This is a genomic window from Limnohabitans sp. MMS-10A-192, assembly GCF_003063335.1.
Taxonomy (GTDB): Bacteria; Pseudomonadota; Gammaproteobacteria; order Burkholderiales; family Burkholderiaceae_C; genus Limnohabitans_A.
Genome location: NZ_NERX01000004.1, coordinates 1 through 115,343, shown reverse-complemented (window position 1 = coordinate 115,343; position 115,343 = coordinate 1). Strand labels below are relative to the sequence as shown.

85 protein-coding genes and 2 tRNA genes (1 of these 87 running past the window's edge) are annotated in these 115,343 nt (G+C 60.0%); 43 read left to right on the top strand and 44 right to left on the bottom strand.

The annotated features are described in order from the left end of the window. The 6 genes in view from B9Z43_RS09745 to B9Z43_RS09725 are tightly spaced (at most 14 nt apart) and all read left to right on the top strand, a layout consistent with a single transcriptional unit that may run on beyond the window. Positions 1 to 1,382 carry the 3' portion of an IlvD/Edd family dehydratase gene (locus tag B9Z43_RS09745; protein WP_108324917.1) on the top strand. It extends 355 nt beyond the left edge of the window, so 1,382 of the gene's 1,737 nt are visible here — the last part of the coding sequence; its start codon lies off the left edge, out of view; its stop codon occupies positions 1,380 to 1,382. Further along, the gene (locus B9Z43_RS17040; protein WP_146183927.1) at positions 1,382 to 1,660 is read left to right on the top strand and encodes a hypothetical protein; all 279 of its coding nucleotides are present in this window, start codon (positions 1,382 to 1,384) and stop codon (positions 1,658 to 1,660) included. The genes B9Z43_RS09745 and B9Z43_RS17040 overlap by 1 nt, the downstream gene beginning before the upstream one ends. Continuing rightward, entirely contained in the window at positions 1,660 to 2,664 is a 1,005-nt protein-coding gene (gene denD / locus B9Z43_RS09740) for a D-erythronate dehydrogenase (protein WP_108324915.1), read from the top strand. Before B9Z43_RS17040 ends, denD begins: the two co-directional genes overlap by 1 nt. A 7-nt stretch (positions 2,665 to 2,671) precedes the next feature. Next, positions 2,672 to 3,607 carry a sugar kinase gene (locus B9Z43_RS09735; RefSeq protein ID WP_108324913.1) on the top strand — a complete coding sequence of 312 codons (936 nt, stop codon included), beginning with the start codon at positions 2,672 to 2,674 and terminating at the stop codon, positions 3,605 to 3,607. Next, positions 3,604 to 4,506, top strand: coding sequence for a 2-dehydro-3-deoxygalactonokinase (locus B9Z43_RS09730; RefSeq protein WP_108324911.1), 903 nt, complete (start codon positions 3,604 to 3,606; stop codon positions 4,504 to 4,506). Before B9Z43_RS09735 ends, B9Z43_RS09730 begins: the two co-directional genes overlap by 4 nt. Before the next feature lie 14 nt (positions 4,507 to 4,520). Continuing rightward, positions 4,521 to 5,156: a 2-dehydro-3-deoxy-6-phosphogalactonate aldolase gene (locus B9Z43_RS09725; protein WP_108324909.1), complete on the top strand. Its 636-nt coding sequence runs from the start codon at positions 4,521 to 4,523 to the stop codon at positions 5,154 to 5,156. 26 nt (positions 5,157 to 5,182) lie between these two features. On the opposite strand, the gene B9Z43_RS09720 is transcribed toward B9Z43_RS09725, so the two are convergent. Genes B9Z43_RS09720 through B9Z43_RS09705 form a run of 4 tightly spaced genes read right to left on the bottom strand, consistent with a single transcriptional unit; the run spans position 5,183 to position 9,713 of the window. Further along, positions 5,183 to 5,887 carry an ABC transporter ATP-binding protein gene (locus B9Z43_RS09720; protein ID WP_108324907.1) on the bottom strand — a complete coding sequence of 235 codons (705 nt, stop codon included), beginning with the start codon at positions 5,885 to 5,887 and terminating at the stop codon, positions 5,183 to 5,185. Between the two features lie 2 nt (positions 5,888 to 5,889). After that, on the bottom strand, positions 5,890 to 7,674 hold the full coding sequence (locus tag B9Z43_RS09715; protein WP_108324904.1) for a branched-chain amino acid ABC transporter ATP-binding protein/permease: 1,785 nt from the start codon (positions 7,672 to 7,674) through the stop codon (positions 5,890 to 5,892). Then, a complete protein-coding gene (locus tag B9Z43_RS09710; RefSeq protein WP_108324902.1) occupies positions 7,667 to 8,518 on the bottom strand; it encodes a branched-chain amino acid ABC transporter permease in 852 nt (283 codons plus the stop codon). The genes B9Z43_RS09715 and B9Z43_RS09710 overlap by 8 nt, the downstream gene beginning before the upstream one ends. 1 nt (position 8,519) lies before the next feature. After that, positions 8,520 to 9,713 carry an amino acid ABC transporter substrate-binding protein gene (locus B9Z43_RS09705; RefSeq protein WP_108324900.1) on the bottom strand — a complete coding sequence of 398 codons (1,194 nt, stop codon included), beginning with the start codon at positions 9,711 to 9,713 and terminating at the stop codon, positions 8,520 to 8,522. Positions 9,714 to 9,926: 213 nt separating this feature from the next. On the opposite strand from B9Z43_RS09705, the gene B9Z43_RS09700 reads away from it, so the two are divergent. The 4 genes from B9Z43_RS09700 (at position 9,927) to B9Z43_RS09685 (ending at position 13,967) form a co-directional block, all read left to right on the top strand. Next, a complete protein-coding gene (locus tag B9Z43_RS09700) occupies positions 9,927 to 10,736 on the top strand; it encodes a citryl-CoA lyase (RefSeq protein ID WP_108324898.1) in 810 nt (269 codons plus the stop codon). A 16-nt stretch (positions 10,737 to 10,752) separates the two neighbouring features. After that, the gene (locus B9Z43_RS09695) at positions 10,753 to 12,369 is read left to right on the top strand and encodes a class I adenylate-forming enzyme family protein (RefSeq protein WP_108324895.1); all 1,617 of its coding nucleotides are present in this window, start codon (positions 10,753 to 10,755) and stop codon (positions 12,367 to 12,369) included. Positions 12,370 to 12,380: 11 nt separating this feature from the next. Then, positions 12,381 to 13,277 (top strand): dioxygenase, encoded by an 897-nt coding sequence (locus B9Z43_RS09690; RefSeq protein ID WP_108324893.1) that lies wholly within the window; start codon positions 12,381 to 12,383, stop codon positions 13,275 to 13,277. A gap of 138 nt (positions 13,278 to 13,415) precedes the next feature. Continuing rightward, a complete protein-coding gene (locus tag B9Z43_RS09685) occupies positions 13,416 to 13,967 on the top strand; it encodes a PaaI family thioesterase (protein WP_108324891.1) in 552 nt (183 codons plus the stop codon). Between the two features lie 45 nt (positions 13,968 to 14,012). Here B9Z43_RS09685 and B9Z43_RS09680 read toward each other — a convergent pair whose 3' ends face one another. The 3 genes from B9Z43_RS09680 to B9Z43_RS09670 form a co-directional block, all read right to left on the bottom strand. Next, on the bottom strand, positions 14,013 to 14,702 hold the full coding sequence (locus tag B9Z43_RS09680) for a tRNA-uridine aminocarboxypropyltransferase (protein WP_233250084.1): 690 nt from the start codon (positions 14,700 to 14,702) through the stop codon (positions 14,013 to 14,015). A gap of 80 nt (positions 14,703 to 14,782) precedes the next feature. Beyond that, complete coding sequence (locus B9Z43_RS09675; RefSeq protein ID WP_108324886.1) at positions 14,783 to 15,664, bottom strand: PA4780 family RIO1-like protein kinase; 882 nt, start codon at positions 15,662 to 15,664, stop codon at positions 14,783 to 14,785. Beyond that, positions 15,661 to 16,038 carry a VOC family protein gene (locus B9Z43_RS09670; RefSeq protein ID WP_108324883.1) on the bottom strand — a complete coding sequence of 126 codons (378 nt, stop codon included), beginning with the start codon at positions 16,036 to 16,038 and terminating at the stop codon, positions 15,661 to 15,663. Before B9Z43_RS09670 ends, B9Z43_RS09675 begins: the two co-directional genes overlap by 4 nt. Before the next feature lie 242 nt (positions 16,039 to 16,280). On the opposite strand from B9Z43_RS09670, the gene gloA reads away from it, so the two are divergent. Beyond that, entirely contained in the window at positions 16,281 to 16,691 is a 411-nt protein-coding gene (gene gloA / locus B9Z43_RS09665; protein WP_108324881.1) for a lactoylglutathione lyase, read from the top strand. 363 nt (positions 16,692 to 17,054) lie between these two features. On the opposite strand, the gene eda is transcribed toward gloA, so the two are convergent. From eda to B9Z43_RS09650, 3 genes are all read right to left on the bottom strand, one after another. Beyond that, positions 17,055 to 17,702: a bifunctional 4-hydroxy-2-oxoglutarate aldolase/2-dehydro-3-deoxy-phosphogluconate aldolase gene (gene eda / locus B9Z43_RS09660; protein WP_108324879.1), complete on the bottom strand. Its 648-nt coding sequence runs from the start codon at positions 17,700 to 17,702 to the stop codon at positions 17,055 to 17,057. Then, entirely contained in the window at positions 17,693 to 19,534 is a 1,842-nt protein-coding gene (edd, locus tag B9Z43_RS09655; RefSeq protein WP_108324877.1) for a phosphogluconate dehydratase, read from the bottom strand. Before edd ends, eda begins: the two co-directional genes overlap by 10 nt. A gap of 180 nt (positions 19,535 to 19,714) precedes the next feature. Then, positions 19,715 to 19,930, bottom strand: a complete 216-nt coding sequence (locus B9Z43_RS09650; protein WP_108324875.1) for a hypothetical protein — start codon at positions 19,928 to 19,930, stop codon at positions 19,715 to 19,717. A gap of 49 nt (positions 19,931 to 19,979) precedes the next feature. Between B9Z43_RS09650 and B9Z43_RS09645 the strand changes: the two genes are divergently transcribed. Next, positions 19,980 to 20,597, top strand: coding sequence for a gamma-glutamylcyclotransferase (locus tag B9Z43_RS09645; protein ID WP_108325548.1), 618 nt, complete (start codon positions 19,980 to 19,982; stop codon positions 20,595 to 20,597). 65 nt (positions 20,598 to 20,662) lie between these two features. Beyond that, positions 20,663 to 21,295, top strand: coding sequence for a pyridoxamine 5'-phosphate oxidase (gene pdxH, locus B9Z43_RS09640; protein ID WP_108324873.1), 633 nt, complete (start codon positions 20,663 to 20,665; stop codon positions 21,293 to 21,295). Between the two features lie 47 nt (positions 21,296 to 21,342). Here pdxH and B9Z43_RS09635 read toward each other — a convergent pair whose 3' ends face one another. From B9Z43_RS09635 to B9Z43_RS09615, 5 genes are all read right to left on the bottom strand, one after another. Next, the gene (locus B9Z43_RS09635) at positions 21,343 to 22,290 is read right to left on the bottom strand and encodes an AEC family transporter (protein WP_108325546.1); all 948 of its coding nucleotides are present in this window, start codon (positions 22,288 to 22,290) and stop codon (positions 21,343 to 21,345) included. Positions 22,291 to 22,358: 68 nt separating this feature from the next. Further along, positions 22,359 to 24,353, bottom strand: a complete 1,995-nt coding sequence (locus B9Z43_RS09630; RefSeq protein ID WP_108324871.1) for a TonB-dependent receptor — start codon at positions 24,351 to 24,353, stop codon at positions 22,359 to 22,361. Positions 24,354 to 24,425: 72 nt separating this feature from the next. Then, on the bottom strand, positions 24,426 to 24,809 hold the full coding sequence (locus B9Z43_RS09625; protein WP_108324869.1) for a DUF2946 family protein: 384 nt from the start codon (positions 24,807 to 24,809) through the stop codon (positions 24,426 to 24,428). Between the two features lie 45 nt (positions 24,810 to 24,854). After that, positions 24,855 to 25,388, bottom strand: coding sequence for a peptide-methionine (S)-S-oxide reductase MsrA (gene msrA / locus B9Z43_RS09620; RefSeq protein WP_108325544.1), 534 nt, complete (start codon positions 25,386 to 25,388; stop codon positions 24,855 to 24,857). A 205-nt stretch (positions 25,389 to 25,593) separates the two neighbouring features. Further along, complete coding sequence (locus B9Z43_RS09615) at positions 25,594 to 26,487, bottom strand: LysR family transcriptional regulator (RefSeq protein ID WP_108324867.1); 894 nt, start codon at positions 26,485 to 26,487, stop codon at positions 25,594 to 25,596. A gap of 98 nt (positions 26,488 to 26,585) precedes the next feature. Here B9Z43_RS09615 and B9Z43_RS09610 point away from each other — a divergent pair, with 98 nt between their 5' ends. From B9Z43_RS09610 to B9Z43_RS09580, 7 genes are all read left to right on the top strand, one after another. Further along, positions 26,586 to 27,773: an acyl-CoA dehydrogenase gene (locus B9Z43_RS09610; RefSeq protein ID WP_108324865.1), complete on the top strand. Its 1,188-nt coding sequence runs from the start codon at positions 26,586 to 26,588 to the stop codon at positions 27,771 to 27,773. A 135-nt stretch (positions 27,774 to 27,908) separates the two neighbouring features. After that, complete coding sequence (locus B9Z43_RS09605) at positions 27,909 to 28,559, top strand: TetR/AcrR family transcriptional regulator (RefSeq protein ID WP_199222297.1); 651 nt, start codon at positions 27,909 to 27,911, stop codon at positions 28,557 to 28,559. A gap of 6 nt (positions 28,560 to 28,565) precedes the next feature. Beyond that, a complete protein-coding gene (locus tag B9Z43_RS09600; protein WP_108324861.1) occupies positions 28,566 to 29,687 on the top strand; it encodes an efflux RND transporter periplasmic adaptor subunit in 1,122 nt (373 codons plus the stop codon). Between the two features lie 12 nt (positions 29,688 to 29,699). After that, the gene (locus tag B9Z43_RS09595; protein ID WP_108324859.1) at positions 29,700 to 32,861 is read left to right on the top strand and encodes an efflux RND transporter permease subunit; all 3,162 of its coding nucleotides are present in this window, start codon (positions 29,700 to 29,702) and stop codon (positions 32,859 to 32,861) included. Between the two features lie 39 nt (positions 32,862 to 32,900). Continuing rightward, on the top strand, positions 32,901 to 33,560 hold the full coding sequence (locus B9Z43_RS09590; RefSeq protein ID WP_108324857.1) for a protein-L-isoaspartate O-methyltransferase: 660 nt from the start codon (positions 32,901 to 32,903) through the stop codon (positions 33,558 to 33,560). Between the two features lie 5 nt (positions 33,561 to 33,565). Further along, the gene (locus B9Z43_RS09585) at positions 33,566 to 33,895 is read left to right on the top strand and encodes a rhodanese-like domain-containing protein (protein ID WP_108324855.1); all 330 of its coding nucleotides are present in this window, start codon (positions 33,566 to 33,568) and stop codon (positions 33,893 to 33,895) included. Positions 33,896 to 33,945: 50 nt separating this feature from the next. Continuing rightward, on the top strand, positions 33,946 to 35,319 hold the full coding sequence (locus tag B9Z43_RS09580) for a TolC family outer membrane protein (RefSeq protein WP_108324853.1): 1,374 nt from the start codon (positions 33,946 to 33,948) through the stop codon (positions 35,317 to 35,319). A 189-nt stretch (positions 35,320 to 35,508) separates the two neighbouring features. Here the strand turns inward: B9Z43_RS09580 and B9Z43_RS09575 are convergent, their stop codons facing one another. Genes B9Z43_RS09575 through B9Z43_RS09565 form a run of 3 tightly spaced genes read right to left on the bottom strand, consistent with a single transcriptional unit; the run spans position 35,509 to position 39,369 of the window. Next, positions 35,509 to 36,855 carry a 3-deoxy-D-manno-octulosonic acid transferase gene (locus tag B9Z43_RS09575; protein WP_108325542.1) on the bottom strand — a complete coding sequence of 449 codons (1,347 nt, stop codon included), beginning with the start codon at positions 36,853 to 36,855 and terminating at the stop codon, positions 35,509 to 35,511. Between the two features lie 12 nt (positions 36,856 to 36,867). After that, positions 36,868 to 37,941, bottom strand: coding sequence for a glycosyltransferase family 4 protein (locus tag B9Z43_RS09570; RefSeq protein WP_108324851.1), 1,074 nt, complete (start codon positions 37,939 to 37,941; stop codon positions 36,868 to 36,870). A 24-nt stretch (positions 37,942 to 37,965) separates the two neighbouring features. After that, complete coding sequence (locus B9Z43_RS09565) at positions 37,966 to 39,369, bottom strand: phosphomannomutase/phosphoglucomutase (protein ID WP_108324849.1); 1,404 nt, start codon at positions 39,367 to 39,369, stop codon at positions 37,966 to 37,968. Between the two features lie 289 nt (positions 39,370 to 39,658). Between B9Z43_RS09565 and B9Z43_RS09560 the strand changes: the two genes are divergently transcribed. After that, entirely contained in the window at positions 39,659 to 40,159 is a 501-nt protein-coding gene (locus B9Z43_RS09560) for a methylated-DNA--[protein]-cysteine S-methyltransferase (RefSeq protein WP_108324847.1), read from the top strand. Positions 40,160 to 40,169: 10 nt separating this feature from the next. Continuing rightward, positions 40,170 to 41,066 carry a DMT family transporter gene (locus B9Z43_RS09555; RefSeq protein WP_108324845.1) on the top strand — a complete coding sequence of 299 codons (897 nt, stop codon included), beginning with the start codon at positions 40,170 to 40,172 and terminating at the stop codon, positions 41,064 to 41,066. Here B9Z43_RS09555 and B9Z43_RS09550 read toward each other — a convergent pair. Together B9Z43_RS09550 and B9Z43_RS09545 are read right to left on the bottom strand one after the other, a co-directional pair. Next, positions 41,047 to 42,105: an RNA methyltransferase gene (locus B9Z43_RS09550; protein WP_108324842.1), complete on the bottom strand. Its 1,059-nt coding sequence runs from the start codon at positions 42,103 to 42,105 to the stop codon at positions 41,047 to 41,049. The genes B9Z43_RS09555 and B9Z43_RS09550 overlap by 20 nt on opposite strands. Next, positions 42,105 to 42,326: a SlyX family protein gene (locus B9Z43_RS09545; protein ID WP_053175127.1), complete on the bottom strand. Its 222-nt coding sequence runs from the start codon at positions 42,324 to 42,326 to the stop codon at positions 42,105 to 42,107. Before B9Z43_RS09545 ends, B9Z43_RS09550 begins: the two co-directional genes overlap by 1 nt. A 56-nt stretch (positions 42,327 to 42,382) precedes the next feature. On the opposite strand from B9Z43_RS09545, the gene pth reads away from it, so the two are divergent. Then, positions 42,383 to 43,018, top strand: a complete 636-nt coding sequence (gene pth, locus B9Z43_RS09540; RefSeq protein WP_108324840.1) for an aminoacyl-tRNA hydrolase — start codon at positions 42,383 to 42,385, stop codon at positions 43,016 to 43,018. A gap of 83 nt (positions 43,019 to 43,101) precedes the next feature. On the opposite strand, the gene B9Z43_RS09535 is transcribed toward pth, so the two are convergent. Further along, the gene (locus B9Z43_RS09535) at positions 43,102 to 43,350 is read right to left on the bottom strand and encodes a YfhL family 4Fe-4S dicluster ferredoxin (protein ID WP_108324837.1); all 249 of its coding nucleotides are present in this window, start codon (positions 43,348 to 43,350) and stop codon (positions 43,102 to 43,104) included. A gap of 160 nt (positions 43,351 to 43,510) precedes the next feature. Between B9Z43_RS09535 and B9Z43_RS09530 the strand changes: the two genes are divergently transcribed. The 6 genes from B9Z43_RS09530 (at position 43,511) to B9Z43_RS09505 (ending at position 48,618) form a co-directional block, all read left to right on the top strand. Beyond that, complete coding sequence (locus tag B9Z43_RS09530; protein ID WP_108325539.1) at positions 43,511 to 44,353, top strand: 3',5'-nucleoside bisphosphate phosphatase; 843 nt, start codon at positions 43,511 to 43,513, stop codon at positions 44,351 to 44,353. Beyond that, positions 44,350 to 45,246 (top strand): DMT family transporter, encoded by an 897-nt coding sequence (locus B9Z43_RS09525; RefSeq protein WP_108324835.1) that lies wholly within the window; start codon positions 44,350 to 44,352, stop codon positions 45,244 to 45,246. The genes B9Z43_RS09530 and B9Z43_RS09525 overlap by 4 nt, the downstream gene beginning before the upstream one ends. A 6-nt stretch (positions 45,247 to 45,252) precedes the next feature. Further along, positions 45,253 to 45,876 carry an L-threonylcarbamoyladenylate synthase gene (locus tag B9Z43_RS09520; RefSeq protein WP_108324833.1) on the top strand — a complete coding sequence of 208 codons (624 nt, stop codon included), beginning with the start codon at positions 45,253 to 45,255 and terminating at the stop codon, positions 45,874 to 45,876. Positions 45,877 to 45,912: 36 nt separating this feature from the next. Beyond that, positions 45,913 to 46,575, top strand: a complete 663-nt coding sequence (locus tag B9Z43_RS09515) for a site-2 protease family protein (protein ID WP_199222289.1) — start codon at positions 45,913 to 45,915, stop codon at positions 46,573 to 46,575. Between the two features lie 33 nt (positions 46,576 to 46,608). Further along, positions 46,609 to 47,928, top strand: a complete 1,320-nt coding sequence (locus tag B9Z43_RS09510; RefSeq protein WP_108324829.1) for a tryptophan--tRNA ligase — start codon at positions 46,609 to 46,611, stop codon at positions 47,926 to 47,928. An 84-nt stretch (positions 47,929 to 48,012) separates the two neighbouring features. Next, positions 48,013 to 48,618, top strand: a complete 606-nt coding sequence (locus B9Z43_RS09505) for a LuxR C-terminal-related transcriptional regulator (protein ID WP_108324826.1) — start codon at positions 48,013 to 48,015, stop codon at positions 48,616 to 48,618. 44 nt (positions 48,619 to 48,662) lie between these two features. Here the strand turns inward: B9Z43_RS09505 and B9Z43_RS17155 are convergent, their stop codons facing one another. From B9Z43_RS17155 to B9Z43_RS09480, 6 genes are all read right to left on the bottom strand, one after another. Further along, positions 48,663 to 48,830 (bottom strand): hypothetical protein, encoded by a 168-nt coding sequence (locus B9Z43_RS17155; RefSeq protein WP_158270098.1) that lies wholly within the window; start codon positions 48,828 to 48,830, stop codon positions 48,663 to 48,665. Positions 48,831 to 48,903: 73 nt separating this feature from the next. Further along, positions 48,904 to 48,994 (bottom strand) — tRNA-Ser (locus B9Z43_RS09500). Positions 48,995 to 49,031: 37 nt separating this feature from the next. Beyond that, positions 49,032 to 49,481 carry a hypothetical protein gene (locus tag B9Z43_RS09495; protein WP_108324823.1) on the bottom strand — a complete coding sequence of 150 codons (450 nt, stop codon included), beginning with the start codon at positions 49,479 to 49,481 and terminating at the stop codon, positions 49,032 to 49,034. Positions 49,482 to 49,512: 31 nt separating this feature from the next. Next, on the bottom strand, positions 49,513 to 50,823 hold the full coding sequence (gene serS, locus B9Z43_RS09490; RefSeq protein WP_108324821.1) for a serine--tRNA ligase: 1,311 nt from the start codon (positions 50,821 to 50,823) through the stop codon (positions 49,513 to 49,515). A 190-nt stretch (positions 50,824 to 51,013) separates the two neighbouring features. Then, entirely contained in the window at positions 51,014 to 51,946 is a 933-nt protein-coding gene (ispH, locus tag B9Z43_RS09485; RefSeq protein ID WP_108324818.1) for a 4-hydroxy-3-methylbut-2-enyl diphosphate reductase, read from the bottom strand. Beyond that, positions 51,946 to 52,389, bottom strand: coding sequence for a peptidylprolyl isomerase (locus B9Z43_RS09480; RefSeq protein ID WP_108324816.1), 444 nt, complete (start codon positions 52,387 to 52,389; stop codon positions 51,946 to 51,948). The genes ispH and B9Z43_RS09480 overlap by 1 nt, the downstream gene beginning before the upstream one ends. A 130-nt stretch (positions 52,390 to 52,519) precedes the next feature. Here B9Z43_RS09480 and radC point away from each other — a divergent pair, with 130 nt between their 5' ends. Continuing rightward, positions 52,520 to 53,191 carry a DNA repair protein RadC gene (radC, locus tag B9Z43_RS09475; protein WP_108324814.1) on the top strand — a complete coding sequence of 224 codons (672 nt, stop codon included), beginning with the start codon at positions 52,520 to 52,522 and terminating at the stop codon, positions 53,189 to 53,191. A gap of 24 nt (positions 53,192 to 53,215) precedes the next feature. On the opposite strand, the gene mutY is transcribed toward radC, so the two are convergent. Next, positions 53,216 to 54,256: an A/G-specific adenine glycosylase gene (gene mutY / locus B9Z43_RS09470; protein ID WP_108324812.1), complete on the bottom strand. Its 1,041-nt coding sequence runs from the start codon at positions 54,254 to 54,256 to the stop codon at positions 53,216 to 53,218. Next, positions 54,241 to 55,056 carry a bifunctional DNA-formamidopyrimidine glycosylase/DNA-(apurinic or apyrimidinic site) lyase gene (gene mutM / locus B9Z43_RS09465; RefSeq protein WP_108324810.1) on the bottom strand — a complete coding sequence of 272 codons (816 nt, stop codon included), beginning with the start codon at positions 55,054 to 55,056 and terminating at the stop codon, positions 54,241 to 54,243. The genes mutY and mutM overlap by 16 nt, the downstream gene beginning before the upstream one ends. Positions 55,057 to 55,134: 78 nt before the next feature. On the opposite strand from mutM, the gene B9Z43_RS09460 reads away from it, so the two are divergent. From B9Z43_RS09460 to metK, 7 genes are all read left to right on the top strand, one after another. After that, the gene (locus tag B9Z43_RS09460) at positions 55,135 to 56,856 is read left to right on the top strand and encodes a tetratricopeptide repeat protein (protein WP_233250079.1); all 1,722 of its coding nucleotides are present in this window, start codon (positions 55,135 to 55,137) and stop codon (positions 56,854 to 56,856) included. Then, positions 56,853 to 57,329, top strand: coding sequence for a lipoprotein insertase outer membrane protein LolB (locus B9Z43_RS09455; protein WP_108324806.1), 477 nt, complete (start codon positions 56,853 to 56,855; stop codon positions 57,327 to 57,329). Before B9Z43_RS09460 ends, B9Z43_RS09455 begins: the two co-directional genes overlap by 4 nt. A 39-nt stretch (positions 57,330 to 57,368) precedes the next feature. Beyond that, positions 57,369 to 58,220, top strand: coding sequence for a 4-(cytidine 5'-diphospho)-2-C-methyl-D-erythritol kinase (gene ispE, locus B9Z43_RS09450; RefSeq protein WP_108324804.1), 852 nt, complete (start codon positions 57,369 to 57,371; stop codon positions 58,218 to 58,220). Between the two features lie 27 nt (positions 58,221 to 58,247). Next, a tRNA-Gln gene (locus B9Z43_RS09445) sits at positions 58,248 to 58,324 on the top strand. Between the two features lie 42 nt (positions 58,325 to 58,366). Continuing rightward, positions 58,367 to 59,344 (top strand): ribose-phosphate pyrophosphokinase, encoded by a 978-nt coding sequence (locus tag B9Z43_RS09440; protein WP_369910154.1) that lies wholly within the window; start codon positions 58,367 to 58,369, stop codon positions 59,342 to 59,344. Between the two features lie 100 nt (positions 59,345 to 59,444). Next, positions 59,445 to 60,068 (top strand): 50S ribosomal protein L25/general stress protein Ctc, encoded by a 624-nt coding sequence (locus B9Z43_RS09435; protein ID WP_108324801.1) that lies wholly within the window; start codon positions 59,445 to 59,447, stop codon positions 60,066 to 60,068. A 202-nt stretch (positions 60,069 to 60,270) separates the two neighbouring features. Then, entirely contained in the window at positions 60,271 to 61,452 is a 1,182-nt protein-coding gene (gene metK / locus B9Z43_RS09430) for a methionine adenosyltransferase (protein WP_108324799.1), read from the top strand. Between the two features lie 370 nt (positions 61,453 to 61,822). On the opposite strand, the gene B9Z43_RS09425 is transcribed toward metK, so the two are convergent. The 9 genes from B9Z43_RS09425 to B9Z43_RS09385 all read right to left on the bottom strand — a co-directional run bounded on the left by B9Z43_RS09425 (position 61,823) and on the right by B9Z43_RS09385 (position 96,094). Continuing rightward, on the bottom strand, positions 61,823 to 62,662 hold the full coding sequence (locus B9Z43_RS09425; RefSeq protein WP_108324797.1) for a peptidylprolyl isomerase: 840 nt from the start codon (positions 62,660 to 62,662) through the stop codon (positions 61,823 to 61,825). A 40-nt stretch (positions 62,663 to 62,702) separates the two neighbouring features. Further along, on the bottom strand, positions 62,703 to 82,685 hold the full coding sequence (locus B9Z43_RS09420; RefSeq protein ID WP_108324795.1) for a leukotoxin LktA family filamentous adhesin: 19,983 nt from the start codon (positions 82,683 to 82,685) through the stop codon (positions 62,703 to 62,705). Between the two features lie 66 nt (positions 82,686 to 82,751). Further along, a complete protein-coding gene (locus B9Z43_RS09415; protein ID WP_108324793.1) occupies positions 82,752 to 83,534 on the bottom strand; it encodes a SapC family protein in 783 nt (260 codons plus the stop codon). Positions 83,535 to 83,563: 29 nt separating this feature from the next. After that, positions 83,564 to 85,195 carry a POTRA domain-containing protein gene (locus B9Z43_RS09410; protein WP_158270097.1) on the bottom strand — a complete coding sequence of 544 codons (1,632 nt, stop codon included), beginning with the start codon at positions 85,193 to 85,195 and terminating at the stop codon, positions 83,564 to 83,566. Then, positions 85,192 to 86,439, bottom strand: coding sequence for a pentapeptide repeat-containing protein (locus B9Z43_RS09405; RefSeq protein WP_108324788.1), 1,248 nt, complete (start codon positions 86,437 to 86,439; stop codon positions 85,192 to 85,194). The genes B9Z43_RS09410 and B9Z43_RS09405 overlap by 4 nt, the downstream gene beginning before the upstream one ends. Positions 86,440 to 86,514: 75 nt before the next feature. Further along, positions 86,515 to 93,033: a hypothetical protein gene (locus tag B9Z43_RS09400; protein WP_108324786.1), complete on the bottom strand. Its 6,519-nt coding sequence runs from the start codon at positions 93,031 to 93,033 to the stop codon at positions 86,515 to 86,517. A gap of 58 nt (positions 93,034 to 93,091) precedes the next feature. Continuing rightward, complete coding sequence (locus B9Z43_RS09395) at positions 93,092 to 94,528, bottom strand: CsgG/HfaB family protein (RefSeq protein ID WP_158270096.1); 1,437 nt, start codon at positions 94,526 to 94,528, stop codon at positions 93,092 to 93,094. A gap of 24 nt (positions 94,529 to 94,552) precedes the next feature. Continuing rightward, positions 94,553 to 95,095 carry a hypothetical protein gene (locus B9Z43_RS09390; protein WP_108324782.1) on the bottom strand — a complete coding sequence of 181 codons (543 nt, stop codon included), beginning with the start codon at positions 95,093 to 95,095 and terminating at the stop codon, positions 94,553 to 94,555. Between the two features lie 321 nt (positions 95,096 to 95,416). Next, on the bottom strand, positions 95,417 to 96,094 hold the full coding sequence (locus B9Z43_RS09385; protein ID WP_158270095.1) for a response regulator transcription factor: 678 nt from the start codon (positions 96,092 to 96,094) through the stop codon (positions 95,417 to 95,419). 182 nt (positions 96,095 to 96,276) lie between these two features. On the opposite strand from B9Z43_RS09385, the gene B9Z43_RS09380 reads away from it, so the two are divergent. Next, positions 96,277 to 98,151, top strand: a complete 1,875-nt coding sequence (locus B9Z43_RS09380) for a sensor histidine kinase (protein ID WP_158270094.1) — start codon at positions 96,277 to 96,279, stop codon at positions 98,149 to 98,151. Positions 98,152 to 98,449: 298 nt separating this feature from the next. Here B9Z43_RS09380 and B9Z43_RS09375 read toward each other — a convergent pair whose 3' ends face one another. Further along, positions 98,450 to 99,259 carry an Abi family protein gene (locus tag B9Z43_RS09375; RefSeq protein WP_108324775.1) on the bottom strand — a complete coding sequence of 270 codons (810 nt, stop codon included), beginning with the start codon at positions 99,257 to 99,259 and terminating at the stop codon, positions 98,450 to 98,452. Between the two features lie 507 nt (positions 99,260 to 99,766). Continuing rightward, positions 99,767 to 100,246 carry a Cd(II)/Pb(II)-responsive transcriptional regulator gene (cadR, locus tag B9Z43_RS09365; protein ID WP_108325535.1) on the bottom strand — a complete coding sequence of 160 codons (480 nt, stop codon included), beginning with the start codon at positions 100,244 to 100,246 and terminating at the stop codon, positions 99,767 to 99,769. Between the two features lie 75 nt (positions 100,247 to 100,321). Here cadR and B9Z43_RS09360 point away from each other — a divergent pair, with 75 nt between their 5' ends. The 5 genes from B9Z43_RS09360 (at position 100,322) to B9Z43_RS09335 (ending at position 109,294) form a co-directional block, all read left to right on the top strand. After that, entirely contained in the window at positions 100,322 to 102,577 is a 2,256-nt protein-coding gene (locus B9Z43_RS09360) for a cation-translocating P-type ATPase (protein ID WP_255417092.1), read from the top strand. Between the two features lie 722 nt (positions 102,578 to 103,299). Continuing rightward, positions 103,300 to 104,451 carry a TolC family protein gene (locus tag B9Z43_RS09350; protein ID WP_233250080.1) on the top strand — a complete coding sequence of 384 codons (1,152 nt, stop codon included), beginning with the start codon at positions 103,300 to 103,302 and terminating at the stop codon, positions 104,449 to 104,451. A 32-nt stretch (positions 104,452 to 104,483) separates the two neighbouring features. Continuing rightward, entirely contained in the window at positions 104,484 to 105,020 is a 537-nt protein-coding gene (locus tag B9Z43_RS09345) for a hypothetical protein (protein ID WP_108325530.1), read from the top strand. Positions 105,021 to 105,032: 12 nt separating this feature from the next. Then, a complete protein-coding gene (locus B9Z43_RS09340) occupies positions 105,033 to 106,163 on the top strand; it encodes an efflux RND transporter periplasmic adaptor subunit (RefSeq protein WP_108324766.1) in 1,131 nt (376 codons plus the stop codon). An 11-nt stretch (positions 106,164 to 106,174) separates the two neighbouring features. Then, positions 106,175 to 109,294 (top strand): efflux RND transporter permease subunit, encoded by a 3,120-nt coding sequence (locus B9Z43_RS09335; protein ID WP_108324764.1) that lies wholly within the window; start codon positions 106,175 to 106,177, stop codon positions 109,292 to 109,294. Between the two features lie 183 nt (positions 109,295 to 109,477). Here B9Z43_RS09335 and istB read toward each other — a convergent pair whose 3' ends face one another. The 4 genes from istB to B9Z43_RS17150 form a co-directional block, all read right to left on the bottom strand. Next, positions 109,478 to 110,281 carry an IS21-like element helper ATPase IstB gene (gene istB / locus B9Z43_RS09330; RefSeq protein ID WP_199222288.1) on the bottom strand — a complete coding sequence of 268 codons (804 nt, stop codon included), beginning with the start codon at positions 110,279 to 110,281 and terminating at the stop codon, positions 109,478 to 109,480. Next, complete coding sequence (istA, locus tag B9Z43_RS09325) at positions 110,274 to 111,782, bottom strand: IS21 family transposase (RefSeq protein WP_108325528.1); 1,509 nt, start codon at positions 111,780 to 111,782, stop codon at positions 110,274 to 110,276. The genes istB and istA overlap by 8 nt, the downstream gene beginning before the upstream one ends. An 856-nt stretch (positions 111,783 to 112,638) precedes the next feature. Beyond that, positions 112,639 to 113,780 (bottom strand): IS3 family transposase gene (locus B9Z43_RS09320; RefSeq protein WP_108325526.1). Its coding sequence is split into 2 segments (ribosomal slippage): positions 112,639 to 113,534 and positions 113,534 to 113,780, totalling 1,143 coding nucleotides; the frame shifts between segments, so codons are not numbered across the junction. Positions 113,781 to 113,875: 95 nt separating this feature from the next. Continuing rightward, on the bottom strand, positions 113,876 to 115,343 hold a 1,468-nt coding region (locus B9Z43_RS17150), incomplete at its 5' end, for a hypothetical protein (RefSeq protein WP_158270093.1).

Below are 115,343 nucleotides of genomic sequence, written 5' to 3'. Positions count from 1 at the left end.
TCGACGGCGTGGTGCTGCTCATGGGCTGCGACAAAACCACACCCTCCTTGCTGATGGGCGCTTCCAGCGTGGGCTTGCCCACCATTGGGGTGTCGGGCGGCCCCATGCTGAACGGCAAATGGCGCGGGCAAGAACTCGGCTCGGGCACCGGCGTGTGGAGCATGAGCGAGCAAGTGCGTGCAGGCACCCTGAAGCTGACGGACTTTTTTGAGGCTGAAAGCTGCATGCACCGCAGCCACGGCCACTGCATGACCATGGGCACCGCCAGCACCATGGCCAGCATGGTCGAAGCCTTGGGCATTGGCCTGCCGGGCAACGCCGCCTACCCCGCTGTGGACGGCCGCCGCAATGTGTTGGCCCGCGAGGCCGGTCGCCGCATCGTCGAGATGGTGCACACCGACCAGACCATCAGCAAGGTGCTGACGCGCGAAGCCTTTGAAAACGCCATCCGCACGCTGGCCGCCATTGGTGGCTCGACCAACGCGGTGATCCACTTGATTGCGATTGCAGGCCGCCTGGGCCTCAAGCTCACCGTGGACGACTTCGAGCGTTTGGGCAGTGAGCTGCCTTGCCTCTTGAATTTGCAACCCTCAGGTGACCACCTGATGGAAGACTTTTGCTATGCCGGTGGTTTGCCCGTGATCATGAAAGAGATCGAGCACCTGCTGCACAAAGACATCGTCACGGTGAGCGGCAAGACCGTGAGCGAGAACATCGCCAGCGCCGTGAACTACGACCCGCGCGTCATCAAGAAGTTTGACGAACCCTTCAAGGAAAAAGCGGGCATCGCCATCTTGCGCGGCAACCTGGCCCCGCGTGGCGCGGTCATCAAACCCAGCGCGGCCACGCCAGCACTGATGGTGCACACCGGGCGCGCCGTGGTGTTTGAAGACAGCCACGACTTTCACAAACGCATCGACGACGAGAACCTGGACGTCGACGAAAACTGCATTCTGGTGCTCAAGAACTGCGGCCCCAAGGGCTACCCCGGCATGGCCGAGGTGGGCAACATGCCGCTGCCACCCAAGGTGCTGCGCAAAGGCATCACCGACATGGTGCGCATCTCGGATGCCCGCATGAGCGGCACCGCTTACGGCACCGTGGTGCTGCACACCACGCCCGAAGCCGCGGCCGGTGGCCCGTTGGCCGTGGTGCAAAACGGCGACATGATCGAGCTGAACGTGCCCGAGCGCAAACTGCAGCTGCTCATCAGCGACGAAGAACTGGCCAAGCGATTGTCCCTGTGGGAAAAGCCTGCACCGGCCATGCAGTCAGGCTACTGGAAGCTCTACATTGACCATGTGCTGCAAGCCGACGAAGGCGCGGATATGGACTTTTTGGTCGGCCAGCGCGGTTCGGCCGTGCCCAAAGACAACCACTGATGGCCCACATCAACCCGGTCATCCCGGGCTTGACCCGGGATCCATCGCTCAACCACCGTGGATGCCGGATCAAGTCCGGCATGACATACGCGCAGGGCACGACCGCTTTTGTCGTCCGGGGCATCACCAATTCTGTCATCCCGGGCTTGACCCGGGATCCATCACCCAATCACCGTGGATGCCGGATCGAGTCCGGCATGACAGCTGAAGATGGATGTCGGACCAAGTCTGGCATGACCGTCACACCCTATTCATTCAATTTTTCAGGAGAATTTTGATGCGTATTTTGATCACCGGCGGTGCCGGATTTTTGGGTGCCCGCTTGGCGCGCGAGATTTTGAAAAAAGGCCAGCTCAACGGCCAAACTGTGACCGAACTGGTGATTGCCGACCTGTTCCCTGCCCCAGCAGACCTGCTGGCCGACCCACGTGTCAAGGGCCATGCTGGCCCCATGCTGGCGCAAGGCGATTTGTTCAAAAGCGGATTTGACGGCGTGTTCCATTTGGCATCCGCCGTGTCGGGCGAGTGCGAACTCGACTTTGACCTGGGCCTGCGCTCCAACGTGGACAGCTCGCGCTTGCTGCTGGACAGCATCCGGGCTTCGGGCAAGGCTTCCCGTCTGGTGTTTGCCAGCTCGGTGGCCGTGTTTGGTCCTGATGCGGCCAACCCCATGCCTGCGCTGGTGGCCGACACCACTTTGCCCACGCCGCAAACGTCTTACGGCACGCACAAGCTGATGATCGAGTACATGGTGGCCGACTACACCCGCAAGGGCTACATCGACGGTCGCGCTGCACGGCTGATGACCGTGGCGGTTCGCCCAGGCAAGCCCAATGGCGCAGCGTCTTCGTTTTTCAGCGGCATCATCCGTGAGCCTCTGGCGGGCACGGCTTCTACCTGCCCGGTGGATGCCCACGTCTCGCACCCGATTTCTTCACCAGGCAACACCGTCAAGGGTTTGATCACCGTGTTCGAAGCCAGCCGCGAAGCCTTCGGTGGCCGCATGGCGCTGAACCTGCCGGGCTTGAATGTGAAGGTCAGCGACATGCTGGCTGCCCTGGAAAAAGTCGCTGGCCCCGCCGTGCGTGCCCGTGTGACTTTTGAGAAAGACGAACGCATCGCCGCCATCGTGGACAACTGGGCCAAGGGCTGCACCTTCGAGCGTGCCCACGCGCTGGGGCTGCGTGCCGACGACAGCTTTGAAACCATCATTGAACAGTACATCGAAGACTGCAAGACCCGCCCCGGCTACCCCGCCGATGCCCTGAAAGGCCTGGCCTGAAGTACACATGAGTGCTGACAAAACGCAGGACATCGTCGCCTTGGGCGAGGCCATGGTCGAGTTCAACCAGACCCAGGCCGAGCCCCCTTTGTACTTGCAAGGCTTTGGCGGCGACACCAGCAACGCCGCCATTGCCGCCGCAAGGGCTGGCGCACAAGTGGCTTACCTTACGCGCCTGGGCACTGACCGCTGGGGCGATCGCCTGATGGATGTGTGGCACAGCGAAAACGTGAACACGGCTGCCGTGCTGCGCGATGCCAACGCCCCCACCGGCATGTACTTTGTCAGCCACGATGCGCAAGGCCACCATTTCAGCTACGCCCGCGCCGGATCGGCCGCCAGCCGCATGCAAGCGGCCGATGCCGCCACATGGCATAGCGCCATTTCGGCCAGCCGCTGGCTGCACGTGTCGGGCATCAGCCTCGCGATTTCGGCATCGGCCTGTGACACCGCCTTGGCCGCCATGCAAGTGGCCCGCACATCGGGCACGCGGGTGGCGTTCGACTCCAACTTGCGCTTGTCGCTGTGGCCACTGGCCCGTGCACAAGCCTGCATCACCCACGCCATCGGTCTGTGTGATTTGTTTTTGCCCAGCCTGGAGGACATCACGGCCCTGACCGGTTTGACCGAGCCCCAGGCCATCATCGACTGGAGCCATGCCCAAGGCGCGCAGCAGGTGGTGCTCAAGCTGGGTGCCGAGGGGGCCTTGGCATCCGATGGCCAAACCCAGCGGCGTGTGCCCGGGCTGGCGGTTCAAGCGGTGGACGCGACAGGCGCGGGTGACTGCTTTGCGGGCAACCTGCTGGCTCGATTGTCCCAAGGCGATGACTTGTGGACCGCGACCGCCTATGCCAACGCAGCGGCTGCCTTGTCGGTGCAAGGCTATGGCGCGGTGGCCCCTTTGCCCCGCCCCGATGCGGTGATGAAATACCTACGGTCATGAGCCAGCGCACCTTGATCGCCGTGGACTGGGGCACCAGCAGCTTGCGCGGGGCGCGGCTGGCTGCGGCAGGCCAGGTCCTTGAATCGCGACAATTCCCACGCGGCATCATGACCGTGGCCCCCGGCCAGTTTGATGCTGTGTTTCAAGAATGCTTTGGCGACTGGATGCAGGCCCAAGGCGCCCTGTGCATGATCTCGGGCATGGCGGGCAGCCAGCAGGGTTGGCAAGAAGCGCCCTACTGCCCTTGCCCTGCAGGCTTTGACGAATTGGCCGCACGACTGCTGTGGTTGCAAGCAGGGCGCGTGGCCATCGTGCCCGGCCTGAGCTGCCTGCACGATGACGGCTTGCCCGTTCCGCAGCACGATGTGATGCGCGGCGAAGAAATCCAGATTTTCGGTGCGCTGGCCTTGACCGGTCTGCGCGATGCCACCGTGGTCTTGCCCGGCACGCACAGCAAGTGGGCGCAGGTCGCGCAAGGCCGCGTGACGGGCTTTCGCAGCTTCATGACCGGCGAAGTGTTTGCCTTGCTGAGCCAGCATTCCATCCTCTCGCGCACCCTGCCCACCGATGCGCCTTGGCACGAAGACGCTTTTGTGCACGGCGCGCAGTTGGCGCAACGCACACCCAGTGTTTTGTCCAGCATCTTCGCCACCCGCACCCTGGCCCTGTTTGGCAGCCTGCCTGCTGCGCAACACCCGTCTTTTTTGTCGGGCCTGTTGATCGGCGAGGAACTTCGCACCATGGCCCGACCCGGCAGCACCGTGCTGCTGGTGGGCAGCGCCTTGCTCACGCAGCGCTACGCGGCGGCTTTGCACAGCTTGGGGCTGAGCAGCCACAGCTTGGGCGACGAAGCCACCTGGGCTGGCCATGCCGCACTGGCCCAACAACTGACGGCCTGACGGAACACCACACCATGAACACCCTCGCCATCCCTGAACAATTTTCACGCGCCCTCCAGCAGCTGCCGCTGGTCGCCATCTTGCGGGGCCTGACACCGCAAGAGGCCCCGGCCATTGGCCATGCCCTGGTGGACAGCGGTTTTGCCTTGATCGAAGTCCCGCTCAATTCACCACGCCCGCTGGACAGCATCGCAGCGTTGGCCGCAGAGCACCCGGACCACCTGATCGGTGCGGGCACGGTGCTGAGCGCAGAGCAAGTGCGCGAGGTGCACGCCGCAGGCGGTCGCATCATCATCTCGCCGCACTTTGACCCCGCTGTGGTGCACGAAGCCGTGCGCCTGGGCCTGGCCTGCGTGCCCGGCGTGGCCACACCCAGCGAGGCCTTTGCGGCCTTGGCTGCAGGTGCGCATGCGCTCAAACTCTTCCCGGCAGAATTGATCACACCCACCGTGCTCAAGGCCATGCGCGCTGTTTTGCCCGCCGATGTGCAGCTGCTGCCTGTGGGCGGCATCACGCCCGACAACATGGCCCCCTACCTGAGCGCGGGAGCCAACGGTTTTGGCTTGGGCTCGGCTTTGTACAAGCCCGGATGCACCGCGCAGCAGGTGCGCGAGGCCGCGCAGCGCTTCGTTCAGGCCCTGCGGGGCTGATCCAAGGCCAACATCAAACGCCGAGATCAAATGCCCAAATAGGCCTTGCGGATTTCGTCGCGGCGGCTCAGCTCGGACGAGGCGCCCGAGGTGACCACACGGCCGTTTTCCAGCACATAAGTGCGCTGTGAAATCGCCAGCGCACGGCTGACGTTTTGCTCCACCAGCATCACGGCCGTGCCACTGCGGTGGATGGATTCGATGGCCCGGAACATCTCGCCCACGATGCTGGGCGCCAGACCCAAGGAAGGCTCATCGAGCAACAACAAACGGGGCAAAGCCATCATGGCCCGCCCGATGGCCACCATTTGCTGCTGACCGCCCGACAAGGTGCCCGACACTTGACCGAGCTTGGCCCGCACGGCGGGAAACAGCTCACACACCTGCTCAAAAGTACGCTCGCGCACCGCGCGTGCGGCCGGGTGCATGGCCCCCAGCTCCAGGTTCTCGCGCACCGTCATGCCGGTGAACAAGCGGCGGCTTTCGGGCACCAGGGCCAGGCCTCTTTCACACAGCCGGTGCGCCGGCAAAGCCGAAACCGTCTCGCCTTCCCAGGCGATGTGGCCCGACTTGAGCGGGCACAGGCCCATGACCGCATTGATCAACGTGGTCTTGCCCGCGCCATTGGGGCCGATGACCGAGACCAGCTCGCCGGCTTCGATCTGCATGGACACGTCCCACAGGGCAGGTGCCGCGCCGTAATTGACTTGGATTTGTTCTATTTGGAGCATGGTTACACCGCCGCCTCATCACCCAGATAAGCCCGCACCACCTCGGGACGGGACATCACATCCTGAGGGTGGCCCTCGGCAATGACTTCACCTTGGTTGAGCACCACCAGCCTGTCCGACAGGGCCAGCACGGCACTCATCACGTGTTCGACAAACACGATGGAGGTGCCACGCTCCCGAATGCGGCGAATCGTCTGCACGGCCGCACCGATCTCCGACGGCGTCAAACCCGACAAGACCTCATCGAGCAAGAGCACTTGCGGGCGCGCCGCCAAAGCGCGTGCCAGCTCTAGGAACTTGCGCTGGTGCAGGTTGAGCTCGTCAGGGAAATGGTCCCCCTTGTCCTGCAAACCGGTGAACAGCATCCACTCTTGCGCCTCGGCCAGGGCCTGCGCATCCGTCAGGCGCGCGCCGCCGTAATGCGCGGCCAGGGTGACGTTTTGCAAGACCGTCAAGCCATTGAATGGGCGCGGGATTTGGTAAGTGCGCGACAAGCCTTGCCTGCGAATGCGGTGGGCAGGCCAACCGGCACAGGACTGACCACGCAACAGCACCGTGCCCTCGGTCGGCTTGTAATGGCCGGTGACCACATTGATGAAGGTCGACTTGCCCGAACCGTTGGGGCCGAGCAAGCCCAAAATCTCACCCCGATACAAATCGAGGTCCACCCCATTCAAGGCGCGGATGCCGGAAAACTGCTTGCTCAGGCCACGCACTTCCAGCACTTTCTCGCGGCCAGGGGCATCGGCCGGGCGTGTCAAAGGTCGCTCCAGCACCAGCTCGTCTGGCTGGCCATGGACGGATTCACCATGCCCAGCAGCAGGCTCACGCTGGTTCTGGATCAGGCGCTTGTGTTGACGCAACTGCCAAGTGCCCAAAATGCCACGCGGCATGACCAGCACAGCCCCCGCCAGCACCAGGCCAATGATGACCTTGCCGATCAGCGCGCTCTCACCGGCGGTGAAGGCATTGAGCAAGAGCGTGATCAAAATGCCACCCACCATGGGACCGGCCCAGTGGCGGCTGCCGCCCAACACGCTCATGAGCACCACGGTCAAGGGGACGGTGATGTTGAAAGTCTCCCCCACCGTGACATACGACACGTACAAAGCATGGATGGCGCCCATGACCCCGGCAAAGAAACTCGAGAGCGCAAAAGCGCCCATCTTGAGCCAGAAGGTGGGCACGCCATTGACCTCGGCGGCATCTTCGTCGTCATGGATGGCCAGCAAGCCCAAACCGGCGCGGGCATGGAACAGCCACCAGGCGACGGCAACGCACAAGACCGTCAGCACCAAACTGGCGTAATAAAAGGTGGACGCGGGCTTGGGGCCCCACTGCGGCAAGTTGACGCCCATCAGGTAGACCCCAGGGCCACCATCGATGGGCGTGTTGACCACCACCGTGGCCAACACAAAGCCCACCGCCAAGGTGATCAGGGCGAACGATTCACCACGGATCTTGCGCACACTGAACACCAAAGCCCCGATGGCCAAAGCCAACAGCGCCGCGAGCAATCCGCTGCCCAGCGCGGCAGGCACCACGGGCCAGTCGGCTTTGGTGGCCAGCGTGGCCATGCCGTACATGCCCACACCGAAAAATGCCCCATGGCCGAACGAGAAATACCCCGAGTAGCCCGAGAGCATGTTCCAGGAGGTGGCCAACGTCATCCAGAAAAAAACCACATACAGCAAAGACTGCAGGTGGACCGGAAGGCCCATGTAAGGCGCCGCAAACAGCAGTGCCAACACCACGAACAGGATGGAAATTCGCTGGATCTTATTCATCACCACGCCTGAGCAAAAGAATCAGGATCAACACCGTGAACGCCACCAAAGGCGCCCAGGTGGGCGCAATCAAGGCCTGGGTCATGGCCTCGCTGATGCCGATCACCAAGCCACCGACCAAGGGCGTCAATGCCGAGCCCAATCGGCCAATCATCACCACCGCGAACACCACGCCGACCCAGGCAAATATCTGCGAAGGTGCGAGTGTGAAGGTCAAAGCCACGCAGACGCCCGCACAAGCGGCCAGCGCCGCACACAAGCCCGCCAACAAAACGGCCAGGCGCTTGGCGTTGATGCCAAAGGCCGTGGCGATCGCCGGGTCTTCGGCGCTGGCGCGCACCGACTTGCCCATGTCGGTGCGGTGCAGCATCCACCAAACCAGCGCCACAGCGGCCAGCGACATGCCCAAGGTCAAGGCCTCGGAATAGGTCACCACCACAGTGCCCAGACGGAACTTGTGCTCGTCATACACCGAAGACATGCGACGGAAATCGGCGCTCCAGATCCATTGCAGCAAGGCCTCCACCGACACCGTGATGCCAAACGTCACCAGCAGTGAATTGAAGGGCGTGATGGCAAAGCGGGCGAACACCGACTGCAAAGCCATGCCCAATGCGGCAAACAGCGGCACCAACACCAGCAAGGAAAGCAGCGGATCAACACCCAGTCGCGTTTTGAGCTCGTAGGTGATGTAGGCCGACAGGAACACCCATGCGAAATGCGCCAGGTTGATTTGCCTGAGCAAGCCCCAGCCCAAACCGATGCCCAGGCCGATGAGGCCATACAGGGCACCGAGAAAGACGCCAGAGGCCAGCGCTTGGAGTAACAGCCCTGCGCTGGGCATGTCAGAACTGCATCTTGCTGCCGGGCAAGGCGACGTCTTTGGGGTGGATCACGACCCACTTGCCACCTTGCAACTGCTTGATGCGGTTCAGGTCATCGCCGTAGTTGTTGGGCCCATCGAAGCGGACTTTGCCAATGATGGTGTCCACACGGTTTTTCTTGAGCCATGCGGCAATCTTCGCATCTTCCAGGCTGCCTGAACCCTTGATGCCCGCTTCCAGAAACTGCCAACCTGTGAAGGCATTGGCCGCCTGCAACTCGAACACGGTGTCGGGCAAATTGGCTTTGGCCGCGCGCTCGTTGTACATCTTGATCGCTTCAGCATAAGCGGGGTTGTTGGTGAACGGCGCATGCTGCTCGAAGGTGGTCAGCGTGAGCGCGTTGGCCGCCAGTGGCGATTGGGCCAGCGGTCCGGGTGTGGGGTACACGTGGAAATGGATCTTCGGCTTGTAATCGATCTTGTTCATCGCCTCCAGCAACTGAATGCTTTCAGCGCCGATCGAGCCGATCCAGACCACATCGGCATTGGCTTCCTTCAAGCGCGAAGCAATGGGACCAAAGTCGCGGTTACCGAACTCCCACTCCAGCCACAAGGCTTCACGCAGGCCGCGCTTCTTGAAGACCTCGCGTGCGCCCACCGACAAGAACACCACCGAAGGGAATTTGCTGGTGACGATGGCCACCGACTGGGGCTTGGCACCGCCAGCGGCAATGGCATCGAGCAAGGTGTTGGGCACCGTGGTGCCCGGATCGATGCCCATGACATACGCGGGGAAGTGCATGTCGTACTTGGCCAGCGAAGGGATGCCGAAGGAATTGGTGATCAAGACCTTGCCATTGCGCTGAGCCACGCCCATGGCCGCCAGCGAGTTGGCGGTGGCATAAGGGCCCATCAACAGATCGACGTTGTCGCCAGAAATCAATTGCTCATACAAAGTGCGTGCGAGGTCGGGTTTGGACTGGTCGTCCTTGACCACCCACTCGACAGGACGACCGAGCAAGCCGCCGCGTTTGTTCAGTTGTTCAATGAAGATGTCACCAGCGATCTTGTGCATCACAGCCGTGCCAGCCAAAGGGCCCGTCAAGGACAAGGTGCTCCCGACCCGTATCGGTTTGGTCTGCGCATGCAGCCATGTCGAAGTCGAAGAGAGCAACAAGGACGAACCCAGTGCTTTCAGGAAAGGCCGCTTTTGCATGGTTGATTCCTCAGGTCTGTGTTGATGAAATTCGCAAAATTTGCCAATCCATTATGGAAGCCACACCACATCCGCCCATTGGGAATAACCCGTTGAAGCGCTGTCGCCAACGCGCTTGCGAATCCATGGCCATGCACATCACAGTGACGCGCAGGGTGTGTGTTTGCACTACGCCCTGATTTGCAATTTCCATATTCCACAGAGCCCCAGAACATGAGCACCACACCCGCTTCCAGCGCATTCACACCCTCGGGCTCCACGCACATGGCCATTGCCGAGGTGGACCGCATCGTCGTGCGCGGCAAAGACCTGTGCCGCGATGTGATTGGCCAGCAATCTTTCACAGCGTATTTTTTGTTTTTGTTGACGGGTGAAACCCCCAGCGACAACTTGGTGCGCGTGGCCGATGCCACCATGGTGTCACTGGCTGAGCATGGCTTGGTGCCCTCCGTTCAAGCCGCACGCATGACCCTGGCCGCAGCGCCGGACTCGGTGCAAGGCGCCGTGGCCGCGGGCCTGCTGGGCTGTGGTCCGGTGATTTTGGGGGCCTCTGAAACAGCCGGACACCTCTTGATCGCGATGCTGGCGCAGGCGGCGCAAGAAGACAAAACACTGGAAGACATTGCGCGCGAACGGCTGCAAGCTTTTCGCGCCGCCAAACAAGCCCTGCCCGGCTTTGGCCACCCGGTGCACAAACTCGGTGATCCACGGGCGACCAAACTGATCGATCTGGCCAAAGAATGGGGCGTGGCCGGTGAGCATGTGCGTGCCTTGCAGGCTTTGGCTTCGCAAGTCGAAGGCGTCTATGGCCGCCCCTTCCCGATGAACGTGTCCGCGGCCATTCCTGCTGTGCTGCTGGACGCGGGATACCCCGCCGGTGCGCTCAAGGGCATCCCTTTGCTGGCGCGCACCGCATCGTTGGTGGCGCACATTCTGGAAGAGCAGACGCGGCCCATTGGCTTCAAGCTCGCCAGCGCCGCCGAACATGCCATGACCTACGACGGCCCCCCCGTGGCCCGCTGAACAAGGGTTGGACACCATGACCGCAACAACGCTCATGACGCCTTTGGAAGTGCTGCGCCAATTTGATGCGCACGACTTCTCGATCGATCAATTTTTCCAGGCACGGCTTCGCCGATTGGGCGATCAACCGATGGTGGAGTACCAAGGCACCGTCATGAGTTGGCAAGCTTGTGCCGAACAAGCCGACCGTGCCGTAGCTTGGTTGCTGGCGCGCGGCGTGCAAGCGGGCGAGCGCATCGGGCTCATGGCCTACAACCATCCGGCGACGGTGGTCTTGCTCAATGCCTGTGCACGTGTGGGCGCCATCCTGGTGCCCTGCAATCCGGAGTTCGAAGCACGCGAGGCCCAATACATTTTTGAGCATGCGGGCGTGCGCGGCGTGATCTGCTCACCCGAAGCCCTGAGCAAAGTGCAAGAGGCCACTTGCCAGATGAACGCTGTGCCTTGGCAAGTGGTGATCGAGCACGACCAGCCCGGGGGTGAAATATCTTTGCTGCATCAATGGCAAGACTGCACACCGGACCGCAACACACGCACAGGCACGGCCGACAGCACCTGCATGATCATCTACACCTCAGGGACCACCGGGTTCCCCAAAGGGGTGATGCACAGCCAGCGCAGCTACTTGCTCACGGCCGAAGCCTTTGTGCACCGCATGTATTTGCAGCCCGATGAGCGCCTGATGTGTGTGCTGCCGCTGTTCCACATCAATGCGTTGATGTACTCGCTGGGCGGCGCCATGGCGTGCGGTGGCACTTTGATCTTGATCCGCCGTTTTTCGGCTTCCACTTTCTGGCAACAGGCCGCCGAGACCCGCGCCACAGAGGTCAATGTGATCATGTCGGCAGCGGCGATTTTGGCGCGCAGGCCAATCGAAGAATTTGCCCCCCATCACAGCCTGCGCAAGATGTTTTTGGCGCCGCTCAACCGCGATTTGCTGGACACTTTCCAGCAACGCTTTCATGTGCCGGTGTTGATCGAGTGCTACGGCATGACCGAAATCCCGGGCGTGCTGAGCAACCCTTTCATGGGCCCTCACAAACTGGGCAGCATGGGCTGCATATCACCGCACCCCGATCCGGCCATTGCACGGCCCGAAGTTCGCGTCATGGGCGAAGACGGGCAAGAATTGCCCATCGGCGAAGTGGGCGAGCTGGCGGTCAAGACACCCACCCTGATGCAAGGCTACTTCAAAGATCCTGAACAAACAGCGGCCAGCTTCCAGGACGGCTGGTTCCTCACCGGCGACTTGGTGCGCCGCGATGCCGACGATTTCCTGTTTTTCTTCACACGCAAGAAAGACATCATCCGCCGCCGTGGCGAAAACATCTCGGGCGCCGAGATCGACTCGGCCATCGGCAGCCACCCGGACATCCTCGAATGTGCATCGATTGGTGTGGCGTCTGACCTGGGCGAAGAAGAAATCCTGCTGGCCGTAGTGCCCCGCCCCGGCACGGCCATCACGCCAGAGGCTGTGCATGCGTACGCCGTGCTGCAACTGTCGCCCATCAAACGCCCCCGCTACATCGTCATGGTCGACAGTCTGCCGCACACCGGCTCCATGAAGATCGCCAAATTCAGACTCAAACCCGCAGACCACTTGCGCCGTCAGGCCACCGATTTTTCATCCTAGAAAGTTCCATCATGAGCGACACCCCCAACACCACCGAACACCGCTACGACGCCTTGCACCTGATCACCGAAGAGGTGCTGGCGCGTTACTCGAAAACGCCCGATCCACGGCTGCGTGAGCTGATGCTGTCCTTGATCAAGCACATCCACAGCTTTGCCAAAGAGGTCAAACTCACCGCCGAAGAGTGGGCCTTCACCATGAGCTTTCTGGAGGAGACCGGCAAATGGTGCTCACCGGGCCGCAACGAGTTCATGATCTTTTCGGACGCGTTTGGCCTGTCCATGCTGACCGTCACGCAAGACTACCCCCGTCCGGAACACGCCACGGAGCCCACTTTGGTTGGCCCCTTCTTGCTTGAGAATGCGCCCCAGTTTGCGATGGGCGAAGACATCAGTGCAGGTGCGGCCGGCACGCCCATGTATGCACAAGGCCAGATCTTGGACATCCACGGTCAACCCGTGGCCAATGCCGTGATCGATGTGTGGCACTCTGACGACCGGGGGCTGTACGACGTGCAAGATGGGATTGAAGAAAACGGGCCTTGGGCGCGGGCCGCCCTCACCACAGGTGCCGACGGACGCTACAGCTTCTGGTCGGTTTTGCCAGTGGACTACCCCGTCCCGCAAGACGGCACCGCCATCCAGATGCTCCAGGCCACCACCGGCAGAAGCTGGCGCCCTGCGCATTTGCACTTCCGCATTCAGGCCCCTGGCCAGCGTCCACTGATCACCCACATCTTTGACCGCACCAGCAAGAACCTGTACAGCGATGCCGTGTTTGGCGTTCGCCCCTCCTTGATCGCAGACTTCAAGCCTCAAACGCCTGGTCAAGCACCGGACGGCAAAGTCATGGACCGGGACTTCTTCACCCTGGAATACAACTTCATCATGACCGATGCTTTGAAATGATCGACTTCTCGTTGCGGTCTGGCGCAATCGCTGGCCAGCATGCGAAGAACCTGCCCCTTGGAGGCACACAATAATCGGCTCGCTTTCAGCCGCTGGCCGATCAATTTTTTCCACCATGTTTTCCCAATTAACTGCAAGATGACACGCCCCTCTGAACTCGAAACCTGGATAGAAGATGAACGCATCGTGCGTGCCCGCTTGGACGCTGGTGCAGGGCCTGGCGTGGCCACGCGCGAACAAATCGCAGGCAAGACGGGGCTGGAGGTCATGCAAGGCTTGCTGTCGGGTGAACTGCCGTATGCCAGCATCGCCAAGACTTTGAACTTCGTGCTGGTGGACGTGAGTGAAGGCCAAGCCATCTTTCAGGGCACGCCCGGGCTGGACCACATGAACCCGCTGGGCACGGTGCACGGCGGCTGGTTTGCCACCTTGCTCGACTCCGCGCTGGGCTGCGCGGTGCACACCATGATGCCGCCCGGGCGCGGCTACACCACGGCCGACCTGAGCGTGAAGCTGGTCAAAGCCCTCACCCCCAAAGTGCAGCGCGTGCGGGCCATTGGCCAAGTGGTGCACTGCGGCCGCCAACTGGCCACCGCCGAAGCCCGCCTGGTCGGACCCGATGGCACCCTGTACGCCCATGCCAGCACGGCCTGTCTGGTTTTTGAAATGCCGGGCAAAACAGCTGCCTGATTCGGCACGCCATGCCACCCTTCGCGCAGGGCACGGTGCATGGCCTCAAAGTTCAGGCCCAATCGGTGGCGACATCTCGCTTCTGACTGCTCGCCACTGGGCGTGCGCGGCCCCTTGCAGGTCGGGCGGCAACTGGTGCTTGGCTTGCAAATAATGGTGCGTGTAGACATCCAAATAAGCCTGCAAAGTCTGGGCGGCATGGGACTCGCCTGCCAATTCCAGGCACAGCGATGCCACTTCGCTGGTGCACAAATGGTCCTCCCGCCTTGAGCGGCGCAGCTGGTAGCGTGACACTTGCTCAGGGTTCAAACTGAGCACAGGCAAATGGTTCAGGTACGGGCTTTTGCGGAACATCTTGCGGGCTTCGGGCCAAGTGGCGTTGAGCAAGACGAACAAGGGGCGCCGACCTTCGGACAAAACCGGCAGCTCGTGCACCACCCGCTCGGGCGCCACAAATTCGCCCGGAAACACCACAAAGGCCTGCCATTGCGGATCGGCCAGCAGCGCCAGCAAGGCGGGGTCGACCTCGGTGCGGGCCCAAGCAAAGGCGAAGGCGTGTTGCACCACATCGGCGATCAGCCAACCGGTGTTGCTGGGTTTGAGCGGCTCGATGTCGGCCATGAGCAAACACATGCCCGCTTGCGTGGGCAGCTCGGGGCTCAGCGCGCAAATGCAGTGGCTGGGCACCAAGCGGCAGCCAGGGCAGCGCTCGCCTTTGATGCCGCCACGGGCCATGAAGGGCTTGGCGCTGCGGGCCAGTCGCTCGGTGCGCAGGCGTGAGACGGCATGTGGCGTTTTCAAACGATCATTTCCCATCAAACCGCTGGCGCTGCCATGCGCAATCGCCGAGCGGTTTCTTCATCGCGCGCATCGTCGATCTCTCGCAACACAGCAGCCATGTCCACATCGGCGGTGGAGCCCTCAAAATGCCCGGTCAGCGGTGTCTCATTGCTGAGCAATCCGGCCTGGTAGAGGCTCCAGATTTCAGGGCCGTAGTCGGTCTTGAGGAGCGCGGGCGCATATTGCCCGAAGTAGCCGCGCAGGTTGGCCACATCGCGCAGCAACATGCGCTGGGCGTGGTTGTTGCCGGCAGCGTCCACGGCTTGCGGCAAGTCGATGATGACCGGCTCGTCCACACCCGGCAGATCGCCCTCACCGGGCATGTGCGCCAGCAAGATGTTGAACTCCGACAAATCGCCGTGCACCACGCCCGCGCACAGCATGCGCACCACTTCGCCAATCAAGGTGGCGTGGTGCTGCAGGGCTTGATCTGGCGTGAAGGCCACATCGTTCAGGCGCGGGGCCGCATCGCCGTGCGCATCGGTCACCAGCTCCATGAGCAGCACGCCGTCAAAAAAGTTGAAGGGCCGGGGCACGCGCACACCGGCTGCGGCCAGGCGGTACAGCGCATCGACCTCGGCGCTTTGCCAGGCGGCTTCTTGCTCTTGCCTGCCAAACTTGCTGCCTTTGGCCATGGCCCGGGCCGAGCGAGAATTTTTGACTTTGCGGTTTTCGGTGTAATCCACCGCCTGCCGAAAGCTGCGGTGGGTGGCTTCTTTGTAGATTTTGGCGCAGCGGGTTTCGTCGCCGCAACGCACCACAAACACCATGGCCTCTTTGCCGCTCATGAGCTGGCGGACCACGGTGTCGATCAAACCCTCGTCAACCAGGGTTTGCAGCCTTGGCGGAGCCTTCATCCAGGGCGATGCAAGACGCAGATCTTGTGGCCGTCCGGGTCGCGCAGATAAGCCAGGTAGAGCTTGCCTGCAGGGCCTTCACGGAAACCGGGTGGGTCTTCGCAAGTCACGCCGCCATGGGCAATGCCTGCAGCGTGGAAGGCGTCGGCTTGCTCGATCGAAGCCGCTTTGAACCCGTAGGTGCTGCCGTTGCCCACGCTGGCGGCTTCGCCATTGATGGGCGTGGTGATGCCAAACGAACCGGCGGGACTGCGGTAAAAATAACGGTTGTTGTTGCCCACCCCCGGGGCCTGCCCCAAGGTGCCCAAGACGGCGTCGTAAAACTTTTTAGAGGCTTCGAGGTCTTTCACCCCGACCATGACATGGCTGAACATTGCAATCCCCATTGAATGAAGTCCGATATTGGACCCGTTGATTGTGGACCATGTGCTGTGTCTGCTGAGTGGCTTGGGGATGGGGCGGCATGCATGCCGTCGCCCAAGGGATTGCACCGCCAAGCGCCATGGGGCAAGCTACGCTCTTGAGACCATCTCAGTCCCCCATCGCTGTCCCCACAAAGGCCTGCCTTTGCAATGGCCTTGGATCAAAAACGACTCTTCACCCTTGGAGCCATCTCATGAGACTTCTTCACACCATGCTGCGCGTCGGCAACTTGCAACGCGCCATCGACTTTTACACCCAGGTGCTGGGCATGAAACTGCTGCGCACCTCGGAAAACCCGGAGTACAAATACTCGCTGGCGTTTGTGGGCTACGGCAACAACCCCGACCATGCCGAGCTGGAACTGACTTACAACTGGGGCACGGAAAGTTACGACATGGGCACGGCCTACGGTCACATCGCGCTGGGCGTGCCCGATGCGTATGCGGCTTGCGAGAAGATCAAAGCCGCGGGGGGCAACGTGACCCGCGAACCCGGCCCCGTCAAAGGCGGCACCACCGTGATCGCCTTTGTCACCGATCCCGATGGCTACAAGGTCGAGCTGATCCAACGGGCCGAATACGCGGCTGGGCAAGGTCCGGGCTGAAGCGGCAGGCCCCGTTCAGCCAATGTCCCCTTCGACCTGTTCACCTACTGTCAACCCCGACTTGATCACCCACTGTCACCCCCGACTTGATCACCCACTGTCACCCCCGACTTGATCGGGGGTCCATGCCTTCGACTGCCATGGATACCCGATCAAGTCGGGTATGACATATGGGGCCGGTCATGACACATTCATCGGATGTCACCTACTGTCACTCGCTGTCGCCTGCTGTCACACGATGTCACTCTCTGTCACCCCCGACTTGATCGGGGGTCCATGCCTTCGACTGCCATGGATACCCGATCAAGTCGGGTATGACAAATCAATCAGGTTTCAAACTGCCGCGCAGGACCATCGGTCAGTTCAGCGCGGCAGCTGACTGGCTTCGCGTGCCAACTTTTCGATGCGAGCCCAGTCGCCTTGGGCCAGTGCATCGGCAGGCACCAGCCATGAGCCGCCCACGCAGGCCACGTTGGGCAAGCTCAAAAACTCAGCGGCATTGCCCGGCGTGACGCCGCCCGTGGGGCAGAACTTCACATCAAAAAACGGACCGCTCCAGGCCTTGAGCATGTTGGGGCCGCCCGCCTGCATGGCCGGGAAGAATTTGAGCTCTGTGTAGCCGTCTTCTTGGGCCATCATGATTTCGCTGCCGGTGGCCACGCCGGGCAGCAATGACAAACCGTGGTCACGGCAAGCCTGGCCGACTGTCTTGGTGTAACCGGGGCTCACCGCAAAACGGGCACCGGCTTTGGCAGCAGCTGCCGCATCGGCGGCGCTGCGCACCGTGCCAGCACCCACCACCGCACCTTCAACCTCGTTGGCAATGGCTTCCATGCACGCCAGCGCCTGCGGGGTGCGCAGGGTCACCTCCAACATGCGAATACCGCCTGCCACCAGCGCACGCGCCATGGGCACGGCATGGGCCACGTCGGTCAGCACGATCACGGGGATCACGGGGGCGTCCTGCATCACTTGCAGGGCGGTCAAATTTCCACTCAGATTCACAGCCATGTGCAGGCTCCTTCTTCGGCTTTGAGCGCGTTGCGGCGCATATTGGCAAACAGTTCACGGCCCATGCCCACGCCGTTGGCGGCGCGCAGCTCGGGGGGCATTTGGGCCACGGGGCGGGCGGCCCATTCGGCCTCGCTCACCAGCACCTGCAAGGTGCCGTTCACGCCGTCCAGGCGAATCACATCGCCGTCTTGCACTTTGGCCAACGGGCCACCGGCTGCGGCCTCGGGCGAAACGTGAATGGCGGCAGGCACTTTGCCCGACGCGCCGCTCATGCGGCCATCGGTGACCAGCGCCACCTTGAAGCCCTTGCCTTGCAGCACAGCCAGCGGCGGTGTGAGTTTGTGCAGCTCGGGCATGCCGTTGGCTTGCGGGCCTTGCCAGCGCACCACGCAGACAACATCGCGGTCCAGCTCACCGTCTTTGAAGGCTTGCTGCAATTCGTCTTGCGAATTGAACACGCGGGCCGGGGCTTCGATGACATGAAAGGCTTCGGGCACGGCAGAGATTTTGATCACGCTGCGGCCCAGGTTGCCTTGCAGCAGTTTCAAGCCACCCGATACGCTGAAGGGGCTGGATGCCGGGCGCACCACGGTGTCGTCTTGGCTGGCCCCGGCTTCTTGCCACACCAGTTGGCCATTTTGTGCAGACGGAATGCGCGTGAATTCACGCAAGCCCCCGGCGCGCACCGTGAGCACATCGACATGCATCAGCCCAGCATCGAGCAGCTCACGGATCACATAAGCCGGGCCACCTGCAGCTTGAAACTGGTTCACGTCGGCGCTGCCGTTCGGGTACACGCGGGTCAGCAGCGGCACCACGTCCGACAAGGCCGAGAAGTCGTCCCAGTCGATCACGATGCCCGCCGCACGCGCCACCGCCACCCAGTGGATCAGGTGGTTGGTCGAGCCGCCGGTGGCCAGCAAGGCCACCATGGCATTGACGATGCAGCGCTCGTCGACCAAGCGGCCAATGGGGGTGAAGTTTTTGTCTTTGACCAGCGCCAGCACGGTGCGGGCCGCTTCGCGGGTCAACTCAGCGCGCACGCCTTCGCCAGGGTTGATGAAGGCCGTGCCCGGCACATGCAGACCCATGGCTTCGAGCAGCATCTGGTTGCTGTTGGCCGTGCCATAAAAGGTGCAGGTGCCTTCGCCGTGGTAGGCGGCCGACTCGGCTTCGAGCAATTCGGGGCGGCCCACCAAGCCCAACGCGGCTTGTTCGCGCACCTTGGATTTGGCATTGTTGGACAGGCCGCTGGTCATGGGGCCTGCGGGCACAAACACCGTGGGCAAATGGCCAAACTGCAAGGCGCCGATCAGCAGGCCCGGCACGATCTTGTCGCACACGCCCAGCATCAGGGCCGCGTCAAACACGTCGTGGCTGAGCGACACGGCCGTGGCCATGGCGATCACGTCGCGGCTGAACAAGCTCAGCTCCATGCCCGGCGTGCCCTGGGTCACGCCGTCGCACATGGCGGGCACGCCCCCGGCCACCTGGGCGGTGGCGCCCTGCTTGCGGGCTTCGTCTTTGATCAGGTCAGGATAGTGTTGCAGCGGCGCGTGGGCCGACAGCAGGTCGTTGTAAGCGTTGACGATGCCGATGTTGGGCGCACGCGGGGCCACCACCTTGATCTTGTCCAGCGCCGTGGCGCGGACCTTGTCGCCCTCGGGCATGGCGGCAAAGGCGTGGGCCACATTGGCGCAGCCCAGGCGCTGGGCCCCGGGGTTTTTGCTGGCCGCAGCGTCGACCTGCTGCAAATAAGCCTGGCGGGTCGGGCGGCTGCGCTGGGTGATGCGGGCCGTGACGGCCGCCAAAATCGGGTGAAGTGTCATGAACTTGGGCCAGAAACGGCTTGGTAACAAAATTACATCACCGATGGTAACCGCGAACAATGGGTTTGCGCCGTTTGAACGGTTACAGACAGGGTACAAGTCGACAACAGGCTGTTTTGAGGCTGTTGCAGGCACAAAAAAAACCCGCCGAGGCGGGTTTTGACGCTGCAGCTGGAGCGCTTACTTGTTCGCAGCTTCAGAAGCGGCTGGTGCAGCCGATGCAGGGACTGAAGCGGCCTCGGCAGGTGCTGCAGCGGCAGCCGCCACGGGGGCTGCAGGTGCGGCTTTCTTGCTCTTGGCGATACCGAAACCGATGGCCAGGCCAATGGCCAGCACGATCACGGCGACCAGAACGGCCCAAACCACGGGTTGATTGTCATCTTGAGGGGTCGACATGTGTTTTCTCCGAAAATAGTGGCGAGATTGTAATGGGGCCTTGTTGCACATGACTGACAGCTTCACCCAAGCCGAAACCGGCCGACCCACCCCGCCAGAGACCACGGCACAGCAAAGCGGCTTATTGCAACGCTTTCGCGCCCAATGCGCCCAGGGTCAGGACTTGTGGGTGTTTGGCTACGCCTCGCTCTTGTGGCGCCCCGAATTTGAGGCCCAAGAACAGCACCGCACACAGGTCTGGGGCTGGCACCGCGCCCTCAAAATGTGGAGCCGCCTGAACCGGGGCAGCCCGCAATGTCCGGGTCTGGTGTTTGCGCTGTTGCCCGGCGGCAGCTGCCAAGGGGTGGTTTACCGCGTGGCCCAAGAGCAGGCCGACGAAGTGCTCACCCGACTGTGGGCCCGCGAAATGCCCATGGATGTGTACACGCCCTGCTGGCTGCCCTGCGCAACACCCCAAGGTCCCGTCAAGGCCCTGGCCTTCACCTTGCCCCGCAGCAGTCCGAGCTTCACCGGAGATTTGCCCGCAGACACTTACCGGCAAATTTTTCAGCAAGCCAGTGGACGTTTTGGCACCACGCTGGACTATGCCTTGGAAACCTACCGCAGCTTGCAGGCCCACGGCATCGAAGACCGGGCTCTGGCCGCCTTGTTGCGCCATGCCGAATGACATTTCCCGGCCTTGAATGACCTGCAACAAAGTGCGGCGCCAAGGGGCTGCCTATACTCCAAGCCATGAACATCGCCGACCTGCGCAAGAGCTACGAAAAAGCCGAACTCAACGAAAACGCCTCGCACGCCGACCCGTTGAAACAATTTGAGCAATGGCTGCAAGAAGCCATTGCTTCTGAAGTGCCTGAGCCCAACGCCATGACCGTGGCCACCGTGGGCAGCGACTTGCGCCCCAGCACCCGGGTGGTGCTGATCAAGGGCTGCGACGAGCGCGGCATCGTCTGGTACACCAACTACGAAAGCCAAAAGGGCCGCGAGCTGGCGGGCAACCCCTTTGCGGCGCTGCAGTTTCACTGGGTCGAGCTTGAACGGGTGGTGCGCATCGAAGGCCGGGTGGAAAAAGTCTCAGCCGAAGAAAGCGATGCCTATTTCCACAGCCGGCCGCTCGATTCACGCATCGGGGCCTGGGCGTCGCCGCAAAGCCAGGTGATCGAAGGCCGGACCGTGCTGGTGACCAACGCCGCCAAATACGCGGCGCAATTCATGCTCCAACCCCCTCGCCCGCCGCACTGGGGCGGTTACCGCTTGGTGCCGGACAGCTGGCAATTCTGGCAAGGACGCAAGAGCCGATTGCATGACCGGCTGCGATACACGCAAGACGGTGATCAGTGGCTGCGCGAGCGGCTGGCGCCCTGAGAACTGGACTGCCGCGTCGCTTCGCTCCTCGCAGTGACATCCAAATTTCAGGTCGGCAGCACCGCCATCACCACCGACACGCTGACCAGCGCCATGGCCGTAGACACGGCCACCGCTGCGGTGACGGTGTCTTCTTCCTTGCGGTAACGCTGCGAAAACAAAAACACATTGGCACCGATCGGCAAGGCGGCCACCACCACCATGACCGACAGGTGCAGGCCGCGCATGCCCAGCGCCCAACCCACAGCCGCCATGAGCAGCGGGTGCACCACGGTCTTGACCAGCGACAGGCGAACGGCTTCCTTCAAGCGCGCACCGATGGCGGTCTGCGACAAGGTGATGCCCACCAACACCAGGGCCACCGGGCCAAAGGCACTGCCCAGCAGCTGCAAGGGTTTGTCCACCACAGGGTGCAGCCCCCAATCGGTTTGGGCATACAGCAAACCCGCCAAGATGGGCAAGGGCACCGGGTGGACGATGGCGCTGCGCACCGCTTGCCACACGGTCCGCAACATGTGCCGCTGTTCGCCCGTTTCAGCGGCTTGCTCGCGCGCCATCTGCAGCTCCAGCACCAGGGTCGCCAGCGTCAGCAACACCAGCGCGTGCAAAGAGATCAAGGTGAACAGCAAGACCAGGCCTTCTTGCCCGTAGGCCAAGCCGATCAAGGGCACGCCGATCATCAAGGTGTTGCTGAAAATGCCCGCCAGCGCCAGCACCGAGGCCCGTGAATCGCGGCCATAAGCCAAGAGCATGGCAAAGAACAAGCCCCCGGCCACCACGAAGTACTGGAACACCGGGCGCAGCTCCAAGCGCTCCAGGTGCACCGAACTCATGGTGCGAAACAGCATGGCCTGCGTGAGCACCAGAAACACCAGGTTGGACAAGTCGCGCACGGCTTCAGGCCGCACCAGCTTGGCGCGCCCGGAGACAAAACCGATGAAGATCAGCAAGACCACGGGCAGCAGCGACGAAAGAACGGGGTGGTCAAGGTTCATGCGGCCCATTATCAAGGCCCGTCACGGTCTCACCCCTTCGGATACCACGTAGCGCGGCGGCCAAGCCTTCAAAAGCTGGCTTGCACACCCAGCCTGAGGCTTCGCCCTGGCAGGGGCGATTTGCCAAAGGCGGTGGTGGTCAAGATGGAGCTGGCACTGTAGGCCAATTGGTCTGTCAGGTTGTCAAGCCGCGCAAACCACTGCAAGACCGTGCGGTCAAGCTTCTGGCGGTAGGACACGTTGGCATGAACCAAGGTGTAAGCACCCGTCGCCTGGCTTCCGCTGGGCACACGGTCTTGCGCGGCATGCCAGTCTGCGCCCAAGCGAGCACTCCAGGGGCCTTGCGAGAACACCAGGGTTGAGCCCAGGCGCAGCGGGGCAATTCTCGGCAATGGTTCTCCCGTGCTGTCATTGGTCGCACGCACGGTGTCTGCACGCCAATCCAGATCGAGCGTTGACGGCCCCTGCCACAAGCGCTGACGGCCTTGGGCCTCAAGCCCCGTGAAGCTGGCCCGCACACCTTCATAGCGCTGCACGGGCAGATCGTCCTCAAGCTCGCCCGTGCTCATCAAGCCGATGTAATGGCTGAAGCGGCTGGCAAATGCGGTCACCGCCATGCGGTTGTGGCCTTGCTGCCAGTGCAGGCCCAGGTCCAAGCTCTTGGACTTTTCAAGCCCCAAGGTACTGCTACCCACTTCCCAGGCGTGGGTGGCCACATGCGGGCCATTGGCATACAGCTCATGGTCTTTTGGCGCACGTTGGGTCATGGCGCCATTGCCCGTCAAGCGCCAGTCGGAAGAGAGTTTGAAAGCTGCACCTGCGGCCAAACTCCATGGCTGGAAATCGCGCGAGCCCGTTTCAAACCGATCCACCTGCGGGTTGCCCAGCGAATGGACACGCACCGACTCCCAACGCGCTCCGGCATTGATTTGGCCCCATTCGGTGGGGCGTTCTTCGTGCACGAACAGGGCTTGACTGCGTGTCTGGCTGAAGGGCGCAAAAGCTTCCGTGCCCACCGCAGAAAACCGGCTCGACTCGACCTGAGCCCCCAGGACACCTTGCCAACCAGCCAATGGACGGTGCCGTGCCTCCACGCGCAGGTCTTGCCCTTGGTTGGCAAACACGGTGCCAGCTTCGGCCCCTTCAAACTCGGTGTGACGGTAATCGGTGTGGCTCAGTCGGGCCTTCAGGCTGTCCCAGACGCCAGGCAAATTGCGAACCTGACCTTCGAGCGCATAACGGGTGGTCTTCATGCCAATCGTCACCGCATCTTCGGCCACGGTACCGTAATCACTTTGGTAGGTATTGACCGATGCGCCCAGGTAACCGTTGTCCCAAAATGTGCTGGCGCCGATGGCTCCACCGCGTGACTCGCTGGCGGAGTTGCAAATGCGCCGAGCACTGGCAGGCGATCCCGGCTTGGTGCACTCCAGCTCAGTGGGCACGCGCACATCGCCCGTGCGCCGGTCAAAACCGTCCACATGCAACGCCCAGCGGTCGTTGCCGGCCTCGACCAAACCGGCAACGCTGCGTTCGTCGTTGCCTGTGGCGGCCTGAGCCTGCGCTTTGCCCGATACCCCTGACAAGGCTTCGCGCGGGATGCGGTTGTCGATCACATTGACCACCCCGCCCACGGCACTGCCGCCGTACTGCAACGCTGCTGCGCCGCGCAAAACTTCAATGCGTTCGGTGGACAAGACATCCAGCGGCACCGCATGGTCGTAGCTCAGGGACGACACATCCAAGCTGGAGGCGCTGTTGTTGAGCACCCGGATGCGGTCCCCGTCCAGACCCCGGATGATGGGGCGACTGGCATTGGGGCCAAAGTAGGTGCTGGACACGCCAGGCAGTCCGTTGAGCGTTTCGCCCAAGGTGGTTTGCCCGCGCTCGATCAGCTCGTTTTGCCCGAGGGCGCTGACGGGCAAGGCGGTTTGGTCACGGCCCAGCGGGTTGCCGGTGATGACCACCTCGCCCCCCGCAGTTTGTGCGCTGGCCACAGACCAGCCAGACAGGACAGACAAGCTGGCGCAGGCCAGCACAGAAAGGGATGGAATTTTGTTCATGGTTCAGATGTGAAAAGCCAAAGACAGCTTGCTCAACCCGAAACGAGGCTGAACAAACGAGCGCTTGGAAAATCAGATCTGAACGGGGGGTGCTCGGGCCTGTGCGGCCCACCACACCTGAAGGCCAAGAGGCTTGCCGCCCAAACCGGCCAGTGCGGCCTGCGGCAGGCTTTGCAGCAAGATCTGAACAGGCCAGACGGCCAGTGCACTCACGTGCCCCAGATGGTCCAGCACCTGACACAGCGCCGAGCCGATGGCATGGCCCTCACTGTCGTGTGCCAGCGAAGTGGCCGAATCCGAGACCTGTTCGGCCGCTGAGACCGCTTGCTGAACCTGGTGCGCAATGCCGTGCCACTGCCCCCAAATCGGCGCCCACAGCAAAGCCGCGACCAGCCAAAGGGGCAGGACAAATCGGCTGCGAAACAAGCGGTAAATCATGAGGGTGACGATCAACAATTCAAACAGCCTGAGCTGTCTGACTTGACGAGAGGGACGCTGATTTTATGCCCGAACCCATTGCGCAAAGGTCTGGCGGAACTTGGCCACCTTGGGCGCGGCCACGGCCATGCAATAGCCTTGGTAGGGGTTGCGCTCGAAGAAGTCCTGGTGGTAGTCCTCGGCCGCGCTGTAGTTGGCCAGCGGCTCGACCTCGGTCACGAGGGGTCGGCCAAAGGCTTGCGCCGCATTCAGCTCGGCGATCATGGCCAGAGCCACCTCGGCTTGCTCGGGCGTGGTGAAGTAAATGCCGCTGCGGTATTGCGTGCCCACATCGTTGCCTTGGCGGTTCAGCGTGGTCGGATCGTGGATGACAAAAAAGATTTCCAGTAGCTCGCGCGTGCTGATTTCCGTCGGGTCATACACCAGCTTGACCACCTCGTTGTGGCCGGTGCGGCCTGTGCAGACCTGCTCGTAAGTGGGCGCCAGCGTCTGTCCATTGCAGTAACCCGACTCGACGTCGCTCACGCCGCGCACCTTGACGTACACCGCCTCGGTGCACCAAAAGCAGCCGCCGCCCAAAACCAATGTTGCAGTCATGTTTTTTCCTTGATGGTTCAGCCTGGACCCCGGGTCTTCGCCCGGGGTGACAAACACGGTGGATGGTTCAGCTTGCACACCTGGCCTTCGCCCGGTGTGACCAACACGGTGGCAGGTCCTTCACGCGGCAAAACCCGATGGCCAGTCATCCCGGACTGGATCCGGGATCCACCTGTGACACGCCCACTACACCCTGCTGGGCAAATTATGAAACAAGGCTTTGCACACCGCCCTGCACCGCCTGCACAAAGTCCTTGAGCGACATCTGGTCGCGACCACTGCGCCACAGGCAACGCGTGTCGTAGCGCACATCGGCTTGGGCCAGCGGCACAAAGGCCACACCGGCCAGCGCCGACTTTTGCAGGGCCTGCGGCACCAGCGCCACGCCCAGGCCCTGCGACACCAGCGACACCACACTCAGCCAATGGCGCAACTCGTGCACCGCCGGGGGTAGCCAGCCGGCCTGCTCGCACTCGCTCAAGATGCGGGCGTGGTAGTCGGGCGACACCGTGCGCGAGACCACCACCAAGGACTCGCCTTGCAATTGGTCCAGGCCCACATGGCTCGCCCGCGCCAGCGGGTGCGACTGCGGCAGGCAAGCCACCAGCGGCTGGCTGACCACCAGCACTTGGTCAAAACCCGGCGGCACGCGGGGGGTGTGGACAAAGCCCACATCCAGCCGGTCGCGCACCAGCTCGGACAGTTGCTCGCTGGAGCTGAGCTCCAGCAGCACCAGCTTCAGGCGCGGGTGGCTGGCCTGAAAGCGCCCCAGCAACTGCGGCAGCCCGCAGTACAGCATGGTCCCGGCAAAGCCAATGTGCAGCTCGCCGGCCTGGCCTTCAGCCACTTCGCGTGCTTCGCGGGCGGCGTCGCTGGCCTGCGCCAGCAAGGCGCGGGCGGCCGGCACAAAGGCCTGCCCGGCGGCCGTGAGCTGCACGCCCCGGCTGTTGCGCGTGAAGAGCTGCGCGCCCACCGAGGCTTCGAGCTGCTGGATGTTGAGCGAGAGCGGCGGCTGCGAGATCGACAGGCGCTGCGCGGCCCGGCCGAAATGCAGTTCCTCGGCCAGGGCCAAAAAGTAACGCAGATGACGGAATTCCATGTATTAAAATTTTATATTGATGAATCCATAATCAATATTAGACAGCTATTCTTGCCACCCTGACAATCGAGCTCAGCACTTTTTTACGGAGACACACCATGGCCACCCACAAGAACAGCTTCAACTGGGAAGACCCCTTTGACCTGAGCGCCCAATTGACCGACGACGAGCGCCAAGTCAGCGAGGCCGCGCGCGCCTATTGCCAAGAGCGCCTGCTGCCCCGCGTCAAAGACGCTTTTTTGAATGAAACCACCGACCGCTCGATCTTCAATGAGATGGGCGAGCTGGGCCTTTTGGGCGCCACCATCCCCGAGCAGTACGGCGGCGCTGGCCTGAACTACGTCTGCTACGGCCTGGTCGCGCGCGAAGTCGAGCGCGTGGACTCGGGCTACCGCTCCATGATGAGCGTGCAGTCGTCATTGGTGATGGTGCCGATCAACGACTTCGGCACCGAAGCCCAAAAGCAAAAATACCTGCCCAAGCTGGCGCGTGGTGAGTGGGTCGGCTGCTTTGGCCTGACCGAACCCAACCACGGTTCCGACCCTGGCAGCATGATCACCCGCGCCAAGAAAGTGCCCGGCGGCTACAGCCTGTCCGGCGCCAAGATGTGGATCACCAACAGCCCGATCGCCGACGTCTTCGTGGTCTGGGCCAAGGACGATGGCGGCCAGATCCGCGGCTTCATTTTGGAAAAAGGCTGGAAGGGTTTGAGCGCCCCCGCCGTGCACGGCAAGGTCGGCCTGCGCGCCTCCATCACCGGCGAAATCGTCATGGACGAAGTCTTCTGCCCTGAAGAAAACGCCTTCCCCGAAGTGCGTGGCTTGAAAGGCCCCTTCACTTGCCTGAACAGCGCCCGCTACGGCATCGCCTGGGGCGCCTTGGGCGCTGCCGAAGACTGCTACGCCCGCGCACGCCAATACGTGATGGACCGCCAGCAGTTTGGCCGCCCCTTGGCTGCCAACCAGCTGATCCAGAAAAAACTGGCCGACATGCTGACCGAAATCAGCCTGGGCCTGCAGGGCTGCCTGCGCCTGGGCCGCATGAAGGACGAAGGCACCGCCTCGGTGGACCTGACCTCCATCCTCAAGCGCAACAGCTGCGGCAAGGCGCTGGACATCGCCCGCCTGGCCCGCGACATGATGGGCGGCAACGGCATCAGCGCCGAATACGGCGTGGCCCGCCACCTGGTCAACCTGGAAGTGGTCAACACCTACGAAGGCACGCACGACGTGCACGCCTTGATTTTGGGTCGGGCCATCACGGGCATCCCGGCGTTCTCCAACTAAGGTCTTCTTCGCGCCATCCAACGCAGGGGCTTCGGCCCCTGTTTCTTTACTTGCACTTCACCGTCATGTGTGCACCACCGGCTTGACGCGCACCAGGTCAGCCACTACATTACTAACCAGTCAGTCATTAGCCAACTGGTTTGTGTGAACACCGAAGCATCCGCCCCCCATAAACGCGAACGCCGCAAACAAGACCGCCCCGGAGAACTCCTGGAGGCGGCTTTGGATTTGTTCGTCGAAAAAGGCTTTGCCGCCACCCGCGTGGAAGAAGTGGCCGCCCGTGCGGGGGTGTCCAAAGGCACTTTGTTCTTGTACTTCCCCAGCAAGGAAGACCTGTTCAAAGCCGTGGTGCGCGAAAACGTGGTGGCCCCTGTGACGCAAGGCGCAGCCGAGGTGGCGCAGTTTCAAGGCCCCACGGGTGAATTGCTCGAATGGATGCTGCTCCAATGGTGGCACCGGTATGGCGCCACCAAGGCTTCCGGCATTTCCAAGTTGGTGATGAGCGAGGCGAGTAATTTTCCTGAATTGGCTTCTTTTTACCGGCAGGAAGTGATCGAGCCCGGACAGGCCCTGGTGCGCTTTGCGCTGCAAAGAGGCATTGATCGGGGCGAGCTGCGCCCCATGAACATCGAATTGGCGCTGCATTCCGTCATGGCGCCGCTGCTGTTTCTGGTCATGTGGAAACACTCGATGGGCCCATGCAGCCCGCAGACCGAGCAAATCAACCCTGAACAATTCATTTCCCAACACGCCCAGTTGCTGGTGCGTGGTTTGTCTACTTCTTGATCTGCCATGAAAAAATCAACAATTTGGATCTTGTCGGGTGTGGCCATCGCTGTGGTGGTGGCCGGAGGCGCCCGTTGGATTGGACAACGCAAAGCCGCCAACAGCCCCACTGCCACTGCCGTGAGCACGCCAGTGCTGGAGTTGGCCAGCGCCGATGTCTTCACCGTCAAAACCCAAGCCCTGGCCTTGGGCCTGCCGGTGTCCGGCGCACTCAAAGCCACGCAAAGCGCCTTCATCAAGGCCCGCGTGGCCGGTGAACTGGTGGCCTTGACCGTGCGCGAAGGCGATGCCGTGCAAGCGGGCCAAGTGGTGGCCCGCGTGGACCCCACCGAATACCAAGCACGCCAACGTCAGGCCCAGCAGCAAGCCGATTCGGCCAAAGCGCAGGTGGACATTGCCCAGCGCCAATACGACAACAACAAGGCCTTAGTGGACCAAGGCTTCATCTCGCAAACTGCGCTCATCACCTCGCAAGCCAGCCTGAACGGTGCGAAGGCCACTTACATGGCCGCCATGGCTGCGCTGGATGTGACCAACAAGGCGCTGGACGATGCCAACTTGAAAGCACCTTTTTCTGGCCAGATTGCCCAGCGCCTGGCACAAGCCGGTGAGCGCGTGGCCATCGATGCCCGCATCCTCGAGATCGTCAACCTCTCGCAGCTCGAACTCGAAGCCGCCTTGCCCGCCAACGATGCCGCCCAAGTGCGTGTGGGCATGAAGGCCCAACTGAACATCGAAGGCGTGGGCCAGCCGGTCGAGGCCCGTGTGTTGCGCATCAACCCCAGCGCCCAGGCGGGCAGCCGCAGCGTGTTGGTGTACTTGGGCGTGTCCTGGCGCGAGGGCTTGCGCCAGGGCCTGTTTGCCGAAGGCGCCTTGGGCACCCAGACCGTGCAGGCCATGGCCGTGCCGGTGAGCAGTGTGCGCACCGACAAGCCGCAGCCTTATGTGCAAGTGGTGGAGAACAAGGCCGTCAAGCATGTGCCCGTCAAAACCGGTGCGCGCACCGAAGTTCAAGGACTGGCCATGGTGGCCGTCGAAGGTTTGACCGAAGGCACGCAAGTGCTGGCGGCCAGTGCAGGGGCGGTGCGTGAAGGCGTGCAGCTCAAGTTCACGGCTGCGGCCCAGTAAAAGGCACTCAGCATGTGGTTCACCCGTGTCAGTCTGAAAAACCCCGTCTTCGCCACCATGGTCATGCTGGCCTTGGTGGTGTTGGGCTTGTTTGCCTACCAGCGCCTCAAAGTTGACCAGTTCCCCAACATCGACTTTCCGGTGGTGGTGATCAGCACCGAATACCCCGGCGCCTCACCCGAGATCGTGGAAAGCGAAGTCTCCAAAAAGATCGAGGAAGGCGTCAACGCGATCGCCGGCATCAACGCCCTGACCTCGCGCAGCTATGAAAACCAGTCGGTCGTCGTGATCGAGTTCCAGCTGCACATCGACGGCCGCAAAGCCGCCGAAGACGTGCGCGAGAAAGTCGCCTCGATTCGCCCCAACTTGCGCACCGAAGTCAAAGACCCCAAGGTGCTGCGCTTTGACCCCTCCAGCAAAGCCATCTGGTCGCTGGCCGTGGTGCCCGATAAAACCCAGACCCAAGTGCCCACCGCGGTGGAGATGACCAACTGGTCCGAGCAAGTGCTCAAAAAGCGCCTTGAAAACGTGCGCGGTGTGGGCTCGGTCACCTTGGTCGGCGGCACGCGCCGCGAGATCAACCTGTATTTGCAGCCCTTGGCCATGGAAGCGCTGGGCATCACCGCCGACCAAGTGGTGGCTGCGGTGCGCAATGAAAACCAGGACTTGCCGGTGGGCGCGATCCGCTCGCTGGAGCAAGAGCGCATGGTGCAAGTCGAGTCGCGCATGAAGCGACCCGAGGACTTTGGCCAGATCATCGTGGCCCGCAAAGGCGGCTCGCCTGTGCGCCTGTCGCAAGTGGCCCGTGTGCAAGATGGCGCCCAAGAAGTGGAATCGCTGGCCCTCTACAACGGCCAGCGCACCTTGCTCTTGTCGGTGCAAAAGTCGCAAGATGAAAACACCATCCAGGTGATCGACGGCCTGGTCAAAACCGTGGCCGAATTGCAGACCCAGCTGCCGCCCGGCTTGCGTCTGGAGCCCATCACCGACAGCTCACGCCCCATTCGTGTGGCGGTGGACAACGTGCGCCGCACCCTGATCGAAGGCGCCATCCTGACGGTGCTGATCGTGTTCCTGTTCCTGAACTCCTGGCGCTCCACCGTGATCACGGGCTTGACGCTGCCGATCTCGCTGATCGGCACCTTCATGTTCATGAACATGTTCGGCTTCACCATCAACATGATCACGCTGATGGCGCTGAGCCTGTGCGTGGGTCTCTTGATCGACGACGCCATCGTGGTGCGCGAAAACATCGTGCGCCATGTGCAGATGGGCAAGAACGCCTACGACGCCTCGATGCAAGGCACGCAGGAAATTGGCCTGGCGGTGCTGGCCACCACCTTGTCCATCGTGGCGGTGTTTTTGCCCATCGGCTTCATGGAAGGCATCATCGGCAAGTTCTTCCACGAGTTCGGCATCACCATCGTGGCGGCCGTGGGCATCTCGATGTTTGTGAGCTTCACACTCGACCCCATGCTCTCGAGCATCTGGCACGACCCCAGCATCGAAGAACACGGCAAGCACCACGCCCCCGTGACCTTGTATGACAAGACCATTGGCCGGGTGACCCACTGGTTTGAAACCGGTACCGACAAGCTGTCCGACGGCTACCAAAAGATCCTCGCTTGGTCGCTGGTGCACAAACGCAAGACCGTGTTGATGGCGATTGGCGTGTTCGTGACCAGCATCTTCATGGTGCCGCTCTTGGGCACCGAGTTCGTGCCCAAGGCCGACTTTTCCGAAACCTCGGTGAACTTCCAGACGCCCGTGGGCAGCTCCTTGGAAGCCACCGAAGCCAAAGCGCGCCAGGTCGAAAGCATCATCCGGGAGTTCCCCGAGGTGCGCTACACCGTGGCCACGCTCAACACCGGCAACGCGCTGGGCAAAAACAACGCCAGCATCTATGTGCGCCTGGTCAACCGCAAAGAGCGTTCGCGCAGCGTGGACCAAATGTCGGCCACCCTGCGTGAACGCTTGCAGCAAGTGCCTGGCATCACCGTCACGCATGCCGGTTTGCTCGACAGCGTCGGCGGCAACAAGCAAATCGAATTTTCCATCCAAGGCCCGGACCAGCGCGAACTGGAACGCCTGACCCTGCAGGCCATGGACAAGTTGCGCGCCATCCCTGGCTTGGTCGATCTGGACTCCAGCGTCAAAGCCAACAAACCCACCATCGGGGTGAGGGTGCTCACCACCTCAGCGTCTGATCTGGGTCTGGGCACGGCCCAACTGGCCGGACCGCTGCGCACCTTGGTGGCCGGGCAAACCGTGGGCAACTGGCGTGCCCCCGACGACCAAACCTACGATGTGAACGTGCGCCTGTCGCCCGATGCCCGCAACAATATGCAGGACCTGGAGCGCCTGCCCTTTGCGCTCAACGCGGCCGACGGCAGCACCCGCATCGTGCGCCTGGGCCAGGTGGCCAAGGTCAGCGAGAGCACCGGCTCCAACCAGATCAACCGCCGTGACCTGACCCGCGAGGTGGCCATCAACGCCAACGTGTACAACCGTGCGGCAGGCCAAGTCTCGGGCGACATCAAGACCGTCATGGAAGGCCTGAACTTGCCCCCGGGCTACCGCTTCCAGTTCGGCGGCTCCACCAAAAACATGGCCGAGTCCTTTGGCTACGCCCTGTCCGCCCTGGCGCTGGCCGTGATCTTCATCTACATGATCCTGGCCAGCCAGTTCAAGAGCTTTTTGCAACCCTTGGCCCTGATGACCGCCCTGCCCCTGACGCTGATCGGCGTGGTGCTGGCCCTGATGCTGTTCCGCTCGACCTTGTCGATGTTCTCCATCATCGGCGTGATCATGCTCATGGGCCTGGTCACCAAAAACGCGATCTTGCTGGTGGACTTTGCCATCCGCGCCCGCGAAGAAGGCATGGAGCGCAGCGAAGCCCTGCTGATGGCCGCCAAAGTGCGTTTGCGGCCCATCTTGATGACCACGCTGGCCATGATTTTCGGCATGGTGCCCTTGGCGTTTGCCATGACCGAGGGCTCCGAGCAGCGCGCCCCCATGGGCCAGGCTGTGATCGGTGGTGTGATCACCTCCTCTTTGTTGACCCTGGTGGTCGTACCGGTGGTGTATTGCTACATGGACGACCTGGCGCAGTGGCTGCGCCGCAAAGCCGGTCTGGCACCAGCCCGTCAGGGCGCGGTCGGATCAGCCCAGTAAAATCAAACCCATATTGGAAAACCCCTCAGGAGTAAAAAAATGGATCTGAACCAGGCCCGCTTCAACATGATCGAACAGCAAATCCGCCCTTGGGAAGTGCTGGACCCGCAAGTGCTGGACTTGTTGTCGGTGGTTCGCCGCGAAGACTTCGCCCCCCTGGCCCACAAGGCCCTGGCGTTTGTGGACATGGAAATCCCCCTGGGCGCCGCCGCCAACCAGGTCATGCTGGCCCCCCGCGTGCAAGCCCGACTGCTGCAAGAGCTGGCGCTGAAGAAGACCGACAAAGTGCTCGACATCGGCACCGGCTCCGGTTTCATGGCCGCCCTGATGGCCCACCAGGCCGCCAGCGTGCTGAGTCTGGAGACCGATGCCAGCCTGGCGGCGCAGGCCCAAGCCAATTTGCAAAAAGCTGGTGCGACCAACGTCAGCGTGCGCGTGGCCGATGGCAGCCAGGGTGCTGCCGCCGATGGTCCCTTCGACGCGATCTTGCTCAATGGCTCGGTGGCCCAGGTGCCCACAGCCTTGCTGCAACAACTCAAGGTGGGCGGCCGTCTGGTGGCCATCGTGGGCGACGAACCCATGATGCGCGCCACCGTGGTCACCCGCAGCAGCGACAGCAGTTTCACCACCACCGAGCCCTGGGACTGCAATGCCCCTCGCTTGAACGGTTTCACCGAACCTTCGCGCTTCGCATTCTGAACACCATGCAACAGATCACACCTGCACAACTGAACGACTGGGCCGCACAGCAATCGAGCCGCCCCGTGCTGCTGGACGTGCGGGAGGTCTGGGAACTGCAGACCGCCAGTGCCCGGCCCGACAGCCTGGACCTGGTGCACATGCCCATGCAGACCATCCCGGCGCGCCTGGACGAGTTGGACCGGTCACGCCCCATGGCTTGCCTATGCCACCACGGTGCGCGCAGCCAGCAGGTGGCCCACTTCCTGGCCCAACAAGGCTTTGAGGTGGTCAATGTGGCCGGTGGCATCCATGCCTGGTCACTGCAAGTAGACCCCAATGTGCCTGTGTATTGATGCCCGTTCATTGCGCTTCGCCTATTCACCGGATTTCAAGAAAGCCCCCCATGCAGCACCAACGCTCCAACCCCGCCTTGTTCAAGCGCCTGCCCTTGGCAGCGCTCCTGTCGTTGGCCTTTGCCTGCAACAGCCACGCACAAAGTCTGGTCGACATGTACGAGATGGCCAAGGGCTTTGACGCAGGGTACCAATCGGCAAAATCACAATTCTTGGCCAACCAGGCCAAAGCGGATCAAGGCAAGGCGGCTTTGTTGCCGACAATCGGCTTGAACATGGAAGCCAATCGCAGCGACCGTGAAATCACCTATACGCCAGCAGGCGGTGGCACCAGAATTCCCAATTATTACTATTCATCTCAAACTGCAGGCGTTAAAGCAACGCAGCCGTTGTATCGTCCAGCCAACCTGGCCTCTTACCGCCAAAGTCAAAAAAGCCTGGAACTGGCCGAAGCCAGTCTGAACCAAGCTGAACAAGACTTGATCGTTCGCACAACACAAGCGTACTTCGAGGTACTTGCCGCCCAACAAAATTTGACCTTTGTGCAAGCCCAAAAAGCAGCGGTGGCTGAGCAGCTGGCCAGCGCCAAACGCAACTTTGAAGTCGGCACATCCACCATCACCGATACACGAGAAGCTCAAGCACGTTATGACCTCGTCATCGCCCAGGAAATTGCTGCGGACAATGATCTGCGTGTCAAAAGTATCGCCTTGGAATTATTGGTCGGTAAACCAGGTCTCAAGCCACAGAGCATTCGGCCTGAAGCTGTTCTACCGTCTGTCGATGCACAAGGAGTCGATAGCTGGATGGCACAAAGCGATCAAGCTCATCCAGCCATACAAGCAGCTCGAACTAACTTGGACATTGCAAAGCTTGAAACTGAAAAGGCCACTGCAGGCCACAAACCAACTGTTGATTTGTCGCTCGAATATGGCCAGTTGAAAAATTTGGACGCCACAACACTTGGCCCTAATCCTGGATTTGACCAAAAAATCAATACAGGAAGCGCGAAGGTCACATTCACCTTGCCCCTTTTCAACGGTATGGCAACTCAAAATCGTGTCCGAGAGACTATTGCCCTTGAAGAAAAATCCAGAAACGATCTGGAAGGCGCTCAACGTCAAATCGCGCAAGCGACACGCACCGCCTATCTGGGCCTGCAGTCGGGTCTGGGTCAGGTCAAAGCCTTGCAGGCGGCAGAAGCCTCCAGCCAAGCGGCACTGGACGCCAACAAACTGGGTTACCAAGTGGGTGTGCGCATCAACATCGATGTGCTCAACAGCCAAAGCCAGCTGTACCAGACCAAGCGTGATCTGGCCAAAGCCCGCTATGACGTCCTGCTCGGCCAGCTCAAGCTGCGCCAAGCCAGCGGCACACTCAAGGCCGAAGACCTGCAAAGCATCAACGCCTTGTTGCAAAAATAAACAGCTGCCCTCAGCCCTCAGCCCTGTCAGCCCTCACCGGTTGGCAGGGCTGAACTGTTTTTGCGGCCCGCCGTGGCCACGCTTGGCTCGCCATGACAAATCCCGGTACTTGCATGGCGTGCTCTGCAGCTCAAAGCCTGGCGCCGACTGGGGGCCTCAGCAGGCCCATATTGGGATGAAGCCGCCGCGCTACCGAGCGTTCAGGGCCATGAGAATCGCTTGGGCGTAACGGTCAGCGGCCCCTCTGCCTTGCGCTACCATGTCCAAGCCCGCTTGTTGCGCCCGCGCCAGGGCAGCACGGTCATTCAACCAAGACAGCGCCTGATCCAGCGCACCGTCCATGTCGGCCACGCGCTGCGCAGCGCCTGCAGCCTGGGCCTGCTCAGAGGCCTCGGCAAAGTTGAAGGTGTGCGGGCCCATGATGATGGGGCAGCCAAAGGCCGCCGCTTCGATCAGGTTTTGGCCACCCAAGGGCATGAAGCTGCCGCCCAAAAGCGCCATGTCGGCGGCATGGAAATACTGCGGCATCTCGCCCAGGCTGTCGCCCAGCCAAATTTGCGCATCCGAGGCTTGAACAGGCCAAGGCCCATCGGCAGGCAAAGCGCTGCGGCGAAACACCGACCAGGCACGGTCCTGCACCAGTTGGTGCACTTCGTCAAAACGCTGCGGATGGCGCGGCACCACAAGCCACAACACGCCTGCATCGGCAAAAGCTTGCGCACGCCGTGGATTGGACGCGAGCGCGTTGAGCCACATGACCTCTTCGCCTTCGCGGGTGCTGGCCAGCATGAGCACCGGCCGCGCTTGCCCCTGGCGGGTCCATTGCGCGCGCCACTGCTGGGCACGCGCTTGGGCCAGAGGCTGCGGCTTGACATCAAATTTGAGGTTGCCCAAGACAGCGGTGACCTGGGCACCCAGAGCGCCCAGCCGCTGGGCATCCGCGGGGGACTGCGCCAGCACAGCATGCAAGCCCCGATAGGCTGGCCTGGACAGCCAAGACCAACGCTGGGCAGCGCGCAGTGACTTGTCATTCAAGCGCGCATTGACCAGCCACAGCGGGACCGCCTGTTGCTGGCAGGCTTGCACCAGCGCAGGCCAGACTTCGGTCTCCATCAACAAGCCGCAACGCGGGCGGTGGTGTTGCAAGAAGCGGCGCGTGGCCTCGGGCGTGTCCCACGGCAACCAGGCTTGTGCATCGCCCGGCTGCAGCAGGCTCTGGCCTTGCGCCCAACCAGTGGCGGTGCTGTGCGTCAGCAACAAGCGCATGCCCGGCAGACGTTGACGCAAAGCGTCGATCAACAAAGCCGCCGCACGCGTCTCGCCCAGCGACACGGCATGCACCCAGACACGACCGGCCTCGGGCGCTGGTGCGTCGTACAAGCCAAAGCGCTGGGGCACGTGCTGTAAATAACCCGGCTCTTGCAGGCCGCGCCGCTGCAGTTTGCGCCGCAGCAGCGGCTGCAAGCTGCGCATCAAAACGCCGTAGGCCGCCAGCGTCAAACGCTCCAGCCCACCGAGCTTTTCAGGCCGGGTCATGGGCATCCGCGCTCAAGCAGCCGCGAACAATTGCGCATAAACGCGGCCAATGCCTTCGGCTTCTTTGGCCAAAGAGAAATGCTCGACCACTCGCTGGCGCGCCGCCTGGCCCATGCGCAAGGCTTGCTCGCGGTCGCTCAAGACCTTGAGCACGGCTTGCGCCAAACCGGGCGCGTCGCCCGTGTCCACCATCTCGCCGGTCAGGCCGGGAATGGCCAGCTGGTCAAACGCACCGGTGCGTGAGCACACCAGCGCGCACTCGGTGGCCGCCGCCTCAAACGGCGTGAGGCCAAAAGGCTCGTAACGTGGGCATGCCACACACAGCAGACAGCGTTGGTACCAACGGTGCACTTCGCCAGCAGGCACTTCGCCCAAAAAAACGATGCGCTCGGCCAGGCCGGCAGCGGCAATTTTGGCTTTCAATGCGTCTTGATACGCCTGGTGCTTGGGCTGAGCCAAACCGGCAATCACCGCCGTGGCACCGGGCAAGTGCGGCAAGGCTTCGATCATGGCGTCCACAAACACATCGCTGCCTTTGTCGGGCCGCACACGGCCAAACACGCCAATGCCGTATTCACCGGGCAGGCCCGAATCTTTCCAGGCCGTGCGCTTGTCGGCCGGTGGCGAAAAGCGTGACAGGTCGATGCCGTGCGGCACCACCGCCGTGGTGTTGGGCACAAACGATGCGGCCAAGGGCGTGGTGGAGATGACCGCATCCATTTTGGAAATCAGCCAACGCGGAAACGCACCATGCAGATGTTGCGCCGCCGAAGTGAAGACCAACTTGATGGGCAAGCGCAGCACATCTCGGGCAAAAATCGCGGCCATCATTTCCGGGTCTCGGCGCACATGCCAGATGCGAAACGCTCTGCCTGCGGGCGGCTTACGCGAGAGCTTGATGGCCTCGCGCAGCGTCATGCCATCGATGCCGTTGGACATGCGGGTGCCGCAAAAGCCCAGGCGCCATTGGTGCGCCTGCAAGGGCACCAGCGCGTTGATGGTGGCCGACACGCCGGTGTAGCGCTCCTTGAGGTTGAAAACAATGACCTCGGGGTCTTGGCTGAGCACGGCGTTGGCGGGGTTCATCTGGGGCTTTCGGTCAAGCGTGGTTCAGTGGGCCGCAGCGCCAATCTGCGCATCGGGCTTGACCGAGCGCAGCAAGGCCAGCATGGCGGACTCGATGCGGTGCAGCGCCGCTTCGGTCTGGCCTTCAAAACGCAGCACCAGCACGGGCGTGGTGTTCGACGCCCGGATCAGGCCAAAGCCATCGGGCCAGTCCACACGCAGACCGTCGATGTCCGACACTTTGGCCGGTGCACTGAAGGTGCTGCCCGCCTTGGCTTGCAAGGCTTTCGTGACCGTGTGCGGCTCGCCCTCGGCGCAGGCCACGTTCAGCTCGGGGGTGCTGAAGCTGCTGGGCAGCGCGTTGAGCACCACGTTGGCATCGGGGCTCTTGCTCACGATCTCCAGCAAGCGGCAACCGGCATAGGTGCCATCGTCGAAACCGTACCAGCGCTCCTTGAAGAAGATGTGGCCACTCATCTCGCCACCCAAAGGGGCTTGACCGCCTGCGGCCTCAATCGCCTTCATCTGGGCCTTGATCAGCGAGTGGCCCGTTTTGTACATCAGCGCTTTGCCGCCTGCAGCTTCAATGGCCGGGGCCAGGCGCTGCGAGCACTTCACGTCAAACAAGATGGTGCCGCCCGGCACGCGGCTGAGCACGTCTTCGGCAAACAATTGCATCTGGCGGTCGGGGTAAATGTTGTTGCCGTCTTGGGTGACGATGCCCAGGCGGTCGCCGTCGCCATCAAAGGCCAAGCCCAGCTCGGCCCCGGTGGTCTTCAGGGCGTTCATCAGGTCTTGCAGGTTTTCGGGCTTGCTGGGGTCGGGGTGGTGGTTGGGGAACTCGCCATCGACCTCGCTGAACAGCTCGATCACCTCGCAACCCAGGGCGCGGAAGATGCCGGGGGCCGAAGCGCCCGCGATGCCGTTGCCCGAATCCACCACGATCTTCATGGGGCGCGCCAAGCGGATGTCCCCCACGATGCGCTGGGTGTAGTCGGCCAGCACGTCCAAATGCGACACGCCGCCACCGGCTTGGAGTTGCCAGGTTTCGGTTTCCATCATCTGACGCAGGGCCTGGATCTCATCGCCATAAATGGCGCGACCGGCCAGGACCATCTTGAAACCGTTGTAGTCCTTGGGGTTGTGGCTGCCGGTCACCTGGATGCCGCTTTGGCAAGCGGTGTTGGCCGCAAAGTACAACATGGGCGTGGTCGCCATGCCGATGTCGATCACCTGCACACCTGCAGCCACCAGACCGCGGATAAGCGCCGCCGACAAAGCCGGACCGCTCAAACGGCCATCGCGGCCCACGGCCACCGTGGTCTGCCCTTCGGCGAGTGCCACCGTGCCAAAGGCCTTACCCAGGCCTTCTGCGACCGCTTCGTTCAGCGTAGAAGGGACAACGCCGCGGATGTCATAGGCTTTGAAAATCGAAGGGGTGACTTGCATGGGACAGAGATCAAAAGACTTAAAGGAGCGCCCTTCCCGAGCGGGAAAGACCGACAAGCAGATTTTGCCTGCATTGTAGGCGGCGCCGGTTCGAAACCGACCCGAAACGCGGTGCCTGCCAACCGGCGTCCCACAAGCCGTCTCATTCCCTAAGCCCTGTCATCCCCTAAGCCCCGTCACCCCCTAAGACCTGTCATCCCGCACTCGATGCGGGATCCCCGCATTCCAGCCTCTTGCCGTTAACATGGCCCAACCGTTCTCAACGCCCCCTGAACTGGAAAGCCCATCCATGACCCCCTGGAACAGCCTGCACATCGACAGCCCTTGGGGCGGCATGACCTTAGCGGCCAGCGAGCGTGGTCTGTGCGGTGTGTGGTTCGATGAACAGCGCCACGGCCCGAGCCCGGCGCAAATCCAGAGTTGGCCTCTCGCTCCCCAAGACCCGGTGCTGCAGCAAACGGCAGCGCAATTGCAGGCCTACTTTGCAGGTCAGCGCCAAAGCTTCGACCTGCCCCTGGACTTGTCACGCGGTACCGCGTTTCAACAATCGGTGTGGCATGCCCTGCTCAGGGTCAATGCCGGCCAGAGCCAAAGCTATGGCGATCTGGCCAAACAACTGAACAAGCCCCAAGCCGTGCGCGCTGTGGGCGCTGCTGTTGGCCGCAATCCGGTCAGTATCATCGTGCCTTGCCACCGCATTTTGGGTGCCGGTGGTCAACTCACTGGCTATGCCGGCGGGCTGTGGCGCAAACAGGCGCTGCTGCGGCTGGAAGGCCACCCCGGCATCTGACACCTTCTCCATGCATTCATCTCACGCCAAAGGCTGGCTGGCCGATTTTTTGATCCTGTCCGCCATCTGGGGCTCGTCCTTTTTGTTCATGCGTCTGGCTGCGGTGGAACTGGGCGCGCTGCCCACAGCGGCCATGCGGGTGGCCATTGCCGCGGCTTTTTTGCTGCCCTTGATGCTGGCCAAAGGCCATTGGCGTGCACTGCGCCAGCACTGGCGGCCTGTGCTCTTGGTGGGCGCGCTCAACAGCGGCATTCCCTTTGCCCTGTATTCCTTTGCGGTGATGCACATCACCACCGGTTTTTCGTCCATCCTGAACGCCACGGTGCCGCTGTTTGGCGCGCTGGTGGCCTGGGTCTGGTTGGGCGACAAGCCCAGCCTCTCACGCACGGTGGGCTTGGGTCTGGGCTTTGGTGGGGTGCTGCTGCTGGCCGGTGGGCAAGCGAGCTTCAAGCCCAATGCTTCGGGCATTGCACCGGCCTGGGCCGTGTTGGCGTGTCTGGGGGCCACCAGTTGTTATGCACTCTCGGCCAGCTTCACCAAAAAACACATCCCCAGCTTGCCGCCGCTGGTCACGGCCACCGGCAGCCAGATTGGCGCCACTTTGACGCTGGTGCTGCCCGCGCTGTGGTTTCACCCCGATCACTGGCCCAGCGCGACCGCCTGGTGGTCTTTGATCACCGTGGGCGTGCTCTGCACCGGCGTGGCCTACATCCTGTATTTCAAGCTGATTGAAAAAGCGGGCCCGGCCCGGGCCCTCACGGTCACCTTCTTGGTGCCGGTGTTTGCCATCGCCTACGGCGTGCTGTTTCTGGGCGAAAGCGTGACCGCCTGGATGCTGCTGTGCGGCGCGGTGATTCTGGCAGGCACGGCCCTGTCCAGCGGGCTGGTCAAGCTGCCGGGGCGTTGAGCTGGCGGTGAATCTGCACCCGCTGCACCACATCGCGCGCCCTGAGCTGGCCGCAACCGCCATCCACATCCTGCCCGGCTGACTGGCGCAGTTTGGTCAGCACGCCGCGCTGGTGCAAAGTGCGGGCAATTTCAGCAGCGCGCTCCCAGCTGGGCCGCGCATAAGGCAGATCGGGCACCGCGTTGTAGGGGATCATGTTCATCAAGGCGTATTTGCCCTTGAGCAAGCGCACGATGCCATCGATTTCTTCGGCGCTGTCGTTCACACCCTCGATCAGCGTCCACTGGTATTGGATCGGGTAGCCCGTGGCGCGGGCATAGACCTCACCGGCTTCGACCAGGTCTTGCGGGTCAAAGCGCGGTGCACGCGGCAGCAGCTGCGCCCGCAGATCGGCCCGTGTGGTGTGCAGCGACAAGGCCAGCGCAGGCTTGACGCGGCCTTGTGGCAGACGCTCGAACACCCGCTCGTCGCCCACCGTGGAAAACACCAGATTCTTGTGGCCGATGTTGCCCACCGTGCCGAGCAGGTCAATCGCCTCCATCACCTGATCGAGGTTGTGCGAAGGCTCACCCATGCCCATGAACACCACTTTTTTGACCGGCCTGAGCGTGCGGGCCAGCGCGACTTGCGCCACGATCTCGGCACTGCCCACCTGACGGATCAGGCCTTCGCGTCCGGTCATGCAAAACACGCAGCCCACGGCGCAACCCACCTGGCTGGACACGCACAAACCGTCTCGCGGCAACAACACGCTTTCGACCGTCTGGCCGTCTTGCAGGCCGACCAGCAAACGGGCGGAGCCGTCTTGACCGGGGTGCTGCTCGCGCAAGGTGGCCAGACCTGTCAGCGCATCACTCAGCGCAGGCAGCGCGTCGCGCACCGCTGTGGGCATGAAGCTTGTCAAAGGCCTGCGCCCGCTGTCCTGCGGCTTGGCTTGCACCCACAAGCGCAAGATGCGCTGTTCGTGCAGGGCGTTGGCGCCCAAGGCACGCAAGTGGTCCCGGACGTCGTGAACGCTGTGAAAGCTGGGAATGGGCATCAGTAATGCGGCGGGATCTCGTCACGCAAATTGCGCACCTCGGCGCCACCACCCGACTCGGGCAGGCGCTCGCGCATCTGGCGCAGCTCCTGGATGAGCGCGTCGATTTGTTGTTGCTGGCGGTAGACCTGTGCATTGAGCTGGTCCAGCAGGTCTTCGGTGAAGCCGGCCTTGATCTCCAGATCGACCAAGCGGTTTTCAATTGGGGTGGGAATGTCCATGGCCTGTATTGGACCTGATTTTTGCCCCCATCAGGCGCCAAGGATAATCACGTCCCATGATCAAACTCTTAGTCGGCCTGGGCAATCCCGGCACTGAATACGAAGACACCCGCCACAACGCCGGTTTTTGGTGGATCGATGCGGTGACCCGCGAACTCCAGGTCTCGCTGGTGCCCGAGCGCAGCTACCACGGCCTGATGGCCCGCACCACCGTGAAGGGCCAGACGGTGTGGTTGCTGGAACCCCAGACCTTCATGAACCTGTCGGGCAAATCGGTCAGCGCGCTGGCGCGGTTTTTCAAAATCCAGCCGCAAGAGATTTTGGTGGCGCACGACGAGCTGGACATCGCGCCAGGTGAAGCCAAACTCAAGCTGGGCGGCAGCCATGCCGGGCACAACGGTTTGCGCGACATCCACGCCCAGCTGGGCACCGCCGACTATTGGCGTCTGCGCATTGGCGTGGGCCACCCCGGCGTCAAATCCGAAGTGGTCAGCTGGGTGTTGAAAAAGCCCATGGCCGAGCACCGCACCGCCATCGAAGACAGCATTGCGCGTTCCGTGAAAGCCTTGCCTTTGCTGTTGGACGGCGAGATGGAAAAAGCCATGGCCCTGATCCACACCAGCAAGCCGCCGCGCCCCAAACCGCCCAAGCCGCCGAAAGTGGTGCCCGCGGAGCCAGACACCGAGGCCTGAAGACACTGGATCGCCACGCTTGGCTCGCGATGATCTGAAAAGAACGCAACGATGATTTTCAGCGTCGCGGTTCGAAAGTGGCCTCACTGGGCCTGCAAGCGGCGGTATTTGGCCCAGAGGGATTCTGAGGTCTCCACGTGCTGGGGGTTCACCGGGATGCAGGCCACGGGGCAGACCTGCACGCATTGGGGCTCGTCAAAGTGCCCGACGCACTCGGTGCATTTGCTCGGGTCGATTTCGTAAATTTCTTCGCCCAGATAAATCGCCTGATTGGGGCACTCGGGCTCGCACACATCGCAGTTGATGCATTCGTCGGTGATCATCAAAGCCATGGCGTGGGCTCCACAAAATTCGCAATCAGGTTCATGCCCACGATTATCGGCGAGTGACGCCAACCCGCCCACGGGCAGGGCTGTTGGGGAAAAACACAAATTCCACAACAGCAAAGGGGTCCGCAGGCTCTGGGCCTAAAATGAACCTGTGGAATACATCATGAACGCTGACCTGCACTGCCATTCCGTTGTCTCTGACGGCACCCTCACCCCTGAAGTCCTGGCCGAACGCGCCAAAGCCAATGGGGTCGAACTCTGGGCCTTGACCGACCACGACGAAGTGGGTGGCCAGGACCGCGCTCTGGCGGCCGCCCGCGCACAAGGCATGCCCTACCTCACGGGCACCGAAATTTCCGTCACTTTTGCCAACCACACCGTGCACATCGTGGGCCTGGGCTTTGATGCGCACAACAGCGCACTGGTTGAAGGCTTGCGCCGCACGCGGGGTGGGCGCAGCGAACGCGCCCAGGAAATGTCCGATGGCCTGGCCAAGGTCGGCATCTTGAACGCCTACGAAGGCGCACTGCAGTACGTGGGCAACCCCGAGTTGATCTCGCGCACCCACTTTGCCCGTCACCTGGTTGATTCTGGCGTGTGCACAGACACCTCCGAGGTGTTCCGCAAATTCCTGACCGAAGGCAAGCCCGGCTACGTGCCCCACCGCTGGGCACGCTTGCAGGATGCGGTGCAATGGATCACCGATGCCGGTGGCATGGCCGTGATCGCACACCCTGCGCGCTACGGCTTCACGCCCAACGAAGAGTACGCCCTGTTCAGCGAGTTCAAGACCCACGGCGGTCGCGGTGTGGAAGTCATCACCGGCAGCCACTCCTCGCAAGAGGCTGTGCGCTACGCCGAGACCGCGCTGGAGTTTGGCCTGGCCGCCTCGCGCGGCAGCGACTTCCACAGCCCCGACGAAAGCCGCATCGATCTGGGCACCCTGCCCATGCTGCCTGGCAAGCTGACCCCGGTGTGGGAACTGCTGGCCGATCGCATCCAGTGAGAAGACCTGCCCCCAACACCTTGCAAGGCATCGGCCTGGTTGTGCTGGCCCTGGCCTGTTTTGCCACACTGGACACCACCACCCGCCACATCAGCACCAGCATTTCCTTGCTGGTGGCCTTGTGGTTCCGCTACGCCATCCAGGCCGTCATCACCACGGTGGTGGTTTGGCCTGGTCGTGGCCGCAGGGTGTTGTTGACCAGGCACCCCAAATTTCAACTGGCCCGTGGCCTGCTGCTGTTTGCCTGCTCGATCCTGGCGTTTTTCAGCTTGAAGTACATGCCGGTGGGCGAGTTCACGGCCATTGCCTTGCTGGCCCCTTTGGTCATCACGGTGTTCGCCGCCTGGAAGCTGAAGGAAAAAATACGCCCGCTGCGCTGGAGCCTTCTGGTGGGCGGTTTTGTCGGCACCTTGGTCATCATTCGGCCCGGCACCCACCACTTTGACTGGACCGTGGTCCTGCCTTTGACGCTGGTGATCACCAACTCGGCCTTTCAGCTGCTGACCAGCCAGATGACCAAGACCGAAGACCCGATCACCATGCACTTTTACACCGGCTGGATCGGCACGATCCTGGCCTCTCTGGTCCTGCCCTTTGTCTGGAAAATGCCGACCGACTGGACCGTCTGGCTGCAGCTCTTGATCATGGGCGTGCTCGCCTCGATCGGCCACTTCCTGCTGATCCTGGCCTATGGCCGTGCGCCAGCGGCCACGCTCACGCCCTACATGTACGCACAGATCGCTTTTGGCGTGCTGGGCGGCTGGGTGGTCTTTCATCACTTGCCTGACCAATGGACTTTCATGGGCATGGGCCTGATCGCTTTGTGCGGTGCACTGGGCGCCTGGCTGACCGTGCATGAAAATCGCGTGACGATTGAACCCATCGAATCCTGAGCGACCATGGCCCAATTTTTCAGCGTCCACCCCGACAACCCGCAGGCACGTTTGCTCAAGCAAGCGGTGCAACTGCTGAACCAAGGCCATGTGCTGGCCGTGCCCACCGATTCGAGCTACGCCCTGGTCTGCCACTTGGACGACAAGAGCGCTGCGGACCAGCTGCGCCGTGTGCGCGGCGTGGACGACAAACACCACCTCACACTTTTGTGCCGCGACCTGAGCGAGCTGGCCAATTACGCGAGGGTGGACAACAAACAGTTCCGCACCATCAAGCAAGCCACGCCGGGGCCTTTCACCTTCATTCTGGAGGCCACCAAAGAAGTGCCACGCCGTGTCAGCCACCCCCAGCGCAAAACCATTGGCCTGCGGGTGCCCGCTCACACCGTGCTGCAGGAACTGCTGGCCCTGCACGGCGCGCCGCTGCTGGCCGCCACTTTGATCTTGCCCGGCGATGACGGCCCACTCAACGACCCGGAGGAGATCCGCGAGCGCCTAGAACACCAACTGGGCGCGGTCATCGATGCGGGCGCCTGTTCACTGGAGCCCACCACCGTGGTGGACATGAGCGGCGACAGCCCTGAGGTTTTGCGCCATGGGCAAGGCGATCTCGCGCTCTTGGGACTCTGAGCAGTCGCCTTGGTCTGAGACAATCGGGGGGTGAACATGTCTGACCTCATCCAAACCGTCCTGATCTACGCCCTGCCGGTGATCTTTGCCATCACCTTGCACGAAGCCGCACACGGCTATGCCGCGCAGCGTCTGGGCGACTCCACCGCCGCGATGCTGGGGCGCGTGACGCTCAACCCCCTGGTGCACATCGACCCCATAGGCACCATACTGATGCCGCTGCTGCTGTACTTCAGCACGGGGGGCGCTTTCCTGTTTGGCTATGCCAAGCCTGTGCCGGTGCGTTTTGACCACCTGCGCCACCCCAAGCGCGACATGGTCTGGGTCGCCCTGGCAGGCCCGGCAGCCAACTTGCTGCAAGCCCTGTTGTGGGGCATCTTGCTTTATGCGCTGGCTGCAGCGGGTGTGAGTGAACGCTTTTTCATCGACATGTGCAAAGCCGGCATGCTGACCAATGTGGTCATGTTCGCCTTCAACCTGTTTCCATTGCCCCCGCTGGACGGTGGCCGCATCCTGGTGGGCCTGCTGCCCTGGCGCCAGGCGCTCATGGTGTCCAAGATCGAGCCTTGGGGCTTTTTCATCGTCATGGCCTTGGTCATCACCGGCGTGGTCAACAGCCTGTGGATGCAACCGCTCATTGGCGTGACCTTTGATCTGCTCAAACTGCTGTTGAGCCCGCTGGCAGCCTTGATCCGCTGATCGCCCTCCCGATACCCATTCGCTGACTTCTTCATGACCTCTACCCCACGCACCCGCGTCCTCACCGGCATCACCACCACTGGCACACCCCACCTGGGCAACTATGTGGGCGCCATCCGCCCCACGGTGCAGGCCAGCCGTAACGCGAACACCGACGGTTTTTATTTCCTGGCCGATTACCACGCGCTCATCAAATGCGATGACCCGGCCCGCATTCAGCGCTCAACGCTGGAGATCGCCGCCAGCTGGATCGCCTCGGGACTGGACACCGACAAGGTCACTTTTTACCGCCAGTCCGACATCCCGGAAATCCCGGAGCTGACCTGGTTCCTGACCTGCGTGACAGGCAAGGGGGTGCTCAACCGCGCCCACGCCTACAAAGCTGCCGTCGACAAAAACAACGCCGCAGGCCACGACCCCGACAGCGATGTGACCGCCGGTCTGTTCATGTACCCCGTGCTCATGGGCGCAGACATCCTGATGTTCAAGGCGCACAAAGTGCCGGTGGGTCGCGACCAGATCCAGCACATCGAGATGGCGCGCGACATGGCCTCCAGCTTCAACCACCTGTATGGCGAACACTTTGTGTTGCCCGAAGCGGTGGTCGAAGCGTCGGTCGCCCTCTTGCCCGGGCTGGATGGCCGCAAGATGAGCAAGAGCTACGACAACACCATCCCGCTGTTTGCACCTGCTGCGCAAATGCGCAAACAAATCGCCAGCATCGTCACCGACTCCAAAGCCCCTGGCGAAGCCAAGAGCACGGAAGGCTCCGCGTTGTTCCAGATTTACCAAGCCTTTGCCAGCGCTGAAGAAACGGCCGCTCTGGCCAAAGCCTATGCAGAGGGCATCGCCTGGGGCGATGCCAAACAAGTGCTGTTCGAGCGCATCGACCGCGAAATCGCACCGATGCGCGAGCAGTACCAGGAACTGATCAACAACCCCGCCAAGCTCGACCAGATCTTGCTGGCCGGTGCCGACAAAGCCCGCCAGATGGCCACGCCTTTCATCAAGGAATTGCGCCATGCGGTGGGCCTGCGCGCCCTGTCTTCAGGCACCAGCGCATCCGGCGCCAAAGAAAGCAAAGTGGCACTGCCCAGCTTCAAGCAATACCGCGAAAAAGACGGCCAGTTCTATTTCAAGATGGTCGATGCGCAAGGCCAGTTGCTGCTGCAAAGCAAGGGATTTGCTTCGCCCAAAGAAGCGGCTCAGACCATCGCTCTTTTGAAAACCGAAGGCATCAACTGTCTGGAACAATTGATTTCACACGTAGAGCCACTCAGCCAGCACATGCAGGCACTGCTCGCTGAAAGCCTAAAAATACTCGAAACTGCCAACGAAAAATTCATAAAATGATTTTATAGATTTCAACGAAATTTCTGCAAAACTCTGAAATAGCTGGTATCCTTATACTTTCCGACTAACACCGAGATTCAAATCATGACTGTTTACGTCATCGACGACCACCCCCTGATGCGCGACGCGCTGACCATGCTGGTTCATCGCGTCAAACCAGGTCTGAAAATCATTCCAATCCACAAATTGAACGTGGTCGAATCCACGGTCGAGAAGAATGGTGCGGCTGAATTGTTCTGCCTGGATTTACAGCTGCCCGATACGCTGGGCATGTCTGGCGTGCAGTTGCTCAAGGCCAAATTCCCTGACGTGCCATTGGCTGTGGTGACCAGCTCCAGCGCCAGCGAATTCGAAGACCGCTGCCTGCAGGCCGGCGCCGATGTGTTCATCGAAAAATCCAACAGCCCGACACAGATCATTGCAGCCCTGCGCTCCTTGTTGATCACCGAGGAAGAGTCCGAAGAAGAAGCGGCCAACCCCACGGCAGGCCCAACCAAACTCTCCAAGCGCCAAAAGCAATTGATCTTGATGTTGGACCAGGGTTTGTCCAACCGCGACATCGCCGAGAAACTCAGCATCAGTGAGCACACCGTCAAGGTGCACTTCTGGCGCTTGTTCCGCCGCTTGGGCGTCAACAGCCGCACACAGGCCTTGCACTTCGCACGCACCAACGGATGGCTGGGCATTTAAGCCAACATCGCTCTTGTCAAAAAGCCCCGCAATGCGGGGCTTTTTTACTTCTTGTTGACGATGTCGGGCGTCACCGCATCCAGCACATTGACAGTGGTCTTGACGCCATAAACCACGGCAGAACCCGCAGCATCAGCAATCGCCAACAAAGTGCATCCGGACAAAACAAACATGCTCAGTGCGAGCGCAACAATCAGCTTCAAGAAATTCATGGTCACAGTCCAATGGTTAACAAGTCTTCGACATTGACCAAGAAAAAACCCCGCAGTGCGGGGTTTTTTGTATTGGCGGAGCAAGAGGGATTCGAACCCTCGATACGGTATAACCGTATACCGGATTTCGAGTCCGGCGCATTCGACCACTCTGCCATCGCTCCTGAGTATCTTGTCGAGCCTCAGATTCTATCAGAGCACTCAGGGCTTTTTGGGCAACATCACCGTGGCATTGCGCGGCGCCATGGTCAAAACGATCTGACTGGTGCCTAACAGGCCGCCATCGATCAATTCCACCGTTGCCGTGCGCTCCTGACGGGTCAAAACCAACAGGCTCGTTTTGCCTCGCACAGCCGACACCACCGCCCAACCCTGCGGGGGGTAGCTCTCCAGAAAGAACCCGTAGGCGGTGTCCGGATTGCGGCCCACATCGAGCACCACACGGCCCACCCAGTTGTCACCCGAGCCAATGATCAAAGACTGGTCACTCAGCAGACGTGCGCCTGGGGGCAAGCTCAGCTGCCCCAGAAGTTGGTTGGCATTGGGCACTTGGCCGTCGACACCAGCGCTCACAGCAGGTGCCATTGTCGTGTTGGCACACGCGGTCAACAGAGCCAGCACCACCGCCATGAAAGACAAACGGGAAGTCATCGACAGTCTCCTTGAATGAGGCAGGCCCGAATCAGGCGCTCAGCACAGCTTGGCCACCCATGTAGGGACGCAAGACTTCAGGCACGGTCACGGAGCCATCCGCATTCTGGTAGTTTTCGAGCACAGCCACCAAGGCGCGGCCCACGGCCAGGCCCGAACCATTCAAAGTGTGCACCAGCTCATTCTTGCCTTGCGCATTCTTGAAACGGGCTTGCAAACGACGGGCCTGAAAAGCCTCGCAATTCGACACTGAGCTGATCTCGCGGTAAGTCTGCTGTGCAGGGACCCAAACCTCCAGGTCATAGGTCTTGCTTGCGCCAAAGCCCATGTCGCCCGTGCACAGGCTCATCACGCGGTAAGGCAAGCCCAGCTTTTGCAAGATCGCCTCGGCGTGGCCTGTCATGGCTTCGAGCGCTTCGTCGCTTTTCTCGGGGTGCACGATCTGCACCATCTCGACCTTGTCGAACTGGTGCTGGCGGATCAGGCCACGCACATCGCGTCCGCCACTGCCCGCCTCGGAGCGGAAGCACGGTGTGTGCGCCGTCAATTTCACGGGCAAATCGGCTTCGGCCAAAATTTCATCGCGCACCACGTTGGTCAGCGTCACTTCCGAGGTGGGAATCAGGTACAGCGCCTGGCTCTCTTCGCTGCCGTCTTGCCCACCTTTGTTGGCGGCAAACAGATCGGCCTCGAACTTGGGCAACTGGCCCGTGCCGCGCAAGGTGTCGGCGTTCACGATGTAGGGCGTATAGCACTCGGTGTACCCGTGCTCGCGGGTTTGGGTGTCGAGCATGAACTGCGCCAAAGCGCGGTGCAATTGCGCCATTGGACCGCGCATGAAAGTAAAGCGTGAACCGCTCAGTTTGGTGCCGGTTTCAAAGTCCAGGCCCAACTTCTCACCGATGTCCACATGGTCCTTGACTTCAAAGTCAAATGCACGGACCGTGCCCCAACGGCGCACTTCCACGTTGCCGTGCTCGTCCGCGCCCACCGGCACGCTCTCGTGCGGCAAATTGGGCACCGCCAGCAACAAGGTCTGCAGCTCGGCCTGGAGCGCATCCAGACGCTGGGCAGAAGCGTCCAGCTCGTCCTTGATGGAGGCCACTTGAGCCATGGCCGCATCGGCTTCGGCGTGCTGGCCTTTGCCCTTGAACATGCCAATTTGCTTGGACAGGCTGTTGCGCTGGCTTTGCAACTCTTCGGTGCGGGTCTGCAGCGTCTTGCGCTCGCCTTCCAAAGCACGGAAAGCGTCCACATTCAGGAAGGGCTGGGGATTTTTACGGGTCTGCAAACGCGCCACAGCAGCGTCCAGATCTTTGCGGAGAAGAACAATATCAAGCATGTTCGCATTGTAGTGAACCCCAAGCGCCTGAGTGAGCACATCCGCAGACATGACCAGGGAATGTCACCCTCGACTGGATCGGGGGTCCATGACTTCGACGACCATGGATACCCGGTCAAGCCGGGTATGACATCTTCACCCACAAGGCGTGGCCTCTTGATCCGCAGAACATGACGAGGGCAACAGAGATTCAATCCAGCTTGAGCCCTTTGGGCAGCGGGAACTTGATGGTTTCCTGAATCCCGTCCAGCGTGCGCACCGACACCGCGCCCAGATCGCGCAGACGCTGGATCACCTCTTGCACCAGCACATCGGGAGCCGAAGCACCAGCGGTCAAGCCGACTTTTTGAGCGTTTTCAAACCAAGCGGGGTCCAGATCCGCCGCGCTGTCCACCATGTAAGCCGGCGTACCCAAACGGTCAGCCAGCTCGCGCAGGCGGTTGCTGTTGGAGCTGGTCGGGCTGCCCACCACGATCACCACATCCACTTGTGGGCTGAGCAGCTTGACCGCATCCTGGCGGTTCTGGGTGGCGTAGCAAATGTCTTGCTGTTTGGGTTCGCGCACTTGTGGAAAGCGGGCTTTGACAGCCGCCACGATCTCCGCGGCATCGTCCACGCTCAGCGTGGTTTGCGTCACCACCGCCAGCTTCTCGGTCTGGCCGGGCTGTACTTTGGCCACATCGGTCACGTCTTCCACCAAGTGGATGCCGCTGTCGAGCTGGCCCATGGTGCCTTCCACCTCGGGATGGCCCTTGTGGCCGATCATGATGAACTCGTAGCCTTCTTTGTGCAGCTTGGCCAGCTCCACATGCACCTTGCTCACCAAGGGGCAAGTGGCATCAAAAATGCGAAAGCCCCGCTGCTGCGCCTCTTGCTGCACCGCCAGGCTCACGCCGTGGGCGCTGAAGATCAGCGTTGCACCGGGCGGCACTTCGGACAACTCTTCGATGAATATCGCGCCCTTGTCCTTGAGGTCGTTGACCACATAGGTGTTGTGCACGATCTCGTGGCGCACATAAATCGGGCGACCAAACTTGGCCAGCGCGTGCTCGACGATGTCGATCGCCCTGTCCACACCCGCACAAAAGCCACGCGGCTCGGCCAATAAAATTTCAGATGTCATCACAGCACCCCAATCAGCTGAACTTCGAAAGTCACCGGTTGACCCGCCAGCGGGTGGTTGAAGTCAAACAGCACCGCGCCATCGTCACCCACCTGCAAGACCGTGCCCGCATACGTGCCCATGCCGTCGGGCGTGGGGAACTGCACCACATCGCCTGCGGCGTACTTTTCCATCGGGTCGCCCAGCTCGTTGAGCAGCTTGCGGGCCACCCACTGCTGCATGTCGGGGTTGTGGTCACCAAAAGCCTCGCCTGCGGGCAAGTCGAGCACGGTGCGGGTGCCTTCGGCCAGCCCCATCAGGCGCTGCTCCATGCCTGGCGTCAGCTCGCCAGAGCCCAGCGACAAGGTGGCAGGCTTTTCGTTGAAGGTGTTGATGATGTCCCCTTGCGGCCCCGCCAGGCGGTAGTGAAGCGTCAAAAAGGAACCGGGTTGGACTGTGGACATAAGGGTTTTCTGGAATGCCGCCAAAGCGGGCAAACGGGCATAAAGAAGCCACTATTGTAAAAAGCCAGGCTGACCCGTCCCCTTCATGGGGGCTTGTCAGCCACAAGGCTGCTCCAGGGAGGGGCTTCAAATGGGCATCAAGGACTTGCCGCCAGGTGCGCGGCCACGCGAAAAACTGCTCGCCCGAGGCCCACAGGCCCTGAGCGATGTCGAGCTTCTGGCCATCTTGCTGCGCACCGGCATGGCGGGCAAGAACGTTTTTGAACTCTCCCAAGAGTTGCTGGCCGCGAACGGCATCGCGGGGCTTTTGCAAGCTACGCCTGCCTCACTCAAACTGGTCAAAGGCCTGGGGCCTGCCAAACAGGCCGAGCTGCTGGCCGTGTTTGAAATCGCCCGCCGCGCCATGCTTCAGCGCCTGCAAGAGCGCGAAGCCTTTCACACGCCCGATGCCGTCAAGCAGTACCTGCAGCTGCAACTGGCTCACAAAAACCACGAGGTCTTCGCCGTGCTGTTTCTGGACAGCCAGAACCGGCTGCTGGCCATGGAAGAGCTTTTTCGCGGCACGCTCAGCCAGACCAGTGTGTACCCCCGCGAAGTCGTCCTGCGCGCCCTGCACCACCAAGCTGCCGCCGTGGTGCTCTCGCACAACCACCCCAGCGGCTCGGTGCAACCCAGCCGCGCCGACGAGGCTTTGACGCAAAACCTCAAAGCCTCCCTGGCCCTGGTGGATGTGCGGGTGCTGGACCACATCATCGTCGGGCAGGGGCAATCGCTGTCGATGGCCGAGCAAGGCCTTTTGTGATCGCCCCGGGGTTGGGCGAGCGCATCACATTTGAAGCAATTGCCGAATGGGTGCAGGCAAGCCCAAGTCCGGCCAGGCCTTTGCATCCACCCACTGGCCTTCGCAAGTGGGCTCGCTCTTGCCTGCGGCGGTCAAACACACCGGGTGCAAATGCAAATCACGGTGGGTCAGCACATGCTTCCATGGCGTGATGTACCGCGCATCCTGCCCCTGTGGCCAAGCTGCCAGCAAGGCATCCTCCGTGTCAAACACCGGCAAGCTGAACAGGCCAGCCCAGATGCCTTTGTCGGGGCGCTTTTGCAACCAGACCTGGCCCTTGGCATTCACAGCCCACAGCAACCACAGCGTGGCGCTGCTGCGCTTGAGTTTGCGGGTCTTGACCGGGTACGCCAAAGGCTCCCCTTGCCTCTTGGCTGCGCACAAGCGGGCGACTGGGCAGACCTCACATTGCGTCTTGCGCGGCAAACAAACCGTGGCGCCCAAATCCATCAAGGACTGGGTGTAGCGCGGCATGTCGCCGGGCTTGGCGGGCAAAAGGTCTTGTGCCAAAGCCCAAAGTGCCTTTTCGTTTTTGGCAACCGCCAGGTCATCGGCATAGCCCAGCACACGGGTCAGCACCCGTTTGACGTTGCCATCCAAAATCGCCGCACGCTCCTGAAAGCAAAAGGCGGCAATGGCGGCGGCTGTTGAGCGCCCTATGCCAGGCAAAGTCTGCAAGGCTTCAGCTTGCTGCGGAAACGCCCCGCCAAACCGCGCCATGACGTCCTGTGCGCAGCGGTGCAGGTTACGGGCACGGCTGTAGTAGCCCAGACCGCTCCACAGCGCCAACACATCGTCTTGTTCGGCAGCAGCCAAGGCCGCCACATCCGGAAAGCGACTCAAGAACCGCGGGAAATAATCCAGCACCGTGCTCACTTGCGTTTGCTGCAACATGATCTCGGACAACCAGACGCGGTAAGGGTCTTGCGTGTTTTGCCAAGGCAGGCTCTGGCGGCCATGTTGGCGCTGCCAGTCCACCATGTGGCGGGCAAAGTCGGCGGGCAAGGGCATCAAGGTTTCTGGCATGTGAGGCAATAAAAAGTGGTGCGCTGACCTTGCAGCAAAGAACGAATCGGCGTTGCACAGACCCGGCAAGGCGCGCCAGCACGGCCATACACAGCGGCTTCCAGCTGGAAATACCCGGTGCGGCCTTCGGCGCTCACAAAATCCTTGAGCGTGCTGCCGCCTTGCTGCACGGCCCGCGTCAGGACCTGAACAATCGCGGCATGCAAGCGGGCCACGCGCGGTTTGGACAAGCGGGCCGCTTGGGTGGTGGGCCGAATACCCGCCATGAACAAGGCTTCGGAGGCATAAATATTGCCCACCCCGACGACGATGTCGCCCGCCAGCAAAACCTGCTTGATGGCCGACTGGCGTTTTTTCAGCGCCAATGCGAAAGCCTTCACCTCAAAACCACCGTCCAAGGGTTCCACACCCAAATGGCCGAGCAACTTTTGCGCTTGCGCAGCGCTTTCTGAAGGCGCCCACACCACCGCACCAAAGCGGCGCGGATCGTGCAAACGCAGCACGCCTTTGTCGGTCACCAAGTCCATGTGGTCGTGCGGCCCGGCCTCAGGCTGAACAGGCGCGAAATTCAAACTGCCCGACATGCCCAAGTGCAGCAACAACAAACCCTCATCCAGATCGAGCAGCAGGTACTTGCCGCGCCGGCGTACACCCACCACGTGGCGCCCCTGCAGACTGAGCGGCGTCACACCCAAGGGCCAGCGCAGAGGTTTGCCCATGCGCAAGTCCACAATGCGGGCCGACTGTATGCGGTCTGCAAAGCTGCGGCGGGTGACTTCAACTTCCGGGAGTTCGGGCATGGATTTGTCCCGTGCATGCCATGGCTTTCGACGGCATACACGCTGTTTTGAAAAGGTGTCTGGATTATGATGGTCTGCATGAAATTCTGGTTCCGCCTCGCCATCTTGTCCTCTTGCATCGTCGGTGCTTGGGCCCAACCCGCAGACCCCAAGGCAGTACCCCCCCCAGCTGCCTCTGCGCTGGATGCCGTGCTGTTCTACCAAGTTCTGCTGGGCGAGCTCAATGTGCGCGAAGGCTCTGCTGGCGCTGGCTTTTCCATGGTGTTGGATGCAGCACGCAAAACCCGGGATCGCGCACTGTTTCAAAGGGCTGTGGACATTGCCTTGCAGGCCCGATCGGGCGATGCCGCTTTGCAAGCGGCCCAAACCTGGAAGCGTGAACTGCCTCAAGACAAAGAGCCCAACCGCTTCATTTTGCAAATCTTGTTGGCACTCAACCGCCCCGATGAAGCGGGCCAAGCCCTGACAGTCTCACTGAGTGAATTGCCAAGCGCGGAGCTCGGTGGTGCCATCGCTTCCGTGCCACGCCTTTTTGCCCCTCTTCAAGACAAAAATCGCGCCGTCGAAGTCGTTGAAAAGGCGCTTGCCAAATTCATCGTGCAAGCGCCTACGGCCGTGACCGCATGGACCACCATCGGGCGCATGCGACGCGATGCAGGACAAGAAAACCTGGCCATCGAAGCAGCGCTCAAAGCCCGTCAAGCGGACAAGTCAGCCCCTGGCCCCATCATTTTGGGTCTGAGCCTGATGGGCAGCGACAACCCCAAACTGCAAGCCATGCTGGACGACGCCATGCAAGGCAGTGTGTTGCCAGAGTTGCGCTTGGGCTATGCACGCACCTTGATCTCTCAGCAGCAGTTCAGCAAAGCCTTGCAAGAGCTGACGCAACTCAATAGCAAGCACCCCGAGTTTGCCGAAGGCTGGCTGATCCGAGGCCTGCTGCTGCAAGACATGGGACAAACCGCCGAAGCCCAGCAGCACCTGAGCCACTTTGTGCAGCTCAACGCCAAAAACACAGCGCCCGAACAACAAGCCGGACAAGCCGAAGCACTGATGACCCTGTCGCAAATCGCGCAACGCCAAGGCCAGCTCGATCAAGCCCAAAAATGGCTGGCCCAGATGCCCGCCACGGCAGACCCGATCAAACTGGCCAGCCGTCAAGCCGACTTGCTGGCCCAACAAGGCCGCATGGGCGAGGCGCGCTTGGTTCTGACACAGGTCAAGACCAACACACCCGAACAAGCGAAGCGCAAAACACTGGCCCAATCCCAATGGTTGCGCGAGCACTTGCAATCGGCCCACGCCTACCCTTTGGTTCAAGCCGCCTTGAAAGAAAGCCCTGAAGACGCAGACCTGGCGACCGAATTGGCCATGGTGACCGAAAAACTCCAGCGCCACGACGAAATGGAACGTCTGCTGAGACTGGTCATGAAACTCCGCCCCAAAGACCCCCAAGCCTTCAATGCGCTGGGTTATTCACTGGCGGATCGCCATGTGCGCCTGCCTGAGGCGCGCCAGTTGATTGAACAAGCCGTCGCGCTGGCGCCGCAAGACCCCTACATTCAGGACAGCTTGGGTTGGGTGGCTTTTCGCCAGGGCCAAAACTCCGAGGCACTGAAAATCCTGCAGGCGGCTTACAAAACCAAGCCCGATGCCGAAATTGCCGCGCATCTAGGTGAAGTGCTTTGGACGATGGGCCAAACCCAAGAGGCTGGCGCCATCTGGCGCGAAGGCCTGCTGCTCAAGGCCGACAACGAGACTTTGCTCGACACCCTCAAGCGTTTTAACTTCAAGCCATGAACTGGCGACGCGCTGGCATCCTGCTCTTCGCATGGACTTTGACAGGCTGCGCCACACCTAGGCCGCCTGTCCAAACCGATGCCTTCTGGTCAGGGCGTCTGGCACTGCAAGTGCTGTCCGAGCCGCCACAGCAATGGTTCGCCAACTTTGAGCTCCAAGGCACGGCCGAGCAAGGTGAGCTGCTGCTGCTCAGCCCCATAGGCACCACATTGGCCAAGCTCAGCTGGACACCCATCGCCGCTCGGCTGGAGCAATCCGGCGGCAGCGTGCAAAGCAACAACCTGTCCAGCCTGAGCGAACGACTGACGGGGACGGCACTGCCCATTGCGGCTTTGTTTGAATGGCTGGCCGGACGGCCTGCCCAGGTGCAGGGCTGGCAAGCCGACTTGTCGGGTCATGCACAAGGCCACTTGCAAGCGCAACGCACGCAGCCCGCGCCCGCTGCGGCCTTGCGCATCGTGCTCGATCAATAAGGCCCACAGCCCGCCCTCGGCTCTGGCGATAATCACCGGATGAAATCGCTGTTCGATGTCCCCGCTCCCGCCAAGCTGAACCTGTTTTTGCACATCACAGGTCGCCGCCCCGACGGCTACCACCTGCTGCAATCGGTGTTCATGCTGATCGACTGGTGCGACACCCTGCATTTTGAAAAACGCTCGGACGGTCAGATTTCGCGCGAAGACCTCACGGTGAAACTGCCCGCAGATGACCTGATCACGCGCGCAGCACGCCTGCTGCAACAACACACCGGCTGCACGCAGGGCGTGCACATCGCGGTTGAAAAACGCATCCCCGCTCAGGCAGGCATGGGCGGCGGCTCCTCCGATGCGGCCACCTGTTTGCTGGCTCTGAACCAGCTGTGGGACCTGCGCCTGGACTTGCCCACGCTGGAAAAGCTGGGCTTGCAACTGGGCGCCGATGTGCCGTTTTTTCTGCGCGGGCGCAATGCCTGGGTCGAAGGCGTGGGCGAGCAAATCACCCCGATTGAGCTGCCTCCAGCGCAGTTTTGGGTCATCAAACCAGCAGCGGGGATCGAAACTTCTCAAATTTTTGCTGCGCCTGAGCTTCAACGGTCCACAAATGCTGCTACAATAGCGGTCTTCGCTGCAGACACATATGACTTCGGTCACAATGATCTGCAACCTGTCGCAGAAGCCCTCTGCCCTGATGTCAAGCAAGCACTTCAAGTGCTCAGCCATGCAGGACTGAACGGAAGAATGACAGGTTCTGGCAGCGCAGTGTTTGCACGCTGCACACCAGGCTCAGCGCCAGTCTCGGTCCCAGACCACTGGCAAGTGCGCAAATGCAGCAATTTGGATGTTCATCCTCTCGTAGGTTGGGCACCCAGCGACAATTATCGGTAGGCCGCTGTTTCAGCAGTCAACCTGTGTAGGGGAGTCGCCAAGTTGGTTAAGGCACCGGATTTTGATTCCGGCATGCAAAGGTTCGAATCCTTTCTCCCCTGCCAAATACGTTCAATCGTACAGGCCCCATTTTTCTGATCGCTGGAATGCCCATGCAGCCTGCTTCTCACACCCCCGACTTCATGCTGTTCACCGGCAATGCCAATCCTGTTTTGGCTGCCGAAATCGCTCACCACCTGGGTACCCAGCTGGGCGCTGCCGATGTGGGCCGCTTCTCTGACGGTGAAGTCACCGTCGAACTCAAGCAAAACGTCCGTGCACGTGAAGTCTTCGTGGTGCAGTCCACCTGCGCCCCGACCAACGAAAACCTGATGGAACTGCTGATCATGGTCGACGCGCTCAAGCGCGCATCGGCCGGCCGCATCAGCGCTGTCATCCCCTATTTTGGCTACGCCCGCCAAGACCGCCGCCCACGCTCTTCGCGTGTACCCATCACGGCCAAGGTGGTGGCCAATATGCTGCAAGCCGTGGGCGTTGACCGCGTCCTGACCATGGATTTGCACGCTGACCAGATTCAAGGCTTCTTCGACATCCCCGTCGACAACATCTACGCTTCCCCTGTTTTGCTGGGTGATCTGCGCCAGAAAAACTACGAAGACCTGATCGTCGTATCGCCCGACGTGGGCGGCGTGGTGCGTGCCCGCGCTCTGGCCAAGCAACTCGGTTGCGATCTGGCCATCATCGACAAGCGCCGACCCAAAGCCAACGTGAGCGAAGTCATGCACGTGATCGGAGAGATCGAAGGTCGCAACTGCGTGATCATGGACGACATGATCGACACCGCGGGCACCTTGGTCAAAGCGGCCGAAGTGCTCAAAGAGCGCGGCGCGAAAAAGGTTTATGCCTACTGCACACACCCGATCTTCTCCGGTCCGGCCATCGACCGGATCTCCAAGGGCGACGCCCTGGACGAAGTCGTTGTGACCAACACCATTCCGCTGACGGCACAAGCTGCCGCCTGCACCAAGATTCGCCAACTGTCTGTGGCCCCGCTGATCGCTGAAACGATGCACCGGATCGCCAACGGAGAGTCGGTGATGAGCCTGTTCTCGGATCAAATCTGATTCTGTTCGGGCCACAAGCGGCCTGCCGTCCCAGTGGACTGGCAGGCTTTTTTGAGTCAGGGCATCACTGGTCGCGGTGAGCCCTTTGATGGAGATAGTTATGAAATTTGTCGCTTTTGAGCGCGCTAAGCAGGGCACGGGTGCGAGCCGCCGTCTCCGCAATTCCGGTCGTACACCTGGCATCGTTTACGGTTCCACATCGGCCCCTCAACTCATCGAGCTGGACCACAACGCTTTGTGGCACGCCCTGAAGAAAGAAGCGTTCCACGCTTCGATCCTCGAGATGGAATTCAACGGTCAAAGCAGCCAAGTGCTGTTGCGTGACTACCAGATGCACCCCTACAAGCAATTGGTGCAGCACATCGACTTCCAACGCGTCGATGCCAACACCACTTTGCACATGAAAGTGCCATTGCACTTCAGCGGTGAAGAAGAATCCGAAGCCGTCAAGACAGACAAGTGCACGATCAACCACGTCGTGACCGAAATCGAAGTGGCTTGCTTGCCTGCCAACTTGCCAGAATTCATCGCTGTGGATCTGAAGGGCCTGACCAAGGGCAACTCTCTGCACTTGAACGACATCACATTGCCCACAGGCTGCAAGCCAGTGACCCATGGCAAAAAGAACCCCGTTCTGGTGTCCGTGGTGGCGTTTGTCGAAGAAGTTGTGGCCGCTCCCACAGCACCTGCTGAAGACGCCAAAGGCAAAAAAGGCAAGAAGTAATCTTTTGCTTCTGGCTCCAAGCCTCTCGTCAAAAGGCCCGCGCAAGCGGGCCTTTTGCATTGGGTTGCTATAATTCATTCATCGCCGAGTTAACTGAACTACTTGCAGGGCGATTCATAAATCCTGCTAAAGCGTTCGCCAGGCTCCGGGTTATCAGGGTCGGCAACGCCGACAAACCACTGAAACTTTAGGAGCCTTTTTCATGTCCAACGACTTTCTGTTCACCTCCGAATCCGTCTCGGAAGGCCACCCCGACAAGGTTGCCGACCAGATCTCCGACGCGATCCTGGACGCGATCTTCGAGCAAGACCCGCTGAGCCGCGTGGCCGCCGAAACCCTGACCAACACCGGTTTGGTCGTGCTGGCCGGTGAGATCACCACCCAAGCCAACGTCGACTACATCCAGGTCGCACGCGACACCATCAAGCGCATCGGCTACGACAACACCGAATACGGCATCGACTACAAAGGCTGCGCCGTGCTGGTGGCCTACGACAAACAGTCCAACGACATCGCTCAAGGCGTGGACCACGCCTCGGACGACTTCTTGAACATCGGCGCGGGCGATCAAGGCCTGATGTTTGGCTACGCTTGCTCTGAGACGCCTGAGCTGATGCCCGCCCCCATCTATTACGCCCACCGTCTGGTCGAGCGCCAAGCCCAGCTGCGCAAAGACGGCCGACTGCCCTTCCTGCGCCCTGACGCCAAGAGCCAAGTGACCATGCGTTATGTGGACGGCAAGCCACACAGCATCGACACCGTGGTGCTGTCCACCCAGCACAGTCCCGACCAGTCGGAGACCGCCACCAAGATGAAAGCCAGCTTCACCGAAGCCATCATCGAAGAAATCATCAAGCCCGTGCTGCCCAAAGAGTGGCTGCAAGACACCAAGTATTTGATCAACCCCACAGGCCGTTTCGTCATTGGCGGCCCCCAGGGCGATTGCGGTTTGACGGGTCGCAAGATCATTGTGGACACCTACGGTGGCGCTTGCCCCCACGGTGGTGGCGCGTTCTCGGGCAAAGACCCATCGAAGGTGGACCGCTCTGCAGCTTACGCCGCACGCTATGTGGCCAAGAACATTGTGGCCGCCGGCTTGGCCACGCAGTGCCAGGTGCAAGTGGCTTACGCGATTGGCGTGGCCCGCCCGATGAACATCACGGTGAACACCGCAGGTACCGGCGTGATCAGCGATGACAAGTTGTCGGCACTCGTGGCCGAGCACTTCGACCTGCGCCCCAAAGGCATCATCCAGATGCTCGACCTGCTGCGCCCCATCTACAGCAAGACCGCCGCCTACGGCCACTTTGGCCGCGACGAGCCCGACTTCACTTGGGAGCGCACCGACAAGGCGGCTGCACTGCGTTCGGCTGCAGGTCTGTAAGACAGCACACCCCAAGGCGGTGCTTCACCGCCTTCAAAGCCGCTCGCCGTCAGGTGAGCGGCTTTTTTCATGATCCAGATCGAAACATCTTCCAGCCAAACTTTGAACACTGTGCACACGACCCTGAACTCTTTGCGCCAGCAGTCTTCAATTTTCATGCGCTGTCATCGACATGAACGCGCGAGATCACCTGTGTGCATTCGGCCTTCGGCATGTCACCAAGATGGCATTGCAGGGGGCCATGACGCATGCCTTTTAGAGAAAAGTCTTGGAAGATTTTTCAGTGATGAAGCAAGGCGCTCAATTGACCACAAGGAGTCAACGGGGGGGTACACCTTCGGACGACTGGGGCTGAATCGGTGCGCGGTGTTTATTCCACCTTGGCGCTGCTGCGCAGGGCAGCGAGTTTGGCTTGCAACTGACGCTGCGCCAAAGCTTGGCGCAACTGGGGCTTGACCGACTCCAGGGTTGGCGGGGTCAACGTGCGTTTTTCTTCAAGGCGCAGCACTTGCCAGCCAGCCGGTGTTTGAACGGGCTTGGCTGCCAATTGGCCAGCCTTGAGCCCTTCAACAGCTTGCCGGATCGCGGGTGCCAGACGGCCTTCGGCGACCCAGTCGCTCAAGCCACCTTTGTCGCGTGTCCCTGGATCACGCGAGGATTCCAGCGCCAGGGCTTCAAACTTGGCGCCAGCTTTGATCTTGGAAAACACCTGCTGGGCTTGCTTTTCATCAACCACCAAAACATGGCGCAATTGATACTCTTGCGTTCCCAAAGCTTTGACTTGTGCGGCGTATTCGGCCTGCAATTCGGCTTCAGTGAACACGGCTTCCTGCATCATTTTTTGTTGCCAAGCTTGCGCCAGTGCATTTTGCTGAGCCAATTCCACACGGGCTTTGACCTGAGGCACCTTGTCCAGCGCCAGTTTGATGGCGTCTTGCGCCATAACGGCTTGGTTGATGCGTGTCTCGCGGATGGCGTTGCGCAACTGCGGTGTATCAAGCACGCCTCGGGCCAACTGCTCTCGCAGCAACAAATCCCCCTGCTCCGAGGGTAAGACCAGGCCATTGATCGTCATGGCCAGTTCGGAGGGCAATGCCGGCGCAGCAGCATTCGCTTGCTGCGCAAAGGCACTTTGCCCGGCCAAGACGATGCCGCATGCGGTCACCAAACAAGTCCGTTGAAAAGCCAAGGTCAAGGTTTTGAATTTCATTTGAAAACTCCCTCAAAGTAATGAATTACAAAAACAAATTTCATCGGTAGGTCACAGGCACTGTTTTAACGCCACCAACAGCGGTAACTGTCAATAAGTTGGCCGGAGAAAAACCCTGAATGCTGGAAATTTTGATGCTCCCTGCATTGGTTTTGACGAGACTTTGAGTCTTGCCAGACAAGGTACTCAACGAAATTCCGCCTGATGTCGCCAACAAATCTAGCCCCCCGTTGCTCACATACAAAGCGGTACCGCTGATGGCTTGGCCGCTGCTCCAGGCCTTGCTGGCATCGAGCTTGATCTTGCTGGCGGCGCGCAGGGTGGCAAAGGTCATGCCCCCATCGAGTGCGCTGGCATCGATCTGGCCCGCCGAACTGGTCAAGGTGCCCAGGGCGGCGTTGGTGCCGCCGTCAATGGTCATGTTGCCGGTGCTGGTGCCCGTGGTGATGGCCATCGCCCCACCCGAAACCAAGCGGGCATAACCGGCCGTGACACCAAATGTGTCCACCGTCATGGCGCCATAGCTGCTGGCGTTGAAGTAGGTTTTGGCGCTGGCCGTTTTCACGCTCACTGAACCGGCCAGTGACTCCACATCGATGAAGGCATTGGTGCTGGTCAAGGTGGTGGCCGTCAGGCCTGCACGACCGGACAAGTCCACTTGCGTGGCCGCTTTGGCGGTGGTCACAGTCAGGGTGCCGGTGGCGTCCACTTTCACTTTGTCACCACTGGAGGTCAAACTGCCCAAAGTGGCGTTGCGTCCCACGGTGGCCAGCATTTCACCCGTGGTGGTGCCGGTGCTCACGGCCATGTTGTTGCCCGAGACCAAGGCAGCGGTGGCAGCGGTGAAGGTGCCCACCGTCAAGTCGCCTGCCACGGCTTGTGCGTCCAGCAAGGTCTTGGCGCTGGCGGTGGTGATCTTCAGCAAACCAGCGGTGGTGTCTACATCGATCTTGCCGGTGGTGCTGGTCAGCGTGCCTGCCGTCAGGCCTGTGCCTGCCGACAAATCCAGCACCATGCCCTTGCCTGACGTAACAGTCATCGCACCCGTCGCATCCGCCGTGAGCTGACCGCCCGCAGTCAAGTTGCCCAAGCTGGCGGCTGCCTTGCTGTTGGTCGACAAGATCCCTGTCGTCGTGCCAGTCGTCAGCGTCATGTCGGCGCCTGACTTGAGTGACGCAGTGCCTGCCGTGAAGGTGCTGAGGTTCAGTGCGCCAGAAACAGCCTGTGCAGTCAGATCGGTCTTTGCTGTGGCCGAGGTGATCTTCAGCAAACCAGCGGTGGTGTCTATATCGATCTTGCCGGTGGTGCTGGTCAGCGTGCCTGCCGTCAGGCCTGTGCCTGCCGACAAATCCAGCACCGTGCCCTTGGCTGACGTCACAGTCATCGCACCCGTCGCATCCGCCGTGAGCTGACCGCCCGCAGTCAAGTTGCCCAAGCTGGCGGCTGCCTTGCTGTTGGTCGACAAGATCCCTGTCGTCGTGCCAGTCGTCAGCGTCATGTCGGCGCCTGACTTCAGTGACGCAGTGCCTGCCGTGAAAGTGCTGAGGTTCAGTGCGCCAGAAACAGCCTCTGCAGTCAAATCGGTCTTGGCGGTGGCCGAGGTGATCTTCAAGGCACCGGTGGCGGTATCCACGTCCAACTTGCCCGTGGTGCTGCGCAGGGTGCCAGCAATCAGGCCTGTTCCGGCACTGATATCCAGCACACCGCCCTGAGCATTATTCACGGTCATCACCCCTTGGGAACCGACAGTCATTAGGCTGCCGACAATCAAGTTACCCAAATAAGCGCCACCTTTGCTGTCGGCCGTGAAGTTACCAACTGTGGTGCCAGTGTTCAGCACCATGTCCTTGCCAGAAAACAAGGCCGCGCTGGCCGCAGTGAATGTGCCAACCGACAAGTCGCCTGCCAATGCTTGTGCATCCAGCACTGTCTTGGCCGTAGCGGCATTCATCTTCAAAGCACCCGTCGTGGTGTCGACATCGATCTTGCCGGTGGTGCTGGTCAGGCTGATCGCATTCAGTCCTGTTCCGCCGCTGATATCTAGGACGGCGCCCTTCACAGAAGCAACGCTCATCAGTCCACTGGCATCCGCTGTCAAAGTTCCAGCACTGGAGGTCAAATTACCCAATACCGCAGCACCTCGGCTGTTCAACACCATATCACCCGTGCTCGTCCCCGTGGTCACATTCATCAACCCGCCCGACTTCAGATCCGCACTCGCCGACGTGAATGTGTCCACCGACAAATCGCCGGCCACTGCATTCGCATTGAACACGCTCTTGACCGTGGCCGACCCGATCTTCACAGACCCAACCGTTGATACAGCATCCACCTTGGCGTTTGTGCTGATCAGATTTGATGCCGTTAAACCTGTACCTGCAGCCAACTCTACAGAAGCACCTTTGACCAACACCGCAGAAAGGTTGGCGAGCGCTGTCGCTTTCGCTTTATCTGTCACCGATGTCATCGAGCCCAAGCTGGCGTTCCGACCCGCAGACACCGTGATGCCCTTGGCAACCGTTCCACTTTTCAGGCTCACATCGGTGCTGGCTTCCAATGAAGCCGTGTCTGCTGTGTATGCCCCCACAGACAAATTGCCTGCCAAAGCTTGCGCTACCAGTGCTGTTTTGGCAGAGGCATTGCCCACATTCAGGGAGCCATTTCTCGAGTCCATGTAAAGACCGGCAGCCGTGCTCGTCAAGTCGCTGGCCATCAAGTCCGTGCCCGCAGTCAAATCCACCGTACCCGATGACCTGAGACTGCCCAAGTAAATCGAATTGCCCGCATCCAACTGTGAAGAACCAGCCGATACAGTGATGTTATTGATGTTTAAATCGCCTGCGGTGCTCTTCAGGACAGCGCCATTCAAAGCAAACAAGTTTTGGGCTTTTATCAAACCGGCGTCACTGGTCAGCGAGAGCGAGCCCGATCCACTCGATGCCGTGGTGATCTGAACACCTTCGCCGGCAATGATTTGAACATTGCCCTTGGCAACAGCTGACATCAGTTGTATATCCTGCCCAGCTTGCAACTTAAGCGTGGCGTTGGTGCTGCTGACGTTCAACAAACTCATGGCCTGGCCAGCAGTGAAGTCGATGGCCCCCAGAGCAGAGCTGACTGTCAACGACAAGTTACCGGGGGTAAATAAAGTCATGAAGCCCCCCGAAGCTGAAGCAGTTGTACTTTGAATTTGGGCATTGGCCCCATATGCCTTGACCGTCATATTTCGCTTGGCACTCATGGAGACCGCACTTACTGCTCCTGCGTTGGCCGTCAGAGAAACGTCTCGCCCGGCACTGACACTGGTGATGTTGATCGAGGAGCCAGCCGTCGTCTGCACATCGCTGTTCGAGTTCAATGAAGTCAAAGCAATGGCGTCCTGGGCATACACAATGGCACTGCCCGAACCGGCAGAAACTTTGCTTCCGCTAATGCTCTCGTCACTGCTGATGTTGGCGATGCCACCAGCCGTGAAGTTGGCCCCCGTGATGCTGCCGGCGGCTGAGATAAACATGTCCCGCGTGGCAACAATGCTGCCCAGCACACTCAGGCTGCTGTCATACACATCCACATATGCATGCAAACCCGAATTCAAGCTGCCCAGCGTCATGGCGCTATTTTCTGCAGCTTCCAAATAGATGGAGTAACCCACAGGCGTACTGGCGTTCAAGCCGCCAGAACCAACTTTGATGACCATGGGGTTGTTGGACGCACCAATCGCACCGCCCATGGCGTTCAGGGTCAGGGTGTTGGCCTCAATGGACCGCACCGTGCGATCCCCTGTATTGGGGTAGTTGATGACGGGACGCGCATCGATGATGGCGCCTGTCGCCGTCAAGTTGACGCTGTTGGGTGAGTAAATGTCAGCGGCGCGCATGTCGCCGATCTCTTTGATCCAAATGCCCTGCTGAGCGCGTGCCGTCAGCGTGCCTGTGCTGTCGTTGTTCAGGGTGATTTGCACCGGCTTGGCTGCTGAGCCGATGGCGCCTTGCGCCGCTTCCAAAATGGCTTTTTGACCTTGAATGACCGACACGCCCGCATCGGCCATGCTCAAAATGGAGTCGGCCACCTTGATGCGGATCTCACCCGTGCCAATGACTTTTTCCAAGTTGGCGGTGCCGCCCGTCGGATATGCGTCGGTGGTGTCCGCGCCCAGATACACAAAGCCGTTGGCCGTCACGTTCAAGCGGTTGGACAGCACGTTGAAGGTGTCTTTCTTGACCACCGTTAGTGTCCAGGTGTCGCGGTTGAGCGACATGTCGTCCGTCTCGGCCGACATGATGATCAGCTTTTCATCGTCGGTCAGCGCTGACGTTTTGCCTTGTGCCAATCGCGTCGTCTTGAGCAATGGAATGCTCACCGAGCCATCGTCCTTGCCGATCTTGCCGCCCGGACGCAGCACCACGCGGTTGCCCACCACATTGGGCTCTTCGATGCGGGTTTGCGTGCTGGTCGAGCTCTTGGAAAAGATCGATTTGGGCAAGGGGTTTTTCAACTCGGCATCGGACCAGGTGGACAAAGCGCCCACTTCGGCCAAGCCTGCGTCCTTGTTCGCTTTGTTCACCGCAATGATGATCTGCTCGTTGTCATTCTGGTAAACCGTGGTGCCAAACTGGGCATGCAAGGCCAAGACCTCGGCGGTGCGGTCATTTTCAACTTTGGTCAATTGAGCCGGGCTGATCCCTGCGTCCAGTAATTGCTGACGGTCTTCGTCAGGCATGGTGTATTTGTAGCTTGACGTGATGGTGTCTGCTGCATAGCTGGTCACTTTTCCGTTGCTATCGGTCACCACATCGCGCACATCGCGCAAGGCCCAATAACGGCGGTACTGGGTGCGCGTCAGGTTCAGCGTGGCCTGGCGGCTGGTCTCGGCCGATGGCCCTTGCAAAGCGGATGAACTCCACAAAGCCAGCAGTTCGGCTTCGGTGCGCTCGTCGCGGGTTTCGTTGCGGTTGTTGTCGATCAGGTCACCGCCGGATTCCAGGTACACATCACCGCCAGAAATCACCTGGTTCACCCACAGATTGCCCGTGGCTTGCTTGATGGCGATGCCACCACGTGCTTTGGCGGTCAAGCCCCCAAAAGTGGAGTCTTGAGTCTGGATGTTCAGGGTCGACTTGACGGTGCCATCCGAGTTGAACTCGCCAATGCCGCCCGCAGGCGCAGACAGGTAAACCTTCTTGCCGCTCACATGCACAGCATTCGGATTCAAACCAAGGATGTCGCCAGCCCCATCGAGCCAAACCTCACCCGTGGTGGACACTTGGTTGATGCGCAAAGGCCCGCTGTTGGAGTGGAAGGCGATCGAGCCGCTGTCGGACACCGCCGTGAACGAGCCGTTGCCCGTGATCAGGTTGATGGGCGCAGCCTGGATGCCGATGCCGGTCTTGGCCCGGAAGTTCAGGCCAATGCCTTCCACCACCGCACCGGTTGACAACTGCGTGATGCTGCCGTTGGTCGAAGTCAAAGACACATTGCCGCTGGCGTTCGAGATGTTGCCACCCAAGCGGATGTCCCCCACGCTGCTCACGTTCAATGCGCCGGTGTCGTAACCCACCAGCTCCACATTGATGGCGTGGTCTGCCGCCACACGCTGGGTGTACAAATACTTGTAGCCCACCTCGGTGCGCCGCTGGATGTAGTAGGTCTTCTTGATGCACAAGAAGCCGCATTTGCGCCACGAACGGTAATAGGTTTCGGTCTCGTCGTCGGTGATCGACTTCTTAACCTGCATTGAGAAATTGCCCCCCCCGAGCGGAGTATTGGTGCTGACAAAAACGTCTTCAGGCATGGCCGTGGTCGTTTTGACCACGGTGTTGACGCTGTTCCAGCTGGTGCTGCCACCGGGGATGAAGCCCAGCCATGACGAGTTTTGGTAGTAGTAAGACTTCTCGGACATGGTCTCGTAGCCGGCTGACCACGAGTAGGTGCTGTTGTCCAGCGGGTTGTAGTTGAAGCGCGCCTTCACACTGCCTGACGGACTGGCCAGCAAATTGTTGGCCACAGAAATCACCCGCGCGCCCGGTGCGCGACCGTCGGTCACCGTGGCATGGAAGACACCGTTGGCGTCCTTTTCAAAAGTGGTCACTTCGTAGGACACCACGGTGCCCGCCGCATTCTTGATCGGCTTGCTCAGATCGGTGATGCGCACCACACCCTTGTCGCCACCGGTGTCCAAGCCCAGCAGGTCGATGCCGTAGTTGGTCTGGTTGTCGATGTTCATGCGGGCGTAACCGTCCAGCGCACGGATCACGCCGCCACCGGTGTTGATGACCGAGCCCACCAATTCCACCAGGCCACCGGTCACATTGGTAGGAGCCACTTTCAGGCGGTTGGTCTCGGCATCAAAGTAGATGATCGGCTGCACGCGCCGGGTGGCCATGGCATTGATCGCGTTGGTACGCTGCGTGGCAGTGATGGTGCCGTTGGCAAACTGCTTGTTGATCTCGGACTCGCTGTCCGTAGGCAAAGGCCCCGAGACCTGGATCATCGACGACACGCCCCGCGACAAATAGCTGCCGCGGTTTTTGCGCCACTGGGTTTGCCAGTTGGTGATTTGTGTCCCGACGGATGCGGTGGTCAGTGTCGCGTTGTAGTCGGCCTGACCCGACTGGATCGTGCCGTTGATGTTGAGGTAACGCGCCCCCATGAAAATGCCGCCGCTGGCATAAATGCCGCCTGCGCCATTGACCAAGCAGCCGCTGGTGTAAGTCACATTGAGGTTCACGGGCCTGGCATAACCGCAAGCCGTGATGCCCAAATTGTTCAGGATGTTCTGCTGGTCGTCGCTGTAATGCACGGCATACAGCGATTCAGGCGAGCCCCCCACCGACTGGCTGATGCTGGGCGAAGACAGCATGAAGTTCTTGCCCGCCGTGACGGTGATCTCTTTGCCATCCAACCGTGGCGTGTAGCCCGCGGTCTCAGAGGTGACCGCGATGCTACCGGCCGTGTTGCTCAGGTTGATGGTGCCCAGCTTGTTGTACAGCGTGCCATTCACCCGCAGCTCGGGGGCACGCATTTCATCCTCATACAAGTTGGCCGAGGTGCCGTCAGGTGCGGTCATCATCAGGGCATCGTTTTCGCCCCGTGTGGAGGGCCCCAAGGGCACAAAGGTGTTTTTCACCGTCAGCGTGGGCAATTGCTGGCTGGCACCGCCACCACGGGTGTCGATGCTGTCCACAGTCAAACTGGTGGTCTTGCTGCTGGCATTCAGCGCACCAATGTCGGCATTCTTGGTGATGTAAGTACCGTTGTATTTGACAAAGCCACCGTTGGCATCGACGGTCATGTTGAAGACGCGCAAATTCAAGGGGCTGCGGTTTTCCACCAGAATCTCTGAATCGGCACGGGCCATCAGGCTGGCGGTGCCACTCACGTTGTTGCCGTACAGCTCAATGTTGCCGCTGCCGGCGCGCAAATTCTTGATGTTCAAGAAGTTCGCAGCCACATCCGACAAAGCCACGTAATAGGTCTTGCCGCCTTCGGTGTAGGACTCGGCAAGCCCTTCACGAATCAAGGATGCAAAGTAAAAACTCAACTCGGCTTCCACAAAAGCGCGGACCTCAGGCACATCGCCATACCGCGCCAACTGGTCGTACAAGCGGGCCACATAGGCGCCCGCACTGGCGCCCAAGTCTTCCTGGGTGATGGTGTAACGCACGTCCCCGGTGTTTTCCAAAATCGTGCCGTTGGCGCTGACGATCAAGCGCTGCTTGTTGCCAAAGCCCGCTTCAAATTGGCCACTCAGGCTGGCCGTGGTGCTCATGTTTTTGTCCGACTTGCCGTACTCGCTGCTCAGGCCCATCATCTCGCCCAAGTCGCGCGTCCAGTCGCTGACCTTGCCTTTGCCCTCGACCACATAAGAGCCTTCGATGCCGCCCAGCTTGATGGTGGCGCCCGATCGCACTGCGTTCGCATTCACCGTCAAAGTGTTGTTCAAATTCAATGTGGCATCGGCATCCGGATTGATCGAGACCGGAATCGCCGAATGGTTGAACAAGTCCACCCGCGCCGTCACAAAGTGTTTGTTGCGGTTGAAGTCTTTGTCCTGGCCCACCAGCAAGTCGATGGCTTCCGCACTGATGAGCTCAGTACCGGTGCCAATCGTCACACGGTTGTTGACGTTGGCGGTCGCATACGCATTGCCCTGTGCTGCTGCGGCCAAACCATAGGTCTTGGAGACCGAGTTGGCCTCCAGATCGATGTAAGACAAAGCGTTGACGTGAGTTTCGCCATAGCTGTTCACCTTGGTGTTGTTGCCCACCTTGGCATCGGCGTTGGCCGCGGTCTCGATCTTGGTTTCCACCAAGGCGATCGGTATCGCACCGGCCACGTCCATTTGGCCACGCGAGGAGCCGTGGATTTCGTTGTAGGCCCGCACCTCGAACAAACCTTCCAACGCCAGGTTGGCGCTGTTGCCCACACTGGCCAGCGCATCGCCATTCATGCGGGTGTAGATGTCGGCGCCTGCGCCACTGATCACGCCGCCACCGCCGCCCTCGGCGTTGAGCGCCTGCAAGTCGGTACGGGCCAAGTCGTTGGTGGCCAGCACGCGCAAACCATCGGCCACGAGCTTGGTGCTGTCGAGCACACGGGCCGTGGCCGAGCCATCGAGGGTGGCGTGCGTCACCGCACCCGATGCACCCAAGGCCGCAGCCGTGGCCGAGGTGCTGTGCACGTTGTAGCGCACCTGGCGTGTGGCGCTCACGTTGGCATAGCTGCCCACCGTCAAGGTGTTGCCACTGCCCGAGCCCAAATCGGCCGTGACCGATTGGTCATGGTCAACGCGCGATTCGGCGCCGGCACCGGCAACCATGCCACCCGAGCCTGCAATGGCCTCGCTGTTGATGCTTTCATTGCCCGTGGCCGTGATCTGCAAAACCCCGCCCACCAAACCTTTGAACTGGTTGGCTTGCGCCGCCACGGTGGTGTTGCTGCTGGCCTTGGAGGTGGCCACGCCAATGCCCACAAATCCGGCACCGATGCCGGTGGAAAAGGCATTGGCTTCCATCGAATCGATGGCGCTGACGCTCACATCCCCTGTGGTGGACAACAGCGTTTGACCGGCCAAAATGACTTTGGCCGAGCCCTTGTTTTCTGAGGTGGCGGCCACACCCGTGGCACCCACCAACATGCCGCCAGCACCGGCTGTGGCATGGCTGCGCACCGCAGAATCGCCCGCACCCAGCACGGCAGAGATGTTGACCGACTGTCCTGTCAGCGTCAGGCTGCCCAAGCTGTTGACCGCCACCTCGGAGCTGACCGACGAATTGGCCAACGACACACCGATGGCCACGCCCGACGCCACAGAAATGCCCAAGGCCTCGGTGTTGGCATAGGGGTTGCTGCTGGCAGACACTTGCAGGCTGCCTTGCCCTGCATTCAAGCTGGTGGCACTGGCCAACGCCACCTTCACGGTGCTGCTGTCGCTGGCGTCCGCCTCGGCGCCGCTGCCCGAGACCACACCGGCAGAGCCACCCTTGGCGTAGGCGGTGGTGCTGGCGTCGCGCTGTGCGCTGATGTTCACGCCCTGGCCAGTGATGCTGCCGCCCACTTGCGTGAGCACACTGCCGGTTTGCTCGGCCTTGGCGATCACCACGCCCACACTGACCGCGCCCACCGAAGCCCCGTAAGATTCGCTGCGCATGGAGGCGTTGTCCAAGGCGCTCACATTGACTGCGCCGCCGGCTGTGACGGTACCGGACAACGAGGCCGAGTTGGCGGTCTCGTTTTTGGCCAGAGACACCGCAGCGCCCAAGCCCACCAAACCACCCGCCCCGGCAATCGCGCGGCTTTGAATGGCCTTGGTACCCGCGTGCAACTCACGCGTGCCGGCATCGACAGTGACGCCGCCCGTGCTGGTCAAACTGGCCGCACTGATGCTGGCATTGTTGGCACCGCCCAGCGTGGTCAAAGCCACACCCGCACTCATGCCCAAACCGCCCACCGCCAAAGAGCCCGCATTGTTCATGACCTCGGTCTTGTCCAGACTGCTCACGCCCACCGAGCCGGCCTTCACTTGGCTGGCCGTGATGGTGGCCGATGTCGAGTGCAAACCCGTGGCACCCGTGAAAGCAGCCTGCGTGTCGTAACTGCCCTTGCTGTTGAGGTTGCTGGTGTCCGAGGCGCTCAAGGCCGTGCCCGTGCCTTGCGCCTTGTTGGCCTTGGTGCCCCCCGAAATACCCCCCATGGCGCTGCCACTGCCCGTGTTCAGCTCGGTCGTGGCGTTGCTGTCGGGTGCGGCGCCGAAGATCAAAACCCCCACGGCACCGCTGATGCCCGCATAACCACCACCGCCGGCGGTGGCCGTGACCATGTCGATTTCGGCCTCGCGCAATGCCGACACATTCATGGCGCCTTCTGTTTCAAGGCTGCTGCCCGAAGCGCCCGCAATGACACGGCTCTTGCCAATGACCACGTTGACCGCTGTGCCTACGCCGCCAAGTTTTCCGGCACCGGCAGCGCCTGCGTTGTGGCTGATGTCCACCGTCTCTTTGGCCGCCACCGTCAAACTGGCAGCGCCGGTGTGATCGGCGTCTTGGGTGCGCGCATCGACGCTCGAATTGCCGGTGATGCTGGCTTCGGTCAGCCCTTCCATCACGCTCACCACGGCACCCATGGCCACGCCGCCAAACTCACCTGCCCCCAAAGTGGCCGCTACAGCCAGCTCGGCCGTGGCGTTGGTGGCACGCACATTGACCGCGCCATCGGCACGGATGGCGCTGTCATTGACCAAGGCACGCACCGTCGAGCCCGAGACGTTGACCGTGAAGCTCATGCCTGCACCGGCCACGCCACCCACCCCGACAGAGCCTGCGATGAGGTTGGTGCTGTTGCTGCCATCGGCCTGCACCGACACGTTTTCGGCATCGATGCTGGACTGGTCCACCCGCGCCAAAGTGTTGCTTTTGAGCAAGACGACATCGCCACTGCCCGCAATGCCAATGCCTGCGCCGCCACCGCCACCGGCCGAAATTTGGGCCACTGAGTTGGTGGCCACGGCGTTCACCGCGGCATCGCCTTTTGCAAAAATGCGGGCACCGCCGATGATCTCGGCACGCGTGCTGCGGTCGATGATCTCGGTGCCGACCGCACCCGCCACACCCACTGCGCCAATCGCCAGCGCCGAAGCCGAACTGGCGATCATGGCGTGGTTGGCGGCCATCACATCCACCGCCTGGGCCGCGTTCGCGCCCGCCGCATCCTGAACAAAGCGCGCCGTGTCGATGTAAGCACGCGTGCTGCCGCCAATTTGGTCCACGTTGACCGCGGCACCGGCTGCGCCCACCGCACCGCCACCCGCCACAGCGGTCACGGCGCCAATTTGCTGGACCGAGGTGGCCTGCACGGCCAAGCCCTTGACGGTGCGTGTGGCAAAGCTGGCGCCATCCAGCACCGAATCAGACACCTGGTTGATGTCCATCAAATCAGGGGCACTGGCCAAGCTCGACTGTCGCACCGCCAGGCCACTGCCATTGGCCATGGCATTGACGTGCGTGTCAAACCCAGCAACACCGGCGCTGGTGTCACTGCTGATGATGTTGGTCAACACACCGCCTGCAGCACCTACCCCGGTTGCGCCAAAACCAAGGGCACCCGCCAAGGCGCGAATGCGGTCACGGCTGTTGGCCGTCACGGCCACCGAGTCGTTGAAGTACAAATTGGTCACATGGCCATTGGCACCGACCGTGGCGTGGGTTTCCGAATCGATGACACTGACCGCCACAGAGCCCTGCACCCCGGCAGCACCGGCACTCATGCCCACAGCGATGGTGTCGATCTGGTTGTCGCTTTCGGCCGACAACACCAGGTCATCGCCCATCAAAGTCCAATAGCCCAAGCCGCTGTTGAAACTGGCGTTGGTCACACCCACCATGTTGGCACTTGTGGCTGTGCCAATGCGGTTAACGGCCACGGCTGCGCCAACCGCACCACCAAAACTGGCCGACACGTTGCCCGCCAGTGAATCGATGTCCGCAGCTTGACGGGCGTTCACCGTCAAAGTGCTGCTGCTGTTCAAGTTGGAGCCTGTCCACGATGCCGTGATCTCGTCTTCAAGCAAATTGGTCGCATTGGAGCCAGAAATGGCGGCCGTACCGCTCGCGCCAACCGCCACCGCGATCGACTGGATGGTCGAAGTCGAATAGGCATTGACCAGTGCCGCGCCAGAGGTGCGCACAATGCTGTTCAACACCTCGGCTTTGACGACTTTGCTGCTGTCGGCATCGGTCGCCGTGCGGCCCAAAAAGTTCAATGCCAAAGCCGCACCACCCCCAGCGGTGCCACCACCGGCCACAGTGCCGGCAAAGGACTTGATGCTGGAGGTGTCACGTGCAAGCACGGTCAAAGACGCCGCATCCACCACCAAATTGACGTCGTCCATTTTTGCCAACACGGTAGAAGTCAAGGCGTTGGTGGTGTTGGAGCCCGCCAAGGCCACCGCCCCACCGCCCGCAGCACCGGCCGCAATCGCCTCGATCGCCCCCGAGGTGGTGGCCTCCACATTCACCTGTCCTGGGGCACGCACAGTGCTGCTGGCCAAGCGTGCCGTCACATCGCCGCCAATTTCATTGACCGCCACCGCAGCGCCGCCTGCACCCGAGCCGCCGCCACTGACATTGCCGGCAAAAGAAAAGATGTCGTTGTCGTTGTCAGCGCTGACGGTGAAGGCACCACCATTGCTCACTTGCAACACGTTCACGGCCTGTGCTTTGACGCTGGCCGTCATCGCATTGGTGGTGAAGCTGCCATTGACGGCCCCTCCGCCCGAGACCGCAGCCGAGGCGGCCACCGACTTGATCATGCCGGTCATGTCGGCATCCACCCGCACAGCGGCGGCCGCATGCAAAGTCATGCCCGACAAATTAGCCAACACGGCACTGCCCACTTTGTTCACGGCCAATGCAGCACCCACAGCCGCCGAGCCTGAAGCGGACACATTGCTTGCGAGGGTCTCGACCGAAGCGCCATCTTGGGCTTGGACCGTCAGTGAATTGCCCGATCCGTACAAGGAACCACCGCTCCAAGTGGCTGTGATGTCGTCTTCCAGCCAGTTGGTGGTGTTGGCACCTGTCACGGCCGCGCTGCCGCCGACACCCACCGCGATCGCCATCGAGTCGATGCTGGAAGATGACAAAGCCTGCACCAGCACAGCGCCGCCAGATTTCAGATTGCTGTTGAGCACTTCGGCTTTGACCTGCTTGCTGCTGTCGGCCTCGGTGGCCGTGCGGCCCAAAAAGTTCAGCGCAATGGCCGCACCACCGCCGCCTGTACCGCCAACGGCCACCGATCCTGCAAATGATTCAATGGTCGATGTGTCCCGCGCACGCACCGTGACCGTGGCCGCATCCTCCGCCAGTCTCACGGCGTTCAACTGGGCCAACACCGTCGAGGTGATCGCATTGGTGGTGTTGGAACCTGCCACACCCGCCGTGCCACCGCCCGCGATACCCGCCGCCAACGATCGGATCGTGCCACTGGTGTTGGCTTGCAAATCCACATCGCCCCAGCTCCTCAAAGTGGTGTCGGATGCGCGCGCGATGACCGAACCACCAATCTCGTTGACCGAAATCGCGACACCGGCACCTGCCGTGCCGCCCCCACTGACCGTGCCGGCCAGTGAAGCAATGTTGGCGCTGTTGTCGGCATGCACCACGAAGTCGCCCGGGCTGCTCACCGTCTGGTTGACCAGGGTGGCCTCGGCCAGCACCGTGGCGTTGATCGCATTGGTGGTCACGCTGCCATTGAGCGCGGCTGTGCCTGCGCCGCTGCCCGATGCAGCGACCGAACCGATCGAGCCCGCCAAAGCAGAAGTCACGCTGACGTTGACAGGCGCTCTCAAATCCAGGTTGTTCAAAATCGCACGGACGCGGAACTGATCGCCGTCCTGGCCCATGTGGTTGACCGCGAGCGAGCCGCCGATGGCATTGGACTTGCCACCCGACACCGCCCCCGCCAACGATTCGATCGACGCAGAGCCGGTGGCACGCACGGTCAAGTCTGTCGCCGTGCCCCGCAAGCTGTTGCCTGCGCCGTCGTAAGACGCCAGCACATCCATGTTGAGCCAATTGACCGACGAAGAGCCCGCCCCTGCATCGCCCTTGGCGCTGCCCGCTACGGTGGCTGAAATGGTTTTGACCGAGCCCTCGGCTGCGGCCTCGATGGTGACCGATTCATCGGCGATCAGGTTGCTGCGCGTCACCGTGGCGCTGCGTTGCGACTCGATGGTGTTGAAGCCAAATGCCAAAGCGGCGGCAAAACCATTCGATGCTGCCAAACCGCCAGCCAATGATTGGATGCTGGAAGTTGTGCCATGGGCCGATTCACCGGCACTGACATGGACATTTCCGGCGGTGACCAAACTGTTGTCGATCTGCGCGGCGGTCACATCGCCGATTTCGTTCCAAGTGGCGGTGCCCGTGAAAGCAAAATTGCCATCGCTGAATGCGCCCGAAGCGGCCACGGACTGGTTGTCGTTGCGGTTGGTCGCTGCCACATGGACATCGCCACTGCCCAAATTGACCCTGGCATTGCTGATGCTGGCCGTGTTGCCGGCGCTGCGGTTGACCATGCTGCCGCCTTTTTGGACCACCGTTTGGCCATCCACGGTATAGGTCGTGTCGGCCACGGTGTAGGTCTTGGCGCCGGTCTGGGTGTAGGACACCGCGCCGCCAGCGGCCGTGCCGCTGCCACTGCCCACGGCAAAGCTCAAGTTGCCCGCCATGCTGAAAATCTTGCCCGATGAATCCGCATCCAGATCCAAGGATGCGGCATTCACCGTCCCACCCGACACCGTGGCCGAGGTGCGCTGACCGATCAGGTTGACCGAGGCCGAACCCATGCCCGAAAACTTGCCACGCGTGGCGCCCGCGCCCGCGGCCACACCCACGATGTTGGCCCGGCTGTAGGCAGAGACATCCACATCGCCCAAGGCGGTGATGTCGGCATTCACATCGGCGGTGTAACTCGTCTGGATGTGGTTTTGCACATACGACAAACCCACGCTGGAGGCGGCCTTGCCTGCGGTCAGGCTCAAGGTGCCTGCCACGCCAAGCACGCGTTCACCAGTGTCCATCGAGGCCTTGATGTCGTCGCTGTAACCGTTGTCGGTGGACGTCATCTCGAAGTCGGTGATCTCGGACTGTTTGGCATTGCCCAGCAAATCATCGAGGACGTTATTCGTGGGGGTGCCCCCTGCACGCACCGCCACGTTGCGCGAGGCACTGACCATCGCACCGCTGTTGATGCCGGCAGTCAGGCGGTTGCTCAGGTCATTGATGACAAAAGCACCCATCAACTGCCCTGTGGAATCGGCATTGGTTTGAATGCCTGCCACCGCGCCTGCACCAATGACGCGCTGACTCGACAGTGCGGCCACCGAAACGTCACGCACCTGCGTCATGCTGCCACCGCTGAGCGTGGCCGAGGTGCTGCCTTCCAGATCCACCACCGACACCACTGCGCCCACGCCCGATGACCCTTTGCCTGCGGAGAAGGACAAAGCGCCACCGCCTGATGAAATGCGGCTGCGGTCATAGGCCACCACCATGGGGTCCAGATGCGCGGCCATGGCGGTATCACCCGTGATGGTGGAGTCTGAAATGCTGGCTGCGGTGTCGTCCGTCAGGTGCGTGATCGAGACCGACCCCACGATGGACATGTCGCTGGTCGTGGTTTTGGACAGGTTGGCTGACACCCCCGTGGCCACGGCTGTGCGTTCGCCACCCTTGAGTGCCTGAACCACCAAGGCACCAGCTTCATCGGCCAACTGGGTCAAACTGCTGTTTTGGATGCGGGCCGTCGTGTCGTCATCAGAAGACTGGATGGCCACCGCGCCCGCGATCGACGTGGTCGATTTGGTGGTCGGGTTGCTGGCCATGGTCAAAGCACCGCCACCGGCGACGCTGACCTGGGTCAAATCTTGCGTGGCCCGCACCGCCACGTGGGTGGTGCCTGCGCCCACGCCCTTGATGACCGCGCCGTCAATCAAGGCGATGGTGTCAATGTCGGTGAAGTTGGTGATGATCGCGCCGGCCCCTGCCACCGAAAATTTTGGCGGTGTGCTGGCACCTGCCGTGTCGCCGCCAGAGGCAGCACCTTGGGATTGCAAGTCGCCCGTGACCGCCGCCAGGGGTGCGGCTGCACCGCCATCGGCTTTGCTTTGCGAACTGGCCGAACCCGAATCTGCTTTGTCAGCCAGACCAGGCTTGGAAGGGCCACCGGTCATGGCCGCTGCAATGCCCACGGCACCCACTTTGCCCGTCGTGGTCGCCAGCACATTCAGGTCAGAAGACCGCACAAAACCGGCTGCCCCTTCGGCCGTGTTGGCCCCACCTGCATCGGCATCGTTGTCGCCAATGTAGGCCTTGGTGTTGGCGGTGATTTCGTTGAGCGACAAGCCAATGCCCACACCCGCGTTGGTGCCCTTGGTCACAGCGCCGCTGATGCCAAAGCTCCAGACATCCAGTTCGGATTTCACCTCTGCCAGATCGGTGATGGTCAATCGGGCTTCTCGGCTGACGGATGCAATGGCCGTCTCGTTGAGCTTGTTGTAGGACACCATGGCATTGGCGGCAATGCCATCGCCAGCGCCCGCCGTGGGGGCCACGGTCAGAGCCCACTCCTTGTTGTTGGCGCGCACCTCCAGCGATTTGGCGGTGATCACCGCCCCATCGGCGATACCGGCCACCGCCTTGTTGGTACGGTCCACCATCGAGAACGAGCCGCCTACGGCCGTGCCACCTGCGCCCGACGAAGACTCCGGCGCACCGCCATTGCCGATCATGTCCAGCACCGGCACATCCCCAGCCAGGTGCATGGTCTGCACATGGTTTTGCGCCTTCATCACGAAAGCCGGACTCATCTTGTGCTCGATCAAGATTTCATCGAGCGTGACGTTTTTGTCCACCCCATCGATGATCACATCGCGGGTCTCCTTGGCGAACTCCTCAATGACGCGCAACTTTTTGTCCAAGCGATAAGCTTCTGCGCCGGTCACCAAGTGTTCAATGTCAGAATCGAAATACACCTCTTTGGTGTCGTATTGCCATTGGGCAGGACTGGTGGTCGTGGCTGTGACCACAGCGCTCTTGTCCACCCAAGCCAGTGTGTCGTTGTTCACGAAATGCAGACTCACAGCACCCGAAGCAGCCAAGTTTTCAGCCGACGATTTGGCGCTGATGCGGGTCGTGAAACCATCCAGGAATGACTGGTTGCCAATGCTGTACAGGTTGGAATACACCTTGAAGGGATCGTCCCATTCGATCGGCAAACCTTCGGTGAAGAACTCGGGCATGTCGGTGTTGGCGTTGATGGCCACATGCGATCCGGTCAGCGTCGCATTGCTGCCCACCTTGGCGGTGGTGGTGAAGTTGTGCTTGCCGTAGTTGAACGCTGCGCTCAAGGATGTCGAAGACGCATCGGCCCCTGTGGTCTTGGAGGTCGTCTCAGCCATGGCGATGCCGCCAACAGCACCGGCCAAGGTTTGTGAATCCACAATGGCATGGCCCGTGGCCACCAAACTGCCCCCCGCACCCAGACCCGAAAACGTGGTGTGGTCCGACTCACCCCATGCCAGGGCACCGGCCATGCGCAATTTCGGCGAGCTGGCCGAAGAGCTGTTGCCGGTGGCACTTTCTTGAGCGCTGGCCAGTTTGCTGGCCATGGACATGAAGCCATCAAACAAGGTTTTTTCGGCCTCGGCGTCGCTCAGCTCCAAGGTTTCCGGCATGCCGAATGGCGGCGCGGGGTCACTGGTGTTGGTCGACTTGGCCGACACCCCGGCTTTGGAGATGAAGTTCATGGCCGTCACGCGCGCCACACCGCCGACCGTGGCTGAACCATTGAGCTCCGTGCGGGTGTCCGACTTTTGCAAAGACAGTGCGCCCACCACGCCAGCAGTGCCACCACCGTAAATCGTGACTTCCGCGGCGGTGTTGTATTGGCCTGAGTGGTAGGCCTCCATCGTCAAATCCTTGACGGAACTCAAGGTCGCGCCGCTGTTGATCTTGACGGCGGTGTTCACATCCGAGCGCGAACCTGCAAACACGATCGAGGCCATGTTGGCCGCACCGGTGGCTTCATTGGTCTCGGTCTCGACTTTGCTGGTCATCAGCACTTTGGACTTGGAGGCGGCGATCAAACTCAAATCGTTGCCCGCTGTCAGCGTTGCGCCAGTCTTCACCTCAATTTGGGTGGTCCCTTCCAGTTGCGCAAAACCCGCACCCAAGTTGGCCAGCGCAGAGCCGCCCACTTGCTGCTGCGCACCGGCATAGCGGTCGGCTTTGGCGGTGATGTTCAGGTCGTTGCTGGCCTGAATCGAGGCCGTGCCCTGGATGTCAACCTTGGCATCGCCCTTGGCCTGCACATAAGTCAGGCTCAAACGCAAAGGCGAGTCGAAGTAGGTCATGGCCAGATCGACGGCTTTCTCCTGTGCCGAAGCAGCCACGCCGCCAAACAAAGCCTTGCTCTCGATGTTGGCAAGCAAGGTGATGTCCTTGCCCTTCAAGGTGCCGGCCACATCGATGGAGCTGTTGGCGTTGGACAAAGCCACAAAGGTGGCCCAGTTGCTGGAATCTTTGGCCGTGAGGGTGATGTCGCCGGCTTTGTAGGTGGTGGCACTGCCCACGTTTTTGACCGAAGCGTCCAGGGTCGAACCCGACTCAACCACGATGGAGGGCGCGGTAATGCTGATGTTGCCGCTGTGGTCGGTGGACAGCACCGATGCGTCGGTGGCGTCCTGGCCACTGGCGACTTTGCGGGTGTTGATGATGGCCCCTGTTTTGACGGTGACCTTGCTGCTGGCACTGGCGCTGAAATCAGCACCCGCGGTCAGGTTGTCGGCCGTACCTGTGATTTCAATCTCAGTAGGATCGAGAAAAACCAGACCCGATTTGCCACTTTGGCTGCTTGCATCGAAATGCATGCCATCGAGCTTCATGAAACCCTGGGCCGAGTATTCAATGTGTCCGCCTGCGCCCGCACCATCACCTCTGGCATGCAACTGCGCATGCGCTTCATTGGCAATATCGCGGTGCGCCATCAAAGCCACTTGACCGCCGGCCTGGCCCGAGCCTGCAGCGCCCGATGCCGACACTTTGGCTTGTGAGGTGACGGCAATGTCTTGCCCCGCCACCAGACGTACCGCACCTGCACGGGTGAACTGGGTACTGTCCGAGATCAACATGCCGTTCAGCATGATGGAGCCGGGCGTGGTGATGTCGATCACGCCGTCCACGTCTTGCATGGGCATCAAGGATTTGAGGTCACCCAGGTTGACGGCCGAACCGGCCACACGGCCATTGACCACCACCTGCCCTGACACCGTCACCGCGTGGGTATCGGTGCCGCCGTGTCCGGCCATGATGCTCAGGCCTTCGGCCGCGTTGATGCGGCCCTGGATGTTCACACTGCCCGTGGCCGAGCGGTCGAACTGACCGCTGAGCACATTGCCCACGGTGGCACCCGACAGCCCCCCGTTTTGTATGCTGTTCAAAAGGCCATCCACGAAGGTGGTCGATGGCGCAGCAAAGGTCAAACGCCCGGTGTCGATCTGGCCCTGTGGGCCCACGGCAAAACCGTGGCTGTCGATGAAGAGTAAATTGCCACCGATGTTGCCGTTGGCCAGGCGGCTTTCCAGCCGACCGTCCACGCGCACCTTGGCATCGCGCACGATGTTGACCCACCAGTTGGCATCTTTGGGCACCAGCATCTTGACCTGGTCGCCCTGCCCCACCGCAAAGTTGGCATACGTGCTGAAGGCATTGCCATCGCGCAAACTTTGCGTGGTGATGGTGGTCTGATTGCCCTGCGTGCTGACCACCGTGTTGGTTTGGCCTGTGCCCTTGAGCGGCGTGATCACCGTTTGCCCCAGCACCATGGGGCTGGCTGCCCCCAAGGCCACGGCCGCTGCCAGGGCCAAGGGCCTGACCTGCACCAGCAAACGCCTGCGCGCAACCCAAGCCTTGCGGCGCATCTGGCGCTGGGCAAAGGTCAAAGAGCGTGGGCGTGGGACTCGGGTCATGTTCGGCTTTCAGTGACACGCATCAAGGCAGGCGGTCGGGTACAGGAAATCAGGGTGTGCAGGCGCTCAAGCGGGCACAGAGGCTTTGGGCGCTTTCTTGGCCACGGCAGCTTCGGGCTTGGGCTCTGGCTCATGCGCTGCGGCCAACTCCATCAAATCCTTGAATTTGCGCAAGGACAGCAGGTGCAGGTAAGCCATGGCCAGTGCGCCCTGGCGGTGCAAGTCGGCCACAACCTTGTCTTCGAGGGCGTGCAGCTTGTGCTCGTCCACGCTCAAGAATCCGGTCAGCTCCATCTGGCGGCCATTGGGCAAGACGGCTTGCAAAGCGCGCTCTGTCAAGACGCCTGCGGCGTGCAAAGCATTGACCATGGCGCTGGTGGTGGCCTCGCCAGCGTCCAATGCCACCAGCTCCTGCATGACGCCTTTGAGCCAAGGCATTTCTTGCCCCTGGTCGTCAAACAAATCGTCACCTTGCGTCACGCTCAAGGCATCGCGTTGCACCGCGACCGGGCGTGCGCCATCTTCGTCTTCCTTGTCCAGCAAGCGGAAGGGCCAGGTGCGCAGCACGGCCGGCAAATAGTCGCCCAACCATTTGCCTTTGGCATCGACAAACAGGTTGCGACCTTGCTCCAAACCCGTGATGGCCAACAAGCGACCACCGGACTCGGCGTGCGTCATCACGCAAGGAAAAGCCAAGGCGGCCGAGGGCATTTCCGATGCGGCCAGGTTGACGGTGATCAAGCCGCTCACCCAGTTCATGTCGCGCTCTGCGCGGTTGAACTTGAGCATGCGGTGTGCTTCGCGGTGCAAGATGGTGAATTCGGGCTTTGTTGTGGCGGTGTCGGTCATGCGGGTTCTTTCATTGAAAAATGGTGGGCTCACCAAATGGCACTGGCCTTGAGCAGGGCGCGGGTGCGCGGGCCTTGAAAGCCTTGGGTCTGGTAAGTCAAAGCGGTCTCGATCGCAAAGCGGCGATCGATCTGGAACTGCAGCCCCACACCGGCAGAGCCAATGCGGTGAGCCAAGTCGTCCTTGACGGCGCGGGCATGGTCGGCGAACACAAAAGCTTCTGGGGTGTCCACGCTCTTCCAGGGCAATGCTTGGTACAGCGCCAATTGCAGCGCTTGGCCACGGCGCCCGGAGATGGCACCCAGGTCAAAACCACGCACCGTGGCGCTGCCACCGGCAAGCCAAACGTCAGACACATCGGGCGTGCGGCTGTCCATCAAACGCATCTGGCCATTGGCCCGCAACACCGGCCCTTGTGGACCCGCCAGGCGATAGGCCAGGGTGCTGTAGACCTCGGCATACGCAAACGAATTGGCTGGGCCTTTGGCGCTGCTGAGGGCCGCACGGAAGGTGGCGCGGTCGGCACCCGCTGTGGGGTCCACCACCCAGTCGGTCGATGCGGCCACGGTAGCCCGTTGTACCGAGCGATCGCTCAGCGTGGCGCCTGCGGCCTGCGAATTGGAGTGCACTTGCGACAAACCGCCAGACAACTTCCACATCTGGCCAGGCTGCAGGTAGAGATGCCGGATCACGTCAAGCGAGAACACGCTGGATGCGCCCTCGATCGTCAGATCACTTTTGCTCGGATCGGTCGAGGCCAAAACGGTGCGTGAACGCGAGGCCGAAGCGTTGGCCCCCAAGCGCCACCCCTCATGGCCAATGGGCATGCCGCCCGACAAGCTCACGCTGGTGGCCGTGGGCCCCTGAATGACCATGCCATCGACGCGCCCGCCAACCGATGTGGCGGGGTAATGCCGAAAGCCCACGATCAGGCTGTTGCCCAAGGTGCGGCCCGAGCCCACACCGGGCAATTCGCCCATGGCCCAAAATTGCGTGCTGACCAGCTCGGGCACGGAGACTTCCAGATCGCTGGTGCCAAATGATTGGCCAGGCACGTATTGGCCCTCGGCGCTGAAGTCGCTGCTGGCGTTGAACAATTCCAGGCGCTTGGCCAATGGCTCGGGCCGGATCACTTGGCCAGACTTGAAGTCAAACCATTGCGCCAGCCAAGCCGGGTCGGGCGTCTTGCTGCCTGCGAACTTGACTTGGCCCAAAGTGCCTTCCACCAAGAGAATTTTCATGACCCCGCTTTGCAAGTCTTGTGGCGGCACCACAGGCACCGCCGATTGCACGCCCTGGGCCAAGTACAAAGCCTGGATGTCGCGCAACAAAGCATTGAGCTCATCACTGCCCACAGAGCGCCCGATGTAGGGTCGCACCACGTCGCCCAACTGCTGGTCGCTGAGCAACTGGCTGGGCGAGAAAAGGACTTCCTTGAGTTCAATTTGGCCCTTGAGCACGGGGCCGTCAGGCAGCGGCAAAGGCTTCGCGGCAGGGGCTTGCCACGCAGGCGCGGGCGCAGGGCGGGCGCTTTCGGCGCGGCGCACATCGTCTTGCAGTCGCGAGGCCGGATCGATCACTGTGTCGGCCCAAACGGCGTTGGTGCAAAAGCAAAAAAGGCCGACGCATGTGGTCAGCCGGAAGTGAGCGCGTGAGGTCATTGACATGAGCCGATGGAGGGCGTTGCGCAAATGGTGGCGCCATCGGTCCAGATGGCGCCACTCAGGTCTGCCCCTGTGAAATCAGCACCCTGAAGCGATGCACTGCTGAAGTTGGCCGCCTTCAAATTGGCACCACTGAAATTCACGTCATGAACCATGGCGTTTTTGAAGTTTGCACCTTCCAGATTGACGCGGCTCATGTTGGTGCCATCCAACATGGCTTTGTTCAACTTGGCCAAACGCAGATTGCTGCCACTGAAATTGGTGCCCACCAATTGCGCGCTGTCCAGTTGGGCTTCGATCATGGAAGTCAAGGTCAATTGGGCGCGGTTCATGAACGCGCCGTTCATGTTGACCCGGTCCAAATTCAGGCCATTCATGATGGCCCCATACAAATGGGCGGCTTCAAATTCGGCCGGTGAATTGCCCGCACCAGTGACGATGGCGCCGGTGAAATCAACCCCTTCCAAATAGGCGCGGCTCATGCGGGCGCCCGCCACTTGTGCGCTGTCCCACAGGATGGTGAACACATTGAGCTCATCGAGCGCCAAGGCGGATGCATCGGGCACGCGCACCAGCCAGGTGTTGCGCAAGTTGGCCCCCTTCAGAAATGAGGCTTCCAATGTGTGCATGCCCAATTGGGTGCCCGACAAATTGCAACCCGGGCAATTGACAACAGCCCCCACTTGCAGTTTTCCCATGTCTTGGCTGTTGGCCGTGCTGATCAAGCCCCCACCAAACCAAGCCAACACCAAGGCGGTGTCCACCGCTGTGCGTGCCGCCGTGATGCGGACCTGGTAGCGCGGCACGGGTGATGAATCGTGGCCGCGCAACAACCATGCGTAAGAAATGCTGGGGTTGTTGGCGTCCAGTCGCCAGACACGGTTGCCCGCTGCGTCGATCAGCTCAATGGCCTCGATGCGCTGCAGCATGGTGGGCGTCAAGTTAAGCGAGATGTAGCTGTTGCGCAGCAAGTCGAAGTAAAACTTGTCCTCACCCACGCTGGCGGTATCCGCTCCCAAAGGCAGGCCAGTAGCCCCTGAGGCCTCCAACTGCAGCGCAACGCCCCCCGAGCCACGTTGGGCCACGATGCCCGAATCGGCGCGACCGGGTTCGTAGAGCTCGCGCTCTGTCACGTTGAACTGGGGCACAAACGACGCAGCCCCGCCACCACCGCAGGCGGCCAAACATGCCGCCAGCACCACCCAAGTGGTGCGTCGGGCCCAAGCATTCAAATGCTGCATCTTCAATCCCTATTCCCTGAACCTGCCAATGGACAGACCGCGGCCTCGTGAGCCGCAAGGCTGCCTGCTTTGATATCAACGACCTGTGCTGTTGACGGCGCGGTTACCCACGGCCATGGCCACGATGCTGTTGCCACTGATGTTCACACCAGCACCCGCACTGTTGCCGGTATTGAGGCTGCTGCCTGCTTGCAAATTGACCTGATTGATGGTCGCAGTGATGGATGCCAGGTTGTATTGCACATTGGTGATCGAGGCACTTGCACTGTTAAGCCCCGCCGACAGTGCACTGACCTGGACCGCATTGGTGGCCGAGTTGCCATAAGCCGTGGCCTGGAACTGGTTACCCGTCATGGCCAAAGAGCCGGTGTTGAGTGCGCCGTTCAAGACCGATCCGCCCATGTTGAACTGATTGATGGCAGACGAAACACTCGAGCCCGCTCCCGTGGTCTGTTGATTGAGCACAGCGAACGTCGGCGTCGCAGTACCTGCACCTGGACTGGTCACCGCACCGGCTGCAGCGATGCTGTTGGTCGCCACCGCGTTCAAAACGTTGCTGGCCATGTTGGCAGATGCACTGACTTTCACCACGTTGTCTTTCACCGCCACGGCCGCACCGCCAACACCAGCTCCCGTGTTCACGGTCAAGCCGGATGTACCTGAACTCACGCCAATGGAGGCGGTTACTGAGAAGGCCCCGTCGGCAAGCGACTGAACGTTGTTGACCACACCCGATGCGCTCAAGGTGTTGCTTGCGGTCAGACTCAAAGTATTGCCAGCGGTGTTGGCATTGGCAGCAGCCATCACGGTGTTGCCGCTCAAACTGACACTGCCGCCGGTCAAAACACCTGTTGTCTCAAACCCACTGGCTCCAGGCATCAGAGTGGCCGTGGTGTTGCCAGCTGCAGCTTGGGCATTGATGACCGCAAAGTCCGCGCCCGAAACGCTGGATGTCCCTGCGACGGACGCCGTGACGTTGTTGCCACGACCGGTCAAATTGGCGCCTGTCACCGTGAGGCTGTTGAAGGCCTCGTTTTTGCCTGCAATAGCCGATGCAGTGTTGCCCGAGATGACCACCGTTGAATTCGTGACATCAGCGGAAGCAGAAATTCCGAACACATTGCTTGCTTTGGGGTTGGTGATGGCGGTCACGTTGTCAAGACTGCTCTGGCTGGAAGTCACAGCCGCCGTGCTGTCTTTTTGATCGGTGACGCGTAAAGACAAGTCATTGACTGCACTGTTCGCTTGCGCCAAAGACTTCACCGTGTTGCCAGTCAAAGTCAGCGCCGAGCTCGACAAGGACCCCGTCGCGATCTGCACGGAACCATCGGTTTGCGAAGAGACCAAGGCATCCATCAGCTGCACATTGCTGATGGCAAAGTCTGCTGCGGAGGTAGCCGAGGTGGTGGTGGCGGAACTCGTCACGCCGTCAGGAACCGATGCCTTGCCGGTCAGCACACTGCCTGACAATGCCAATGTGTTGCTCACCACATTGCCCAGAGCGGTGGACTTGATGGTGTTGTCTTTGACATTGGCAGACACGGAAGTGAGGCCACTGGCCGTCAACTTCACGGAACCGTCCACTTCGGCTTTAACTTCTGGAGCGGCTGTGGAAACCTTGGAAGCTGATTGGAACGAAGCAATCGCGCCGGTCGCTTGTGTCAATTGCGTCACAGTCAGGCCCAATTCGTTGGATGCCGCATTGCCGCTGGCATAGGCCCCAAGTGCATTGGTGTTCAAATTCAAATTGCTGGCAGTCACAGTACTGGAAGCGGTCAGCGATGCTGTGCCCACCGTGGTGGCTGTGGTGGTGCTGTCGCCACTGGCCAACTGGTTGTTGTTCAGTGCGAAGTCTGCTTTCACCAGCGCGGCACTGCTGGCCAGTGATTGTGCTGTGGTCACGGCTCGGCCACTGCCGCTCACGGTGGTGCTGTCAACCACCATGCTGTTGTTGGCAGAGTTGCGGTAAGCCCAGGCGTCTACCGCGTTGTTGTTCAAAGACAGGCCCGAAGCTGCACTCACGGCACCGGCGGCTTGCAAAGACACCGCACCATATGTGCTTGCTGCAACCGAAGAATCGATGGCGTTTTGGGCAGATGACAATCCAGCGGTCATGCCCAGCATGTTTGTGGGGCTGAGCAGCATCTCCTGAACGGACTGGTTGACATAGGCCAAGGCAGTGACCGCATTGCCAGACACCGTCAACGTGGAAGCCGCAACGGTACCAACACCGCCGACCGTCAATCCGAGGGTCGTCTCGCCGCCGGAAGCTGCACCATTGTTGGCAATGATCACGCCTTGGTCACTGACTTGGCGGTTGGCCATGGCCAATCCGGCGTCCGCATCACCGATGCCCGATTTCGAAGCCAGCAAACTCACTGACCCTGCGGTGGCGTTGGTGCCATCCAGGCTGATCTGGTTGTTGGCCAGGTTGGCTGCCGCTGTGGCTTTGGCCACGTTGCCCAACACGCTCAACTGCGAAGCACTGACGGCGCCGGTGCTCAGCAACCCCATGTCCACGCTGCTCAGGGTGGAGGTGACCGTTGAATTCCCAGTGTCTGCACTAAAAACCTGCGACGACACCAAACCCGCTCTTGCTGCGCTGAGGTTGGCGGCATCGAGGCCCAAGGCATTGGTCGCGCTGTTGGCAATGGTGTAGGCCTGCAGGTTGTTGTCTGACAAACTCACGGCCGCTGAAGTGGTGCCCAAAGTGGCCACTTGCACTTTGCCCTGCGTGGTGGACAGCAAGTCAGAGCTCACCGTGCTTTGTTCTGAGACCAAGGCGTAATCGGCATTCGCGCTTTTGCCAGTCGCATTTGCCGCAAGGCCCCCTTCTGGAACCGTCACGTTTTGACCAGTGATTTTGGTGGCCGTCAAGCTGAGCGTGTTGTTGGCCATGTTGCCTACAACCGTTGACTTCACACTGTTGGTGCTGGCTGTTACTGCGGAGTTGCTGACGGTACCTGCTGTGATTTTCACCAAACCATCTGTCCGAGCAGTCAAATCCACTGCCGATACAGATTGACCTGAAGCCAAGGCAGCGGTGATGTCGTTGATGTTGGTGGCGTTCATCGCCAAGGAATTGGTGGCGTCGTTGTTGTACACCTGCGAGGCCAAGGTGTTGCCTGTCAGGCTCAACGCGGATGCATCTAAGACGTTCCCTGATGTCAATGTGACTGCAGTTGCCCCACTGGAAATCCCCAAAGTGGCGCTCAGGGCGTTGCCCGAACTGGTTTGCAAGTTGGCCAGCGCCATGCTGGCTGGCACGGTCACGGTGCTGCCAGCTGTGCTGGTGGATACGGTGGGCGCCACGAAATCCACACTGGAACCCGTGATGTTGGTTCCAGTGAAAGCCACACTGTTGCTGACCACGTTACCCAGGGCAGCGGCTCTGATGATGCTGTTGGTCACTGCAATTTGTGCGGTCTCGGCAACCAAGGTCACTACCCCGATGCCATACGACGAAGAATCATTGACCTTGGCAGTCAGGTCGCTTGTGCTCAAGGCCTGCAAAGAGGACAAACCCGTGTTGGGCAGGGTGAGATCGGTCGCTGCCCAACTGATGCTGTTGTTGGCGCTGTTAGCCGTTGCGCTGGCCAAGGACTGGTTGGCGTTCAGGGTGACCGATGAGTCAGTGACGTTGTCTGTCGCTGCTTTGATGTTGGCCAGGGTTGTGGCCGCATAGTCACTGCTGGCCCCCGAGGTTTGTTGCTGATTGACCAAGGCGAAATCAGCGGTAGAGGTGGCTTGCCCAGAGGCAATGGATGCTTTGGACAAATTATTGGCAGGTGATATTACGACATTGAGGTCGCGACCAGATGCCGTGGTGGATGTGAGTGCCAGGCTATTGTTGACCGTGTTGGCGGTCGATGCTGCACTGATGGTGTTGCTGTTGAGCACCAAACTGGACGCGCCCGAAACAACGCTATTCGCAGCGATAGAGACTTCGCCTGTAGCGGCAACCGTAGACACCGAATTGCTGGCGCTTTGCGCAGAACTCACACCGGCCACCATGCCATTCATGTTGCCGATGTTCAGATTCAGCGCATTGCTGCTGAAGTTCACGTTGCCTGTGGCGCTTTGCTGGTTGCTGCTGGCTGAAAGCGCAGAGCCCGTGCCGACGGTGGTGGTGGTGATTTTGTTGCTGGCGAACAAGGACGCACTGAGTTGGGTGCCATTGTCGGCTTGGGCATTGACCAAGGCGAAGTCTGCATTGGCTTTTGCACCGTCAACGCCATTGGCGTCACTGGCTTGGCTGATGGGTTTGACCGTCGCAAACAAGCCGCCACTGGCCACAGGCAAGCCAGAGGCGTTGACAGCGTTCACCGTGATGTTGTTGCTGGCCGTGTTGCCTTTGGCCGCAGCAGTCAGCTCATTGCTGTTCAAGCTCAGCTGTGAACTGCTCACACCTGCTGCAGTGATGGCCACGGACAATGGCGTACCCAAAACACCTGCACTTGCCGCGATTGTGGATGGAACAAATGTAGTCTCTGAACCATCCGTTACATCATGCCCCGTCAAATACTGACTGTTGCCCAATCCGGCGTTGAGGCCCGATGCGGTGCTGGCGGTCAAGTTCAGCGCATTGCTGGCCGAATTGGCCGTGGCCAAGGCGGTCAAGCTGTTGCTGTTGACACTGACCTGGCTGGCTGAAACAGGCAGATTGACTGCCGTCGTTTGTTCATTAAAGTTGGCAGTGATGCTGCTGCCCTTATTGTCTGAAGTCAGGTCCAGCGCATCGTTGGATTGCAAGCTGAGCACGGACGCCGAAAGCCCCGATGTTGCTGAGTTTGTGGTTGGCACCAATGCAACAAGTCCGCTCCCATTGCCACCCACCGTCAGGTTGCTCGCTTTGAGGTTGAGCGAAGATACCGCCACGTTGCCCTCTGTGCTGGCCTGAATGCTGTTGTCATTGAGGCTGACCGATCCTGAGATGGTTGCACTTGGACTGGCGATACCCACGGTGACCGATTGCCGCGCACTCTCCACACTTGCCCCGACGCTGGTATTGACGTTGCTTTGGGTGTTCAAAATGGCCGCATTGGCCTGGATATTGCCGATGCTGGTGGATGAACCGGCCGAGATCAAATTTCCGGCGAGACTGGCTGTCGCTGTTGCACTTTGGGTGTTGCCGTTTTGACTGATGCTGCCGCCCGCCAGGTTATCGACTCTGGAGACGATTTCGGAATAACGGACAGGCGTTGTTTGTGAAGGCAACAAACTTGCCTGAAAGGTATTGGCATCGTTGCGCTGCACGCTGTTGATCAGCAGGTCGGCATTGGCCACGGTTGATATACCAGTGATCTGTGAGCTGTGTGCCACAGCGGCAGGGGCCGTGGTGCCGACGATGTCAGCACTGCCATCAAACTGGATGGCGTTGCCCACCGCGATGCTGCCCGTGCTGGTGCGCGCACCCGCACTGTTGCCCAACACCTGTGCTGACACGGTGTTGTTGTTCAGGTTCAGCGTGCCACTGAACTTTGATTCGTTGGTGTTGTCTCTCAAGTCGGCGCGAACAGCACCTTCCCGGACGATGGCAGTCTGTTCAGCGCTTACATCATCGATCTTGGTGGTCTGGATGTTGGTCACAGCCACCGAACCCGTGAAGGCTGCGGAGCTGGCCGTGGCGTTGAAAACGCTGACCGCTGCGTTGCTGGTGTTGCTGGCGGCAAGGTTGTTGTTGTTCAAATTGATGCTGTCGGACAAGACCCCCACAGCGCCGGTGTCTGGCGTGGTGCCTGACACGGTGATGGTGGCTGTGGCGGTGCTCAATTCAGCGTTACCCACGCCATTGAAAACGGTTTGCAGATTGCTCAAATTCACACTGCCCGTTGTGCCGCGAACAGACGCCACACCAGCAACGGTGCCGGCACTGTTGTTGTTACCGTAAGCCACATTGCTGCTGCCTTGGGTCGCCGAGGCATAACCCGATGGTGTGGCTCCGGTCACGCTGGTGTCAACCGTGTTGAGCGCAAGGGTGGCTTTGACGGCGTTGCCCGATAAGGACAATGCGGCAGATGCCTTGCCCGTTTGTTCGATGTACAGCGTGGTATTGCTGGCAGTGGCGGAAACACTCTTGGATCCAAAACTGTCTGGCACTTCAGGATCTGGAGCGCCCTCGATGGCTAAACCCGAGAATATTTGCAAGTTCAATGCAAGCTGGCCGTCATTGCTCGCACTGACATTGGCCAAATTGGCCAGGGACAAGGCAACACCTGGATTCTGGTTGCCATAGGAATTGATCAACAAACTGTTGTTGTTAATGGCCACTGGCGTGCTGCCTGCGCCAGATGAGGTGCTGTAAAAGTTGTTGGCACCCATGATGCCATCCACCTGGCCTGAGCCCGTTTGAAGGCTGCGTGTTTGGTTGTTGTAGCCTGTCGACCAATAAGTTCCCAAGGTTTGGGTGGTGTCGTTCAACACACCGGGCGCCCCAAGCGTCGCGTTGACCACGTTAAGCGAGGCGCCTGGCGTGTAAACCTGAGCCAAAGCAGTTGTGCTGATGCCCGCAACCACCATGAAGCACGCATGCGCCAAGGCGTTTCGCTTCCAATGAGGATCGGTCTTCAAAGAAGTTTTTTGGTGATGACGCATGGTGTGACTCCAGGTGGGGGGATTTGTTGATTTAAAAAATTAATGCGCTGCGAAAAAATTACCAACCGCTGCCAGCTTTGGCCTCGGTGACTTTCAAACGGGCGACGACTTGCATGCCTGCGCCTTGGCGCTGGATGGCAGAGCTGGCATCGGGCAACCACTCCAAGGCAATGCGGCTGCCTTGCACGCCATTGGCGACCAGCGCATCGCTGACCGCTTTGGCGCGTTCTTGCGCCAATTGACGCCGCTGAGCAGAGGGCAGATTTTCGGTCTCACGTGTGAGCAATTCGATGGAGACCGACTTTTGCCGGTCGGCCGCCAAGCCTTTGCCCAGCTCGGCCAGGGCTTGTTGGGCCATGCCATCGAGGCTTGATTTGTTGGGCTCAAAACCGATGCTCACAGACCCATTGGCACCGGCTTTGCCGCTGTTTTGTGCGGCGTTCACGGGCACGGGCAAGGGGGTGTTTTGAGTGGCCTCTGCGATGTCTACGACTTTGGCAGACTCGACCAACTTGTTCGCTGGTGCAGGCTCTGCGGGCGCTGGCCCTACGGCTTGCAACAAAGGCTGTGTGGTCGCATCGACAGCGGCTTGCAGTTTTTCAGCGTTGTGGGCACCTTTGAGTGCGTAGTCCACACAGGGCTGAGCATTCAGGCCGCTGACGGCGCCCAGCAACTCGAGCAAACCGTGCTCAATGGTGGTGCGCACACCCAACTGCAAAGGCTCCTGGTTCTTGGAGCCCATGTTGACGTCGAGCAACTCGGTGCCAAAGAAGCGAAAAATGCCGGCGCCCACTTCGGTGCCGGTGATCTGCTTTTGCATGCTGACGGTTTTGACCACCACCAAGCTGCGCGAGTCAACGATGCGCAGGTCCACACCCACGTTCATGGTGAAAGTGCGCACTTTGCCGCCGATGGACGACACGCTGAACTCGGCACCGCGCGACTGGATGTTGTAGTTGACTTCGGTGATGCCACCTACGATGTAGTAGTCGCTGCGCAAAATCGAGCCACCAAAGTAAGGCACCCAAGGCACTTGGGGCTTGCCCGCTTCGACCGCGTGCAGCTTGCCGTCACCCAATTGGCGGCGGTCTGCATAGGCCAGCTCCAGCTCGGCAATGCGGGTGTCAAAGCGTTCTTGCAAGCGCACGGCGCTGCCCATCTTGCCCAGAGCCGAATAGAGCATGAGCGAGCCGCCCTGCGTGATGGCGTTGCCTTCGGCCTGGCTGTATTTGCCGGTGTAGTCTTTCACATCACCGACGGTGATGGAGACCACCGGCACTTTGACAGCGCCATACGACTTGGCCAAGCAGGTAAAGGCCGACTCCATCGGCGTGGTGTTGTTGCGCGATGAGCTGCCGGGCATGACCGAGGCTTCTTTGGGCGGCTGTGCCTGGGCCTCTCGCCTTGCTTGAATGGCGCTGCAACCGGCCAATGTGGCCATGGCTGCAATAAGGCCCAACACCTGTAGTGTTCGGCGAATGGTGGTGCGGTGCATGTTTAAACCTTGGGGCATATGCAATCAGGGCTGCTGGCCGGCACAAGCCGAACTGGCACTGATGGAGGAGGTCAAAACGCCGGAGTTGGTTTGCTGTGAGTTCAGGACCTGGTCGGTCGTGCCACCGTTGGCAGCGACCTGGCCGGTGCTGGCGCTGTTGCTGGCACCCGAGATGCTGCTGTTGAGTGCGCCAGAGCTGCTTTGACCGCTGCTGATGCTGCCGGGCGGCGTGGCGTTGGTGTTGAAGACGCCCGTCAGGCTTGATTGCGACAGCCCGTTGCTGGCCGAGTTGGCTGCACCGCTGGCCGATGTGGTGCCGGTGTTGTTGAGCACAGGCGATGAGGTGCTGGCATCCAATCCGTTGGCACCGGATGTGCCGTTGGTCACAGCCGACAAGGTGCAGTTGACCTGCTTGTCGATGTACGTGTTGTAGTTGTAGGTCGACTTGATGGCGTTGTAGTAGCCGTTCTTTTTCTTCTCGATCATGTCCAGCACGTAGGCCTTGTTGACCTTGTCTTGGTTGGTTTGAAAGCCCCAGCTGGCACTTTCACCATAGCCGTTGGCCATGGCGGCGGGCACCGATAACAAAGCGGCAGACCCTATGACCCCAACGAAGAGTCGCTGGCCTGCACAGCGACTTTTTGTCACCACTGCACAGTCCCACGCTTTCACGAGTTTTTTCAACATATTTTTCCAAATTAGTTAAATTACTCAAAACGACGAAAGAAGTCGGTATTGGTTAATTTGTCGTTTTTATTTTGATGGGCGCAGCCCCATCGCACCATCACGCAAATCACGTGATGCAGGCAGATCAAATGCCGTCAGCCAGCATTCAGGAATTGGATTGAAGTGAGCGACCGCTTTTCTTCATAGTGAATGAGAAAGAGCTCAGCCACCAATGATGCGGCGCAGTTGTGAGCGCGAATGAACGCTGAACTTGCGGAAAATAGAACGGACGTGGGTGTCCACCGTGCTGGGAGAAATGCCCAAGCGGGCGGCGACTTCTTTGTCGGCATACCCGCGAGCGACCAACTTGAGCACCTCCGTCTCACGCTGGGACAGCTTGGTGCTCAAGGCGGACAGGGCATCATCAAGTGATGTCGGAGTTTCAGGCTCTGCCGCATCGGCCATGCGAAATTCAGACAAGAGCTGAAAGGCAATGCCAGGATTGATCGGCGATCCGCCAGCGCGCAATTGCTCTACAGCCCGGCTGAGCTCTTTGTCGACCGTGTTTTTGAGCACATAGCCTTGGGCGCCGGCACGGATCGCGCCCAAGGCTTCTTGGGGTGCATCCACCGAAGTCAGCACCAGCAAGGGGACATCGGTATGACTTTGGTGCAGTTGCGCAATCAAATCCACACCAAGTTCTTGCCCCAGATGCAAATCCACCACAGCCATGGCCAAGTGCTGCGCGTCCGCCGTGGCGAGCCAGCTGCGGGCAGATGGCAAGTCATGGCACATCACCAGGGTCAAATCTGCGCAGTCCCGCCCGAGCTCGGCATGAGCCCAATCGGCAAAGTTCAGGTCGTCTTCGACCATCAGCAGAAATGATTTTCCCGTTTGCATCGGTCCAATTAGATTTATAGAAATTTGTATTAGATAATATCCAAACATGATTTTGATGCATCTGTTAAATTTGTACATCCCGTGATTTGCATGACCTTGCACAAAACAGCAGGACCCGAACCACTCACCCCATCTTCATGACGCTCTATCCGCCTACCTTTTCAAGCAAAACTTGGACAGCCGTGAAGTTCTTGACAGGGCTGTGTTTCGCGATGATGGTCTTGGCAGCGACTTACGCCTTGAACGTGTCCATGACATCGGACGCCTTTGGTCGTGCAAGCGAAGGGAAAATCAGCATTCTTCGTGATGCCACCTTGGGTCTTGGGCCTGACATGGCGGCCATTCCGGATCGCTCCACGCAAGTCCCATTGCCCCATCGGCCTGAAAACAACGACAGCGGCTTTGCACATTACCGACTGGCCTTCACCGTGGACTCTGAGCCCACCCATGAACGGCACCTGGCTTTGTGTGTGCCCAGATGGTCCAGCAATCCCAGTGTGTGGATTGATGGGCAAAGGCTTTTGAATCACGAGCAAGGTCAGATCGATTTCAAACAACTGTCTCGGCCGGCTTTTGTCCCCTTACCTATGCGTTTGACGCCGGGAGAACACCGCCTCGACATTCGGCTGCGCACGGTGGCAGGCACCTTCCCGGGTTTGTCTGAAATTTGGTTTGGACGGCATGAGTTGCTGGCCAACGAATGTGGCGCATTACAGGATTTGCAAGTGGGCATGCGCCTGGGAGGCTTGATGTTGATGGTGTTCATCGCCATCGTTTCCATCAGTGTTTATGCTTCGCAACGTGATCGCCTGTCGATGGGCTTCGCCATGGCAGCCCTGAGCTGGTGCCTACACGCTTTGGTGGTGTTGGGCTGGCTAGGCCCCATGAGTGACAACACCTGGATCACCTGGTTCATGGTCACGCGACCAATGACCGGTTTTTTCGGGTTTTATGTGGCACTTTGCCTGATTCAAAACCGCCATCGCAGCCTGGAATGGGCTTTGTTGGGCCTGGGCCTGATCGCTTACCTGGCTTTGGCCCTGTTGCCCATGCAGCTTTGGCAAACCTGGCTGATGGGGGTAGCTGCCATCATCGTGCCTGCGACCTTGGCGATGGGGTTTTACTTGCTCTGGTACGCATCGTCCAAGTCTGGCTATTTGTCCGATTTTGCCTTTGCGATTTCCATGTTCTTTGGGGTGGGTGTCAATGCCCTGGACTTGGCGCGTGCCAAAGAACTTTTGCCTTATTCGCTGTTGTCGATGACGCACTGGGTGGCGCCGTTCTTGGCCCTGTCGATCGGCCTGCTGGCGAGCGAGCGTTTGGTGCGCTACCTTCGTTACAAAAAAGAAGCAGCGTGGCAGCTCAAACAGGAATTGGCCGCGCAAAGAAAACAACTGGCGGCGTACCACGAAGAGATCCAAACCCAGCGCGAAAAAATCTTGCTGACCGAAGAACGCCAGCGCCTGGTGCGCGACATGCACGATGGCTTGGGCTCGCAATTGATTTCCGCCAGTGCGCTGATCAAATCGGGGCCGATACAGGATGCACGATCGGCCGAATTGGCAGCCCTGATCGACCATGCCTTGCTGGATTTGCGCAGCATGCTCGACGTGTTCAGCAGCCCACGTCAAGTGGACCAAGACGACACGCAGGACACGGTATCTCTGTTGCTGGCCATGCTGCGACACCGACTGGCCCCCGTGTTCAGATCGCAAGGAATTCAATTTACCTGGCAGACCGCAGCCATGCCGCATGCGTTTTTGGCCAGTGATCAAGACCGATTGCAATTGCTGCGGCTGCTGCAAGAAGCCTGCACCAACGTCATCAAGCATGCTCGGGCCAAATCGGTCACGATGTGCACCCATGTCAGTGACAGCGTGATCGTGTTTGAGGTACAAGACGATGGCCAGGGCATCGATGCGGCCAAGGCCGGCACTGTCAAAAGGGCTGGCCACGGCATGGCCAACATGGCAGATCGCGCAGCACGACTAGGCGCAGAGCTGGTGGTCGAGTCATCGACCGATGGCACTTGTGTGCGGGTGATTTTCCAGCGCTAAGAAAGCTCAGTGAGAGGGCAACGCTGGTGCCGCCTGTTTTGACCGCACCCACACACCGCCTGAGTCCTCATTCAGCGACACAAAGAAAAGGCCACACTTCGCGAAAAGTGTGGCCTTAACAGCTTGTATGGTGGTGGGTGAGGACCGGGGTTCAATTCCCATCAGATGAACGGATGCTAACACCCTCGGTTCGGATCGGTTTCCTACGGAAACATGCGGAACCCTGACCCCGCAAATGCGGTTTCCTCATTTGCCCGCAGACTTCCGCAGCCTTTGATCTTGCCGTTTGAGCCATCGCTTACACCGGATAGGTGTGGGCCGGTGGATTGCCATTCCTCACCCAATCATTGAAGCAGGCTTCGGTCGACAAGACTTGGAAATGTTGAAACCAATCCGACTGACGCAAAGCCTGCTCGGAGGGACCATCAATCCAACCACTGATCACCAGGCAGAGGTCCATGCACCCGCGCAGGTTCGTCAGCCCTTGAGCCAGCCTCTTTGGGTATGCCCCTTGGTACCGAAATTTGAACAATGGCTCATGATGTGCCACACGATTTCGGAAGAAGTTGGCGATTTGTAGATCCTGTCCAAGCTGATGCCGGTTTTGCGAATTGCCCCACTGCTTGGGGTTCAAGATGGGATGGTTTGGGAAAATTTGCGAGATGACCGGCGGCGCATCAACTGGTGACAGTGTCCTGAAGAAATTGGTCCAGAACCCGAATGTCAAGGCAGCGACCACGTCATCCGTTGTTGGCTGCGGGTTCCTTCTGGCCTTGGTCTTCTTGTCATGCAAGATCCCGTCGATAGACTTTTTGGCATCACCGATGAACGGATAGTGCTGCGCCTGGGCATCGTCATACCAAGGATGCCCATGATGTCCAGCCGCTCCCGCAGGGGAATACCTCTGGGACATGACACGATGGATCGCATCCCTCAGATGCATCTCGATACAACCCAGCAGAGGGAACACCATGGCTGAGATCGCATAGTTCCAGGCATACGCACGCCGCACCTCCTCATTGGAGGTCAGCTTGAGGAAGCTCCGGTACCCTGCGATCCTGGCCGGTGCCAGGAAATGGACGAGGTGGTTCTGCTGGTTGCCTGTCATAGATCTCTGTGCTAGACTTCAAGGGAAGTCTGTGGATGTCCCGCTCTCACCTCGCGTGATGATGGCTCCATGTGCAAAGAGTCGGCGCCACCTTCGGGTGGCGTTCGGCTTTCTAGGCCTCGGTTTTGAACTAGATCAGATCTCAATGTTGTCCTCTGTGAGCTTGCTCCCACATTGAGGACAAACCGGTTTCATCTCCCGAAAGACTTCATCCCATTTCGCGAACCGGTCCAGGACAGAGAAACTGCCCCCTTTCAGCCCATCCAAAGAGTAGTCCTCGTACTGCCTAGAAAACGGGGCGTCGTTTTCTCGCATGACGATGCGCCCCTGGTGCCCACATGCGCATTTCAAATTGGTGCGTGTCACTGTTGTCATGGTGGATGGTCCTTCGCTAAACGATCGGGAGACGAAACGTTATTTGAGGCGGATTTCAGGGGTGAGTAGAAGTCCGGGATTCAATCCATCAAAAGACGTCTCTCTACCATTCGGCGGATGATGTAGGACGATTCAATGTGGCTCATGTTTCTTTGACGCAAATTTATGCGCCCCCTGAACATGGCGTATTCCTCTTTTGAGAGCCGGCCCGGCTTCCTTGGAAGCCTGAGCCATTCCAGAGAGCACACCGCACTCGTTGACTGCACCGCTGCCGGCGCAACTGCTGCGCAACTCAACAAGCTGCCTCTGCAAGGCCTTTAGCTCGCGGATTCGAACCGCCACATGTTTGATGTGCTCATCAATCAAGGTATTGATGTCAGAGCAGTCCTCTGGTGGGGCGTCTTTCATGCGCAACAGCGCTCGAATTTCATCCAGGGTCATGTCCAGCCCACGGCAGTACCTGATGAACATAAGCCGTTCAACATGCTCTGGCCCATAGACCCGGTAGTTGCCATCAGTCCGCTCGGCCATCGGCAGCAAGGCCTCACGCTCGTAGTAGCGAATGGTCTCCACCTGTGTGTCGGTGGCCTTGGCGAGCTCTCCAATCCTCATGGGGTCCTCCTTCAGCACTTGATCCCATTCTAGACCCTTGACTCTGAAGTGGCTACAGGGTTTCTAATGCTCCTGATGAGGAAAAAAATCATGAGTACAACCCCTGAAAGCACCAAGCCAGAAAACTGCCAAAGTGTGAGCTGCTGCTCTGCCGCTGCATGCGCGCCCACGACGCTATCTGAGCAGGACGTGACGCAAACACGCTCCGACCAACCGAAAAACAAGTTCCGCATCTCCAATATGGATTGCGCGTCAGAGGAGGCGGAGATCCGTCGCGCGTTGGATGGCATTCAAGGAATTGATACCCTGCGATTCGATCTTGGAGCACGTGTGTTGACCATTTCCGCGAGCGAAGCCGCATTGCCAGGTGCACTGCAGGCAATTCGAAAGGCAGGTTTCAAGCCTGAGGCCGTGGAAGAAGAAGGCAACACGTCTTCGAATGCATCCGCAGCATCTCCGGCTTTTTGGAAGGTATGGGGAAAACTTTTGGCAGCGCTTGGCTTGGCATTGGCAGCAGAAGCCATCAACTACGCGTTTCCGTCGACATCCTGGGTCAAAGCACTAGGCATGGGACTGGCAATGGGAGCCATTTTCCTTTCAGGCTTCGGAGTCTACGGAAAGGGCCTGGCTGCACTTCGGCAGGGGCGATTGAATATCAACGCGCTCATGTCGGTAGCCGTTACGGGCGCCTTTTTGATCGGCCAGTGGCCTGAGGCAGCTATGGTGATGGCGCTCTACGCGATTGCTGAGGCCATCGAGGCGCGGGCCGTTGATCGTGCGCGGGGTGCGATCAAGAGCCTACTAGCCCTTTCACCCGAGCAAGCAGAAGTGCGACAAGAAGATGGTCGCTGGCTTCGACTAGGGGTGCGGTCTGTTGCATTGAATTCAATTGTGCGAATTGCTCCGGGTGAACGTGTGCCGCTCGACGGCATCGTTGTGGCAGGTCAGAGCGCGGTGGATCAGTCACCCTTGACAGGTGAAAGTCTGCCTGTGGACAAGGGGCCGGGTGATGAGGTGTACGCCGGAACCATTAACCAAGCATCCGCCCTGGAGATGCAAGTCACTGCGCCTGCTTCCGACAGCACGCTGAGCCGGATCATCAAAGCCGTCGAGGAGGCTCAAGCCACCCGCGCACCGACGCAACGTTTCGTTGACCAGTTCGCCGCCATCTACACGCCTGCAGTCTTTGTCCTGGCACTGCTTGTTGCCTTGCTGATGCCTTGGGTGGCAGGTCTCACATGGCTGGAGGCGGTCTACAAAGCGTTGGTCTTGCTGGTGATTGCATGCCCTTGCGCCCTGGTCATCTCCACGCCGGTCTCTGTCGTAAGCGGTCTTGCAGCGGGTGCGCGCAGAGGCATTTTGATCAAGGGGGGCGTCTACCTTGAGGAAGCCCGCAAGATCAAAGCTGTCGCCTTGGACAAAACGGGCACCATCACCGAGGGCAAACCCAAACTGGTGGCGTTTGAGCCTGTGGCGACGGACGAAGCGCCAGAGCACATAGAACTGCTCGCAAAGAGCCTGGCTGCGCGCTCGGACCACCCCGTCTCGAAAGCGATTGCTCAAGGGCTCGCGGTACAACCCCAAGAGGTCAATTCGTTTGAGGCTGTTGCAGGTCGTGGCGTTCAAGGAGTGATTGATGGACACCCCTACATCCTGGCCAATCACCGCTGGATTGAAGAACGTAGCCAATGTTCTGCGCAATTGGAGGCGCGCCTCGCAGTCCATGAAGAGGCAGGACGCACTGTGACCATTTTGGCCAATCGGGACCGGGTGATCGCGCTGTTCGCTGTGGCAGACACGATCAAGCCGTCATCGATCGAGGCCATTTCCGAGATGAAGGCGCTAGGGGTCGTTCCCATCATGCTGACTGGTGATAACGCCGCTACGGCACGCACCGTTGGGCATCAGGCAGGCATCTCGGAAATCCGAGGCAATCTGCTGCCCGAGGACAAGCTCAAGGCCATTGAGGAGTTCCAAGAGCGATACGGCGTGACAGCCATGACCGGTGATGGCATCAATGATGCTCCGGCACTTGCAAAGGCGAATATTGGCTTTGCCATGGGTGCTGCAGGCACTCACACGGCCATGGAAGCAGCGGACGTCGTCGTCATGAACGATGACCTGCGCCGGATACCCGAAACGATCCGCTTGTCCAAACGAACCCATATCATCTTGTGGCAGAACATCACCCTCGCTCTCGGCATCAAGGCGGTGTTCCTGTTGATGGCCATCTTTGATGACGCCTCCATGTGGATGGCAGTTTTTGCGGACATGGGTGCGAGTTTGTTGGTTGTTTTCAACGGGCTGCGCCTTCTCAAGGCAGCAAAGTGAGGGCCGCCACATACAGGCCACCACTCTTGATTGACCTCAGGATTCATGAGGTCAACAACCGGGCTAGTGGCCTTGGAAGCCTAAAGCTACTACACTGTTACCTTATGAAACGGTACTTGGCAATCATCTTGCTGGTTCTGTTGCCCTTGCAGTTCAGCTGGGCAGCAGTGGCTGGTTATTGCCAACATGAATCGGGTGTGACTGTCAACCACCCAGGCCACCACAGTCACGACCATCAAGCCGCAGACCAACATGAACCCGTCAAAGACGGCGTTTCATCTGCTGGGGTTCATCATGACTGCGCGACGTGCCACTTGGGTTGTTCTGCGGCTCTGGCCAGTGATCTGACAACGCCCACAGCAGCGGCAGATCGGGATTACCCATTCGACTACGACGTCAACCCATCTCTAGCGCTCACAGAGCGACCTGAACGGCCTCAGTGGCCCACGCTTGCCTGATCGGCGAGCCTCGGGTTTCCTCTTCCCTTTTTCGAATCCCTTGTGCGCTGGTGTGCATGACGCATTAAGCGTTGCGCACTGAAGCCCGCGACCCCTGCGTCGCTGCTCGCTGATCTCCTTGGATGTTTTCACCATTGGAGATGAGTCATGCGTTTGAACGAAAAAAGGTCAGCACCTCTTCGAATTGTGCTGTCGGTGGTTACTTTGAGCTGCTGGGTCCTAAGCGCTCACGCACAGAGCACTTCTGGCGCCGCGCCAACCGGTGTGGCGTCATTGAAGGAAGTTTTTGAGACGGCTTGGCAAAGGCAGCCGGAAGCACGCGCGCTGCAGTCGCGACGGGACGCCGCGCAGGCCCAAGCCAAGGCTGCAGGCCTGCTGTCACCCGAGGCGCCCTCTCTTGAGATCAGTCAGCGATCGGACCGGGCGACCGGTAACAACGGTGCGCGTGAAGCCGAGATCGGCATCGCAGTTCCGCTCTGGCTCCCTGGGCAGCGCACGGCCAGTGCCGACTTGGCGCAGGCAGAAATCTCTTTTGTAGAGCGCAGGCTTCTCGCCTCACAACTGCGGCTCGCCGCATCCGTTAGGGATGCCTGGTGGAACTGGCAGCGTGCTCGCGTAGATGCCGAAATGGCGCGTGAGCAGTTGGCCAACGCCCAACGGTTGGCTGCAGACGTTGCGAGAAGGACGCAGGCAGGTGACCTGGCCCGGTCAGATCAGCATCAGGCAGAAGGCGCTGTGGCAGCAGCCGAAGCGCTAGCAGCGCAGGCCCAGGCTGCCTCGGCAGTTGCGTTGGCGCAGCTCAATGCGCTCACGGGCGGACTCGCGGCACCAGAATCACCCCACAACGCAGCGGGTGAACCCTCTCCAGCTCCGGCCCAATCAGCCCGTCACCCACTCATTGCAGAGCTGGAAGACCGTATCGCTGTTGCCGAACGCACGGCTGGCCTGATCAGCACCCAGAAACGCTCCAACCCCGAGTTAACGGTCGCCACCACTCGGGACCGTGGGTCATTTGGAGAACGGTATGGCCAGACGGTGCTCATCGGCATTCGAGTGCCGTTTGGTGCAGGGCCCAGGTATGACGCCCGTGTCGCGACGGCGCAGGCAGAAGCCATTGAAGTGCAGTCTCAACTAATCCTTGAGAGAGATCGAATCCAGGCCGATCAGCGAGGCGCTGCTTCTCGCGTGGAGGCCGCACGCATCCAACTCGACGCAGCCCAGCGAAGAGCCAAGCTGGCCCGGGAGTCCCGTGGATTTTTTGACAAGTCGTTCAGGCTGGGCGAGACCGATCTGCCAACTCGCTTGCGTATCGAGGCCGAGGCCGTTGAAGCAGAGCGACAAGAAGCGCGCAGCCGAATCGATCTGGCCACCGCCATTTCTGCATGGCGCCAGTCCTTGGGCTTGCTACCCCAGTGACCCCGCTCATCACCAAAGAATTAAGGAACACCATGAAGTTCATTCAATCGACTAGGGCCATATTTTTGGCTCTGATATTCACACTCCTTAGCCCATTGACTATCGCAGGACCTGGTCACGACCACGGAGACACCGCACCGCAAGCCACTGGATCTGCGCTGCCCCGGTTTACCGCAACGTCTGAGGATCTTGAGCTGGTTGGCATCCTCAATGGAAAGCTGGTCACGCTTTATCTGGACCGCTTTAAAGACAACAGCCCGGTCAACGACGCCCAAATCGAGTTGGACATCGCTGGCAGCAAATACAAAGCGCAAAAGCATGGTGAAGGTGAGTACGAGGTCACCCTCAAGGACACGCTCAAGACCGGCGTGATGGCGATCACCGCAACCATCCAGGCCGGTGACCTGACCGATTTATTGGCGACGGAACTTGATTTGCACACCGATGAAAGCGTGCCAGGACTTCGCTCTACATGGAAAACCATCGCGATGTGGGTCGGCGCCGGTTTACTTGCGCTGCTGACGCTGGGCGTCATGGTTCGCTTCCGTCAAAAAACCCGTCGTGCTTAAGGAGCCATCCACATGAAAACCAAAAACACTGTGAAAAAGCTCCACTGGCTCGCTCTGGCGGCAACTTTGAGCTTAGCGGGCGCTGGCGCGCCGTCTTTCGCTGGTGAGGGTCATGACCACGGCGCAGCCCCTGCCGTGGGAAATGCCAATGGCCCGCAGCGCATGGCCGATGGCAGCGTCTACTTGCCCAAGCCAGCGCAGCGCCAACTCAATGTCAGGACGCTGGTGGTGGAGACCGCCGAGCTGCCTCGCGCCTTTGAACTCAACGGACGGGTGCTGATGGACCCGAACGCTGGAGGGAAAGTTCAACCCATCAATGCTGGACGGATCGAGCCCGGGCCCAATGGCTTGCCCAACGCGGGTCAGACTGTGAAAAAAGGCGAGGTGCTGGCCTATGTAGTCTCAGCTGTTGCCCCGCTGGAAAAAGCTAGCCAATCGGCTCAGTTAGCTGAGATCCGTGCTGCCAAGGCGCTTGCCGAAAAGCGTCTGGCGCGTTTGCGTGAACTGTCGGACACCGTGCCACGCAAAGAGGTGGAAGCTGCTGAGAGCGAGGTGGTCAGCTTGACGGACCGCATGTCGGCCGTCAGCGCAGGCTTGGCCAGCAAGGAGGCTCTACTGGCCCCGGTGTCCGGGGTGATTGCGTCTGCCCAAGTCGTCGCAGGTCAGGTGGTCGACGCCCGTGAGCTGATCTTTGAAATCGTCGATCCGAAACGGCTGCGGATCGAAGCACTGGCTTTTGATGGCGCAATTGCGAGCAATATTGGCGGCGCCACACTGGCGGTCGGTGATCAGCGCGTGCGTCTGAGCTTCATTGGTGCTGCCCGCAGCTTGCGCGAGCAGGCACTGCCCTTGAATTTCCAGGCGCAGAGTCCGGAACTGCTGGGTTTGGCCGTTGGGCAACCGGTCAAAGTGGTCGTTCAGTCCAAGCAAAAAACGCAGGGCATCCCGGTGCCCCAAGCGTCACTGATGAAGAACGCAGCCAATCAGAACGTGGTCTGGGTCAAGACTGCACCTGAAAAGTTTGAACCTCGCACCGTCACCTTTGAACCACTGGACGGTGCAAGCGTCACGGTGACCTCGGGTCTGAAATCCGGTGATCGTGTGGCGACTCAGGGCGCCACACTCATCAACCAAGTCCGCTAAGGAGTCACGCGATGTTTAAGTGGCTTCTCGAAAACAGTCTGGCCAATCGGCTACTGGTGCTGATTGCTGGCGCCGTATTAATGGCCTACGGGGCATTCACCCTGACCCGAACGCCGGTGGATGTCTTTCCGGACCTGAACAAGCCGACGGTCACGATCATGACCGAGGCTGGCGGGATGGCGGCCGAAGAGGTGGAACAGTTGATCACCTTCCCGCTGGAAACGGCCATGAACGGATTGCCTGGTGTGGAGTCGATTCGCTCGACATCCTCGGCGGGGCTGTCCTTTTTGTACGTGACTTTCAATTGGGACACGGAGATTTTCCGGGCACGCCAATTGGTGTCTGAACGGCTCTCGGCCATGGAGCAAGGTTTGCCTGCCGGGGTGATGCCCCGCATGGGCCCAATCAGCTCCATCATGGGCGAGATCATGCAGATCGCCATTCCTGTCGATCCGCAAAAGATCTCACCCATGGCCGTGCGTGAATACGCCGACTGGGTGCTTCGCCCGCGTCTGCTGTCCATACCGGGTGTCGCACAGATAATCCCCATCGGCGGAGAAGTGCGTCAGTTTCAGGTTCAGCCCAACACGGCACGTATGTCGGATCTGGGTATTTCCTTGGACCAGTTGGAGTCTGCTCTGCGCGGGTTTTCAGCCAACACATCCGGCGGCTTTCTGGAACTCAATGGACGCGAGTACCTGATCCGGAATCTGGGCCGCACCTCCCGTCTGGAGGACTTGCGCAACCTGGCCATTTCCGCCAAGAACGGGCAGCCCATCTTGTTGCGACAAATCGCCGAGGTCACTTTTGCTGCGGCCATCAAGCGAGGCGATGCAGGCTTTGAGGGCAAGCCAGCGGTGATCCTGGGGGTTCAAAAGCAACCCACGGCTGACACCACTAGCTTGACCAAGTCCATCGAGGAAGCCATTTCGGACCTCAAAGCTTCTCTGCCCGCAGGGATGGAGGCCCCACGTGTGACATTCCGCCAGGCCAGCTTCATTGAGGCGTCGATTTCGACGCTGCAAGGCAAGCTGATCGGCGCGTCGGTCTTTGTGGCCGCGATCCTTTTCTTCTTCCTGGGGACGTTGCGTCCCACCATCATCGCGCTCACCGCCATACCGGTGTCGATTTTCATCACGGCACTGGTCTTCAAGTACTTCGGCCTGTCGATCAACACCATGACGCTTGGGGGGCTGGCCATTGCCATCGGTGGACTGGTGGACGACGCCGTGGTGGATGTGGAAAACATCCTGCGCCGTCTCAAAGAAGACCGTGCCAAGGATGCCAGCCAGCGCCAGCCGCTGCTCTCACTTGTAGCCAAGGCGTCCATGGAGGTCCGCTCAGCCATCCTCTATGCGACGGTGATCATTGTTCTGGTCTTTCTGCCTCTGTTCGCGTTGCCGGGGCTGGAGGGTAAGCTGTTTGTACCGCTGGGCATCGCTTTCATCATCTCGACACTGGCCTCATTGCTCGTATCGGTGACGATGACCCCTGTGCTGAGCTACTACCTGCTGCCCCGGATGAAGAATCTGGACCATGGCGACACCAAGGTGCTCGCCTGGCTCAAGCGGCGGTACAAGAGCAGCTTGCAGATGGTTCTGGACAGGCCTCGCGTGGCCATGGCCAGCGCAGGGGTTGCGGTCCTGCTGGCAGCCACAGCTGTACCATTCTTTCCCACCACGTTCTTGCCCCCCTTCAATGAGGGCACGCTGCTCGTGGGCCTGCGACTGAACCCAGGCGTCACGCTGACCGAATCGTCTGCCCTGGCGCGCCAGGCCGAGGTGTTGGTCAAGCAAGTACCGGAAGTGGTGCACGTTGGCAGGCGCAGTGGACGTGCTGAGCTCGATGAGCACGCCGAGGGCGTTCATGTGAGCGAACTGGATGTGGGGATCAAACCCTCAGGAGAGCTGACTCGCTCGATGGATGAGGTTCGTGCAGATATTCGTGCGCGACTGGCCAATTTGCCAGCCTCCATCGAGGTGGGACAGCCGATCTCTCACCGGATCGATCACATGCTCTCTGGCGTTCGCTCACAAATCGCCATCAAGATCTTCGGCGAAGACCTGGACGTGCTTCGAGGGCAAGCCGACACCTTACGCTCCCGACTGGCGGGTATCCAAGGCATCGCCGATCTGCAAATCGAAAAGCAAGTTCTTGCGCCCCAAATCAAGGTTCGGTTGGACTACGCTGCGGTAGCCCAATATGGATTGTCGGGCGCACAAGTGCTTTCGACACTGCAAGCATTGGCCGAAGGCGAACGTGTCACTCAGATCATGGAAGAAGGTCGACGGTTTGCTCTGGTCGTGCGCTTGCCTGAGTCTGCCCGTTCGCTTGAAGGCCTCGGCCAGATATTGATCGAAACGCCCTTAGGCAGGGTGCCTTTGTCCAAGATCGCCACGATTGAAGACGCTGATGGGCCGAACCAGATTAGCCGGGACAACGGCAAGCGTCGCATCGTGATCTCCGCCAACGCCTCGGGTCGTCCGCTCTCGGAGGTCGTGGCCGACATCCGTAAGGTCACAGCAGAATCTCGACTGCCCGAGGGCTACTTCATTACTCTTGGGGGGCAATTCCAGGCGCAAGAAGAAGCATCGCGCCTGATTTCCTTGCTCTCTGTTGTCTCTGTAGTGTTGATGTTTGTGGTGCTCTACAGCCGCTACAAGTCAACCGTTTTGTCGGCCTTGATCATGGTGAACATTCCCCTCGCGCTCGTGGGTGCCGTGTTGGGACTGTGGTTGTCAGGTCAGCCCTTGTCGGTGGCAGCCCTGATTGGCTTTATCACCCTGGCGGGTATTTCAGTGCGCAACGGGATTTTGAAGGTGAGCCACTACATCAACCTCATGCGCTTTGAGGGAGAGTCCTTCAACACGCAGATGATTCTGCGCGGATCGTTGGAGCGTTTGAGTCCCGTCTTGATGACCGCGTTAGTGACCGCTTTTGCACTGGCACCTTTGCTCTTCGAGGCCGAGCGCCCAGGCACTGAGATCTTGCATCCGGTGGCTGTGGTGATCTTCTCTGGCTTGATCAGTTCCACGCTGCTCGACACATTTCTCACACCCGCGATGTTCTGGCTCTTCGGTCGCAAGCCCGCCGAGGCGCTTTTGCAAGACAAGGACGCCGAGGCGTTCTGACCTAGTTTTCTACCTCAACCCTAAAAAGGAAATCTCATGAAATTCCGCACTTTCTTAATCACTTCGTCGTTGCTACTGAGCGGACTCGCTTGGGCTGGCCCTAACGATGGCGTGTTGATTAGCCAGTCAAACTGAGCCAGTGTTTGCATCGAATATTGAGCCACTGGTTTTTAAAGAATTGGCTTATTCGGTTGTGGATAAGTTTAGCTGCTCGGTGCTTTTGCCCCCTTTCGTTTTGGATTGTTTACCCTTCAGGCTGACCGCCTGCGAGTGCTTGAAGCGCCAACTCTCGTTGCCCGTCTCAACAATGTGGCAGTGATGCGTGAGCCGGTCCAGCAACGCCGTGGTCATCTTGGCGTCGCCAAATACATTGGCCCACTCCGAGAAGTTCAGATTGGTCGTGATCACCACGCTGGTTCGCTCGTATAGCTTGGACAGCAAATGAAACAACAACGCGCCCCCTGATTGGGTGAACGGCAAATACCCCATCTCATCCAAGATCACCAAATCCACATACATCAAGCGATTGGCCAACTGCCCATGCTTGTTCTGAGATTTCTCAAGCTCCAAGGCATTGACCAGTTCCACCGTGGAGAAGAAACGCACCCGCTTGCCCTTACCGCGGATAGCTTGCACCCCAAGGCTGGTGGCCAAGTGCGTCTTGCCCGTGCCCGGCCCACCCACAAACACCACGTTGTGTGCCGAGTCCACAAACTGCAATTCATGCAACTGTTTGACCAGATTCGCGTCCACATGCGCCTGCGCGAAGTCAAACCCCGTCAAATCCCGGTGTGCGGGGAAGCGGGCAATGCGCATTTGATAGGCCATGGAACGCACCTCGCGCTGTGCAGCCTCCGACTTGATCAGTTGGTGCAACACCACCTCATGGTCCAGCGCTTTGATCCTGGCCGTTCCCAGAACCTCCGGCCAAGCGCTGGCCATGCCATGCAGACTCAATGATTTGAGCCCATCGACCACATCACTCATGGCGCGCCTCCTGTTCATCTCTCAAAGCGTCATAGCGCTCCAAGTTGGCAAGCGCAGGCGTGTTCAGTTGCAGGGGCGTGCTGATTTCCAGGCGCGCAGGCGCAGGCTCCTTAAGCCGGGCAATCACATTGAGCACGTGCTCGGCACTCACCCGACCCGCCTGCAGTGCCAACTCGGTGGCCACCAATACTTCTTCGAGCCCGTGTAAGTTCACCGCCAACAGCACCTGCGCCATCACCCGGTCCCCTCCTGGGTGTTTGAGTAATTGACGCTGCAACTCCAACAAGGGCTCGGGCATTTCCCTGAAGGGGGCGCCATTGCGCAACGCCCCGGGCTTGCGCTCGACCAAGGCAATGTAGTGCTGCCAGTCGTAAATGGTTTGATCCCGCCCAAAGTGACGCTCCAACCGGACACTGTGCCCATCGAGCCCCACCACCAACAAGTACTCCGGGTAGACGCGCAAACTCACCACCCCATGCACCCACTCGCAAGGCACGCTGTAGCGGTTGCGTTGGTATTGAATCAGCGATGTAGAGGTCACCCGAATCGGTTGTTCAACGTACCCATCAAAGGGCTTGGGGCAAGGCATCAAGCGGCTCGCCTCATCTTGCCAAACATCGGCAATGCTCAGCTCTGGCCACTCTGGGTGTGCCAACTCCTGCCAGGCATCTTGGCAGGCACGCTGGAGCCACTCATTGAGCTCGGCCAGACTGCTCCAGCGCCGCTCAGTGATCTCGCGCACAACACCTCGCCTGCGGTCTTGCACGTTCTTCTCGACGATGCCCTTCTCCCACCCAGCCGCACGGTTGCAAAACTCGGGATCAAACAAATAATGCCCCGTCATCGCCTCAAACCGCGCGTTGACGCTGCGCTGCTTGCCTTTGCCAATCTTGTCCACCGCCGTCTTCATGTTGTCGTAAATGCCCCGTTTGGGCACGCCGCCAAACACAGCAAAGCCTCTGGCATGGGCGTCAAACAGCATCTCATGGGTTTGTGTGAAGTAGGCCACCAGCAAGAACGCCCGACTGGCGGCCAGTTTGATGTGCGCCACCTCCAATCGGCGGCGCAACCCTCCAATGAAGGCGTACTCACAGCTCCAGTCAAACTGGAAGGCCTCTCCCAGCTCAAAGTGCAGCGGCACAAACCCCACGTTCTTGGGCGCATGGCTTTGCTCATGCTTCCAGCGCTGAGCAAACCGGTACACGGGCGTCGAACTACCGCCGTAGCCCATGGCGCGCAAAGCCTCAAACAAGGCCTTGACGCCACGTCGCTCGCGCTTGTTACGGTGGCTGTCGGCTTTGAGCCAAGTGACAAGCTGCTCCTTGTACGGGTCCAGCACACTGGCCGCGCTCTGCCGAACAGGGTATTGGGGCTCAACCATCTCAGGCTCGCTGAGCCATTTGGTGGCCGTGTTTCTGGAAATTCCAAGCCTGAGGCTGGCTTGGCGCACTGACAGGCCATCTCGCAAGACGAGGCGGCGCAATTTACTCAAAGTTCCCACGTTGATCACTCCCGGCCACCCTTGCTCAAAAAATAAGCAGGATAGGCCAATGAAGCGGCTCAAATTTGGATGCAAATTCCCATCAAAGTGGCTCAGTTTTCAAAGCCAATCAACACTCTTTAGGCAGTTGCCGAAAAATCATCAACCTAAACGCTACCCAAATTTGGATTTCCACTTTAGGCCATGGACTTCAGAGTGAAGTTCAAGGTTTACGGAAAGGAATCATTGAGCCAATCTACCTCAGCTGTTCACATCGAGCTAGGCAGATGGTCAAAGCGCATATACCTAAAAGCTAACTCATACGGGATTTCCAATCTCTTCCAGACATTAATCAGCAATGTCATAGAAAGAAAGGAATTTCGCGAACGAACCAAAAATATTCGGGACAGTCAAAGAGCAGCTGTCTGACGGTGAACCTTAAATGAGGCCACTGTCGCCCATCACAAAGTCTCAACAACAGACAGACATGCCAACCGACATTTCTGTGTCCATGCAAATGACTATTCATCTGCATCAATTTTTAAATTCCATCTAGCAAGTTGCTAGTTTGAAAGAGGAGCTAACCGTGTCTACACAGACAACACCCTATCTCACAGGGATCGCAAATCATTTGCAAATCGCACTCGATGCGTTGAAATCCGAGTGCGCGACTACATTCAAAGAATATCACTCTGCTCGCAAGGGCGGGTACAGCAATATCGCCCGTACGTTCCTCTGGTGGAACGAAGCTAAAGCGTACTCTTGTTTCGATGCATTGACTGGGGGCAATGAAATTCCAAATGGTCGCGCTGTCAATCACGGCCATAACTTTTCTCCATTGCTCAAACTGGCATTCCCCCAAATCAGTAGACACTTTTCATAGCGCAGTTTGACGCTGGCGCTCGAACTCATGGGGGCTGAGTTGATCGAGATGCTTGTGGCGTCGCACTCGATTGTAGAAACCCTCGATGTAATCGAAGATTTCTGACTTGGCTTCAGCCCTTGTTTGGTAAATCCGTTTTTTGATCTGCTCGCTCTTCAAGCTGCTGAAGAACGACTCAGCCACAGCGTTATCCCAACAGTTGCCCCGACGGCTCATGCTGGGGCTCAACCGGTTGTCTTTGCACCAGCGATTGAACTCGTCACTGCCAAATTGACTGCCCTGATCCGAATGGATGATCACAGAATCCTTTGGTTTTCTTCGCCAAACCGCCATCGTCAGTGCATCCAGCACCAAACTCGTCTGCATTCGTGCGCCCATACTCCAGCCAACGACCGCACGCGAGTGCAAATCCAGCACGGCAGCCAAATATAACCAGCCCTCATGCGTGCGGATGTAGGTGATATCCGTGACCCAAGCGTGGTCTGGCTCATCGTGCTGGAATTGACGCTCCAATTGATTGGGAGCCACTTGCGCAGGCTTGCCCACCTTGTACCTGGGTCTCTTGTACCCCCGTACCGATTTGATCTGCGCTGCGCGCATCAACCGGGCAACACGGTTTTCGCTACACGCCACACCCGCCTCCTTGAGATCAAAGAAGATGCGAGGACTGCCGTAGATGCCCATGCTTTGGTCGTAGAACTCACGAATCTGCGTGGTCAACTTTTCATTGGCCTTGGCCCTTGGAGAGAGCGGCTCACGCAGCCAAGCGTAATAGCCGCTGCGGTGCACCTTAAGAACACGGCACATACTGGTCAGACGAAACTCGCGCTGGTGTACCTGCATGAACGCGTACTTCACCCGGACTGCTTGGCAAAGTACGCTGCGGCCTTTTTTAAGATGTCGCGCTCCTCTGTTGTTCGCCTGAGTTCAGCCTTGAGCTTGGTCATCTCAGCTTGCAGCGCTTTGAGGTCGCTTGACTGGGGTGCGTCTGATTTCTTGAACTTGTTGACCCAGCTGTACAGAACCCCCTCCGGAATTCCCAGCCGCTTGGCCACATCGACGACGGCATGACCTTTATCGATGACTTGTTTGACCGCCTCGGACTTGAACTCGGCGGCATATTTCGTTCGTTGCATTTGCATGGCTCCAATTCAGTTTTGACATCATTATTTGTCTACTAATTTGGGGGAATGCCACAGCGCGAAGTTAGGATTGTTGAAATTGCTCATGATTAAATTTCCACGTAAATAGTTTCAATGTCGTCGTGTGTAACGATGGCGCCATCAATGCTGTAATCGTTCAGTTCGTGGTCACCAACGAGTGCCTCGATATGAGCTTCTTCCATTTGCGCAGCAGTTTTCTCTGCGATGACAGGCGTATAGGACTTGAATGCATTGACACAGAGGGTCTTGGTATCCAGATCCAATGTCGGAATCGCGATGCAGTAATTTGCAACGTCAGTAGTGAACTCGAGCACGAGGACATGCTTACCGAGCTTGAAACTCACGGCACCATCGAAGGGAATGTGGCCCAGACTTGCCAGCACGGGCATCAGATCTTTCGTCAAGAACCGTTGATCAATCAGCACGTTTTCGTCCACGCCTTCGGGGTCGTAAACAACGCGATTCTTGACGATGAACTTGCCATCTTTTTGGGTGTGCGAGGTGTAAATGCACTTACCAGTCACCGTAATTTGCATCTGCAAATTTGCTTCACGAGTGATGTGATCGTCAATGCCCTGCAGCCACATCTCTGCAACACGCTTGGAAATAGCTTCGACTGCTTGGGGTTTCAAATCGATGCGTGTGACCAACTGACTGTCATATGCGTTGTCGTAGATGGGTTGCTCGTAAGCAAATTGAGGCTCTTGAGCAAACGAATTGAAGTGAATCAAGAGTTGGCTTTTTTCATCGGCCTTGTGAGTCAAGCAAAGACGATGGCTGTACACAGGATCATTAGGCAGCGCTGGAATTTTTCCGAAATGGTCAGGGCTGTACAAATTGAATGCCAATTGGTTCAGCAATGTCTGTTCAACTGTGCTTTTGCTGATGCCAGTCAGAGCAACGTCATAGTTCGGGGCATCCATGAACATTGCCTTGGGTTTGACGGTTGTCACCACTCCAGCTTTGAGGTGCAAAGGACTCAGAACCAATTCCCCAGTCTTACCCAGATACATCAGGCGCGGACGAGCCAAAACTTCGTTTTCGGAGTTGTTCGAGTCTGGGATGACTTGAACCAGATCTTTTTGCTTGAGCTTCAAGGAAGCTGGCAAAAGTTGGGTACGGAGGGTCTCGCACAGGATCCGAGTGCTGGTCGGACATGCATCAAACTTTTTGCGATACGCATTCACGATGGAAGAGTTAACCAACGACTTGTCGATCAAGTTATTCAACAGCGTGTACTGATTGTTTTCACGCTTGACCAATGCAATTGCATAACCATCCAAATTTGTGACCATCGAGCCACCGAAGGTTGCGGAAGGTTCGACGATCGAGCAATTCAAATGCGCCTTTGCATCGGGCAGCAACTTTTCAGTGATCACCTCTTCTTTGACGCGACGAGTTTCCTTGACTGTGTAGCGAGGAATCAATTTGTATTTGAAATTCCAACCTGCCATTTCAGCCTCGATGACAGAAGCTTCATCAGCAACACGCTGCTCGTATTCATCGATGGAAATTTCCGCAGCGAGCTCCCGGTCG

Bases quoted from the DNA above. Each gene is read 5' to 3' on its own strand.
- cadR (WP_108325535.1), bottom strand. From the start codon at position 100,246: ATGAGGATTGGAGAGCTCGCCAAGGCCACCGACACACAGGTGGAGACC.
- B9Z43_RS17040 (WP_146183927.1), top strand. From the start codon at position 1,382: ATGGCCCACATCAACCCGGTCATCCCGGGCTTGACCCGGGATCCATCG.
- msrA (WP_108325544.1), bottom strand. From the start codon at position 25,388: ATGACTGCAACATTGGTTTTGGGCGGCGGCTGCTTTTGGTGCACCGAG.
- pth (WP_108324840.1), top strand. From the start codon at position 42,383: ATGATCAAACTCTTAGTCGGCCTGGGCAATCCCGGCACTGAATACGAA.
- B9Z43_RS09395 (WP_158270096.1), bottom strand. From the start codon at position 94,528: ATGCACCGCACCACCATTCGCCGAACACTACAGGTGTTGGGCCTTATT.
- B9Z43_RS09535 (WP_108324837.1), bottom strand. From the start codon at position 43,350: ATGGCTTTGATGATCACCGACGAATGCATCAACTGCGATGTGTGCGAG.
- B9Z43_RS09720 (WP_108324907.1), bottom strand. From the start codon at position 5,887: ATGCTCCAAATAGAACAAATCCAAGTCAATTACGGCGCGGCACCTGCC.
- eda (WP_108324879.1), bottom strand. From the start codon at position 17,702: ATGGCTGTGAATCTGAGTGGAAATTTGACCGCCCTGCAAGTGATGCAG.
- B9Z43_RS09400 (WP_108324786.1), bottom strand. From the start codon at position 93,033: ATGCGTCATCACCAAAAAACTTCTTTGAAGACCGATCCTCATTGGAAG.
- B9Z43_RS09410 (WP_158270097.1), bottom strand. From the start codon at position 85,195: ATGACCTCACGCGCTCACTTCCGGCTGACCACATGCGTCGGCCTTTTT.
- ispH (WP_108324818.1), bottom strand. From the start codon at position 51,946: ATGACATCTGAAATTTTATTGGCCGAGCCGCGTGGCTTTTGTGCGGGT.
- B9Z43_RS09710 (WP_108324902.1), bottom strand. From the start codon at position 8,518: ATGCCCAGCGCAGGGCTGTTACTCCAAGCGCTGGCCTCTGGCGTCTTT.
- B9Z43_RS09340 (WP_108324766.1), top strand. From the start codon at position 105,033: ATGAAAACCAAAAACACTGTGAAAAAGCTCCACTGGCTCGCTCTGGCG.
- B9Z43_RS09715 (WP_108324904.1), bottom strand. From the start codon at position 7,674: ATGAATAAGATCCAGCGAATTTCCATCCTGTTCGTGGTGTTGGCACTG.
- B9Z43_RS09690 (WP_108324893.1), top strand. From the start codon at position 12,381: ATGAGCGACACCCCCAACACCACCGAACACCGCTACGACGCCTTGCAC.
- B9Z43_RS09735 (WP_108324913.1), top strand. From the start codon at position 2,672: ATGAGTGCTGACAAAACGCAGGACATCGTCGCCTTGGGCGAGGCCATG.
- B9Z43_RS09385 (WP_158270095.1), bottom strand. From the start codon at position 96,094: ATGCAAACGGGAAAATCATTTCTGCTGATGGTCGAAGACGACCTGAAC.
- B9Z43_RS09345 (WP_108325530.1), top strand. From the start codon at position 104,484: ATGAAGTTCATTCAATCGACTAGGGCCATATTTTTGGCTCTGATATTC.
- B9Z43_RS09495 (WP_108324823.1), bottom strand. From the start codon at position 49,481: ATGACTTCCCGTTTGTCTTTCATGGCGGTGGTGCTGGCTCTGTTGACC.
- B9Z43_RS09405 (WP_108324788.1), bottom strand. From the start codon at position 86,439: ATGCAGCATTTGAATGCTTGGGCCCGACGCACCACTTGGGTGGTGCTG.
- B9Z43_RS09590 (WP_108324857.1), top strand. From the start codon at position 32,901: ATGGATCTGAACCAGGCCCGCTTCAACATGATCGAACAGCAAATCCGC.
- B9Z43_RS09420 (WP_108324795.1), bottom strand. From the start codon at position 82,685: ATGACCCGAGTCCCACGCCCACGCTCTTTGACCTTTGCCCAGCGCCAG.
- B9Z43_RS09680 (WP_233250084.1), bottom strand. From the start codon at position 14,702: ATGGCCCGTGGCGGCATCAAAGGCGAGCGCTGCCCTGGCTGCCGCTTG.
- pdxH (WP_108324873.1), top strand. From the start codon at position 20,663: ATGAACATCGCCGACCTGCGCAAGAGCTACGAAAAAGCCGAACTCAAC.
- B9Z43_RS09635 (WP_108325546.1), bottom strand. From the start codon at position 22,290: ATGAACCTTGACCACCCCGTTCTTTCGTCGCTGCTGCCCGTGGTCTTG.
- B9Z43_RS09375 (WP_108324775.1), bottom strand. From the start codon at position 99,259: ATGACAGGCAACCAGCAGAACCACCTCGTCCATTTCCTGGCACCGGCC.
- B9Z43_RS09575 (WP_108325542.1), bottom strand. From the start codon at position 36,855: ATGACCCGGCCTGAAAAGCTCGGTGGGCTGGAGCGTTTGACGCTGGCG.
- B9Z43_RS09700 (WP_108324898.1), top strand. From the start codon at position 9,927: ATGAGCACCACACCCGCTTCCAGCGCATTCACACCCTCGGGCTCCACG.
- B9Z43_RS09595 (WP_108324859.1), top strand. From the start codon at position 29,700: ATGTGGTTCACCCGTGTCAGTCTGAAAAACCCCGTCTTCGCCACCATG.
- B9Z43_RS09530 (WP_108325539.1), top strand. From the start codon at position 43,511: ATGAACGCTGACCTGCACTGCCATTCCGTTGTCTCTGACGGCACCCTC.
- B9Z43_RS09520 (WP_108324833.1), top strand. From the start codon at position 45,253: ATGGCCCAATTTTTCAGCGTCCACCCCGACAACCCGCAGGCACGTTTG.
- B9Z43_RS09360 (WP_255417092.1), top strand. From the start codon at position 100,322: ATGAGGAAAAAAATCATGAGTACAACCCCTGAAAGCACCAAGCCAGAA.
- B9Z43_RS09435 (WP_108324801.1), top strand. From the start codon at position 59,445: ATGAAATTTGTCGCTTTTGAGCGCGCTAAGCAGGGCACGGGTGCGAGC.
- B9Z43_RS09460 (WP_233250079.1), top strand. From the start codon at position 55,135: ATGAAATTCTGGTTCCGCCTCGCCATCTTGTCCTCTTGCATCGTCGGT.
- B9Z43_RS09505 (WP_108324826.1), top strand. From the start codon at position 48,013: ATGACTGTTTACGTCATCGACGACCACCCCCTGATGCGCGACGCGCTG.
- B9Z43_RS09390 (WP_108324782.1), bottom strand. From the start codon at position 95,095: ATGGCCAACGGCTATGGTGAAAGTGCCAGCTGGGGCTTTCAAACCAAC.
- B9Z43_RS09565 (WP_108324849.1), bottom strand. From the start codon at position 39,369: ATGCAAGTCACCCCTTCGATTTTCAAAGCCTATGACATCCGCGGCGTT.
- B9Z43_RS09545 (WP_053175127.1), bottom strand. From the start codon at position 42,326: ATGGACATTCCCACCCCAATTGAAAACCGCTTGGTCGATCTGGAGATC.
- B9Z43_RS09615 (WP_108324867.1), bottom strand. From the start codon at position 26,487: ATGGAATTCCGTCATCTGCGTTACTTTTTGGCCCTGGCCGAGGAACTG.
- mutM (WP_108324810.1), bottom strand. From the start codon at position 55,056: ATGCCCGAACTCCCGGAAGTTGAAGTCACCCGCCGCAGCTTTGCAGAC.
- B9Z43_RS09560 (WP_108324847.1), top strand. From the start codon at position 39,659: ATGACCCCCTGGAACAGCCTGCACATCGACAGCCCTTGGGGCGGCATG.
- B9Z43_RS09600 (WP_108324861.1), top strand. From the start codon at position 28,566: ATGAAAAAATCAACAATTTGGATCTTGTCGGGTGTGGCCATCGCTGTG.
- B9Z43_RS09670 (WP_108324883.1), bottom strand. From the start codon at position 16,038: ATGTTCAGCCATGTCATGGTCGGGGTGAAAGACCTCGAAGCCTCTAAA.
- B9Z43_RS09675 (WP_108324886.1), bottom strand. From the start codon at position 15,664: ATGAAGGCTCCGCCAAGGCTGCAAACCCTGGTTGACGAGGGTTTGATC.
- gloA (WP_108324881.1), top strand. From the start codon at position 16,281: ATGAGACTTCTTCACACCATGCTGCGCGTCGGCAACTTGCAACGCGCC.
- metK (WP_108324799.1), top strand. From the start codon at position 60,271: ATGTCCAACGACTTTCTGTTCACCTCCGAATCCGTCTCGGAAGGCCAC.
- B9Z43_RS09630 (WP_108324871.1), bottom strand. From the start codon at position 24,353: ATGAACAAAATTCCATCCCTTTCTGTGCTGGCCTGCGCCAGCTTGTCT.
- istB (WP_199222288.1), bottom strand. From the start codon at position 110,281: ATGAGTGATGTGGTCGATGGGCTCAAATCATTGAGTCTGCATGGCATG.
- B9Z43_RS09580 (WP_108324853.1), top strand. From the start codon at position 33,946: ATGCAGCACCAACGCTCCAACCCCGCCTTGTTCAAGCGCCTGCCCTTG.
- ispE (WP_108324804.1), top strand. From the start codon at position 57,369: ATGAAATCGCTGTTCGATGTCCCCGCTCCCGCCAAGCTGAACCTGTTT.
- B9Z43_RS09550 (WP_108324842.1), bottom strand. From the start codon at position 42,105: ATGCCCATTCCCAGCTTTCACAGCGTTCACGACGTCCGGGACCACTTG.
- B9Z43_RS09585 (WP_108324855.1), top strand. From the start codon at position 33,566: ATGCAACAGATCACACCTGCACAACTGAACGACTGGGCCGCACAGCAA.
- B9Z43_RS09515 (WP_199222289.1), top strand. From the start codon at position 45,913: ATGTCTGACCTCATCCAAACCGTCCTGATCTACGCCCTGCCGGTGATC.
- B9Z43_RS09645 (WP_108325548.1), top strand. From the start codon at position 19,980: ATGACTGACAGCTTCACCCAAGCCGAAACCGGCCGACCCACCCCGCCA.
- B9Z43_RS09685 (WP_108324891.1), top strand. From the start codon at position 13,416: ATGACACGCCCCTCTGAACTCGAAACCTGGATAGAAGATGAACGCATC.
- B9Z43_RS09570 (WP_108324851.1), bottom strand. From the start codon at position 37,941: ATGAACCCCGCCAACGCCGTGCTCAGCCAAGACCCCGAGGTCATTGTT.
- B9Z43_RS09695 (WP_108324895.1), top strand. From the start codon at position 10,753: ATGACCGCAACAACGCTCATGACGCCTTTGGAAGTGCTGCGCCAATTT.
- B9Z43_RS09725 (WP_108324909.1), top strand. From the start codon at position 4,521: ATGAACACCCTCGCCATCCCTGAACAATTTTCACGCGCCCTCCAGCAG.
- B9Z43_RS09555 (WP_108324845.1), top strand. From the start codon at position 40,170: ATGCATTCATCTCACGCCAAAGGCTGGCTGGCCGATTTTTTGATCCTG.
- B9Z43_RS09510 (WP_108324829.1), top strand. From the start codon at position 46,609: ATGACCTCTACCCCACGCACCCGCGTCCTCACCGGCATCACCACCACT.
- edd (WP_108324877.1), bottom strand. From the start codon at position 19,534: ATGACACTTCACCCGATTTTGGCGGCCGTCACGGCCCGCATCACCCAG.
- B9Z43_RS09730 (WP_108324911.1), top strand. From the start codon at position 3,604: ATGAGCCAGCGCACCTTGATCGCCGTGGACTGGGGCACCAGCAGCTTG.
- B9Z43_RS09335 (WP_108324764.1), top strand. From the start codon at position 106,175: ATGTTTAAGTGGCTTCTCGAAAACAGTCTGGCCAATCGGCTACTGGTG.
- B9Z43_RS09440 (WP_369910154.1), top strand. From the start codon at position 58,367: ATGCCCATGCAGCCTGCTTCTCACACCCCCGACTTCATGCTGTTCACC.
- B9Z43_RS09425 (WP_108324797.1), bottom strand. From the start codon at position 62,662: ATGAAATTCAAAACCTTGACCTTGGCTTTTCAACGGACTTGTTTGGTG.
- denD (WP_108324915.1), top strand. From the start codon at position 1,660: ATGCGTATTTTGATCACCGGCGGTGCCGGATTTTTGGGTGCCCGCTTG.
- radC (WP_108324814.1), top strand. From the start codon at position 52,520: ATGGGCATCAAGGACTTGCCGCCAGGTGCGCGGCCACGCGAAAAACTG.
- B9Z43_RS09480 (WP_108324816.1), bottom strand. From the start codon at position 52,389: ATGTCCACAGTCCAACCCGGTTCCTTTTTGACGCTTCACTACCGCCTG.
- B9Z43_RS09705 (WP_108324900.1), bottom strand. From the start codon at position 9,713: ATGCAAAAGCGGCCTTTCCTGAAAGCACTGGGTTCGTCCTTGTTGCTC.
- B9Z43_RS09610 (WP_108324865.1), top strand. From the start codon at position 26,586: ATGGCCACCCACAAGAACAGCTTCAACTGGGAAGACCCCTTTGACCTG.
- serS (WP_108324821.1), bottom strand. From the start codon at position 50,823: ATGCTTGATATTGTTCTTCTCCGCAAAGATCTGGACGCTGCTGTGGCG.
- B9Z43_RS09455 (WP_108324806.1), top strand. From the start codon at position 56,853: ATGAACTGGCGACGCGCTGGCATCCTGCTCTTCGCATGGACTTTGACA.
- B9Z43_RS09415 (WP_108324793.1), bottom strand. From the start codon at position 83,534: ATGACCGACACCGCCACAACAAAGCCCGAATTCACCATCTTGCACCGC.
- B9Z43_RS17155 (WP_158270098.1), bottom strand. From the start codon at position 48,830: ATGAATTTCTTGAAGCTGATTGTTGCGCTCGCACTGAGCATGTTTGTT.
- mutY (WP_108324812.1), bottom strand. From the start codon at position 54,256: ATGCCAGAAACCTTGATGCCCTTGCCCGCCGACTTTGCCCGCCACATG.
- B9Z43_RS09650 (WP_108324875.1), bottom strand. From the start codon at position 19,930: ATGTCGACCCCTCAAGATGACAATCAACCCGTGGTTTGGGCCGTTCTG.